Genomic DNA, 112,075 nt, shown 5'->3' with positions numbered 1-112,075 from the left:
AGTGGGAGACCGTCATGGCCAAGTGGGCACCACCAATACCCGCAGCAGACGCGTCCGAAGAAGATCTGGAGCGGTTTATCGTCCGGCTTGCCTCCGATGGGTTGTGGCTCTTCGAGGCGATCACTCATGAACACCTCGATCCGGCACTGCGGCACGCAGTGTCCGAACGTCTCGCCCGAAAGATCACTCGCAATGCCTAACTACCCTCAACCAGCAACCACCACAGCAAACAAGGACAGCACCACCTACCCCCTTACCAGTCCGAGAGGCAAGTCGAGTCTCATGGGGCGGTTGTTTACTCTCGCAACGATCGGCGAAGCCGCCACCTGGGGCGGCCTGCTGATAGGGATGTTCTTGAAGTACGTCACCGAGACGACTGCCCTAGGCGTCACGGTCTTCGGGGCCCTCCACGGGGGCATGTTTATCATCTACCTCGTCGTTGCGATCCTCGCCGGGCTCGTCTTGAGATGGCCGTTCTGGGCGTTCGCTATCGCGATTCTCGCAGCTATCCCGCCCCTGGTCACCATTCCGGTGGAGATACTGCTCCGTAAGAAAGGCCTGCTCACCACACGGCCACGATGGCACCAAGCAGCCCTGAAAACCAGCCGCTAAGCAACTATCAACCACATCGATAAAGACGGAGACCCAACCATGACCAACACCACCATTCTCGTCACCGGGGCAACAGGAAAAACCGGCCGCCGCGTCCTTACCCTCCTTCTAGAGGAGAATCTCACGGTGCGTGCAGGTTCACGGAGCAGCGAAACACCGTTCGACTGGGACAAACCCACCACCTGGCCGGCAGCTCTCCACGGGGTAGCCGAGGTTCTGCAAACGCACTCGCCTGTGAACATGCGCGTGCGCGCGGTTTCAGTCTACTCCCATCTGTGGACGGTGACCTTGCCGACTGTGCGGCCGTTCTCGACCAACTCGTGCGCCTCGCGGAGTGTGGTCGGTGAGATCGGCGCGAGTGTCGTTGTGGCCGTGGTGCGGATGCGGCCCTGATCTACAAGGTCAGCGACAGTGTTCAGGAGCTGGTGCTGTTCAATCATGTCCGGGGTCTGCCTGAGCGGGCGGGTGAACATCAGTTCCCAGTGCCAAGCGATGCTCTTGCCCTTGAGCGGGAACACGTCGCGCGGACCGTCGTCAATGGCGACAATATGCCCGAACGCTCGAACGATCCGCGCATAGGTTTCGATCTGCCCCGCGGAATGCGCGGTGAACAGCCAGTCCACGCCATCCTGCGCGACGGCGAGCACCTGCTCAGCCAGGTCGTCGCGGTGGTTCACCACATGCTCCGCGCCCAGGTTGCGCACCCAGGCGGAGCGTTCATCGTCGGAGGCGGTGGCGATCACGGTGACGTTCGGCAGGAGCGCGTCGGCCAGTGCCAGCATGATCGATCCGACTCCGCCGGTCGCGCCGATCACCAGCAGGGTGCCGGTCGAGTCCTCGGTAAGGGCGAGCCGCTCGAACAGGGTCTCCCAGGCGGTGATCGCCGTCAGCGGCAGCGCAGCAGCGTCGGCAAACGACAGCACCTGCGGCTTGCGCCCCGTAATCCGCTCATCCACAACATGCAGGCGCTGGTTCGTACCTGGCCGGTCGATGCTGCCCGCGTAGTACACCTCGTCACCCGGAGCGAACAGCGTCACCGCTGAGCCGACCTCGCGCACCGTACCGGCGGCGTCGAAGCCGAGCACCTTGAACCCGTTCGCAGGAGCGCCTTCCCGCAGTTTCACATCGACCGGGTTCACCGAGACCGCCTCGACCTCGACCAACAAGTCATGCGGTCCAAGTTCGGGCACCTCGACCTCGCGGGCGGTCAGCGCCTCGGGGTCGGTGGCGGGGAGGTTCTTCTCGTATCCGATCGCAGTCGTAGCCGTCATGCCAATTATGGTTCCCCAGACCTACTGGTTACCGTCAAGGCAACCTAGTACCCATCGGATACCATGAACGTATGAGTCAGACCGTGGATGAGTGCGACCGGAACGACGTGTACGCGGCCATGTGTCCGTGCCGCGACATGCTCGACCTGCTCGCCAACAAGTGGAGCGCCCTGGCCATCGGTGCGCTCGAAGACGGGCCGCAACGCAACGGGCAACTCAAACGACGCTTGGAAGGCGTCAGCCCCAAGGTGCTGTCCCAGACCCTCAAGCGTCTCGAAGACCACGGCCTGCTCACTCGCACCGTCTACCCCGAGGTTCCCGCTCGCGTGGAGTACGAACTTACTGACCTCGGACACAGCGCAGCCGCCCCGTTGAAGCATCTGCGCGACTGGGTTGAACACAACGTCGGAACCGACCAGTAGCGACCCCCTCGGCGCTACATCGAGCCAGGAGTCCCGGCCTCCGCGTAATACCGCGTCAACACAGACGAGGCGTCGCGGTCGCCGTCACCGGACACGACAGAGTTCAGCAGGTACCGGTACCCGTCACCGGTCGTCATCACCCTAATTGATAACGTCACACCTAGAAGGTGCGAAGTAACCGACGCGCGAGCACAGGAGCGCTTCTGTCATTTCGAAGGCGAGACTTCGCGCGATTGGGATTCGCCGGGCCATCCTTCTTCTCTTTCGTCGAACGTCACCGCAACACCGTGTCGCTGGGGTTCGTGAAATCTTCTTCCGGAAGCGAAACCCAGGTACTGCGCCATGAGGAACTCGCCGCAGCGATGCACAGGCGTTCGACAGTTCGGTCGCACGAACCGATCGTTTGTTAACGGACGGCACTGTACGTCGATCGAAAGTCGCGCCGACACCCCCTGCGAATTCGCGTCGCGGGATAGTTTGCCAGGATCCGGCGATCAGCGTGGTGCGCATCAAGGAGGTGCGCAGCGGCCTCAGCACGAGGAGCCTGCCCGCGAGGCCGACCACCCCGCCCCTAGGAACGGTAGGAGTGCGACGTCGGGGCGAGCTGGGGGCCACCCCCCGAGACCGAAAGTAGCACCGCAGCGACGATAAGCGCCACGCCAACCAGGGTGGTCGTCAGCTCCCCGACCAACGAACCGATCCATCCGCGTTCCTGGAGGTCTCGGAACATCCTTATGCTCAGCCCGAACGTTCCGTTCGAGCTGCGAACCGATCGTCTCGATGCGTCGTGGCAGACGCCTCAGCTGTCCACCGATGACCTGGAGTTGCACGCGGCCGTCGGCGAACATCTCCCTTGAGTCCATCGCCAGACGTATGAAATGAGGAGTTCGAGCAAGGGCCCGATCGACCAAGTCGTAGTCGGCAACGAGCTGGCACAGCGTTCCCTCGAGTGACACGAAGGAAACGACTGGCGTTCTCCTCCGCTGTTGGGGACGTCGGGTCGGCTGAAATAATGGCCGGGACGATACGGTGGCGAGTCAGAGCGCCGTGATCCACCGCGCGATCTCGTCAGCGAGCTCGTCGCTATTGTCTTCGACCATCAGCATGTGGCCGTTCCCAGCGAGAACAGGCAGTTCGGACGACCAGAAGGTGACGGCGGCGCCCTGATCGGTGAGCCAGGCCACGATGTCCTGATCCAGCTGCGAGGGGTGGTCGGTATCGGCTCCACCCGTGAAGACGAGAATCGGCTTGTTCGTGAACGCGTCGGTCGGCCCGATCCTCATTTGGCTCCCACCGATGTTCTGACGCTGATAAAGCATCCGGGCCGGGATCGGCCGAAGGGTGCGGCGGAACACCTCGATGCACTCGCGGGGGAACCGCCGGCTGGGTCCGATGGCCTTGTCGTTCACGAAGGCGCTTGTGGGTTCCCAGAAACCCATCTTCGGGATGGTCCAGTCGATGGCCGCTCCACGGATGGAGACCTCCTGGTCGGACTCCCTCACGATCTCGGGCACCGCCTGTATATTTCCAGGCGGGCCCGGAGCGACGGCTACGAGCCCGTCGATGAGATCGCCATGCGTCTCTAGGAGGCGGAAGCCAATCGGACCTGCCATCGAGTGCACGACCAGCACGACGTTCCGGCCGAGACCAGAGAGGAACACGCCCATCCCTCGGCACACGCTCTCATAGTCCAGCCGCGCAGACGCCGCACGATCATCGACGTGTTGGGCCGCCTCATAGGACAACCCCAGCCAGTCCACCACCAGCACACCGTAGCCAAGCGATACGAATCGTGCCGCCCAGCCCTGTCGGCCGTCGGGCGTCTCGAGATAGTACTCGTTCGAGGCACCACCCCCGTGCACGAGGACGATCCACCGAGCAGGCGCACCCGACGGCGCCAGTTCGGTGTACGAGATCGGCGCGACGTCGTCTGGGCGTGAAATCGAATCCATAGCTTCCCCAGGCCTGTTAGGCAATGACGGCGTCGAGGGCCCGTGCGAGCCTCTCCGGATGCGTGAGCATCACCAAATGGCTTCCGTCGATCTCGATCGTGCGCGGACTATCAAGCCGCCCGGCCGCGGCCTGGTAGATCTCAGCGGGAACGGCCTGGTCCTGAGCGAGGAACACATAACTTGACGGGATGCTGCTCGCCCAGAACCGGTCGAGGCGGATCGGCTCATCGGACCAGCCTGCCGGCGATGGGACGAGCCTCGGCTCGAGCGCGGCGAGCTGCTGCTGCTCGAACGGGGACATGTCCTGCATCATCGCGGCCCAGAGCTCAGGCGGCATGACCATGGTGTTGTCGTCGGACTGACTCGCAAGCGCCTTCATCGCTGCGACCAACGGATCGGGGAACACGTCGTTAATGCTCTCGCCGTCGCGCAGCACCCAGGCGTCGACGAAGACGACCCGGCCGATGCGCTCGGGCATCGCCTCAGCGACGAGTTGGATGAGCGGACCTCCGCCGCTATGACCGACGAGCACGATGTCGAGCTGGGTGAGCTCTCTTACCTGATCGATCAGATCGCGCGCCATCATGCTCATCGTGACGCCGGAGCGGTCCACGTCACCGTCTTCGAGACCGCGCAGCGTCGGCGCGATCACCTCGTGCCCCATTCTGCGCAATTCGTCGGCGACGCCGTCCCACGCCCAGCCGCCTACCCATCCGCCGTGCACCAGTACGATCTGCATTGATCATCCTCTTCGCATATTTATCTGCTGAGCAGAACTTGTTCCTAACTAGAAGAAACAATAGCTTGCGCGGCGCCAAAAGTCCAGCATGGCTCGAGCTCTCTTCAGAACGCGCCGAACGACCCCTGCACCAGGTCGCAGGGGAAAGAGACGACGAGCCTTCAGGAGGTCAGGTCGGCCAGACGTACGGCTGCCTCATCGAGGAGTGCGACGAGGGTCTTCACCTTGCGGGGAGGCAAGCGGAACACCGGGGCAGATGCGTTGATCGCCAACCGCAGCCCGCTCGCCGAGGGAACGGCCACGGCCACCGAGGCCACGCCCTCCTCGCTCTCCTCCCGGTTCGTTGCATAGCCCTGCTTCGCGACAAGATCCAGTTGTGCGAGGAGCTCGGTCTTGGTACGGATCGACTGCGGAGTCACCTGTGAGAGTTGCTCGTCGGGGTAGAGACGGTCCAATTGTTCTCGCGGGAGCTGCGCCAGGAGAACCTTTCCCGTGGAGGTGCAATGGGCCGGCATCTCCTTGCCCAACCGTGAAGCGACTCGCACCGCCGTCGTCGGTTCCGCGACCGGGGTCGTGCCCGACGTGAACCAGATCCAGCTCAGCCCCGACATCGCCCGTACCGTTCCTCGACGCGCGCACGAGGTGCTCGGTATCGTGACCGAGAGCTGGAGCCCGCTCGGCCGCGGGCCCGAGCTGCGGGAGAACCCGACGATCGTGCAGATCGCGGCGGACGTCGGACGAACGGCGGCACAGGTGGTGCTCCGCTGGCACGTGCAGCAGGGCCTCGTGCCGGTGCCGAGATCGTCAGACCCCAAACGCCTGGTCGAGAACCTCTCGGTCTTCGACTTCCGCCTTAGCACCGACCAGATGGCCACGCTTGCGTCCCTCGACAACGGCGAAGCCGCCGCGCGGGACTCTGACCTGCCCGAGAACGGTCATTAGTCCACCAAGAACACCAAAATCGTCACCGATCTGGTAAATTCAGCGCGCTCTGGAGACGCAGCAGAACGCCTCGCGCGGCTCCTGGACATTCGACTACACGCAGGACCGGCTCTCCGCCATCATGCGCTGCACACACGACCGCTGCCTCGAGACCGCCGACGAATACGGCTCGCCAGGCTTGCCCGGTGGACTTCGGCGACTGCGCGAAGCAACTGACCGGCGGCGAAGGTGATGGCTCGAACGTAGGCGCGATCTGCCTTGCTCGCCTCACCTTCGGCTCGCTCGACAGCCGCGTCCAAACCATCGCGAAGTCGCGTGCACTGCAGATGGCGGCGAGGGAGAGAGTAAGTTCTGCAGTGTGCCCGATCGGGAACAGGGGGTGGGCTTTAGTACCCCTGCCCGAATTCGCGAAGTCTGGGCCACAGATCGCCGCCGACGACGCCGAAGACCCCTACGTCCGCCAGCATGCCGCCGAAGCCCTGCTTGAGATCAACGAAGACCGGAAAGTCAACGGCCGCTACCTCGCCGTCAAGACCCGACAGAACCTCGCCCGCCTCACCGACTTCGCCGAACACACCCGTCGGTTTCCCTGCCTCTTCCGCCTCGATCAACGCCACCTGTGCACCCCTATCAGCGGGAGCGAGGGTCTCGGGAAGCTTCTCAAGCCGACGGGCAACTCGCTCGGCAGTGCTTGCGAATCGGCGGTACGGACGACCCAACTGTTCGCTCGTGTTGGGGTCCTGGCCGTGCCCCATGAGACGGCGGAGCTGCTCCTCGCTGACCTCACCACCGGGTTCGACGGCGCCAGAAATGTACGCGAGACCCGATCCGAGCCATGAGCCCGGCGGCGTGCTGTTCAGTCGTTCAGCCGGTGGAGCCAGTAGCCGGGTTCGCGGCGCTCGTGGGCGTAGGCGAGGATCAGGATCGTGTCCGGCTCCACCGTGTAGACGATGCGGTACGGGTATCCGCGAACGGCCTTGCTGCGGATCACGGTGCCATCGTCAGCGGTCGTGAATGGTGGGGCGGCGTTCGGCCATTGGTCGAGGTCTTTCCGGGCTTGCCTTGCTCGGTCGATGAGCGCAAGGCCGATCCCTGGCTCCTGGTCTTCGTACCAGCGCACGGCGGCGTCGAACTCCGCGACGGCCTCGGGGTGCTCTCGCTGGGCCAAGGTCATGCGGTGAGCAAGGCGCGCAAACGCTCGTAGTGCTCGTCGGCATCCACCAGATCGACCGCACCCTCACGCACCTCGGCCAGTCGCCGGGTAGCCTCGGCACGCCAGGCTGCATCGACCTCGCTCTCGTCGTCTGCATCATGGAGGCTTTCGAGCAGGGCGTTAGCGACGACCGCGCGCTGATCGGCGTCGAGCGCGAGGCCGTCTCGGATCAGAGTTGCGGTGTCGGGTGTCATGTATTCAAGTGTACGTCGAACGGCCGACAATCGCGCTGGGCGTCTGTGGCTCGGGTTGCGGGGCTGCTGTGAACGTCACGCCGACGCGACGTGCTGCTGATGCTCATAGGCCGCGTGCTGGCCCGTCATGTCGCGGGTCGTTGCGCCGCGGGTCGCGTTCGGTCGGCTCGCGGAGTTGCCGTTCGCGTTCGGCGAGTGCTTGCTGCCTTGCTTCGTGCTCGGCGCGGGTGGTTTCGATCCGTGCGGCGGCGTCGCGGATCGGTAGCGCGCGGAGGTAGTCGGCCTCGGCTCGGAGCGCGGTGGCTTGCTGGTGCGCCTGTCCTGCTTGCTGTGCTGGGTTCGGCAGTCGCATCCCGACCCGGTGGCGCATCACCGCCTGCGGCCCGTACTCGCTGACCAGCAACGCCCGGCGTTCCTGCTCGTGCCGCTGCCGCAACTCGTCACGGTCGGCTCGCGCGGCCTCGACGTGCTGGGCGGCGTCGATCACGCGGGGATCGGCCTCGGCGCGACGCTCGGCCTGTCGTGCCGCCCACTCGGGCAGGGTGTCGGTGGTGCGGGGTGGTTCGCCCCATGTTTCGCGCACCCGTGCCCGAACCGTCCGGGTGTGCTCGCTCGTCTGGCGGTGCTCCGCGCGGGCCTTGCGCCTGCCGAGCCTGCCGACGGTGGCGAGTCGGCTGCTTGCGGCGGCCTCGCGCTCGACAGCATCGAGATAGGTGGTGCCGTCTGCCTCGGCCTGCACCGTCAACGGTTCCGCGATTTCGGCACGGATGCGCGCCGCCTCGTCCTCGGCGTGGCGGAGCACGTCGGCGTGCTCGTCGTCCTCGGTCTTGTGTGTTGCGCGCTGGGCGTCGAACCTGGCAGCGGTCTGCTCCCAGCGTTCCGCCGCACGTTCGGCTCGTTCGGCTTCGGCGGTGAGGCGGGCGAGTTCTTCGGTGATGAGCTGCACGGGGCCATCGCTGACGAGGCCTTGCACGGCGTCGATGGCTTGGGCGGTGGCGTGGTCGAGGCCACGGTCTGCCGGGTCGCGTTCCATCGCCTCAACGAACCGCGCCCGCGCATCCGCCATATCAGCGGCGACGACGTGGAGTTGGTTCTGTTGGCGGCCTCTCGTCATGCCGACGTAGACGCCTGCCGCGCTCGTCGCCTCCGACAAGGCCGTGTGGGAGGCATCGACGGTTGCGCCTTGGACGCCGTAGGCGGTCGCGGCATACGACAGGTGCGCCCACTCGCTCACGTACTCGGCGGGGAGGGCGACGGTGCGGCTGTGCTTGCCTCCGCCGCTGACTTCGCGGGCGTAGACGCTGCCCTCGTCGGTCACATGCTGCACGATCCATTGCTGCCGGTTTGCCACGCCGAGGTCGCTGCTGTTCTTCCGGGTCTGGATCAGGTCGCCAGCGCCGATGCTCAGCCCGTCGCTGCCGGTCGTCGTCATAGTGTCGTCGACCTCGCCGCGCTCGACCCGCCCGGCGCGGATGTGCTCGTTCAGCTCGGTGGCCTCGTCGTTGGTGGCGACGGTGATCGCTTCGCCGTCGTGGGCGTGGGCGGTGATGTGCTCGCGGGCCGCTTCCTCGTCGGCATGCAAGGTCACGAGGCCCATCGTGGCGAGTCGGTCGAACACGTCGCCGGGGTGCTCCCGGTCACGCATGACCAACGTCAACGCCGCATACTCGGCATCGGTGAACCTGTGGAGTTCGGTCATGTCGTAGGTACGGCCACGAATCTGGGCGGCCATGTCGAGCACCCCGCCGCGCCCGACCGCCGGGAGCTGCGCCCGGTCGCCCACGAACGCGACCGACGCGCCTGCCTCGGCGGTGACGGTCAGCAGAGCGAGGGCGGTGTCCTGGTCGAGCATCCCCGCTTCGTCCACGATCACCCGCTCACCCCGCGACAGCACGGCGTCGTTTGGTGGGCCGGTGTAGATGTTCCCGGTTGCAGGGTCGGTGTCGCCGGGTGCGAGGCGTGTCCATACGCCGTCCTCGTTCCACCGCCACCCATGCGCATACACGAGCGCCGCGACGGAGGTTGCGGGCACGCCGAGTTCTTCGTGGGCGACCTGCGCCGCACGCAACGTCGGCGCAACCACCCGCGAGGATCGCCCGTGCTCGGCTGCAACCTCGATGGCGACGCCGAGCATGGTGGTCTTGCCTGCGCCCGCCGCGCCCTCGACAATCACGAGCGGGTTGGTCGAGGCGACGGCAGCGGCGGCCACGGTCTGCCCGGTGTCGAGTCCGGCGGCTTGCGCAGCGTCGGTCACGTCGGGGTGCTTCGGCTCCCGTTCCGGCGTCGCGGCGGTGAGTTGGTCGCGGAGTGCGGTCTCGGCGGCGACGACGCCAAGGCTGGTGAGGTGGGCGACGTGCTCGGGTTGCACCATGCCCGGCGGCAGCACCGAGAAACAATCCGAGGCGGCGAGTCCGGTGGCGAGGTCGATGAACTCGCGCAACTCCGCCGGGGTCGCTTGCACGCCTGCCTCGGTGGTGATGCGGGTGACGTGCTCTCGCACGGTGTGCGGTGTCCAGGTCGATGCAGCCGCCGCGCAGCGATCCAGCGCACGACTGGCGACCTGTTGCACGCTGAGGTCATCCAGCGATGCCGGCGCAACGGTGTCGGGGTGCTGCAAGCTCTCGGGGTGGTAGCCGGCGTCTCGGAGTTCCTGCTGCCACCACTGCTCGTTCTTCAAGTCCGCCGGTTTCTTGCCGGGCCGCTGGAACGCCCACGCCGCGTCCTGCATCCGAGCGGTCAACACCGGGCCGGGCGTCTCGCCGGGATGCTTCGCTTGCCACTCGGCCTCCATGCGTTCCAGGTTGCGTCTGATCTGCGCCGACCGCTTCGACATGACGGCGTTGAACGGCTCCAACTCCACAACCTCACCGCTTACGGGGTCGAGGGTCAGGCCATGCTCGGAGAGCGTGGCGGCGAGCTGGGGGTGCGCGGCGATCACCGCCGTACCGAGAGCACGGATCGCGCCCTGCTGCTGGAACAACGCCGCCGTGGTCAGCGCCCGCCACTTCCCGCCCGCCCACACCCTCGTGCCAATCTGGAAATGGATATGCCGGTGCGGATCACCCGCACGACTCGTCTTGTGCGTGATCGCGACGGTCTGCATGTGCTCGACCGGCAGCACCTCCTGCGCGCCGCGCGGCCCCGCCAACGTGACCGAATGCTGACCAAGGAAGTGCTGAATCTCCCGCGCCGCATCCCGCTGCGTCGCGTCCAACGCCTCGGACACGTCCGGGTGGAGTGCGGCGGCGACCGACAGGCTCTTCGGCGCGTTGATCGTCATCTCCGCGAACAACGGCGACCCCCGACGCACCTTGCCCGGCTTGCGCGGGGTACCCATCGACTCCCCGGTGTCCGGGTTCACCCAATCGACCCAGGCTTCGTACTCATCCGCCGACAGCGACCGAGCAGCGGTGACCTCGCCGGTCGCGTCGATCACGGCGTACTCGGCCACGGCCTGGTCTGCGCCGAGGTAGTACTCGTCAGCGCGGGAGCGGTCGGCCTCGACATAGGCGCGCGCGGCAGCACCGCTGCCGTGGAACAGCTTCACTCCACCCTTCACTCTGGCCTCCCTCACGAGTCGTCTCGTGAGAGAGGTGCGCACTACGGCCCCGCCGTAAAATACGTGCCTCACTGAGATAGGGGGCAGATGACTGATGGAGCCGAGCGTCAGCGCGAGAGCGTCGCACAGAGTGTCGCTGGCAAGAGTTGGCGTCACAAAGTTCGAGGGAACTTTCGGAGTTCGGTTCGATGAAGTGACTAGTCTTCTCGGCGAACTTCGTGACCTGATTACTGCCCGATGAGTCTTCGGGCAGCGGTGACGACGGAGGCACGGCGGCGTGCGTGTTCGGCGTCGCTCTCGGCTCCGGTGATCATGCGGGCGACCTGCGGTACCGCTGACCACCATCCGGCGAGTGAGAGCACGAGGAACATCAGGTGGTCGGCGTCGAGGTCGCTCGTTACTGTGCCCTTGGCCTGTCCGTCGGTCATGGCGGCGACTTTGTATCCGTAGTATTCGCGCCGCTCGGCCTCGTCGGGTACTTCGGTGTCGAAGACGAGCCCTTCCCAGCGCATGAGCCTGCCGAGTTCGGGGTGCTCGCGGTGGTAGTCGTAGACGCGCCCGGCGTAGTCGCCCACGTCCTCGGTTGCGAATGATTCGACGGGCACGTCGCGGGCTACCTTCGCCAGTTCCTCGCGCAGTACGGTGGCGAAAAGTCTGTCCTTGCCCCCGAAGTGCGTGTAGACGCGCTCCTTGTTCACCCCGGCGGCCTTGGCGATGCGCTCGATGGTCGTGCCGTGCGGCCCGTGCGCGGCGAACTCGGCCACCGCCGCGTCGAGGATGCGGCGCTTCCTGCCCTCAACATCCCAGCCCATCGTTCCCACCTCCCGTCTCGTGCGGTAAACCCAACGCTCACGTTGCGTCTTCGCGGTTAGCCTACTACAGTCAAATCCAACGGAAACGTTGGATTTGGAGTGGTGGTGTCTGCGAACTCGACGGAACAGATAGCGGGAGCAGGCGAGGCGCGCGAGCACCCGGCAGGGAACGGCGTGGTCGTGCTGCTCGTGGTCACGGCGCTGCTGGTGCTCACGCAGTTGTACGCGGCAATCCCGCTGATCGCCCCGATCGGTGCGGAACTCGGCTCTGATGTGACGTTCGCGCTCTCGACGGTGTTCAGCGTGTGCTATGCGGTCGGGTTCCTGATCTGGGGGCCGTTGGCCGATCAGTACGGGCGGAAGCGGATCATGCTCATCGGCCTGGTGTATCTCACCGTCGCGACCATCGCCTGCGGCTTCGCCTCCACGGTGCCGATGCTTGCTGCGCTGCGCGGGGTGCAGGGGGTGATGGCGTCGAGTTTCGCGCCGGTTGCGCTCGCGTATCTGGCCGAAGCGACCCCGCTGAAGCGTCGGGCAACGGCGATCGGGGCCATGTCGACGGCATTCCTCGTTGCCGGGATCGCAGGCCAAGTACTCGCCTCCGCGCTCAGCCTGACGTTGGGCTGGCAGTGGGTGTTCATCCTCTCCGGCATCATGCTCGGCCTCGGCATGATCGGCGTCGCCGTGCTCGTCACCGAGCCGCACAGTCGCAGAGACGATGCGAGCCTGGTGCGTCGCTTCGCCGTAGTCGGGAGGGTCGCCACACGCCCCTCGGTGCTGCTACTGAGCCTCGCGCACCTAACGCTGCTGTTGTCGTTCGTCGGCATGTACACCGGCCTCGGCCCGCACCTGACCGACCTCTGCCTGGACTCATCGCAGGTGATCTGGCTCCGCCTCGTCGGGCTGCCGGGCATGTTCGCCTCCCTCTTCGCGGGCGCTATTGCGAAGCGTCTCGGCGGCGCGGGGGTTGCACGTGCCGGGTTCGCCCTCGCCGCGATTGGGCTGCTGATCGAAGCCGCACTCTCGGCATCCCTCGCGGGCACGGCGCTGGCGAGTCTCGTGTGAGTCACTGGGGTCGCGCTCGCGGTGCCCGCGATGATCACCCTGTTCGGCGAGACCGCCGCCCCGAACCGGGCCGGTGGGATGGCGCTCAACGGATTCGTGCTGTTCCTCGGTGCCAGCGTCGGCCCACTCACTGCCTACCTGGGCTTGGACTTCCCGATCCTGCTCGTCAGTCTCGCCGCGCTCATGGTGCTCGCCGTCGCCAGCCTCACCGGGTTCGCCCGACTCACCCGCACGCCCGCTTCGGAGGTACCTGTATGACTCGCATCCTGATTCTCGGCGCGACCGGGCGCACCGGAGCCGCCATCCTCGCTCATCTCCCCGCAGGCATCGAGGCGACCGCTGCGCTGCGCGATCCGGCAGACACCACGCGGCTCGCCAAGACTGCTGCATCGCTGACCTCCACGGTCGTGAACATCGCTGAGAACGCCAGTCTCACGCAAGCAATGCACGGCATCGACGTCGTCATGAACGCGATCCGACTGCGTGAGGACATCGCCCCGACCGAACTCGTGGCCGTACATGATCGACTCATCGAGGCAAGCACCAAGGCCAACGGCGCTCCGGCCCGGATCGTCACGGTCGGCGGAGCAGGAGCACTCCGACTCCCTGGAGACAGACGGTTCTGGCAAGACCCCCGGTTCCCAGAACCCACACTGCCGCGCGGGAGAGCACACGCCATGCTGCGCGACCACCTCGAAGCGGGCAACGCAGGATCAGAATGGGCGTATCTGATCCCGCCGCCCGTCTACGAACCGGAGGGGCCGACGACAGCACGCTGGGAACGAGTCTCCCCTTCCACAGACGAGACTGCGTTCACCCGACAAGCGATCAGTTATGCCGACTTCGGAGCGGCAGTCGCGGAGACTTCCACCAAGGACGACACTCGCACGCAACTCATCGCATGGCCCAGTGAACTGACAGAAAAGCACCCGATGAGTGGATAGGCGCATCTCCCCGCCGTTGTCGGCTCGGACACGGACGACGCATCGACCTGTGGGCCTGGCGGCGTACAACGTTGTCCGGCTCGTTGTGATCCGTGACGGCACGGCCATCGTGTTCAGCGAGTTCGGACAGCAACCCGTCAGCTTTGGCGACGCGGTGCTGCTGGGGCCGAGCGTGCTGTTCGGCGTCGAACCCGAGGGGCGGGTCACCTATACGACGGTCTACATCGACACCGACATGGCGCTGGATCAGTTCTTCTGGCAACACTCCGCGATCTTGCACGACCGCCTCGACGCCCACGACTTCGCGGGAAAGGTGTACACCGAACCTGCCCAGGTACTGCACCTGGGCCGGGATCGAGCCGGGCGGTTGTTGCCGTGGCTGGACGAGCTGGTCGCCCTCACCGTCGAGGGCAAGTACCTGGAACGGTTCCATCGGATGCAGGCGCTCTGGTTCCTCATCACCGATGTGATCGCGCCGTGCATCCGCGTCTCGACGGTGCGGCTGACCCGGCTGCAACGTGCCCGCGCTCGCCCGTTCTCCGCTCGAAGTCGGGTGCCTGAACCGTTGCGTCGTGAGGCGATGCTGGTGCGCGACGCGCTGCACAGCCGGATCACGCACCCGTGGACGCTCGCGGAACTGGCAGCCCTGGTGCGGCTCTCTCCGAAGCACCTGGTGCGCGTGTTCACGGACACGTTCGGGAAGACCCCGACCGCCTACCTGGTGATGCTCCGCGTGCAAGAGATGGCGCGGCTCCTACGCGAGACGAACATCACCGTCACCGCCACCGGGCAGCGGGTGGGGTGGCGGAGCCGGTCGCGCGCGGTAGAAGCATCCACAGCGCACACCGGAGTGACACCGAGCCGCTACCGAGACATGCGCCCGCTCATGACCGACCTCCCATGACCGAGCCGGTCGCGCTGCCCGGCAAAGTGCCGGAGTGACCGGGAAACGCCCGGCCTGCTCGTCTCCTGCTTCGCCGCGACCGCCGGTGCTTGGTAGGCCGGTTCTTCCCCCTGGTTGCTCGGGGGTGGTCAGAGAAGGGAGGTCGTCATGTCGCTGCTACTCGAACGCCCGGCGACCACGCCGACCGGTCATGAGCCTACAAGGACGCCGCAGTCGCCGCACCCCGCGATAGTGCAGCCGGTCGAGCCGTGGAGTTGCGTCTATGTCACCAGCATCCGTCACCGTCGCATATTGGCGGCGACCGCCTATGACTGTGTGCGCTTCGTGGTCGTGCGCGACGGCTCGATCATCCTCACCGATGCCGATGCCGATGCCGATGCGGGCGGGTCGGCGTCGGTGGGTGATGTGGTGCTGGTCGCCCCGAACGTCGAGTTCGGGTACGAACCCGAGGGCACCGTCACGGTGAGGACAGTGGCAGTGGATACCGATTACTGGTCGAGCAGTTGTTCTGGCAGCACCTCGACGTGCTCGCGGACGGCGAAGCCGCACGCGACCTCGCAACTCACCTGTATCCCGATCCGGTGCAGGTGCTGCGCGTCGGAGAATCGCAGGCCGAACGGCTCGGGCCGATCCTCGATGAACTCGCCACACTCACCGGCGAAGACCAATCGCCGCGCGGCTACTTCCGTGCGTATGCGCTGCTGTTCACGGTGCTCGCCGCCATCGCGCCGCTGGTTCGTCACGCGCCGGTGGAGGTGCCGCCGCTGACCTCTCGGCAGCGGGCCGTGCGGGTCGCGCCTCCCCGGTGGCGGGAGTTCAAGCCGGTGCGCCGCGAGATTATGCGCACGGCGGCGCTCATGCAGAGCAACATCGCCAGGCAGTGGCCGCTCACCGAACTGGACGCGCACGCCTGCCTGTCGCCGAGTCAGCTCAATCGGGTGTTCAAGGACTCGTTCGGGGTGACGCCGCCGGTGTACCTGTCGATCCTGCGCGTACAGGAGATGGCGCGCCTGATCCGCGAAACCGATCTGCTCATCGGCACGATCACCGAACGGGTCGGCTGGTGCCACCACTGCGGGCAAGCCTCGCGCATCTTCCGCCGCTACATGGGCGTGACCCCCATCGAGTACCGGCGCTACGGCCCACCGTCCGCGAGCCGGGCGGGGCCGGGCGTCGGCATCGCCACCGCACGCGCCGACGACTCCCGTGGGAACGGGTGCGCACCTACCTACTGACACCTGCCCACACGACCGGAGGAACCCGACGATGAGCACCGCCACCACGCGACCGCGATACGCTCCGGCGCGCCTGCATGTCGGGGTGGGGGTGACGGTTCCGGCAAATTGCCGGAACCGTGCGACCAGGGCTTTTACTCCCGGCCGGGGTGGTTCCGTCGAATCGGCGGCACCACACTCGCGGGGCGACGGTCGGGGAAAATTTCCCACACCGTCCAGCCTGCGACCTCGGCCCGCTGTGCTGCTCGTTGTGGTTCTCGTGACGGTGGTGGCAAATTGGCACCACCGTCCGACCAGGAGTTTCGCCGTTGCCCCCGCGAACCAAGCCGCATCCGCTGCGACCTCACCGCGACCGTTCACGGTGGTGTCGAATCGCCACCACCGTCGGACCTGCGCTTTCGCTCCGCTCGGCTGGCCGTCACGGGCGCGAACGGTGCCGCAAAATTTGCGGCACCGTTGAGCCGGTTCACGAGGGTACCGAATCGGCACCCCCGTGACATACCCCGTTTGGGGTCGGTCGCAGGTAGCTCCCTGTGGATAAGTCTGCATATAGTACCTCAACTCGATGCCAGGTACTAGATGTACCCGGCCATGAGGTTGGTGGCGTTTCCGGTCTTGTGAAAGGGGAGAACCTCCGGGCTTAGTGGAGATGTCTGACGTCTTCACGAACTCGGAGGTTCTCGTGTCCCACCGTAATGCCCGCTTGACCGTGCACGGCAGGCTGCTCATCGTCCATCGTGCCGGTGCCGGGTGGAAGCAGGCGCATATCGCCGCGGCAATGGGCGTGTCCCGACGCTGCGTGAAGCGGTGGCTGGACCGCTACCGCGCCGAGGGTGAAGCCGGTCTCTACGATCGCTCCTCGCGGCCTCACCACGTCGCCAACCGCACCCCCGATGCCAGGGCCGCGGCGGTGGTCGCGATCCGGAAGAAGGAACGAGTCGGCCGTGACGAGGTCGCGGCCCGCACCGGGGTGCCGGCGCGGACGGTGTCGCGCATCATCGCCCGGTCCGGGCTGCCTCGTCTGGTCGATCTGGACCCGATGACCGGGGAGCGGATCCGCGCGTCGAAGACCACAGCGGTCCGCTATGAACGCGAGCAGCCCGGCGAGCTGGTGCACATGGACGTGAAGAAGCTCGGTCGCATCCCCGACGGCGGCGGGTGGAAGGCGCACGGCAGAGCGATGGGCTCCACAGCCGCCCGGAAACAGACCGTCGTCGGCTACGACTACGTGCACTCCGTCGTCGACGACCACTCCCGGCTCGCATACTCCGAGGTCCTCCCCGACGAGAAGGGCCCGACCTGCGCCGCGTTCCTCGAACGCGCCATCGGCTACTTCGCCGCGCACGGCATCCCCCGCATCGAGCGGCTGATCACCGACAACGCCTGGGCCTACCGATGGTCGCTGCGCGGCGTCTGCGGCGCGCACGGCATCCGGCAGAAGTTCATCAAACCGCACTGCCCGTGGCAGAACGGCAAGGTGGAGAGGTTCAACCGGACCCTGCAAACCGAATGGGCCTACCGGCAACCGTTCACCTCGAACGACGACCGCACCGCAGCACTTGACCCCTGGCTCGAGCACTACAACACTGGACGACGCCACTCAGCCCTCGGAGGCAACCCCCCGATCAGCCGACTGCAACCAACGTCCTGACCCCGTACAACTAGATGTTGTGGTTTGCCTGTCGTACCTGTCTACATGGATACCTCGACGCAGACCACCACAACCACGCCCGAACCAGCCTCGACCGATGCCCCCGAACCACTCGGCGCACGCCTCGCGCGGGAGAGCCGCGCAGCGCAGGGCCTGCCTCCGGTCATCGCTGACCCACGGGTGCGTGAGCAACTGCAAGCCCTCTGCGGCCTGCCGAAGGCGCGGGGGCGTTAGGCGCGCCAGACGAACTCGACCCGATGTGCGAGAATCCCCGCCCGGTACACCTCACGGCGGGCATGAAACGCTTCGACGGTCTCATTGCGCCGCCTCGCCGGTGTCGCGCCGTTCATCCCCCTGGGCAGGGCGTGAACGAGGACGGCTTCAAGGACGAGACTGGCGGCCTGGTGCTGCCACATCGGGGTACGGTCGGCCCACTCCTGTGCGACGGTCGTCATATCAATCGACGGGCCAGTGTGCTCCGGCACCGTGGCGGCGTACTCGCGGCGGGTGCGTTCGATGCGTTCGGCGATCCGTGAGCGTTGCCGCACCCACATCGACTTGTCGATCAACCCGTCGTAGTAGTCATCATCGAGCCGGGCGAGGCGTTCCCGGTCGGCATCGAGCGTCGCGGCAAGCCCCACTCGTGCGGCCTGATCCGCGCCCGGAGACTGGCGCTTGGCGGGGTTGAGGGTGATCTGCTCGAACGTCGCGAGCACGGCTTCCTCCACGAGTTTGGTGAGGTCGCCGGAACGGATCGAGCGGTTGCACCCGCCCGGCACCTGTTGCACACACTGATACACCTGGCCGCGATGCAGCATGGCGCGTCCGCAGGTCGAGCAGCGGATCAGACCCGAGAACGGATACAGCCGTTTCGCCGCCCCACTGCCGGGCTGATGGAAGTTTCGGGCCTGCTTGCGGGCATCGAGCACATCGGAGACCTGCTGCCAGGTGTCCTCGTCCAAGATCGCGGGCCACGCGGCGGTCGTCTGCATCAGGGAGGTTTTCGACCGGGTGCCGTCCGGCAACAACGGTCGATACTCCCGTACCCCCTTGATCGAGGGGTTGCGCAGCACCAGTTTGAGTGTCCGATCCGACCACCGGCACCCGTGCGTCGTACGGATACCCCGCCGGTTCCAGTCGGTGAGAATCCGGTACAACGTCTCTCCGGCCAGCACCCGCCGCGCGGCTTCCCGCACCAACTCGGCAGCCTCGGGGTCGATCACGAGCGTGTGGTTCTCGGCGCGGTAGCCGAACGGCACCTGCCCACCATGCCAAGTGCCCTCGATGGCCTGCTGCTTCGCCGCCCGAGCGACACGGCGGGCGGTGTCGGCTGAGGACTTGTTCGCCATCGCGACCAGCACCCGCGCCATCGCCACATCAGAATCCGTATCCAACCTCAGCGAGCCGGTCACGGAGCGGACGCTGAAGCCGTTGAGTACCTTGGCGTCGATCAGGTCTTCCAAGTCTCTCGGGTCGCGCACCGCCCGATCCAGGTCGTAGGCGATCATCACCCCGGCGCGCTGCTCGCTGAGGTGCTTCAACATCGCGCGGAACTCCGGGCGCACCACGCGCCGCACCCGCTCACCCGTCGGGAGTGTGATCGTGCGCTGCTTGAACGCCGACGTGTCGTTCTCCCGGTACACCTGGGCGACTTCCCACCCGTGCGCTGCCGCATACGCCCGGCAGTCAGCTTCCTGCCGGTCAACACCGCGCTCGGTGCCCTCGGGATCATCACTGATCCGCACATACACCACCGCCCGCAACGACGGCGACGCCTGCGCCGTCGCCTGGTCGTTCGGCTCATTGCCTGCGGTTCGTTCCTGCTGATCGTGGCTCATCTCAGCCACCGCCTTCCTAGCTCTCATCGAGAGGTAGGTGCGTTTACAGAACCTCGGCTAGACGCCATCTACGTTGTCCACCCCGGTCTTGGAAGCCCCACGGCACGCGATCAAGTCCGCGCCTTCGCCCGTGCAGCCAGTGACGCCGGCGTGCGCAAAGCCGTCATGGTCTCGGTACCGGACGTCGGGGGCATGGACGTTGACATCGTCAAGGCCACTGAGCAGTCCTTCCCCGACGCCGGAATCGAACTTACAGTCTTACGCCTTCGATGGTTCTTCCAGAACTTCAGCGAAGACTTCCTCATTGAACCTGTCCTCGCTGGTGCTTTGCGTCTGCCCGCGGGCAATGGTCGGGAAGGGGTGGCTTGTGAAAAAGTGAAATATCCGACGCTAAGGTCTTCTCGAGCGCCGTAGCGGCCTGTATTTGCCGGGTTTGATCTTGTTGGTGCGTGGCCAGGTGTAATCGCCGGTTAGGTTGATATGTTCCCACCCCAGGGGCGAGAGGAACCGCAGCAGCTCAAAGTCCGTGGCGTTACCCTCCTGATCCAAGGTGGTGATCGTTCGGTCGAGATAGACCGTGTTCCAGAGAACGATGGCCGCGGTGAGAAGATTCAGCCCCGAGGCCCGGTAGCGCTGCTGCTCAAAGGATCGATCGCGGATCTCTCCCAGACGGTTGAAGAACACCGCCCGGGCCAGCGTGTTCCTGGCCTCGCCCTTGTTCAACCCGGCCGTCACCTTGCGGCGCAGGTCGGGATCTTGGAGCCAGTCCAGCAGGAAGAGAGTTCGTTCCAATTTGCCCAGTTCCCGCAGCGCGGTGGCGAGCCCATTTTGGCGTGGATAGGCGCCGAGTTTGCGCATCATCAAGGATGCGGTCACGGTGCCGGTCTTGATGGATGTGGCCAGACGGAGGATTTCATCCCAGTGCGCGGTGATGGTTTGCGTGTTGATGGTGCCGCCAATCAGCGGTGACAACGTCGACAACGCAGGATCGTTGGTGGGCGTGTAGAGACGGGTGTCGCCGATGTTTCGGATCCGGGGTGCGAAACGGTATCCAAGCAAGTGCATGAGGGCGAAAAGGTGGTCGGTGAACCCTGCGGTGTCGGTGTAGTGCTCCTGGATCGCCAGATCGGACTCGTGATACAGCAACCCGTCCAAGACGTAGGTTGCGTCGCGGTCCCCGACATTGATGAGTTTGCTGTGGAAGGGCGAATATTTGTCTGAGACGTGCGTGTAGATCATCCGCCCGGGCTCGGCCCCATATTTCGGGTTCACGTGCCCGGTGGATTCGGCATGGCTGCCGGCGCGGAAGCGTTGCCCGTCCGAGGACGAGGTGGTGCCATCGCCCCAGTGCGTACCGAAGGGGTGTGCGTGCTGGGCATTGACCAGCTCGGCCAGGGCGGCGCTGTAGGTTTCATCCCGGATATGGGAAGCCTGCTGGCGGTCCAATTGGGCGTAGGTGACGCCGGTGCATGACTCGGACATCTTGGTCAATCCCAGGTTGATTCCGTCGGCCAAGATTGCGGTGAGCAGCAGCTGCTTGTCCTTGGAAGGTTGGCCGGACTTGAGATTGGTGAAGTGGCGCGTGAACCCGGTCCAGCCGTCGACTTCCATCAACAGATCGGTGATCCGGATTCGCGGGAACATGGCGCTGGCCCGGTCGATCAAGGGCTGCGCGTGTTGTGGCACGATTGTCTCGAGCGGGGTGATCTTCACGCCGCTGGCGGTGATCAGCACCCCGGGCAGTTCATCCCGGGAGGCCAGGGTGTTGACTTGGTGCAGCCGTTCACTAAGCAGGGCGAGGCGATCCTGTAGGTAGTGTTCGCCACCGGTGGCCGTGACCAGGGGTAGTTCCCCGGCACTCTTCATCAGCGTGTAGTCGGAGCCAGCCAGCAGATAGTCATCGAAGTCGCGGAACTGCCGGGAACCGGTGACCCACATGTCTCCGGACCGCAGCGCATTCTTGAGCTCCGCAAGGGCGCAAAACTCGTAGAATCCACGGTCGGTGCCGTTCTCGGCGAAAACCAGAGGCTTCCACCGAGCCCGGATGAATGACGTGGGTGCATCTTCGGGGACCTTTCGGGCACCGGAGGTGTTCATGGTGCGGATGACTTTTATGGCAGCCAACAAGTCTTGCGCTGCGGGGGCTGCCTGGAGGTCAAGGACGGCAAGAAATGCCGGGGTGTAGCGGCGCAGAGTGGTGAAGTGGGCGCTGACGAGGGCGAGGTGGTCTTCGAGTGCGGGCCGGGTCAGTTCCTTGGCTTGGGCAATGCTATCGATCAAGGGTTCCCAGCCGATGGCTGTGTCGATCGCAGCGAAGGGGTCCTCGCCGTTATCCTTGGCTGCGATCAGGGCATCGCCGAGCTTGGAGTGCAGGCGCATCATGGCTGCGACGGTGGCACGGGAGGCCAGGGTGTTCTGGTTTTGTTTGTTCCGGGCGGTGCGAATGATCCGGCCAATAATTCGGTCGTGCAGATCGATGATTTCGTCGGTGACCGTTGCCATGCTTTCCACAGACATCGCGAACAGGGTCGCGTACCGGCGCCCATGTTCAAACTTGGCCAGATCCGCCGCGGTCATCGAGGCACCCTCGCGAGCCAACTTCAGCAACCTGTTCCGATGCACCAGTTTGCCGGCGTCCCAGGGAAGGCAAAGCGCACGCCAGGCCGTGAGCCGGTCGATATGCTCATTCATCGCCCGTGCGTTGGGCCGCAGTGGTGCCTGCCGCAGCCAGCCGATTTCGGTCAGGGAACTATCGGTGCGGCGACGCAACAAACCATCCAGACGGCCTCGGTGCTCTGGGGAGAGTTGGTCGCCTAAGATGGCGTGGATTCGCCGGTTCGCCCGGGTCAGGGCCTGCGCGCAGGCCCTTTCGATGATCCCGACCCCGGGTGAGGCGATCTTCCTTGAGCGCAGGAAGTCCCGCGCGCCTTCGACCAAGACAATGCCCTTGTCTGTTTGCGCGGCAACCTCGCCCACGTGTTGCACGAGCTGGCGAAACTCCGCGATTCCGAACGCGGACATGCCCAGATACGCACGGATCTCTCTACCGTGTTCCTGCCGCGTTTCCCCACGTGTCCCATATTCGTCCCAGGCCTCGGCCGGGATGGCCAGGCGGGCCGCAAGCCATTCGATCATTTCAGTGGGTACTTCGGTGTCGTCGGTCAGTGCGATACCCGGGTGCCGAAGCAGACAGAGCTGGATGGCAAAGCCCAACCGGTTGGCATCTGCGCGGCGTTGGCGAATCAACGACATGTCCGCTTCGCTGAGTGTGTAGTGGGCAGCCAGGTCCTCGGTGCCGGTGGGGATTTCAAGGACTTGGCCGCGTTCGGCAGTCGTGAGCAGGGAACGCAGGGCCATGTCAGAAATCCTTGTTAGTTGGAAGGCCGCAATCTACGGACTTGTCCTGGTGCTGCTGCGGAGCACCATGCCCGCGAGTCATGGTTTGGTCAGGTGCCGGTAGATGGTGGGACGGCTGACGCCGAATTCCTGGGCGATGTGCTCGACGGTATGGGCACGTTTCCCGTCGGCATCCTTTTCCTCATACATTTCCCTTGCCAGCTTGACCTGGCGGGGACCGAGCTTTGGTTTCTGCCCACCGGTCCGTCCGCGTGCCCGGGCGGCGGCCAGCCCGTCGCGAGTTCGTTCGGACATCAGCGCGTGCTCGAACTCGGCGATCGAGCCGATGATCTGAAAAAACATCCGTCCGGCGGGTGAGGAGGTGTCGATGCCCTGATCCAGGACCACCAGGTCGACGCCGCGCTCCTGCAGCGTCTTGGACAGGTCTATGAGGTTTTCCAGCGACCGCCCGAGCCGGTCCAGCTTCGTGACAACGAGCTGATCGCCGGACCGGTTGGCCGAGAGCAGTGCCTTGTCGAGTTCGGGCCTGCGGGCGAGTTTCCCCGAGGCGGTGTCGAGGAACACCTGCTCGCACCCGGCCGCGCGCAGGGCATCGTGTTGGGCTTCGGGGTGCTGATCGCGTGTTGAGACACGCCCGTATCCGATTCGCATCACCAAAATGTATCACCAACCCGGTTGAGCGTTACATTGCCGCGTACACGGCAAGCGTTACAAAATTTGCCGCGGGAATCCGCGGGCCAAGAATCCGGAAGAAGAGTGTCTCGAGAACGATCGTTACTGGACGCGCATCTGCTTAGCGTCGGATATTCGAAGCAATCATAGGTTGCCCCTGATCAGACCAAGAATACGTAATTGGCTTCCTACTTCCTGTGGATTAGCCAAAAGAACCTTAGGCTGCCTTCGATCCGCTGCTTCACTCGCCATTTTGACAAACACCGATTAATTTTCGTGTTTTTTACAGTACCCTCATGCTAGGGTGGCCTAATATTTAATAGATCACACAGGTTTAGAAATGGGATAATGTGATGAGAAAAAGACTAAATCATGGGGTCTAATAGGCGTCACTGCGTTGATTGCTGGACTACTTGTGCCAACCACCGCTTATGCATCCAATGCTCCTGAGACAAGCGGGGGCGGGGTGAGTTATTCCGATCAGGCCACACTGAATATCTCAACTGGTGAATTGACATTGACCGGCGCCAGCCTTTCCGACGTTGAATTCGGACCGGCCCCTGTAGAGATCAAACCCTTTGCCACCGGTGCTGTGAAGACTGCAGGAAAATGCCAATACAAACATGGTGGCGATGATCCGCATGTAACGAGGGGTGAGGTGTCCTCTCACGGGTGGTGGGAGATCGTCGTTAACAATGGGTGCTCTGAAAAAGCAAAGGTCAAAACAAGGTTGCAAGCATGGGGGTGCGTGCTGGTCGTCGGATGCGGCTGGGTGACTGAGAAAACAAGCATCGCAACTTCAATCAAACCAGGAACCGCAAGGCGGGCCAACGTCCGCGTGGCCTGCGCATCGACCAAAATCGTGGGTTGGCGCAATCTGGTTGATGTTGACTTGGAATGGAAGGTAGACCCTGCCGGCTGGGATACCTTAGGCACGAGAAACCTTGCTTGCTCCCCAAGGTGATCGATATGGACTTTGACGACGTGACTTACATGCCATTCGGCTACGATGAACGACATCCGAAATGGCCTGCCGGGCCTATCGACTCAGCAGCCGTCATTACCGCAGTCGGCGCGTGGTGCGACACGGGGTCCAACCATCAGACTCGACCTGGACGGATGTACTTCCCCGTCGAAATCGATGAGTTTGTTGAAATGTCCGATGGGACACGCATTTCCATTCGGTGGGATCGCGGAATCACTGTAGCTTGGGATGCCGAAGGTGACAAAGATGTTGGTTTGTCACAGCAGGAATTGCTTAGTCACCTCGAAGGGGGACTACTCCCGGACGAGGGAGAAACCGAAGACGTCGGAGCGCTACGCTCGTGGCACGAATATTCGCTACTACTCCGTGCTCTCGGAGTTTCTGTAAACGCCGAGCAGCTCCGACAGCTCCCCTATCTCACTGAATACTCTCCAGAACTATCGAGACTCTTGAATTCGCCCTAGTACCGGCAATGATGGCAGGAAATTGATGGTCAGAGATGGTCGCAAATCATCTCTGACCATCAACTCCCATCCATGCAGAATGGATTCGACAGTGTCCGGTGAAGTGGTGGAACTTCCTTAACACCTTCTCGACCGCACCATCACCACCTTGAATCAGGAGGGCAACGCCACTGACCCTGACCTGCTGCGGTTCCTCGCACCCCTGGGATGTGAACACATCAACTTCACCCGCGACTACTCCTTGCCACGCACCAACAAGATCAAACCAGGCAAATACAGACCACTACGGCGCTCGAGAAGACCTTAGCGTCGGATATTCCCCTTTTTCACAAGCCACCCCTGGAGGCGCTGATGCGGCAGCTGAAGATGCCCCACGCCCGCGCCCTGGCACCGGAACTGCTCGCCACCGCCCGGTCCCAGCGCTGGGAACCGGCCGAGGTCATCAAGGCGCTGCTGGCCGAGGAAACTGCCGGCCGGGCCCGGTCCATGCTCGCCACCCGGCGCAAGGACGCCGGCTTCCCCACGGGCAAGACCTTCGATATCTGGGACGAGTCGCTGTCCTCGATCCCGGCCCCGACGCAGCAGGCGCTGCGCACCCTGGAATGGGTCCACCGCAAGGAAAACCTGGTGGTTTGCGGGCCCTCGGGCACGGGGAAGACCTTCTTCCTGGAGGCGCTGGGCCAGCAGGCCGTGGAGGCGGGGCTGCGCGTTGCCTGGTTCACGCTCGAGCAGCTCGGGGCGCTGATCCGCTCGCACCGCACCGACGACACCGTGAACCGGGCCGTGGCCCGGGTGCTGCGTGCCGAGCTCGTGGTCGTCGATGACATCGGGCTGCTGCCGGTTTCCGTGGACGCCGCCGAGGGGCTCTACCGCGTGGTGGATGCCGCCTACGAAAAGCGCTCCGTGGCGGTTTCCTCGAATTTGCACCCTGCGGGCTTCGACGAGCTGATGCCCAAGACCCTGGCCACCGCGACGGTGGACCGGTTGCTGCACCACGCCCACGTCTGCCAGACGACCGGGGAGTCGGTGCGGCTGACCCAGGCGCTGGGCGGGCAGGGGGTGGCACCCTTGTCCAGGTAGATCCAGGAGTGGCCGGCTGCCGTCAACCATGCGGGCAGGCAGCCGGCCGCCCTTGGGCAGAAATGATGGCCATCAGTGGGATTTTTTGCTGGCCGTCCGTGGGCACCTTTTCATGGCCCTTGACATCAGTACCAAGCGAAGATTCCCCTTCTCGTCCCTGTAGAAAGGTATAGCGACTGAAGCCTGCCGCAGTTCCTACATTCGTTTCTCCAAGCTGACTGACCGTAATCAGAAATGTCAGTGAGAGTCGATGATATTGGTTTCTTTGGAGTGAAGTGTCGCGCTCAGTTCACCCCGGCCGCGGCTGGGGCCACTGATGCCGGGGGCCGACAACGAGAAAGGGATCCCTTCGCGGTGCGCCGCTGATGGCTCACGTTTACAGCAACCAACTACGTCCGCCCTGCGACATCTCTAGCATCTCAGGGGCAAGGCATCAGGGTCACCTTGGCGGAGGATTTAAGATCAATGGGTTACTGGAGTAATAAGCGGGACCGACCGCATTGTGGGTTGCAGCCAGCTGATATGTAGGTCTGATTGTCAATAGGCATGGATGAGCGGCTCCTGGCTTTTTGTTCCGGGGGCCGCTCATCGTGTGCCGGCCGGTCGTGGTGACCGGTGGTGGCGAGTCCTTTCTCGACTGCAGTGTCAGGCTGACATTCGCGGGTTGGTTACCGCATGACGATCTGTTCGGCTGGAGCATATCGGTGTCTAAAATCGAGCGTCGGCGGGGGTATGACCCGCCTGCTCATAGCTGGCTCTCGAGTTAGCTCCACTGCTGGCCCATCGCACTTCCACCACGTCCGGGGGCACGTCCAGGGTCAGGCCGCGTTCATCCGTCCTCCTTGTTGGAGCGGGGCGGCCAGGGACCAACACCAGCCGGCGAGCTCGCGGGCGATCGCGGTGTTGGCCTTGACTGACATTTTGTGGCGTTCATCGAAGTGTTCCCACTTGGTGGAGCCGGTGGTTTCCTTCCAGGGCACGGATCCGGGTGGCCGGATCGACAAGATCGAGCTGGCGCAGCAGCCGTTCCCCGGGCCGGGCGTAGGGTCGCCGGTGCTGCCACGCGGCTTCGATGAGGAGTTTGCGGGCGTAGGTATTCCCGGCCTTGGTGATCGGGCCCTGGTGACGGGATTGGCCGGAGGAGTTCTCGCTGGGGACCAGCCCGAGATAGGAGCCGATGGACGAGCCGGTGAAGCGGGTCCAGTCCCCGATCTCCACGGCCAGCCCGAAGCCGGTTGTGACCTGGATGCCCCGCAGACACATCAACGCCTCAATCACCGGGCCGTAGCGGCAGGCCGCGGCCGTGACGGTCACCTGTTTGTCGATCCGCGCCAAATGCCCGGCAAGAAGTTCGGCCTGCTCGACATCAGCCTGATAGGTGAACTGCAGCGCCGGTTCGTCAAAGTGTTGGCGGTGCAGCCACAGGGTGTGTTCCTTCGTCCATCTGGTGTCTTTGGGGTAGCGGATGCCGTGGCGCAGCAGGATCGCGTTCACGTGCTGGCGGGCGTGCGCGAGATCCTTGGCCGTGCCCGAACGCAGCCGGGACAGATCCCGCAACGCTTCCTCATCCGGGTCCGGGACCCGTACCTCGGTAACTGAGCCGACCGCAAGCATCTCAGCCAGCACACGGGCGTCCCGCCGGTCAGTCTTAATCCGGTCCCCCGGAGCCCGCAACAGTTTCGAGGACGCTGCAACCACGCAATCGATGCCCGCGGCCCGCAGGTACCGGGCCAGAACGAACCCGGTCGGGCCGGACTCGTAGACGACCGTGACCGGCGGCTGATAGCGGCGAACCCACTCCAACACCGTCGCAGGGTCTGAGGCCATCGTGTGGCCGCTGACTTCACCGGTGTCCGGGTTCAGTGCATGGCCAACGACGTTGACCGCGTGAACATCCAGACCAATGAAAGTATGCTCAAACATAGCCGGGACCTCCCAAACCTCACATGTGGCACTACCATTGCACTCCCGACGAGCCGACAGGCCAAGGGAGCCGCCAATGGCAACCCACGAACTCTGTGACACCGGTGGCCCCGGCCCTCGACCCAGGTCCCCTGTCGCTCACTGCCCGTCCGGATAAAGGACATCACCGCCGGGAATCAGGTCCCCGCAGCGCCGCCCCCTCCAGTAGGGAGCGGATCCCGTCCGCCGGCGCTGCCGGGACCGCGCGGCGATAATGTCCCGGCCCCGGACGGGCAGTACTGCATCACACTTCATATCGTCTAAAGCAGCAGGCCTTGCAAATTTTCAGCGGCGACGCGGATCATTCCCCCAAGTTCGGCGCGCAACTTGTCCGACATCCGGTGGGCCGGTACCGACACATTAATTCCGTAAAGCGTGCCGCTTGGCCCCGTGATCGATACGGCAACGGAGGTTACGCCGTCTTCGCTTTCTTCTTCGCTTGTGGCATATCCCATGCGCCGGATTTTGTCAAGTTCGGCTTCAAGGTTGGCCCGTGACGTTATTGAATTTCCCGTTAAGCCGGGGAGTTCCTGGTTAGGGTACAAGGCCCATAGCTGCTCCTGGGTGAGTCGGCTCAGCATCGCTTTTCCTGTAGCCGTGCAGTTTGCGGGCAACGTGATGCCCTGGCGGGAACCCACTCGAACTGCCCTTGAGCTTTCAATGGCATCAAGGAATTGGGCGTCTGTCCTCTCGAGCCTGGCGAAGTGGACCGTTTCCCCGGTTTGTTGGAACAGCTGTTCGAGCACAGGACGAGCGAGGGTTCTTATGTCCACCTGACGTCTGATGGCGAAGGCGATGGAGCTGAGCGCCTGGCCTGGCTCATAGGCGCGAGTAACAGGGTTTTGCCGCACGAAGCCTCGGTAAAGCAACATACCCATAAGCCTGTGCGCTGTCGACGATGCGACACCGAGATAGTTGCTCGCATCTGTTAACCGGATGCTGGGCTGGGTTTCGAATAGGAGGAGCAGTCGCAATGCATTGTCAACAGATTCGATGGGGTACTGTGGCGGCGGACCGTACTTGGACGCGGCGTCCGTATCTGTAGATTGCATGCCTGATATCGTACCCAGCATGGGTGGGGGTGTCTGTATTCTCCTGTCGGCTAGCTTCACCACGCAGCGTTCATCCGAACCAGTTCGTGTCTCCATGCCGTTTGCGTGTTGAACGACCCGCCGAGGTCTGGCAGTTCCGCCATGTCCGAGTCGGGAAGGTCTTTGAGCGTTCCCCCCGCTGCCGTGACCTGAAGCGACAATCCTGCCAGAATATCCACGCTGATTGCCTGAAGCACTGCTTGCTCTACTGTCTCCGCGGCGCTGGTCAGCCCGTGTCCGCGGAGCAGCACCACAGGGCGGTCACCCATAGCGTGGAGCATTTCCGTCGCCAACTGGCGGTTCCTGACCAGCACCCCTCGGGGATACACGGGTACCCCGCCTGCTGCTAGGCGGGTGCCGGGAATGTCGAAGGCCCCGACGATCGGGCGGACGCCAAGCCCGGCGAGGTCAGCTGCGACAACCCGTGGCGGGTGCGCGTGGACGACCGCGTTGATGTCTGGGCGCTGTCGTAACAGCTCGGTGTGGAGGGGAAGCTCGTTGGGTACGGTGTAGCCCTCTTCCAGTTCGCCTTCAGCAGCGGGATTGCCGTCAAGGTCCACCAAGCGGATGTCGTCGGCTTCGGTGAATGCCAATCCCCGCTCCTGGGAACCCCTACAGCGGACGAGCAATTTATTCTCGCCGATTCGAAGGCTGATATGGCCGAGGATGCCGTCTGCCAGGCCACGGTGTGCCAGCACACGGCATGCCAAAGCAATCGCTTCCCTCTCCCCTGCATGTGTCAGGGGTGGCCGACTCTGGTCCATCATGATGCCGTCAGGGGCTGGGGGTTCAGCATAGGTTCGAGTTTTTCCCGCAGTTCCTGGACTGTGACTCCCGTACCCATCCCACGGCGGCAGGCCAGAAGCGCCTTAGGCCAGTTGACGATGGCGGCACCGCTCAAGTTGATACCGTCGACCGTATAGAGAGCGGCGAAGCGTCCGTGAACTTCCGGATGCCCGATGATAACGTGTTCAGCGTTTCCGCCTACCCGGCCGACCACCTGGATCTTCCAATCGTGTTGATCACTCCAGACGTATTCGACGGGAGTGTAGGCGCGGGGAATCTCTGGATGCGTGATGTTGTAAGCTACGCACGCGGCCTGCTCGACGGCGTTTGTCCAGTGCTCGATTCGGATATCTTCGCCATGTTTTTGGTGCCGCCATCGTGCAACGTCGCCGACGCCATAGACATGCGGGGCGTCCACGGTGCGGCAGTATTCGTCGAGCACCAGACCGTTGTCCACGAGCAGACCCGAAGAACCGAGCCAGGCGTCGTTGGGAACGGCGCCAATGCCGACCAGAATTGTAGCGGCCTCCAGGTTCTGACCGTTGGTAAGCCGCAGGGTGAAAGAGCCCTGTTCGCCGTCGATGGCCTCGACTCCGGTACCAAAGATCGTCTTCACGCCATTGCTACTGTGAAGGTCTCCGAACCACTGTCCGACTTCCGCGTTGAAGATGCGGCTCATAGGGATCGGGAGTGGGTCAATAACTGTCACTTCCAGACCAAGCGCCCGCGCTGTCGCCGCGGCTTCGGCGCCGATGAAACCTGCGCCGACAACGGCCAGATGTCCGCCCTTAGCGAGGTCCGCACGGAGGCTCCGGCCGTCGTCGAGAGTGCGAAGAACATGGATGCCAGGCCGCTGCCCCCACGGCGATGGGCGGGCGGAGGCGCCTGTGGCTATGACCAGGTTGTCGAAGTGCAGAGCTTCCTGACCTTGCAGATTCAGCATGTTTCCTGCGATGTCGATCCCGGTTGCTGCACGTCCAAGTTGCAGCTCTATTCCTAATTCTTGGGCTTGGCCGCGGTCCAGTAGGCAGATGGAGGCTTCAGTTGCTGTACCTGCCAGGACAGTTTTAGACAACGGCGGCTTGTCGTAGGGCAGTTCCGTTTCTTCACCGACGAGAACGATACGTCCTTCGTATCCCTCCAGGCGTAGGGACTGTGCCGTCCGCACGCCCCCGATGGAGGAGCCCACGATGACAGTTACTGTATTCAATTAGTCCTCCACTATCAGGGCGGAAACGGGGCAGCTGCGGGCTGCCTCCACGACCCGGGCTCGGTCAGCCTCGGGTACTTCGGTCTTGAGGAGGACTACGATCCCGTCGTCATCCAGATCAAAATAGTCGGTCGCCCCGACAACGCAGTTGGCGTACCCCTGGCAGGCTGCTAGGTCTGCTTTTACGACTGGCATGCTCAAACTCCTTGGCCTAAGTGTTGCTGTTCTTTTTTAATTGGGGCGGTCGTTCATCCTCGGCGATGAGCGGACCGAATGGATTTCCGATCATGGCCGAAAACGTTGCCGGCGCCTGCCATGTCAGCGCCTCGAGTTCCAGCGGGCACAAAGAAACCCACTGCGCGGAGCGCGGGGATTTGATCATCAGCCGGGAGCCATTGCGGGTCTCCACCCTTGTGATGTGCACCTCGGCAAACTCATTGGCAATCACGATCGGAGCGCCAGTGGCATGCGCTTCCAGCCGGACGCGTTCCTCTGCCGCGCGAATGGCGGCAAGGCGGTCTTCTTCCTCGCCTTCCCAACCAATTTTCATAGGAATATGGCCAGATTCTGCATGCGGATAACCGACTCATCCACCATGATGGTCCGACGCGCCAGTTCCCATCCGGTACCGGTGCGGCGCAGAAGGTCCTCACGTCCGGCGGACACCGTAGCGGCCTCCCGTACATCGCCCCTGCTGCGGAAGAGCAGCACCGCCGAATCAACGATGATTTCGTTCGGGTTATCTGTGCGGAACGTCCGAACGTTCGTGATGTAGTGGCGCAACCGTGAAGGAGGGTCTTCGGTCCAGGCATGCTCTGTGGCAAACCGGGCCACCCGCCGGCTGAGCGAGTACCTGTTTTCATCAAGATGGGCCATACCGGGGGACGTGCTGTAACCGGCACCCAGGGCGGTCGTCACCCGGACGGGCATAAGATAATGCACGTCTTCAGCAATCCGTGCCATCCATGCGTCATAGTCCTGGGCGTCCAGGAGGTAGGCTTCGTCAACCAGCCACCGGTGCGCCTGAAGGTGGAGTGCATCATCGAACGGGAGGGATTCCCCTATCCTCTGGGTGCGTGGGGCATGGCCACCGAGAACAGACTGCTCCGAAAGGGTCTTGCCGTTGCGATCGGTTTCAACGCTCATGGCCTAGGCCTCCTTTGTGAGGATCTGATCGGCCGGGATGGCAGTGTTCCCGACGGCGGCCCGTGAAGGATCCGCCTCGGCAGCCGCGGGTGCCTGAATAGGATCGGTTCCGACGTGCAGCTGGGCCGCTTTCTCCATCGGTCGTTCGAGGTGATCAGCCCACCGCAGCAGGAGTTCACGCTGGTTGTATTCGCTGTAGCCGACCCGCGTGGAACCTGGTCCTGAATACTCATCTGAGGTCAGGGGTTCTACGACGTTCTGCCCGTTTTCCAGCATGCCCATCCGGCTGTTGAGCAGGAGGCGGCGGGCCATAGGGCCGCCCGCCGTGCTGGTCAATGAGACCCAGTTTTCAACGTCGTCTTGTTCAAACATGCCGCCGCTGCCAAAGCACATGAGATATGCCTTGTACGAAAGGGCCTTGAACTCCTCAGAGGCGTTCTTGTCCACGGCAAACCACGAAACGATCTCGGTCTCGTCTTCGCTGATGGGCTGCCATTGGCGGATGGAGATAAACGGCAGGACTTCGTCGGAGTCTTCTTCTACGCGGGGCCAGTTGTGGACGAAGCTCATGTTTGGGAAGACCGATGCGGCCGAGACCATGAATCCGTCCTTGCCGACTACATCGAGCTGCTCCTGGCTCCATTGCTCCTTCATCCGCGCGATCATGTCGTCGGGGTAGCCGACATAGCGAAGCCGTTCCTCCAAGGTGCCCTCGGGAAGCTTGTAGGTGGTACCGCCGCCGTTGCCGGCCCAGTAGGTTGTTCCATCCTTGCGCTTCTCAGCCTTGGGTTCGCGGAAGAGACCGATTTCAACAACTGACGTGTGCGTTTGGGGAGTGTGGTACATGTCGCCGGCGAAGTTTTCGGCGCCGATCTTCCAGTTCGCTTTGACCCGCCACCGCTGAGGGCCCCGGAGTTCGATGCCGTCAGCGCTTTGCTTGGTGTAGTAATCCATGTAGAACTTGAAGTCGCCCAGGAATTCCTCAAGGGGTTCCGCGTCAGGGTCAAGGCTGATGAAAATCAGCCCGTTGTAAGTGCCCAAGGACGGGGCGGGCAGCAGGGTCTGCCCTTTTTTCTTGAAGCCCTCTTCCCCGCCGTAGGCTTCTTTGTGGAACGGCAGACCCACGATGCGCCCATCGTTGCGGTAGGACCAGCCGTGGTAGGGGCAGCGGAAATGCGAGGCGTTTCCCATCTCGGCCCGGCAGACCTGCATTCCCCGGTGGAGGCACATGTTGAAAAGAGCACGGATCTCGCCCTTTTCGTCTCGGGAAATGATGAATGAGTCCTCGAGTACACGGCGCACTACGTAGTCGCCGGCTTCGGGCACCTCGGACTCGTGGGCAACGAAGAGCCAACTCCGTCCGAAGAGGCGCTCCTTTTCGAGCTCGAAGATTTCCTTATCGTTGTAAATGTGTGCAGGAATCATGCCGCGCTGCACGTCCTGGATAACGCTGGTCTGGTCTGTCATGAGAGGTCTCCTTCGTTGGGCCCGCATGTTTCTCTGTGTTGCAGAGAAGGATTCTGTAATCAAGAGGATGACGCAAAATGTGAGGTTCGTCAACCCCTGTCGATTCCGTGAAGAAGCATCGTCGGAATCAATGGCCGTTTTCAGGCAGATCAGAGTCGCGTGCGGCTCCCTCGCCCTTGTCCAATTGCCGAATCGAGGCCATCTCGTCGGCGCTGAGCGAGAAATCGAACACGGACAGGTTTTCGGTGAGCCAGAGCGGGTCTGACGCCTGCGGGATGGGCACAATGTCCTGTTGGACATGCCATCGCAGCAGGATCTGGGCTGGTGACTTATTCAGGCGCTGAGCGATCTCGATGATGATGGGGTGCGCCCGCAGGCCGGAGGACCGACCGATAGGACTCCAGGCTTCAGTGACAGTTCCCAATAGCCGGTGAACGGCGCGCGGCTCTGTCCGCGCAATATCGGGACTCAGTTGTATTTGGTTCACGTCCGGAACCACTCCGGTTGCATCGATGATTTCTTTCAAGTGGAAAGGTTTGAAGTTTGAAACACCGATGGCTTTCACGCGGCCTTCCTCCAATAACTTCACGAGTCCCTTCCACGCGTCCACGTACTTGCCCAGGGCAGGCACGGGCCAGTGGCACATAAACATGTCCAAATGGTCGAGGCCGAGTTTTCGCAGGCTCTCGTCGTAGGCCCGCTGCACTCCATCGATGCTGTGGGACTCCTTGTTGAACTTGCTGGATATGAACAACTCGGACCGTGGGACGCCCGCAGTGCAGATCCCGCGGCCGACCGCTTCTTCGTTCCTGTACTGGAACGCTGTGTCAACCAGCCGGTAGCCGCTCTGCACTGCGACACGTACCGCAGCTTCGCACTCGTCCTCCAGCATCGGCCAGGTACCCAGGCCTAAGCGTGGGATGGAGTGCCCATGCAGCAACCTCAGCCGGGGAGTCTCCGAAGCAGTCGTATCAATCGGTTCAGTTCTCATCGGATACCTCTTTCTGTGGAGCTTCCAGCTGATCTTGTTGGCGTGGCCTGCCCGGAGCGGATTGCGGTGGCCGGGATTGCTTGGGGAGATCTTTTCTGGGGTTACCCCTCGCTGCCGGAAGGGTGATGAGGACACCGGCCGTGACCAGCGCTGCGGCAACCGGGATCACGCTGACCAGCAGAGCCATCACGCACGGTGTAAGAAAGAGCGCCGCCGCCCGCACGGTGCCGGTCAGCGCAAGTGCATCCCCGCGATCTTCGGGATGGACTTCATCGGCAGCTAACGCTGGCCCGACCGTTTGGAGGATCCCAGCACCAACGCCAGATACAGTAAGGGCGACGGCGGCGGCAACTGCCACGCCGGCCAGTGGCCCCGCCGCAGCTAAACCAACCCCGGCGGCCAGGAGGCCGGTGAGAAGGGAGATTCTGTTTCCACGTTTGCGCAGCCAGCTTCCGCACAGACTTCCGGCCAGAACGGCCGAGTTGGCTAGGGACACCAAGATGCCGATGACAGTGACCGATTGTCCGGCGAAGGAAAGCACGATGGGAACGTAGGAGTCCAGGAGACTCTTCCAGGCACCCGCTCCAGCGTTCATCCAGCAGGCGGCATCAACCCCCGGTCGCCGCCAAAGCCCTCCAGCGAAAATTCCATCGTTGGAATGGTCCGGAGCAAATATCGGAAGTTTTTTTAGAAGGACTACAGGAATGACGGCCGCCGCTCCTGCCACTGACGCCACTATCAGCGGCAGCGGGGCAGAAACTTCCCATAGATAACCGGCAAGTGCAGGCCCCATCAGCGCTCCCAACCCCGCGGCGAGATTGACATCAGTCAATCCCTTAACGGACGAGCTAGACGTGCGGACAGCGTGCGTCTGGCTGCTGGTCCAGAACAAGGCGCGAGCCGAACCCTGGACCAGCTGTGACACAGCGAAAACCGCCAGCGCATGCGACACCGCGATAAGGGCGCAGGAGACCGCGATCATGAGCGCCGCATACGCAAGGAGCGTTTTATCTGGAACCCTGCGCATCAGCGCGCCCAGAAATACGCGCGTCACCAACTGCGAAACAGCCGCCAGTGCAACAATCATTCCGACCTCGACCGTGCCGTACCCTGCAGCGATCGCCAGTATCGGCACGATCACTGCCGAGGTTCCCAGAGCGAACGAGAACAATACCGTTGCGATAATGCTCAGGATTCTGTCAGTCCTTGACGATCCCAGGATCTGGTCTTCGTTGGGCATGCCGCTATTGCGTCCGTGTGCGGTTAGGGCGCTGGCATGCCGGCCTCTTTGGCGCCTTGTTCCTAACCGCGCACATGTTCGAGATAGGTGTTTGCCTCGTCCAGGCCAACAACATCGCCGTATTTGTTATCGATGTCGAAAAGGCTGGCGAGGTGCGGCAGTTCGGCTCGGTCACCGACCCCCTCTTCGACCACAACGGTGTGGAATCCATAGGAACAGGAATCCACAGCCGTGGCCCGGACGCATCCGCTGGTGGTACAGCCAACAATGAGCAACGTATCGATACCCCTGGACACAAGTCGCGCGGCAAGGTCAGTACCAAAAAAGCAGGATGCGTACTTCTTCACGAGCAGCATCTCATTGCTTTGACGGTCGAGCCTATCGTCAAGCTCCACCCATTCGCTTCCTTCAATCAGCCAGCTATTGGACGGAATTTTTTGAATCCACTTGCCGGCTTCCTGCAGGTCTGCATCGTAAGCAACGGTCGAAAAGATCACCGGGACGGTCGCGGCCCGAGCCCTGGCGAGAAGTTCCTGAGTCGCTTCAAGCTGTTCGTCGAGATCCCCGGCCAATGGGGACCTCGAATCCGTGAATCCGCGGATCATGTCAATCACCAAAAGCGCCGGCCGGCTTCCGAAGCCGATCCTCCCGCCCAGTCCTTTTTCTTTGAACTCGGACCTTAACTTTTGGTATTCCTCTCGGGCGGCAGTCGCGGACATGCTTTCCTCTTTCTTAGACCGTTCAGTTGTCAGACACCCGCATGTGCGGGCGTACAGGCCCCCTGGGCGAAGGGCTAAAGCTTGTTGCCCAACCGTCGTTCGACTGCCCACAGCACCAGGTTCCCGGCCAGGGCGATTGCAGCGAGGAGCACGATGATGCCGTACATTGTCGGCAGGTCCAGCATGCCGTAGGCGCGCAGCGCCAAGAGTCCAAGTCCGGCGCGAGCAGCGAAGAATTCCGCGATGATCACGTTGATGAACGCGATGCTGAAGCCGATACGGATGCCCACCATGAGCGAGGGTGCCATGGCCGGAATGTATATCTTGGTCACGGTCTGCAGCGGGGACAGGCTAAGCGAGCGTGCCAGCTTAGGCAGAAGCGGGTTGATGGCACGGACGCCTGCGGTTGTCGAGACCATGATGGGAAATACCGCAGCCAGTGCCGCCATTGCAGACTGTGCTCCGACGCCTACTCCAAAAATCTGCAGAAGAATGGGAAAGAAGATTACGCGCGGGATGGCGAAGGCGCCTGCGACGAGGGGGTCGAATACAGCACCGAGAAACTTGCTCCGCCCGATGGCGTAGCCCAACGGAAAGCCTATGGCAGCGGCAATAAGGAACCCGATAGCCACTGCCTGCAGAGTGGCGTTGAGGTGCCGGTAGATGGAGCCGTCGGCGAAACGTTCCACCAGCGCGTTAAGCGAGTCAGTGGGTGAAGCGACGAGGTCACTCATGGTAGACAGCAACGCCCAGAGGAGCACCAAAGCTACCAACACGGCCACGCGCCATACGTTGTCTCGGATGACCCTGGCTCTGTCCGCGCTTTGCTGAGTGATAATTCCCGAGGGAATCGTTAGATCGGTACTCACAGCATGTCCCTTCTAATGCGTTTCTCCAGCCAGGTAAGCACGCTGTTCACCAACACACTCAGGACGATGACGACAGCGATATAGGCCCACATGTCAGCGGTATTAAGTTCCCGGTAGTAGAAGCCGGCCCGGAAACCAACTCCTTGGGATGCGAGGATAAACTCCATGGCAACGGTGCCGATCACGGCGTAGATAAATCCGAGTTTCACGCCCGGAAAAATCAGTGGCGTCGCCGCCGGAAAAAGAACCTTCAAGTAATACTGCCGCGGGGAGGCGCTGACAGAATTTGCGAGCTTATGAAGAATCGGCTTGATTGCATTCAAAGCAACCATCGTGGTCAGCGCAATTGGAATCAGGGACATCGACGCAGCTATAACAATAATTGGTCCCGCATTGAGTCCCATCACGGCCAGAAGAACCGGGTAAAACAACAAAGTGGGCATTGCATAGCCGGTCACGATAAATGGCTCAAGGATGCGCCCCGCAGCCGGTACCCGCCATAGGAAGACCCCAAGCGGGACTCCCAGCACAAGTCCGATGGTGAACGACACCAGGATCGTAGTCAGAGTCCGGGCAACATCCTGGCCAAACCTGTCCGTGGGGACGATCTCGGCCAGTCGAATCAGGATTTCTGATGGTGGCACCATCAGCGACTGGCTCACCATGCCTGTTCTGGTGGTGACTTCAAGAACGGCCACAATCGCCACAATAATCGCCCAGCGCACTAGCGATGCACGCGGTACGAGAGCTGCTTTTTGCTTCTCCTGCACAGCCGGGGGCTTTTCCTTAACGTTCACGCCAACCGCGCCCCTGGTCCCAGCGTCTTCTCAGCCTCAACCTTCACCAGCTCCCACAGATGGTCTTCCAATTCACGGAACCTGGGCAGCGTGTGTGTTCCTTCTGGTCGTGGCCGCGGAAGATCGATGGTTACCACTTCCTTGACGACGGAGGGCCTTGCTGACATGACCCAGACCTCATCGGAGAGGTAAACGGCTTCCTGGATATCGTGGGTGATGAACAGCACGCGATTGCGTGTTTTCTCCCAGATGCGCAGCAATTCCCGGCCGATGAATTGCCTGGTCTGCTGGTCCAGAGCGCCGAAGGGCTCATCCATAAGAAGGACGCGCGGCTCCATTGCCAAAGCCCGGGCAATAGCAACACGCTGCTTCATTCCACCGGAAAGCTGGCCCGGCCGGTGGTCCTCAAAACCGCTGAGCCCAACGAGTTCAATCATTCGGCGTGCACTCTCGTACCGCTCAGCTTTCGGGACGCCTTTGACCTCAAGGCCGAAAGCGACATTGTCCAGTACCGTGCGCCAGTGCAGGGTGGAGTCCTCTTGAAACACCATCGCAGTGTCCCGCCGGGGACCTGTCACAGTCTCACCGTTGATACTGACCGTGCCCTTGGTGGGCTTGAGCAGGCCTCCGACCATGTCAAGCAACGTGCTTTTCCCGCAGCCACTGGGCCCGATGACGGAAACAAACTTCCCCTCCGGTATGACTCCCGAAACATTAGCGACGGCCTGGGTAACTCCCGTATTGGTACCGAAAGTCATCCCAATATTGTCGAAAACGACGTCACTGTCGTGCCCCACTGTATCGATCGGAAATATTTGGCTCATGAAAGGAAGTTCCTCATAACGATGGCATCCATGTCAGGTTCTTTCGTGATCTGACCCTGTTCTTTACCGGCGGCGACCACAGCGGCCAACTGGGCATCAGTAAAGTCCAGGCTGTAGAAATTCTGCGAGTTCTTAAGCGCCTCGAGTGCAACCTCGGGCTTGTAACCGATAGCCTTTCCGTAGACCTCGGCGGCCTTTTCCAGGTCGTTCGTGATCAGGTCCATCGCCTTCTTGAGAGCCCGGCCCCAACCCTTCAGCGCATCAGTATTTTCATCGATGAACGATCCGGTAGCCACGAGACAAGTGTCCGACCAATCCTTTACATAGTCGCGGGAACGCCAGATCACCTTTGCTCCGCTTTCCGACGCGATTTTCTCAGAGAGCGGCGACGCCGTCCACGCCACGTCAACGACATTCTGGGAGACGGCAGTCCAGGAATCGCTCGCTGAGCCGACGCTAATAAGCTCCACGTCCTTACCGGGAATTATGCCGGCCGCTCGCAGCGTGCGGTCTGCAAAATACGAGGAGTTCGATCCGGGTGTGCTCACTGCTACTTTTTTGCCCCTCACGTCCTCAATGGAAGTGATTGGAGAACCCGGCAACGCAATGAAGTCGACAGAAGCCGCCGTATAGACGTTACCGAAGATTCTTACGTCCATACCCTTCTCGGCCGCGATGAAGACCGGAATAGTGGACGACGTACCGAAACCAATCCCCGACTCGATCCCTCGAACTGTGTCAAGCCCGCCGGGGAACTGAATATGCTCGAGGGTCAGCCCTTCCTCCTCGTAATAACCCTCAGACTGAGCAATGAAGAAGGGGGCGGAGTGGATAAGACTGGCTAGACCGGTAATTGCTACGTCACCCGAATATCCCGCCTTACCCCCACCGCTGCCGGCCCCGTCCTGGCTGCAGGCCGTCAACCCTCCGAGAAATAAAGTCCCACCAGCAGCGGCCGTAATCTTGATGAATCCGCGACGGCCTATTTGTTCAAAACTCATTCGGTTCTCCCTCGTCCTTGTGTCAGATCCGTGGTCTCAGTGAAACACATCACCTTCCCGCTGTCCAGATCTATCTTCTGCTCAGCAGAGCCCCTGCGCTTTGCAGTAACCCCCTCCACGCTCGCCCTGCTGGCCACATCAAAACATTCAGGCGGAACCCCGCCTCATAAGCTGTCGGCGGGGGCCGCGGCGCTCAAGAGCCCTCCATTGCTAGGTCAAGGAGTCGATCCAGCAGGTTTGCTGTTCGCTCCCCTTGCCATTCAAACCACCGCCGGCCACGGGTAGCCTTGAGTTTTATGTACTGGCGTTAGTCGTCAACCGGTGGCAGAAGGCCGAATAGAAGGGTTGAGGCCGTATTTAGGTTTTCGATGTGTCGTGTGCGTGAATGCGGGATTGCGTCCCTTGTGGCTCTGGCTGCGGTTCCATATGGATGCCGTCATACCCGAGAGCACGGCTGGCTTCCAGGCCTGCTCGGGCCACCACGGGTCCCAGCCGTTCGACGTCAGCAGGTCCGATCCGCTGGGTGGGAAATCCTAGGCCGATGGCGCAGGCGAGCCGGCCTTCATGGTCGAACACGGGCGCGCTGATGGAACCCACGTCCTCGTTCCGTTCGCCGAAAGCGGCATAGAACCCCTGCTCCCGGGCAACGGCCGCCTGCTTCCGGAGCAGCTTCAAGGTGGCCGGCGTGCCGGGGGTAAAACTGTCGAGGCCGGGCTCATCCAGGGCCTCCCACGCCTCGGGGTCGAACGCGAGAAAAATCTTGCCGGGCGCTCCGGCATGTAGCGGCATCACCATGCCCACCATGAACGGCCGCATCACCACGTGGCGCGTCTCGGCCACGGCAATGATGGTGCGGAACGCCCCATCGCGGACATACAGGCAGGCCGTTTCACCGGTCTCATCGCGCAACTGCTGCAAAACCGGTTTCACCAACCGGACCACGTCCAGCCCGAACGTCCCGGGGGTAGCCCAGCGCACCAGCCCGATGCCGATCCGGTACCGGTCGCCGTCGCGGTCCAGGAAGCCCTCCCGCAGCATGTTCTGCACCAGCCGCTGGCAGGTGCTGGACGGCAGGCCCGTCTTCCGGATGATCTGCTGCAGCGTCGGCTCCGGGTCTTGGACCGAGAAACAGTCCAGGATTTCCGCCACCTTGTGCAGGACCAGCAGGGGTGAGGCCCCAGCGCCTGGTTCCGTCGCCACTGTTTGTATGTCCCTTCAACTACTTTCCGCAAGCAGCCTCCAGCTTAGTGAGCCGGAAGCGGACCTTGAGAACGTGATCTATTTGACATCCTACCGGCGTGACCCACATCATGGGAACAGAACCCACCTTGTGGGTCGCATCCCCTAAAGCCCCAGCACAACGACGTGGAGAAACCATGAGCATCCCCGAAATCACCTGCGAAACCGCTCCGGAACCCAAGCGCCCCGGCTCCTCCCGGGTGGGACTGATCGTTCCCAGCTCCAACACCACCATGGAGACCGAACTGCCGGAGCTGTTCCGCCGCCAGAGCGAAGCAACCGGCCACAAATACACGTTCCACTCCGCCCGCGCGGGCATGAAGAAGGTCACCCGGGAAGAGCTGCTGGCCATGGTGGGCAAGGCAGCGGGCTGTGCCGAGGCAGTCTCCGACGCCGACGTGGACGTCATCGCCTACGCGTGCCTGGTTGCCGTCATGGCTCAGGGCCCCGAAGCCCATGTCGGTTCGGAGAAAGTCATCGCAGAGGCCGCCGCCGGCAACGGGCACCCTGCCCCGGTCACCAGCAGCGCCGGCGCCCTGGTACGCACTCTGCAGGAAATCGGGGCACGTAAGGTGGCCATGATCACCCCCTACATGAAGCCGCTTACCCAGATGGTGGTGGACTACATCGAAGGATCCGGCATCACAGTGCTGGACGCCATTAGCCTCGAGGTGGCCGACAACCTCGAGGTCGGTTGCCTGGACCCGCAGAACCTGCCCGCGCTTGCCCGCAGCCTGAAGCGCGAAGGCGCAGACGCCGTCGTACTTTCCGCCTGCGTCCAGATGCCCTCTCTCGCTGCCGTCCAGACAGTGGAGGACGAGCTCGGACTGCCGGTCATCACCGCGGCCACCGCCACCACGTACGAGATCCTCAAGGCGCTCGGTCACCAGCCGGCCATCACCGGTGCTGGCAGCCTGCTGTCCGGCGCCGGTGTCCTCTCCCCCGCGAACGGCTAGGCGGCCGGCACCATGTCCCTGTCAATCATCGCGTTCCTTGTCCTGGTGGCGGCTTTCGCCATCGGTTCCTTCACCAAGATCAACGCCGGCCTGCTCGCCACCGTCGCCGCGTTCGGAGTCGGAACTCTCCTGGTAGGCATGCCCATCAAGGACGTCATCGGCCAGTTCCCTGCCGGACTGTTCTTCATTCTGGTCGGCGCGACCCTCCTCTTCGCCATTGTGCGGATCAACGGGACCATCGACCTGCTGGCCTACTGGGCCGAACGGCTCGCCGGTGACCGGAAAATCCTGGTCCCCATCCTGATGTTCCTGCTGACGGCCGCTCTGGCTTCGGCCGGCGCGTTCACCCCCGCCGCCATCGCGATCGTTGCCCCGGTGGGCCTGGCGCTGGGCATGCGGTTCGGCATCAGCACCCTGGCTATGGGCCTGGTCATCGTCCAAGGCGCCAACGCCGGCGCATTCTCCCCGGTCAACCCCTTCGGCGTACTGGCCAACAAGATGCTGGACGGCGCCGGCGCCTCGGACGGATCCTTCAAGCTCTACGCTTACTGCTTCGTCTTCAACGCCATCCTGGGCGCCATCGCCTACGTCCTGATCCAGGCGATCATGAAGCGCCGCGCCGCCAAGGCGGACGCACGCCATTCAGCAGATCAGGCCGATGGCGCCACGCACGACGGCGGCGCTGCCGCTCCCGCCGAAAGCAGCGTGTCGGTTCCGTCGGGCCCGGGTACCAGCGTGCTCACCGCCCCCGCGCACACTTCCGTGACGGCAGGAACCACCACCAGGACCGGCCCCGAAAAAGTGGCCGCAACCCCCATGCGCATCCTCACCCTGGTGGGCATCGGCGCCCTGCTGGTACTGACCACCGTCCTGGGCATGGACGTCGGCGTCGCTTCACTGGTCATTGCCACCGTGCTGATCGTCCTGGATTCGGGCGTCCAGAAACCGGCAGTGGAAAGCATGCCATGGTCCGCCATCATCCTGGTCACCGGCATCGTCACCTACGTGGGCATGCTGGAAGAGATGGGTGCTCTGAAGGAACTGGAGGCAGGCATCGCCGGGCTCGGCAACAGCTCCCTTGCCGCCCTGATCACCAGCTACGTGGTGGCCATCGTCTCTGCATTCGCCTCCACCACGGGCACCCTAGGTGTCATCAGCCCAGTGGTCGAGCCGATCGCCATGGATCCGCTCCTCACCCCGATTGGTGTGGTTACGGCCATCGCCATCAGCTCCTCGGTGGTTGACGTGAGCCCGATGTCCACCAGCGGTGCGCTGCTCATGGCCAGCGCACAGCCCAAGGACGAGCGGATGTTCTTCCGGGCGCTGCTGGTGTGGGCCATTGCGATGATCGCCGTGGTGCCGCTCCTCGTGTGGTTCGTGTTCGTGCAGCTCGGCCTGGGCTAACCAGGGGTGGCTTGTGAAAAAGGGGAATATCCGACGCTAAGGTCTTCTCGAGCGCCGTAGTGGTCTGTATTTGCCTGGTTTGATCTTGTTGGTGCGTGGCAAGGAGTAGTCGCGGGTGAAGTTGATGTGTTCACATCCCAGGGGTGCGAGGAACCGCAGCAGGTCAGGGTCAGTGGCGTTGCCCTCCTGATTCAAGGTGGTGATGGTGCGGTCGAGAAGGTGTTAAGGAAGTTCCACCACTTCACCGGACACTGTCGAATCCATTCTGCATGGATGGGAGTTGATGGTCAGAGATGATTTGCGACCATCTCTGACCATCAATTTCCTGCCATCATTGCCGGTACTAGGGCGAATTCAAGAGTCTCGATAGTTCTGGAGAGTATTCAGTGAGATAGGGGAGCTGTCGGAGCTGCTCGGCGTTTACAGAAACTCCGAGAGCACGGAGTAGTAGCGAATATTCGTGCCACGAGCGTAGCGCTCCGACGTCTTCGGTTTCTCCCTCGTCCGGGAGTAGTCCCCCTTCGAGGTGACTAAGCAATTCCTGCTGTGACAAACCAACATCTTTGTCACCTTCGGCATCCCAAGCTACAGTGATTCCGCGATCCCACCGAATGGAAATGCGTGTCCCATCGGACATTTCAACAAACTCATCGATTTCGACGGGGAAGTACATCCGTCCAGGTCGAGTCTGATGGTTGGACCCCGTGTCGCACCACGCGCCGACTGCGGTAATGACGGCTGCTGAGTCGATAGGCCCGGCAGGCCATTTCGGATGTCGTTCATCGTAGCCGAATGGCATGTAAGTCACGTCGTCAAAGTCCATATCGATCACCTTGGGGAGCAAGCAAGGTTTCTCGTGCCTAAGGTATCCCAGCCGGCAGGGTCTACCTTCCATTCCAAGTCAACATCAACCAGATTGCGCCAACCCACGATTTTGGTCGATGCGCAGGCCACGCGGACGTTGGCCCGCCTTGCGGTTCCTGGTTTGATTGAAGTTGCGATGCTTGTTTTCTCAGTCACCCAGCCGCATCCGACGACCAGCACGCACCCCCATGCTTGCAACCTTGTTTTGACCTTTGCTTTTTCAGAGCACCCATTGTTAACGACGATCTCCCACCACCCGTGAGAGGACACCTCACCCCTCGTTACATGCGGATCATCGCCACCATGTTTGTATTGGCATTTTCCTGCAGTCTTCACAGCACCGGTGGCAAAGGGTTTGATCTCTACAGGGGCCGGTCCGAATTCAACGTCGGAAAGGCTGGCGCCGGTCAATGTCAATTCACCAGTTGAGATATTCAGTGTGGCCTGATCGGAATAACTCACCCCGCCCCCGCTTGTCTCAGGAGCATTGGATGCATAAGCGGTGGTTGGCACAAGTAGTCCAGCAATCAACGCAGTGACGCCTATTAGACCCCATGATTTAGTCTTTTTCTCATCACATTATCCCATTTCTAAACCTGTGTGATCTATTAAATATTAGGCCACCCTAGCATGAGGGTACTGTAAAAAACACGAAAATTAATCGGTGTTTGTCAAAATGGCGAGTGAAGCAGCGGATCGAAGGCAGCCTAAGGTTCTTTTGGCTAATCCACAGGAAGTAGGAAGCCAATTACGTATTCTTGGTCTGATCAGGGGCAACCTATGATTGCTTCGAATATCCGACGCTAAGCAGATGCGCGTCCAGTAACGATCGTTCTCGAGACACTCTTCTTCCGGATTCTTGGCCCGCGGATTCCCGCGGCAAATTTTGTAACGCTTGCCGTGTACGCGGCAATGTAACGCTCAACCGGGTTGGTGATACATTTTGGTGATGCGAATCGGATACGGGCGTGTCTCAACACGCGATCAGCACCCCGAAGCCCAACACGATGCCCTGCGCGCGGCCGGGTGCGAGCAGGTGTTCCTCGACACCGCCTCGGGGAAACTCGCCCGCAGGCCCGAACTCGACAAGGCACTGCTCTCGGCCAACCGGTCCGGCGATCAGCTCGTTGTCACGAAGCTGGACCGGCTCGGGCGGTCGCTGGAAAACCTCATAGACCTGTCCAAGACGCTGCAGGAGCGCGGCGTCGACCTGGTGGTCCTGGATCAGGGCATCGACACCTCCTCACCCGCCGGACGGATGTTTTTTCAGATCATCGGCTCGATCGCCGAGTTCGAGCACGCGCTGATGTCCGAACGAACTCGCGACGGGCTGGCCGCCGCCCGGGCACGCGGACGGACCGGTGGGCAGAAACCAAAGCTCGGTCCCCGCCAGGTCAAGCTGGCAAGGGAAATGTATGAGGAAAAGGATGCCGACGGGAAACGTGCCCATACCGTCGAGCACATCGCCCAGGAATTCGGCGTCAGCCGTCCCACCATCTACCGGCACCTGACCAAACCATGACTCGCGGGCATGGTGCTCCGCAGCAGCACCAGGACAAGTCCGTAGATTGCGGCCTTCCAACTAACAAGGATTTCTGACATGGCCCTGCGTTCCCTGCTCACGACTGCCGAACGCGGCCAAGTCCTTGAAATCCCCACCGGCACCGAGGACCTGGCTGCCCACTACACACTCAGCGAAGCGGACATGTCGTTGATTCGCCAACGCCGCGCAGATGCCAACCGGTTGGGCTTTGCCATCCAGCTCTGTCTGCTTCGGCACCCGGGTATCGCACTGACCGACGACACCGAAGTACCCACTGAAATGATCGAATGGCTTGCGGCCCGCCTGGCCATCCCGGCCGAGGCCTGGGACGAATATGGGACACGTGGGGAAACGCGGCAGGAACACGGTAGAGAGATCCGTGCGTATCTGGGCATGTCCGCGTTCGGAATCGCGGAGTTTCGCCAGCTCGTGCAACACGTGGGCGAGGTTGCCGCGCAAACAGACAAGGGCATTGTCTTGGTCGAAGGCGCGCGGGACTTCCTGCGCTCAAGGAAGATCGCCTCACCCGGGGTCGGGATCATCGAAAGGGCCTGCGCGCAGGCCCTGACCCGGGCGAACCGGCGAATCCACGCCATCTTAGGCGACCAACTCTCCCCAGAGCACCGAGGCCGTCTGGATGGTTTGTTGCGTCGCCGCACCGATAGTTCCCTGACCGAAATCGGCTGGCTGCGGCAGGCACCACTGCGGCCCAACGCACGGGCGATGAATGAGCATATCGACCGGCTCACGGCCTGGCGTGCGCTTTGCCTTCCCTGGGACGCCGGCAAACTGGTGCATCGGAACAGGTTGCTGAAGTTGGCTCGCGAGGGTGCCTCGATGACCGCGGCGGATCTGGCCAAGTTTGAACATGGGCGCCGGTACGCGACCCTGTTCGCGATGTCTGTGGAAAGCATGGCAACGGTCACCGACGAAATCATCGATCTGCACGACCGAATTATTGGCCGGATCATTCGCACCGCCCGGAACAAACAAAACCAGAACACCCTGGCCTCCCGTGCCACCGTCGCAGCCATGATGCGCCTGCACTCCAAGCTCGGCGATGCCCTGATCGCAGCCAAGGATAACGGCGAGGACCCCTTCGCTGCGATCGACACAGCCATCGGCTGGGAACCCTTGATCGATAGCATTGCCCAAGCCAAGGAACTGACCCGGCCCGCACTCGAAGACCACCTCGCCCTCGTCAGCGCCCACTTCACCACTCTGCGCCGCTACACCCCGGCATTTCTTGCCGTCCTTGACCTCCAGGCAGCCCCCGCCGCGCAAGACCTACTGGCCGCGATCAAGGTCATCCGCACCATGAACACCTCCGGTGCCCGAAAGGTCCCCGAAGATGCACCCACGTCGTTCATCCGGTCCCGGTGGAAGCCTCTGGTTTTCGCCGAGAACGGCACCGACCGTGGATTCTACGAGTTTTGCGCCCTTGCGGAGCTCAAGAATGCGCTGCGGTCCGGAGACATGTGGGTCACCGGTTCCCGGCAGTTCCGCGACTTCGATGACTATCTGCTGGCTGGCTCCGACTACACGCTGATGAAGAGTGCCGGGGAACTGCCCCTGGTCACGACCGATGGCGGCGAAGAGTATCTCAAAGGCCGTCTTGCCCTGCTCAGTGAACGTCTGAACCAAGTCAACGCTCTGGCTTCCCGTGATGAACTGGCCGGGGTACTGATCACCGCCAGCGGCGTGAAGATCACCCCGCTCGAGACGATCGTGCCACAACACGCGCAGCCCCTGATCGATCAGGCCAGCGCCATGTTCCCGCGGATCCGAATCACCGACCTGTTGATGGAAGTCGATGGCTGGACGGGCTTCACCCGCCACTTCACCAACCTCAAATCTGGCCAACCTTCCAAGGACAAGCAGCTCCTGCTCACCGCAATCCTGGCCGACGGAATCAACCTCGGCCTGACCAAGATGTCCGAGTCATGCACCGGCGTCACCTACGCCCAATTGGACCGCCAGCAGGCTTCCCATATCCGAGATGAAACCTACAGCGCCGCCCTGGCCGTGCTGGTCAATACCCAGCACGCACATTCGTTCGCAGCACACTGGGGCGATGGCACCACCTCGTCCTCGGACGGGCAACGCTTCCGCGCCGGCAGCCATGCCGAATCCACCGGGCATGTGAACCCGAAATACGGTGCCGAACCCGGACGGATGATCTACACGCACGTCTCAGACAAATACTCGCCCTTCCACAGCAAACTCATCAATGTCGGGGACCGCGACGCGACCTACGTCTTGGACGGGCTGCTGTATCACGAGTCCGACCTGACCATTCAGGAGCATTACACCGACACCGCAGGGTTCACCGACCACCTCTTCGCCCTCATGCACTTACTTGGATACCGGTTCGCACCCCGGATCCGCAACATCGGCGACACCCGCCTCTACACACCCACCAATGATCCTGTGTTGTCGACGTTGGCGCCGTTGGTCGGCGGCACCATCAACACGCAGACCATCACCGCGCACTGGGATGAAATCCTCCGCCTGGCGACATCCATCAAGACCGGCACCGTGACCGCCTCCTTGATGATGCGCAAACTCGGCGCCTATCCACGCCAGAACGGACTCGCCACCGCACTGCGGGAACTGGGCAAACTGGAACGAACTCTCTTCCTGCTGGATTGGCTCCAAGATCCCGACCTGCGCCGCAAGGTCACGGCCGGGTTGAACAAGGGCGAGGCCAGGAACACCCTGGCCCGGGCGGTTTTCTTCAACCGTCTTGGAGAGATCCGCGACCGATCCTTCGAGCAGCAGCGCTACCGCGCCTCGGGGCTGAATCTTCTCACCGCGGCCATCGTTCTCTGGAACACGGTCTACCTTGACCGCACCATCGCCACCTTGAATCAGGAGGGCAACGCCACGGACCCTGAGCTGCTGCGGTTCCTCTCACCCCTGGGATGGGAACACATCAACCTCACCGGCGATTACACCTGGCCACGCACCAACAAGATCAAACCCGGCAGATACAGGCCACTACGGCGCTCGACAAAACCTTAGCGTCGGATATTTTACTTTTTCACAAGCCACCCCTCGTATGGCTCATTGAACGTGCTCGAGAGAGTTCCGACAACGCCAATATGTTCCGTGACCGATGCCATCGCTGCGAGAATCGGCAGAGTGGCAGGTCGCCCCGCGACGTCGAGGTCGTGAATCTCACCGCCGTGTTCGCGCATGCGCAGCCCTTCAGCGAGAAAGACATAGTCGAAAAACCCGCGTTCGGCGGTCTGAGCGAAGCGCCGGAAAGATTCGAAGTCGATCTGGCTGCCCGACTGCGGGTCGCTCCAAACAGTCTGGCTATTGACGCCCGGGAAGTGAGCAACCAGGTGCACCTGTCGTTTGCCGCCTTGCTTCTGACCGTGACCGTGATCCTGATTTGTTGCGCTCATGCTGCGACCTCCTGATGTTGTGCTGCTGCATTGGTTGCATTGGCTGCATTGGCTGCATATCTATTGAGGGCTGCGCCGAGCCCGAAACGCTCGCGCAGCGATAGCTGAGTACCCTGCGACTCGACGTCATGAACCGAATCAGAATCAGAAGCAGAAGCAGAAGCAGAAGCGGAGTGCGAGACTATGTTCGCGAGCCCCCGACGGCGTAGCTCAGGCAGCAGCTCGTCTGCGATCACACGCACATCAAATGGCTGGGCCAGCGGGCGCAAACGGATGCCCTCGATGCCCACGTCTCGCCACTCGGCTATAACGTCGGCGATCTGCGCTGCTGTGCCGGTCGCCACACGGGCATCACCCTCGAGCCGCGGGCCGACTGCGTCGAGTCTCGCGATGCGCGCGGCACCAGTTTCGGTAGCTTTCGTTACAGCGGCGCCAGTTTCAGGGGCACCGGTTACAGAGGCACCGTCGAACGCCACAATGAGATCGGCGACGATGCGCAAGGGCGCAAGGCCTCCTTGACGTTGTTCGCCTTCAAGCCCTTCTGTGCGCCCCCTGGCAGCCGTATCCTCAGCCTTGCGCACAGCAGCCACGATCTCTGCGGCAGTGCGCCCGTACGAGGCCCCGCCACGGGCGCTCTGCGGTTCCGGGGTCACGAAGACAACATCCGCCGCCTCGGCAGCAAGCCGGTAGACGGCATCGGAATGCGCGAGCAGGGTGACGGGCGGTCGGCCCTGCGGCGAGCGCGGCACAATCGAGGGGCCTGCGATTGAGAACCGCTCGCTTTCGAATCGCACGTGGTGCAGTTGGTCCCTGTCGAGAAAACGACCGGTGTGAGTGTCCCTGATAATGGCGTTGTCTTCCCAACTATCCCAGAGCCTGCTCGCGACCTCTGCTACGTCGGCGGCTTCAGCGAGTAGTTCGTTCAGGCCTGCATCGTCATCACCCGCAAGCACCGCGGCAGTATCGACATCGGGCGCAGCGCGACGACCGAATGCGGTGGACTCAGCCTCGCTCGGTGAGATGCGCAACTGCCAGCCGGCGCGACCCGCCGAGACGTGGTCGAGTGTTTGCAACGCTGTTGCGACGTGGAAGGGCTCAGTGTGAGTCGTGGTGACGGTGGGGATGAGGCCAATACTGTGAGTGAGCGGGGCGATCCAGCTGAGCAGCAGCAGGGCGTCCAGGCGGCCTGCCACACGGTCTGTGAACGGATACGGTGCAGCGGTGCCAAACGATTCGGGACCGTGAGGTTCGCGGTGCAAGCCCACATGCTGCAGCGCCAGTGAGTCATCGACGCTGACGTAGTCAGCGCCGGCGTCGTCGAGCACGCCGATCAGGCGCTGCCAGTGGTCAGGTGCGAATAGCGTGTGGGGGTCGGCATCATGTTCGCGCCAGGCTGCGGGATGAACGCCGGCGCCGTCGAGAGCGACGCCGACGGTGAAATGCGATGCAACGGAGTGGGTTGTGTGAGGCATGGGGTCGAGGCTATGACGAAATTTGCGGCTTGCCCAGCACGCCTGAAACATTCAGTAACGTAATGTGTGCCATTACCATTCGTTACATTGAGGCAAGTCCTATTTCAACCCCGAACGCACGAAGGCATCAACTACATAGCGCTGTAAGAAGATGTAAATCAATAGGATCGGCAGACAAGCCATGGCGCTCGCAGCCATCACCGCACCCCAGTTGTTGCCTTCAGCCCCGAGGAAGCCGCGAATGCCCACCTGAATAAGCGCGTCCCCCTGCTGCATGATGAGCGCTGGCCAGAGGTATTCATTCCAAGCGCTGATAAACAGCATGATGCCGAGAGCCGCGAGGGCCGGGCGCAAGTTCGGCACCACGACTTCCCACAGTGTGCGCCACGGGCCACGACCATCCATATCCGATGCCTCGAGCAGTTCGCGCGGAAATGATTCGAGATGTTGACGCAGCAACATCACCGCAAATGCGGCGGCGAGCTGCGGGATCATGACTCCAATCACCGTGTTCAAGAGCCCCATCTGCGAGATCAACACATAGTTCGGGATCATCGTCACCTGGAATGGCACAAGCCACGAACCGACGAACAGCAGAAACAGGATCTTCTGCCCCCGAAACGACCAGCGCGCGAAACCATATGAGGCCAAGAGCGCGATAAACAGCTGACCGACCGCAAGCCCGAGTGCCATCCCGAAGGTGTTGGCGAGCATGCCGATGATCGGGATAGTGCTCCACACGTATTCGAAGTTCTCGAGACTGAACGGACCGGGCAGCGGGTTCGACGAGAGCATCTGATCAGCAGGCCGGAACGCCGTGACGAACATCCAGTAGATCGGAAAAACTGAGATGATCGCGAGCACCGTGAGTAATATGAATGCCGGAACTTTGCCGATGCGGCGGCGGGTACGGACCCGCGAGAGTGCCTTTGATGCGGCCCGGGCCGCATCAAAGCGACTCTGCCCGGTGTTCTTCTGCGCCGCGTCAGCCTTCCCCGGTTTGGTCGCGCCCTGCAGGGTGGCGTCGTGCTGCGAAGCGACAAGCGTGAACGTCATGCGTGAATCCTTTGTGTCGAGTGCGGGGGCTCAGTTGTCGTGAAAGCTCAGTCGTTCTGAGAGCTCGACAAAGAGGAGCGCAATGAGACCAAACACAATAAAGAAGAGTGTGCCGGCCGCGGCCGCGAGCCCCGCATCAAAGTTGCGGAAACCGAACTGGTAGAGCAAGTAATAGATGTTTGTGGACGAGTTACTCGGGCCGCCCTGCGTGACGAGGTCAATGATCGGAAAGGTCCACTGCGCCGAAAGCAAGATCGTCATGAGGCCCAAGAACACCAATGAGGGCGAGAGCAGCGGCAGCGTGATCCGCCAGGTGATTTGTCGTTCAGTCGCACCGTCAGTGGCGGCAGCATGTCCGTAGTCAGGGCTAATTCCGGCGAGTCCCGCAGAAACCACAAGCACACCAAAGCCGAGCATCTGCCAGCCGACAATCACAATGATGGCCAGCATTGACGAGTCAGGGTCTCGAAAGACATTGCCCATCTCAATACCGAGTGTGCGCGCGATGGCAGGTATCGTGCCGCCTTCTGGTGCAAACATCCAGCGCCAGATCGCGCTTGTGGCGACCGGTGTCACCAGGAACGGTACGAAGATGAGCGCCTGGTAGATAGTCTTTGCCCGACCCGCAACCCGGCGGGCAATCAACGCAAATACGACGGGCAGCGCCACTGAAAGTAATAGGAAGGCGCTGATGTAGATCACCGTGTTCCAGAGCGCCTGATGCAGTTCAGGCAGACTCAACACGGTCGCATAATTTTCCAACCCAACCGGAATCTTCGGCTGGGTCGGAATGAGGTTCCAGTCGTAAAACGACAGCTCGAAGGTCTGCACGAGTGGAGCATACGTCCACACGATGAGCAGCACGACGGCTGGGAGCACATAGAGGTAAGGGGTGATCGTGAAGCGCTCTGTGCGAGCGGGGCGACGTCGCTTAACCGGACGTGCCCTGCCCTTCACTGGCGCAGATACCCTGTCTGGTACGACACGGGTTTCGGGCGAAAGCTGGGGTTCTAGTACCTCGGTGAACAACCGTAGATCCGTTCTGCTGGAAAATGGGGCCTGCGGGGATCCGGGGCCGTGCTGAACTTCCGCACGGCCCCGGAAGCCAGGAGACTAAGCGAATTCAGGCTCTACGGAAGCGGAAGCCCCCACGCCCTTCGTCATCGCTGCGCTCGCTTCCTCTGGTGGCAGCGAAACCAAAGCCTGCATCTGATCAGCACTCACCTCATACACGGTTGAGAACTCGCCGATCGGAACAACCGTGTGCATGACACGGTCGCCGTACACATGCACGAGGTTGAACCCTTGTGCGCCGTCCTGACCACGCATACCACCGGGTTCCACATTCAGATCCTGCGTGTAGCAAGTCGCAGAAGCAACAGACACGGGCACACCGCCGATCTCACTGAAGGTGTTGAAGTGGAGATGCCCACCGAGCACCGCGCGCACATCAGTGCCGCGAATTGCCTCGGCAAACCGCGCCTGTTCGCGCAGCTCGACAAATGCGTTCGGTTCGATAAGCGACGGCACTGGAGGGTGGTGCAGCGCAATCACCGAGCCATGAGGCGCGGGGGTTGCCAACACATCGGCCAGCCAAGCGTACTGCTCATCTGATATCTCACCGTGGTGGTGGCCCGGCACCGTCGAGTCGAGCGCGATAACGCGCAGACCATTCACGTCAGTAACTGTGTCGACACTCTTCTCGCCCGCATCAGAGTCAAGCAGCACCTTACGAAACGGGGTGCGGGTGTCGTGGTTACCCATAACCCAAATCACCTGCGCGCCGATCTGTGCTGCTGCAGGTTCGACAATGGCACGCAGACGCTCGTAGGCGTCGGTGTCGCCCGTGTCAGCGAGGTCGCCGGTAAAGACGATCGCCTCAGGGCGAGCCTTACTGCGTGAAAAATCCTCGAACAGACGGGCGAGGTTCGCGTCACTATCGATTGAGCCGTGCAATCTATCGGCGCCGCCGACGAAGTGCGTGTCACTGATGTGCAGAATGAAGTGTTCGACTGGGGGATGCTGTGTAGCAGTCATGTCAGTGCCTTTCGGTGTTCATTGCAATCTTTTTGAGGGTTCGGATGACCTGGGTCAGGCCACAAGTCGGCTGCGCAACCGTTCAAGGCCCACAGCATCGAGGCCGTTATTCAGCAGCATGGGCTCAACTCCGCCATACTGCGCATCGATCACCTCGAGCGCCGAGTCGAGCGCCTCGGCAGGGCTTGCGCTGACGAGTTCACGCACGGCCTCATCAACCGGGCCGGCGATACGGCCTGCGTAGGCCGTGAGCATGCTGTTCGCCCACTCGCCCGCGAGATTCTCGGCGCTCGCGGCATAGTCGGCAAGCACCTGCTCACGTGGCACGCCCACTGCGGTGAGCGCGGTGGCGACAACCATGCCCGTGCGATCCTTACCAGCGGTGCAGTGCACGAGCACCCCACCTTCAGGTGCTTCGGCGATCAGGCGCACCGCACCGACCAGCGCGGTCACTCGTTCAGTGGCGATCAGGCGATATATTTCTTCAAGCGAGGGAACCGTGGCTCCGCTCGGCATCGCCGCTCCCGCGAAGATCGGGTGGTGTACGACCTCGACGGCAGTGAGCACACTCGGCGAAGATTGCAGCTCTGTGGCATCGCGCAAGTCGATGACCCGCACAATGCCCTGCGCAGCAAACTGCGAGATTCCATTGGCACTCAACCGGTGCAGCGCGTCTGAGCGCAGCAGGCTGTGTGGCCGGATCACTCCCGCAGTCGCCTCATAACCCGCGGTGCTGCGGAAATTGTAGGTGCCCTCGATGTCGAGCGCACGACCGGCCACAAGCGGCACTGTGATGGAGTTCATGTTGATCCCTAACCGATCAGAGCCTGGGCACGTTCAGCAGCGTCAGTCATCGTGGCCTCTGCGGGTTTACCGAAGTAGACGACCTCTTCAATGGCGGTGGCGAGAAGATCGTCAACCTGCACGTAGCTGTTACCGGGGTACGAAACCCAAGGCTGCAGGCGATCGAGCTGCGCGAGGTTCGGCTCAATCAGCGGGTTCTGCTGCGCCCACTCGTGCAGCGCGCCGCCCTCTTCGACCAGACCGGTACGCAACGGCAGGTACCCAATTTGGCTCGAAATGAGTTCGTAAGCTCGATCGCTTGAGAGGAACTTGATGAGCTCCCAGCCGGCACGCTGCTTGGAGGGGTCGTCGCTGAGCACGAAGAGCGCTGAGCCCGAGTTCGTCGGCACCGCTTCCTGATCACCGAAGGCGGGCATTGCTGCGGCCGAGAGGGTCCAACCGCCCGCATCGGCTGCCTGCATAAACATGCCCTGCAATGCTGAAGAGGTGAGGATCATCGCGGTGTCACCCTTGGCGATACCCTCCATCTGTGCATTCCAGTCGGCGCTACGAAGCACGCCTGCATCGCTCATTTCAGCGAATCGCTCAACTGTTTCAACTGCCTCGGGCGATCCAAAACCGATTGTGCTGCGATCTTCAGAGAGCACCTCGCCACCGTTCGATTTGAACAGGCCCTGCATGCACCATTGACCGCCCTTAACAGTGCAGTTCACATCGAGCGATGGCTTGCCGGTGTGCGCCGAGACCTGCGCAGCGACCTCTTCGACCTTGTCCCAACTGCTGAGATCGGGGGTGCCGGTGACGCCGGCGGCCTGCAACATGTCGGCGTTATAGAAGAGCACCGGTGTCGAGAAGACATACGGCATGCCATATGTCTTGCCGTCCCAGTCAGCGAGCACCTTTGCGTTGGGGTGCATCGGGTTCTCGCCACCGAAGTGAGCCTCGAGTTCATCGGCATCCACGATGTCCGAAAGGGGCTTCGCGCCGAGTTGCGTGGCAGAGTACTCAAGCGCATCGAACGTGAGCTGTGCCACATCCGGCGCCTTTCCGGCGAGCAGCTGTGTCTGCACGCTGCCGACATAGTTGCCCGATGCCGCAGCCGCACCCTGAGTGGGCTGCGCCTTCACGGTGATGTTGGGGTTTGCCTCTTCAAATTCAGAGATCAGCTGGTTGACCGTGTCGGTCCAGACCCCGGCCTGCGTCAGGTTATAGCTCTCAAAGACAATCTCAACTTGCTCATCAGTGCCGAGCTTCGGCACGACCGCCGCTGCCGATTCGGTGGAGGCGCCGCTTGATGAGCAGGCAGCAAGCGCGACGCTCGCGATAATGGCACAGGCGCCAGCGGCGAGTGAACGACGGAATCTCATGAAATGTGGATCCTTTCAAGGGGCGATACAGCTGACATAGGGGGTGTGAGAGGCAGGTTGATGCGTGCGGGATTTTCGTCTTCCGCGCTTCGCGCGTCTGTCGGGCTCCACTCAAGGCGTCGCCCACTCTCCCGATCGAAAAGGTGCACACGAGACACCGGCGCGGTGAGCACCACGAGGTCGCCAAGCTGCCAGGTCTCTTCGCGAGCGCAGGCAGCCGTGACGCGGTGCTCGCCAACGCGACAGTGCACGAGTTGTTCGCGGCCAAGGTTCTCAATGAGTTCGACCGTGCCGCGCAAGGCAACGCCGGCGGTCGGCACCGCCTCGGCCGAACCACCGGCAAACACCGAGAGATGCTCAGGGCGTACGCCCATCACGATGTCCCGCTCAGGGGTCTCACCTGCCCAGAGCACCGCTTCTGTTCCTGGCGCAAATGCCGAGATATGACCCGCGGTCGTAGTGAGGGTGGCGTCGAGAAGATTCATGGCCGGCGACCCGAGGAACCCAGCAGCGAACACCGAGCTTGGGGTGTCGTAGAGCTCTTCCGGCGTACCGTACTGTTCGACGCGTCCGCGATTCAGCAGGGCGATCTTCGTCGCCATAGTCATGGCTTCGACCTGATCGTGAGTGACATAAACAAAGGTGGCACCCAGCTTGCGGTGCAACGCGGCAAGCTCACGCCGAGTCGCAGTACGCAGTTTCGCATCGAGGTTCGAGAGCGGTTCGTCCATCAAGAAAGCCTTGGGTTCGCGCACAAGCGCGCGGGCAAGCGCAACGCGCTGACGCTGCCCACCCGAGAGCTCTTTGGGCTTGCGGTCGAGCAGATGGTCGATCTCGACCGCTTCAGCCGCAGCGCGTACCCGTCGCAAGATTTCATCTTTCGGGGTTTTGCGCACACGCAGCGGGAAGGCAAGGTTCTTTTCGACCGAGAGGTGGGGGTAGAGCGCGTAGCTCTGAAACACCATCGCAAGGTCACGTTTGCGCGCGGGTAACGCTGTGATGTCACGACCGTCGACTTCCAGGCTGCCACTCGTCGGTTCGAGCAACCCGGCAATCATGCGAAGCAGTGTGGTCTTGCCGCAGCCCGAAGGCCCAAGCAGCACCAGAAACTCACCGTCTGCGATGTCGAGGGTAATGCGATCTGTTGCGGTAAAGTCACCGAATTCTCGCGAGATCTGATTGAGTACAAGCCGAGCCACCAGCCACCTCCCATGGAATCAAGTTTCCTGAACTTCGGAACGCAGGAAACGCTTGATTACAGACTGGGCCGCGAGAGTGAACGGAAGGAAATGAAACGAAGAACAGCAGCTACCGGTCTGCTGAATTCGCTCCTGCGGTGTCGCCCTGACCGTCATCACCCAGCACAATCATGGTTTTGGCCTCGGCGATCGATGCGTGCTGCGCAGCAATCGTGCTTGGCAGCCCCTCGAGCGAAACCGCATGCAACGCCGACAGCAACAACATCTGCACGATGTTTCAGGTTACGAAGCTGCCGTTCCAGTCATGAAATCCCGCACCTGCAATCAATACATGGTCGGCGACCTTCGCAAGTTCGGAGCCACCGTAGCTTGTTACTCCTATCACCGTGGCGCCAGACTCGACCGAGAGCTGCGCCGAACGTAGCGTGAAGTGATTCATACCGCTGTCGCTCACCGCAAGACACACATCGCCCGGCTTGAGTAGTTTGGCGGCGATGTGCTGCGCAACAATGTCGACGGGGCTTTCGCACACGCGCCCGCTCATCAAAAAGTTCAGAGCTACCGACTGCGCGGGCGCAAGCGACGCGCCATTGCCCACCACGAGCAGACGTCCGGGCTCTGTTGCAAAAATCGTGAAGCTTGAGCATGCTTGGCGGAGATTGGACGGACGGAACGATGACGGATTTCAAGTGGCGCCATTTCCAGGGTGATGTGATCCTGTGGGCGGTGCGCTGGTATTGTCGCTATCCGATCAGCTATCGCGACCTTGAGGAAATGCTGGCGGAACGCGGCATTTCGGTCGACCATACGACGATCTATCGCTGGGTCCAGTGCTACGCCCCGGAGATGGAGAAGCGGCTGCGCTGGTTCTGGCGGCGTGGCTTTGATCCGAGCTGGCGCCTGGATGAAACCTACGTCAAGGTGCGGGGCAAGTGGACCTACCTGTACCGGGCAGTCGACAAGCGGGGCGACACGATCGATTTCTACCTGTCGCCGACCCGCAGCGCCAAGGCAGCGAAGCGGTTCCTGGGCAAGGCCCTGCGAGGCCTGAAGCACTGGGAAAAGCCTGCCACGCTCAATACCGACAAAGCGCCGAGCTATGGTGCAGCGATCACCGAATTGAAGCGCGAAGGAAAGCTGGACCGGGAGACGGCCCACCGGCAGGTGAAGTATCTCAATAACGTGATCGAGGCCGATCACGGAAAGCTCAAGATACTGATCAAGCCGGTGCGCGGTTTCAAATCGATCCCCACGGCCTATGCCACGATCAAGGGATTCGAAGTCATGCGAGCCCTGCGCAAAGGACAGGCTCGCCCCTGGTGCCTGCAGCCCGGCATCAGGGGCGAGGTGCGCCTTGTGGAGAGAGCTTTTGGCATTGGGCCCTCGGCGCTGACGGAGGCCATGGGCATGCTCAACCACCATTTCGCAGCAGCCGCCTGATCGGCGCAGAGCGACAGCCTACCTCTGACTGCCGCCAATCTTTGCAACAGAGCCCCGTCTGGTTCGGTCGTGATGAACTCGACTACCTCGCCGGTTGCGGCCGCGTGTTCCACTACGAGACTTGCGACCTTGCGGCGGGCGTCTTCGAGGCTTGCCCCGATGACCTTCTGGGGCTGCCCGTTGAGCGTGACGATTGCTGAGCCGTCCTTTTCGGTAGTGGCATGAGCGGTCATGATGCTTCCTCCTTGTGTGATGCGACAGCCGTTGCCGTGGCGCTGCCTCCGGGTGACTGATTCGGCGGGTACGCCTCGATTCGCACGGCGGCGTCTCCGAGCTGCAAACGCACACCGTTGGGAACAACGGTCGGCGTGTGTGGTGCGAGGGGCGTTCCATCGGCCTCGGTGCCGTTTGCTGCGTCTTGATCGGTGACGATCAAGCGGCATTCGTCATCGACGTCGACCAGGGCGTGCGTGCGCGAGCACTCACGGCCAGGGCTGACAAGCGTGACGCTTGTGTACCCTGCAATCTCTTTGGGCCTGCGGCCGAGCACGATGGGCGGTTCAGCGCGCAGCGCTCCTGCGCCTTCGACGTGCACGAGCAGAGTCGGCCGCGCTGCCTTGCGCGGTACGACGATGGTGTGGTCGATCACTGTTTCTTCCTCGGCGGGGGCGGCGTGGTATGCCTCGGGGATCGGGTTGGGGCGCGGCTTGGGGGAGATGACCGGCGTGGGCATCAGCGAAATCGTGCCTTCTGGGTAGACGTAAAACTGCCAGTTGGCGTCAGGGTCATAGGCGATGAAGTGCTGGGCTTGGCCCGTCTCCACGGCGTGCGCTATTGCCATGTCTCGTACCTTGTCGCGGGCCTGGGGTCTGGGGAAGAATCGCCCGCAAATTCACGCTAAGGAGTCAGCGGCCTGTTGAATGGGTTCCATGGCGGTCGATTTTCTAAGTGATGAGCAGGTCGCAGGGTTCGGCGGATTCCCCGACGAGTTACCGGCGGAGGACCTGGAACGTTTCTGTTGGTTGGACGATGCCGATTTGTCGGTGGTTGGTCGCCGCCGGGGAATGCATAACCGCCTGGGATTTGCTGTTCAACTGATCACGGTGCGGGTAGTCGGACGTTTTTTGACGGATCCATTGGCTGTTCCGTGGCCGGTGGTGGAATCCCTGGCCGGGCAGCTGGGCATTGCCGATGCTTCCGTGCTCAAGCTGTATGCGCAGCGGGGACAGACCGGGTACGAGCACGCCGCGGAAATCTCCACCGTGTACGGGTATGCGGATTTCTCCGATCCGGCCAGGTACGAAGAGCTGAGGCTGTTTCTGGAGGCCCGGGCCTGGACTTCGTCGGAGGGACCGGTGCGTTTGTTTGAACGGGCGGCGCTCTGGCTGCGTGAGCGCAAGGTCCTTCTCCCCGGCGTCTCTACGTTGACACGACTGGTTTTGGAGATCCGTTCCGGAGCAAATGACCGCCTCTATTCCATGCTGGTGGACGCGGCCGGCCCCGCATTGATTCTGGAATTGGAAGGTCTGCTTCGCGTTGGGGAGGGGTCGCGGTTGACCGCGTGGGAACGGCTGCGGACCGGGCCTTCGAGGGTCTCGGTGCCGGAATTGTTGCGGCAGTTGGAGCGGCTGGGTCGCTTACGGTCCCTGGGTGCCGGGTCCATTGATGTGGAGATGATCCCCGAGGGCCGGATGAATGCCCTGGCCCGCTACGGGTTGGCGGGCAAGGCCTCATCGCTTCGAGGACTATCGGGACAGCGCCGGGGTGCGACACTGCTGTGTGCCGTGCGGGCATTGACGTCGGAGGTTGCCGATGATTTGTGTGATGCCCTGGATGCCATTGTTACTGAACGCGTTCTGCGCAAGGCAACCAGGGAATCCACTGCCGCCCGGTTGAAGTCCCTGCCCCGTTTGTCCAAGGCCTCACTGCAATTGGCGAAGGCCGCGAAAACACTGGTCGAGGTGTTGGACAACACGGAATATTCCGGCGCAGAGGCCGCCTCGGTGCTGGCCGATCAGGTTTCCTTGTCCGAGCTACGCGCCGCGCTGGAGGTGGTGAACGAAGTGGTGAATCCCGAGGGTGCCGAGGCTGACACTGCGGCCGAGATGCTGCGTCGGTTCGCCACCGTGCGCTCGTTCCTGCCGGCGTTGGCCGCGGCGGCACCCTTCGGGGCCACCGCGGGCGGGACGCCAACGTTGGCGGCGCTGACGGCACTGCCGGAGGTTCTGGACGGTCGCAAGAAAGACCCTGCCGAGGTTGATCTGTCCGTCCTCTCGCCGACGTGGCAGCGCCTTGTCACGGCTTCGGAGGAAATCGACCGCAAGGCCTACACGGTGGCGGTGACGGTGGCCGTCCACAAGGCGCTGCGGCGCAGGGACATCTTCGTGGTGGGCGGGCGGCGCTGGGGAGACCCCCGGGCGCGGTTGCTCACCGATCCTGCGTGGCAGGCCACCAAAAAAGAGACCTTGAGGGCACTCCAGCTACCGGAAGAGCCAACCGAGCATCTGGCTGGTGTCCGCCACCGCCTTGATGCCCGATATCGTGCGGCGGCTGAGCAGTTGGCCGACAATCCAACGGTACGGATTGATGATGCCGGCAAGGTCCACCTCTCACCCCTAGAGGCCAAAAAGATACCGGAGACCCTGACGCAGTTGCGGGGGCTGGTCTCCGGGATGCTGCCGCGGGTGGACCTGCCCGATGTGCTGCTGGAAGTGCATTCCTGGACGGGGTTCCTCTCGGAATTCAGCCACGTCTCGGAGGCCTCCGCGAGGATGGGCCAGCTCGATGTCTCAGTCGCCGCCATCCTGGTGGCCGAGGCCTGCAACGTCGGACTCACACCGGTGGTCAGGGACGGCCACCCCGCCCTGACACGTGGACGCCTGAGCCACGTCGACCAAAACTATGTGCGTGCCGATACGCTGCGCGCGGCCAACGCCCGCCTGCTCCAGGCACAGTCCGGTCTCGGACTCGCGCAACGCTGGGGAACAGGCCTGCTGGCGTCCGTCGATGGGATGCGGTTCGTGGTGCCGGTGGCCACCGTCAATGCCGGGGCGAATCCGCGCTACTTTGGCCAGGGCCGCGGCTTGACCTGGCTGAACTATCTCAACGACCAGGTCTCCGGCCTGGGCGCCGTCGTGGTTCCGGGAACGGTCCGCGATTCCCTTCATATTTTGGATGGGCTGCTCGATCTTGACGGCGGCCAACGCCCCGAGATGGTCGCCACCGACACGGCCTCCTACTCGGACCAGGTCTTCGGGCTTTTCACCCTGCTCGGATATCGGTTCTCGCCCCGTCTGGCCGGGTTGCCGGACCAGCGGTTCTGGCGCATCGACGCCACGGCGGATTATGGGAAGCTGAACGCGGTGGCCGGCCGCAACCGAATCAACCTGGATCTCATTACGGCGAACTGGCCGGACATGCTCCGCCTTGCTGGGTCCTTGACGTCCGGGACCGTGCGCGCATCCGAAGTCCTGCGGGTCACCCAGGGAGGCGGGGCACCGACGCTGCTCGGGAAGGCGTTGGCGGAGTACGGGCGGATTGCCAAGACCGAGCATCTGTTGGACTTCATCGATGCCGATGAGGGGTACCGCCGGCAGATTCATACCCAGTTGACTGTGCAGGAATCCCGGCATTCCCTGGCCAGACTCATCTTCCACGGCAGGAGGGGCCAGATACGGCAGTCCTACCGGGAAGGCCAGGAAGACCAGCTCGGAGCCCTTGGCCTGGTCCTGAACGCCGTCATCCTGTGGAACACCCGCTACCTGGAAGCCGCACTGACCGGGCTCCGCGACCGCGGCCACAACGTTGCAGACGAGGACGTGCAACGCCTGTCGCCGCTGGTCTCGGAACACATCAATATGCTGGGCCGTTACTCTTTCACTGCAGGCGCCACAGGAACGGAACTTCGGCCATTGAGGAACCCCGATGAGGACCTGGAGACCTAAACGAGGCAACATTTCCCTGAACATATCCCCGCCCGCAAGGGGAACCTTGACTGGGACTGTCATTTTCAAAATCCGCCATCAAGGGGGCGGCTGCACAAAAGGGTTCATGATCTTTCAAGGCGAACACCGTAGGGGGCATCCCTGAGGCCTGCACTTGAATCAATGATCAGTAAATTGAGATATCATCATTAAATGCTGATCAATCAAGATGCTCCGGTGGACGCGTGCGGGCTGGACCCCGCTGCCGCCTTGTTCCATTCCCTTAGCGACCCGATTCGATTGAAGATCGTCAAGCGCATGGCCCACGGTGAGGTGCGCGTCAGTGACCTCACCCGCGAACTTGGCCTGGCCCAGTCCACGGCCTCGATGCACGTGGCCTGCCTGCGCGACTGCGGCCTGGTCGAGGGACGCTCCGCGGGCCGCAGCGTGCACTACTCGCTGTCCCGCCCGGAGCTGATGGACATGCTCGCCCAGGCCGAGATCCTGCTTGCCGCCACCGGCAACGCTGTCAGCCTCTGCCCGAACTACGGCCCCGACAGCACCACCGCCCCAATGATTGAAGAGGAGAACGCCCGATGAGTGACGCCTGCGGATGCAGCGATGCGACAGCAGAAACCGGTGAAGCCGAAGAGGCTCCGGGGTTCTGGCAGGTAACCGAGGTTCGGGCGGCTGCCGTTTCCGGTGTGCTGCTGTTGGCGGGGTGGATTGCCTCGCTGGCCGGAGGCCCCCGGATGCTGACGCTCCCCCTGGAAATCGGTGCGCTGCTGGTTGCTGCCTGGACGTTTGTGCCCTCCACTCTCCGACGCCTGTTCAAGGGAAAGATCGGCGTCGGTACGCTGATGACAATCGCCGCCGTTGGCGCTGTGGCCTTGGGCCAGTTCGAGGAAGCCGCAATGCTGGCCTTCCTGTACGCAATTTCGGAGGGACTTGAGGAATACTCGTTGGCGAAGACCCGGCGGGGCCTGCGGGCACTGCTGGACCTGGTTCCGGCCGAGGCACGCATCCTGCGCAACGGCATCGAAACCACCGTGTCCCCCTCCGTCTTGGTCCCCGGGGACCGCATGGTTGTGAGGCCCGGGGAACGCCTGGCCACCGACGGGCGGGTCATCACCGGACGCACCTCCCTGGACACCTCGGCACTGACCGGTGAATCGGTCCCCGTCGAAGTTGGTCCAGGTTCCGAGGTCTATGCCGGTTCCATCAACGGCACCGGTCCGCTTGAGGTTGAAGTCACCAGCACCGCTGATAACAACTCGCTGGCAAGGATCGTGCACATCGTCGAGGCCGAGCAGTCCCGCAAGGGTCCGGGCCAGCGACTGGCCGATTCCATCGCCAAGAAGCTGGTCCCGGGCATCTTGATCGCAGCGGCCCTGATCATCGTCTTCGGATTCATCGTCGGGGAACCTGTGTTGTGGTTCGAACGCGCCCTGGTCGTATTGGTGGCTGCCTCGCCCTGCGCGCTGGCCATCTCCGTGCCCGTGACCGTGGTGGCCTCCGTTGGCGCTGCCAGCCGGATCGGTGTACTCATCAAGGGCGGCGGGGCGCTGGAAACCCTGGGGAAGATCCGCACCATCGCCCTGGACAAGACCGGAACCCTGACCCGGAACAAGCCCTCGGTGATCGAGGTCGTGGGCACCGCGCCCACGACCCGGGAACAGGTGCTTGCCCTTGCTGCGGGACTGGAAGCCCGCAGCGAACACCCACTCGCCCGCGCCATCCTCGCATCCACCACCGAGCGGGCATCGGTCACCGACGTGGACACGGTTCCCGGGGCGGGCCTGGAGGGGCGGCTCGAGGGCAGGCTTGTCCGGCTCGGCCGCCCCGGATGGATCAAGGCGGGTGACCTGGCCGGGGACATCGAGCGAATGCAGCGCGCCGGAGCCACCGCTGTGCTCATCGAGGACGACGGACAGGTCATCGGTGCCATCGGCGTCCGTGACGAACTGCGCCCCGAGGCCCGCGAGGTCATCGCCAAGCTCACGGCCTCCGGATACACCACGGTCATGCTCACCGGGGACAACGTCATCACCGCAACGGCCCTGGGCAAGGCAGCGGGCATCACCGAAGTCCATGCGGACCTGCGCCCGGAGGACAAGGCGGAGATCATCCGCACCCTCAAGTCCCGGCAGCCGACCGCAATGGTCGGGGACGGAGTCAATGACGCGCCAGCCCTGGCAACGGCAGATACCGGTATTGCCATGGGGGCCATGGGTACAGACGTGGCCATCGAAACCGCAGACATCGCGCTGATGGGCGAAGACTTGAATCACCTGCCACAGGTCCTGGACCATGCACGCAACACCCGTCGGATCATGCTCCAGAACGTGGGCCTGTCGCTGCTGCTGATTGCCGCACTGATCCCTCTGGCACTCTTTGGGGTGCTCGGCTTGGCAGCGGTGGTCCTGATCCACGAACTGGCCGAAATCGTCGTGATTGCCAACGGTGTCCGGGCCGGTCGGCTCCGCCGCAAAACCGCGCTACAGACCGTGCAGCCAGCCTCGATCCTGGAACCCTCGGCATGAGCGGCCAACTTGTGGCTCGTTCCTCGGCGCAGGTTCGAACCGCGCGTATTGTCAGGGCCGCGATGCTGCTTGGAGCCGCTGTGCTGGTCTGCGTGGATCTGGCCCTCAAGGCATTGGCCGAAAGCTTGCTTTCCAACGGCCAGGTAATCGACCTGGGACTGATCAACCTCCGGTTGCTCTATAACCCGGGCGTCGCGTTCAGTTTTGGTGCGGGCCTTCCCGCCTGGGTCATCGTGGCGGTCACCGGGCTGATTATCGCCGGACTGACCTGGTATGCGGTTTCCTCTGCACCAGCCATGGGCAGAATGTCCCGGGCGGGTGCGACGTTGCTGCTCGGCGGGGCGTTCGGCAATTTCATTGACCGGTTGGACGGGCGCGGCGTGGTGGACTACCTGCACACCGGGTGGTTCGCCACCTTCAACCTGGCAGATGTGTTTGTCACAGCGGGAGTTGTTCTGTATGCACTCGGAGCGCTTCGTGCCGCCCCTTCCAAGGACGGCGACTGACCACCTCTGCGCATGCGCACTGACATGCTGGCGAAACTGAACCGCCGACGTCCCGTAAGACGGTCGTTCACCCGAGCGGGTGCTGACGACTTCGGAAATTTGCGAAGCTGCGTCCCTCCGCAGGGGGCTCATTCCCGTATACGGTGCCCGAGAAAAAGCCCGGTGATGGGGGGTGCTAACCGGGACACACCGCAACCGGACGTAGCATGTCGAGAAACGGTCATTTGACGACATCCCGAACCTATCGGCGACACGCCGCGGAAACCATGTCGGAAACCCGTGCCGGAAATCAACGTCGTCAAACCATGTAGCACCGGTATTATCAACACATGTTGATTGGATACGCGCGGGTCTCCACCGCGGACCAAAATCCTGACCACCAAACGGATGCCCTGGCCCGTGCCGGTGTCGACCCGGCAAACATCTACCTCGACCATGCCAGCGGCGCCAAGGCCAGCAGGCCCGAGCTCGACAAGGCCCTCGCCTCGGCCAACCGCGCCGGCGACCAGCTGGTCATCACCCGCCTGGACAGGCTCGGACGCTCGGTGCTCCACCTGGTGACCCTCGGTGCGGCCCTCCGCGAGCGTGGTGTGGGATTACGTGTCCTCGAGCAGGGCATCGACACCACGACCGCGGAAGGACGTGCGATGTTCGGAATGCTATCCGTCCTGGCCGAACTCCAACGAGAACTCATCGTCGCCAACACCCGCGACGGACTCGCCGCCGCCCGCGCCCGCGGGCGAACAGGAGGAAGACGCCCGAAGCTCACCCCCGACCAGGCCCACCACGCCCAGCAGCTCTACGACGCGGGGACCCATACGGTCCAACGCATCGCCGACCTCCTCCAGGTCCCGCGCTCCACCATCTACGGGCACCTCAACAAGGCAAGTGTCGGACGGCGCCCCACCGCCAAAGCGACCCTGGAGGCTTAGAGCTCAATCCGTCCCCATTACTACCAAGACCCCTTAGCGTGAATTTTCGTAGAGATCTTCCCCGGACCCCGATACCGGTTCGCACCCCGGATCCGCAACATCGGCGACACCCGCCTCTACACACCCACCAATGATCCTGTGTTGTCGACGTTGGCGCCGTTGGTCGGCGGCACCATCAACACGCAGACCATCACCGCGCACTGGGATGAAATCCTCCGCCTGGCGACATCCATCAAGACCGGCACCGTGACCGCCTCCTTGATGATGCGCAAACTCGGCGCCTATCCACGCCAGAACGGACTCGCCACCGCACTGCGGGAACTGGGCAAACTGGAACGAACTCTCTTCCTGCTGGATTGGCTCCAAGATCCCGACCTGCGCCGCAAGGTCACGGCCGGGTTGAACAAGGGCGAGGCCAGGAACACCCTGGCCCGGGCGGTTTTCTTCAACCGTCTTGGAGAGATCCGCGACCGATCCTTCGAGCAGCAGCGCTACCGCGCCTCGGGGCTGAATCTTCTCACCGCGGCCATCGTTCTCTGGAACACGGTCTACCTTGACCGCACCATCGCCACCTTGAATCAGGAGGGCAACGCCACGGACCCTGAGCTGCTGCGGTTCCTCTCACCCCTGGGATGGGAACACATCAACCTCACCGGCGATTACACCTGGCCACGCACCAACAAGATCAAACCCGGCAGATACAGGCCACTACGGCGCTCGACAAAACCTTAGCGTCGGATATTTTACTTTTTCACAAGCCACCCCGGGAAGCATTCATCGACGCCGACGATATCGCTGAAGTCGTCGTAGTCACCCTCACCAATGATGCTCACGATGGCCTCTCCTACGAACTCACCGGACCCGAAGCACTCACTTTCTCTGACATCGCAACCGAACTCAGCACCGCGACGGGTCGCATTATCACTTACGAGGCCACCACCCTCGACGACTACATTCAGGAACAGACACGACAGGGCGTCCCCGCCGAATGGGCGCAGATGCTCGGCGAGCTCTACGGAATAATCGCCAGCGGAGCACTCAACACCGTCAGCACCGACGTCGAAAAAGTACTCGGCAAACCTGCCAGGAACTTCCGCGGCTACGCAGAAGTCACAGCGGCTACCTGGCAAAACTAACCATCCGCACTACTAGATTCCTCGATCACCCCGGAGAGGGTTGTGCGTCTGACAACTCTTTCCGGGGTTTGTCCTGAATCTGATACATCTGTTCGAACCACACCTCCGCGCGCTATGCCGACCCATGAAGCCGGCGTACAAGAAACGACCGATTCTGAGACGATCCCGGGGCCCAGCGACTCGCCGATCAAAAACCGTCCACAACTTGTCTCACAACATGCCAAGCAAACCGCTATGTTATGAGACGGTTGTGCAACATTTGATCTATGGCAACCCAGCAATTCAATCTCATCGGTTACGCCCGCGTTTCCACCAACGGACAAGACTCCCATCTCCAACGCGATGCCCTCAAAGCCGCCGGCTGCGGCCGGATCTTCGAAGACAAGATCTCCAGCCGCGTCACCGCACGCCCGGGGCTCGTTGAAACGCTCGACCATCTCCGTCCGACGGACACCCTGTGCGTCTGGAAATTGGACTGTCTCGGCCGGTCGGTGAAGGAAGTGCTCACCATCGCCGACGGCCTCCACGACCAAGGAGTCGGCCTGCGCATTCTCACCGGAACACTGACGGGAACCTACAGCCCGACCGGAGAAGGGAAATTCTTCTTCGTCATGATGGCCGCTTTCGCCGAACACGAGCGCGACATGATCCGCCAACGCACCATGGCAGGCCTCGCCGCGGCCCCCGCCCAGGGCCGCACCGGCGGCCGCCCAACAGTCATGGATGCCGATACCCTCGCAGCCGCCAGAGCCAGGCATTCCAACGGGCAAAGTCCCACCCAGATTGCCAAAGCACTCGGAGTATCCCGGGCATCCATCTACCGCCACCTGACCACCAGCAACACTCGAACTATGCCGCCCGAACAGAATTCTTAGCGCCAACCACTGTTCCGCTGCAGTTCAGACCCCATTCTGCATGATGCGCAGCCCGATCTTGTTGGAGATCTTGGTGGCCGTGTATCCGGGGCGGCCCGTCTCGACGATGAAGCCCTTGATCTTCTCATCGGCTACGTCGCGGGCCCACACGAGGGCGAAGTCAGCGATGGTGCCCGCTCCGATCCAGCGCTTCGCGCCGTTGATGACCCACTCGCCGTCCTCCAGCCGCGCGGTGGTGGCCAGTCCGCCCGCGATGTCCGAACCGTGGTCCGGCTCCGTCAGGGCGAAGGCGCCGATCCGCCGCAGGGCGGTGAGCCCGGGCAGCCACCGGGCCTTCTGCTCCTGAGAACCGAGCGCATCGATCATTCCGACGATCAGCTCGTTGTGGATGCCCACGAAGGCCGAGAGCGAGACGTCGGCGCGGGCCAGCTCGACGTACATGAGTCCGGTGAACAGCTTCGAGCTGCCGTTCGTCTGCAGGCCGCCCAGGCCGTGGCCGGCAAGTTCGGCGACCAGGCCGAAGGGGAACTCTTCGCGGTTCCAGTAGTCGATCGAGGCCGCGCGGATCCGCGCTTGGAGGAACTCGCGGACCCCGTGATAGCGGACCTGCTCCTCCGGGGATAGCAACTCGACGATGTACATCAGGTCGGCGTCGGAAAACGGCGGAACCCCCTGGCCCGCCTGGTCCTCGGGCGCCACCGCAACCGGCGGGTTCGCTTCCGCCAAAACCTGTCCGCTGGCGCGCGTTGACGACTGCACGGTGCGTCCCTTCGTCGTGGTCCGGTCCTCCGGCGGGTTGGCTTCTCCTAAACCCTTGGATGTCCTAGTATATTGCCTGTGATCGGGATCACTGGCAACCACCGGTTCCCGCGCAACGGCGGCGGGCTCGCAACGGCCGCGCGACAACACTTCGAAAGGTGCACCATGTCAGTCACTGAGGAATTCCGCGCGGCACGCGACCGCCTGCTCGAACTCCGTACGGATTACGAGGCGGCGCGTGCGGAATTCCAGTGGCCGCGCTTCGAGCACTTCAACTTCGCCCTGGACTGGTTCGACCAGATCGCGGCGAACCCGGCCACGGCGGCCAAACCGGCCCTGGTCATCGTGGAGCAGGACGGAACGGCGACGCGGCGCAGCTTCGCGGACCTGTCCCGCCGCTCGACGCAGGTCGCCAACTGGCTCCGCGGCCGGGGCGTGCGCCGCGGCGACCGCATGATCATCATGCTCGGCAACCAGGTGGAACTCTGGGAACTGATGCTCGCTGGCATCAAGCTCGGCATGGTCATGATCCCCACCACCACCCTGATGGGGCGGGCGGACCTCGAGGACCGCGTGGAGCGCGGCGGCGCCCAGTGGGCCGCGGTGGACAGCGTCAACATCGAGAAGTTCGACGGCGTCCCGGGCGAGTACACCCTGATCGAGGTCGGCGACGGCGCCGTGAACGACGCGGCCCTGCGGTACACCGAGTCCTCCGACGCCAGCGCGGACTTCACCCCGGACGCGCCCACCCGGGGGGACGAGACCCTGCTGCTCTACTTCACCTCGGGCACGACCTCCCGGGCCAAGCTCGTCGAACACACGCACACGTCCTACCCGGTGGGCCACCTGTCTACGATGTTCTGGATCGGCATGGAGCCCGGCGACGTCCACCTGAACGTCGCCTCCCCCGGATGGGCCAAGCACGCCTGGTCCAACGTGTTCACGCCGTGGATCGCCGAGGCGTGCGTCTTCGTCTACAACTACGACCGCTTCGATGCCAAGTCCCTCATGGAGCAGATGGACCGCGAGTCGGTGACCAGCTTCTGCGCCCCTCCCACGGTGTGGCGCATGCTCATCCAGGCGGACCTGACGCAGCTCAAGAACCCGCCGTCCAAGGTGGTCTCTGCCGGGGAGCCGCTCAACGCCGAGGTGATCGACCAGGTCCAGCGCGCGTGGGGACAGACCATCCGAGACGGTTTCGGGCAGACCGAATCCACGGTCCAGATCGCCAACGTCCCGGGCCAGCCCATCAAGATCGGTGCCATGGGCCGCCCGCTGCCGGGCTACGACGTCGTCCTCGTGGATCCGGCGACAGGGGCGGAGGGAGACGACGGCGAGCTGTGCCTGCGCCTCGATCCCCGTCCCCCCGGCCTGATGAAGGCCTACCACGGCGACCCCGAAAAGACCGCCGACGCGTTCCGCGACGGCTACTACCACACCGGGGACATGGCGAGCCGCGACGATCGCGGCATCATCACCTACGTGGGCCGCGGCGACGACGTCTTCAAGTCGTCGGACTACCGCCTGTCCCCGTTCGAGCTGGAAAGCGTCCTGATCGAGCACCCCGCGGTGGCCGAGGCCGCCGTCGTGCCCTCCCCCGACGCCCTCAAGCTCTCGGTGCCCAAGGCGTTCGTGGTCCTGGCGGCCGGGCACGAGCCCGGCCCGGAGCTGGCCCAGGACATCCTGCGCTACTGCGCCGAGCACCTGGCGCCGTTCAAGCGGATCCGGCGCCTCGAATTCGCGGACCTGCCCAAGACCATCTCGGGCAAGATCCGTCGCGTGGAACTGCGGCGCGGCGAAGAGGAGCGCCACGGCGGCGGGTCGCTCCCGGCCGGACTGGGCACGGAGTACTCCGAATCCGACTTCCCCGGGCTGAAGGTCCCGGCGAAAAGCTAGGCTGAGCGCCATGGGATACACGACCAGACGCCGGGGGTGCCGTGGCAACGCCGCTACCGCGTGACCCCATCGCCGATGCCCGCCTGAACTGGGAACGGCACGGCTGGTCGGATGTCGCGGGACCGATGGCAGCGATCACCGCCGTCATGCGTACTCAGCAGATCCTGCTGGCCCGGATCGACGCTGTCCTGAGGCCGCTCGGGCTCACGTTCGCCCGCTACGAGCTCCTCGCCCTGTTGAGTTTCGCCCGCAGCGGCGCGCTGCCCATGAACAAGGCCAGCGCGCTGCTACAGGTACACCCGACGTCGGTTACCAATGCCGTCGACCGTCTGCAGGACGCGGGGCTGGTGATCCGCGCGCCGCATCCCACGGACGGGCGCACCACCCTGATCGAACTCACCCCGGAAGGGCGGGCGCTGGCCAAGCAATCGACGTCGGCGCTCAACTCCGAGGTGTTCGCCCAGTCGGGATTCGCGGAGAAGGACATCGACCACCTGACCCGCATTCTGGGCGCCTTCCGGCGCGACGCCGGCGATTTCAGGGACTGACCCATGCAAACGAACCTCTTTGCCCGCCCCGACGACCGGGAGCTTCTCCGCTCGTCCCTGCGCACGCTTTCCGGCCGGTTCAGGTCGGCGGTGTTGTTCGCCGGGCTGGCCAACCAGGAACAGTTGCGCCTCACGGATTTCCTGGGAAACACGACGTCCAGCCTGAACCAGCTCCTCATCGTGCCCGGTGCCGGTCTCGGCGGCCGGGTCTTCCGGGAGGCCCGTCCCTACGCCGTCCCGGACTACTGCGCGGCGGAGGGCATCACCCACGAATACGATGTCGCCGTCCGGCGCGAGCAGCTCGCCTCGGTGGCCGCCGTTCCGGTGGTAGTCAGGGGACGCTCGCGCGCGGTGATCTACATGGCCCGCAGGGAAAACGTTCCGCTGGGCGAAAACGCGATGTGCGAGGCCGTGGCGGCGGCCGCCGTCGTTGCCGAGGAACTGCGGGTCCGCGACGAAGTGGACCGGCGCGTCGCCATCATCGACACCGCACGGGCCACACCATCCGCGGTCCCGGACCAGGGCTGGCTGGAGAATGTCCGTGAGGCACACGCCGAGCTTCGGTCGCTGGCCCGCACCGTCCCGGACCCGGATCTGGCGAGGCAACTGGACGCCATCGGCGGGCACCTGACGCCTACCGCCGCCGGCGGCCACTCCGGAACGGTTCGGCTCACCCGCCGCGAGCTGTACGTGCTGGCACAGGTGGCCCTCGGTTGTTCGTACCAGGAGGCCGGTGATCGACTCGCCCTGAAGGCCGTCACCGTCAAGAGCTACATGCAGAATGCGATGTGCAAGTTGACGGTGCGCAATCGGCTGGAGGCGGTGTCCGCGGCCCGCCGCCTGCGTTTGATTCCCTAATCGCCGCCCGCGCCGCCACGTGAAACAGGGAGCACCTGGGATAGCGCCCACGTGAAGCGGGGGCCGCCAACTCAGGCGGGAGCCGCCTCGTCCTCCAGTCCGCGCTTGTCGCTGTTGGGGAGCGCGAACGTGCAGACCACGCTGAAGACGCCGATGCCGGCCAGGAGCAGCCCCGTCGCCCACACCCCGGTCGAGCCGGCGAGATGGGCGGCCACCAGCGGTACGATGCCTCCCCCGATCACGCCGGCCAGATTGTAGCCCATGCCGGCGCCCGTGTAGCGGTAACGGGTCTCGAAGAGCTCCGGGAGCAGCGCGCCGGCCGGGCCGTAGGAGACCGCCATGATCACCAGCGTGACGGTGAGGCCGACCCCGAAAGCGAAGACGTTGTTGGCGCTCAGGATCGGGAAAAGCATCAGCGACCACGGCACGGCGACGATGCACGAGGTGGCGATGACCTTCTTGCGGCCGAAACGGTCGGACAGCACGCCGGAGAGCAGGGTGGCGGCGGCCATGAAGGCCGCGGCGACAATCCCGGTGCTCAGCACCTCCAGCCGTGAGAGCTGCATGCCGGTGGGACTCGTCGCGTAGCTGGTGAGGTAGGCCGTGCCGGTGTAGAACAACGCGAAGAGAAGCGTCAGGGAGCCGCCGGCCAAGAGGATTTCACGCGGCTGGCGCTTGATCGATTCGAAGATGGGAAGCTTGATCTGCTTGGCGGGCGCCTTCGCGGCGTTCTTGAAGACCGGGGTCTCCTCGATGCTCAGCCGCACCCACAGGCCGATGATCACCAGCACCGCGCTGAGGATGAACGGCACACGCCAGCCGTAGGTCAAGAATGCCTCGGAGTCGTCGCCGAGCGTCAGGTTGGTGATCAGGTACGTGCCGCTGGCCAAGGCGAAGGCCACGGACGGACCGAGTTGCGGGAACGATCCGAACAGCCCGCGCTTGCCCTTCGGCGCGTATTCGGCCACGAGGAGCGCCGCTCCGGCCCATTCGCCGCCGACGGAAAGTCCCTGGATGAATCTAAGCGCCACCAGCAGTATGGGCGCCGCGATGCCGATCGTGTTGGCGTCCGGGATGAGGCCGATCATGACGGTGGCGGTGCCCATCATCAGCAGCGTGGTGATCAGGGTCTTTTTCCGCCCGATCCGGTCGCCGTAGTGGCCGAAGATGATGGCTCCGACGGGCCGGGCAAAGAAGGCGACGGCGAAGGTGGCGAAGGAGGCCACCGTGCCCGCGGCCGCGCCGAGGGCGGGGAAGAAGACCACCGGGAAGACCAACGCCGCGGCCGTACCGTAGATGAAGAAGTCGTAGAATTCGATCGTGGTTCCCGCCGCGCTGGCGAACGCGACCTTGCGGAGGGTCTTGGGACTGGGGGGGCGCCTGCGCGACAGCCGTTGTAACCGGTGGAACTGGGATCATGGCGATCTCCTTTGATGTCAGCCTCGGTGCACGTGATGTGACTCAGTTCATGGTATTGAGAAGCATGGACGTCCAAGTACCTCCCAAAGGAGGTGTTTCGGCCCTTCACTTCCCGGTCGGGAGGCGCCCTACGCCGGGGGGTGTTCCGAGTTGGTCCGGATTTCGGTGATGATCCCGGAGAAGTCCCGCCCGGCGCCGCCGTTCGAGGCGAAGCCTTGGTAGATCTCGTGGGCCAAGGGACCGAGCCTTGCCGCGACGCCCGTGCTTTCGAGCGCGTTGAGCGCCAGCTTGAGGTCTTTGGCCATGAGGGATCCCGCGAATCCGGGCTGGTAGTCGCGGTTTGCGGGGCTTGCCGGCACGGGACCGGGCACGGGGCAGTTCGTGGTCAGTGCCCAGCACTGCCCCGAGGCGGCGGATGCGACGTCGAAGAGCGCCTGGTGCGTCAGGCCCAGCTTTTCGCCCAGCACGAAGGCCTCGCTCACCGCGATCATGGAAATGCCGAGGATCATGTTGTTGCAGATTTTGGCGGCCTGTCCCGCCCCGTGTTCCCCGCAGTGGACCGCGCGCCGGCCCATCACCTCGAGCAACGGCCTGACCGCTTCGAAGTCCTCCGCAAGGGCCCCCACCATGAACGTCAGGGTTCCCGCCTCGGCGCCCACGACGCCTCCGGAGACCGGGGCGTCCACGGCCCTGTGGCCGGCGTGGCGCGCCAGTTCCGCGGCTTCCCGGGCTTCGTCCACGTTGATCGTGGAGCAGTCCAGGAAAAGCGTTCCCGGTGCCGCGCTGGCCAGCAGGCCCGGCTCGCTCCCGGTCCCGCGGTAGGCATCGAGCAGGTGCCTGCCGCTGGGCAGCATGGTGATGACGACGCCGGCTCCCGCCACGGCCGCCGTCGCAGTGTCGGCGGTGGCGATGCCGTGTGCCCGGGCGGCGTCCAGCGCGGCGGGAACCACGTCGAAGCCGTTTACGGTGTAGCCGGCCCCCACCAGGTTGACGGCCATCGGTCCTCCCATGTGGCCGAGGCCCAGGAAGGCCACGGCGCCGGCCTGGGCCCCGCTCGGGCTGGCCGCGGGGATCGTTGGTTCAGGCATGGTCGTGCTCCTTCGAAAGCTTGAGTTCGCGGTCGCCCAGCGGTGCGAAGTACCGTTCAACGTCGTGGCGTCCGACGTCGGCCAGCGTGGCCGGCCGCCAGCGCGGGTTGCGATCCTTGTCCACCACCTGGGCGCGGATCCCCTCGCGGAAGTCCGGACCGGCGAGGAACCGCAGGCCCACGCGGTACTCCTGCTCCAGCGCCTCTTCGAGGCCCAGTCCCCGGACGCGGCGCAGCGACTCCAGCGCCACCTTCACGGCGGTCGGGGACTTCGCTTCGATGGTGTCCGCGGTTTCGGCGGACGCCCCGTCGGTTTCCGCGCCGGAGGCCCGCAGCCGGCGCAGGATCTCCTCGACGTCGTCGCTCGCATAGCAGGCGTCGATCCATCCCCGCTGCCCCGCGAGGTTCGACGCCGGGGCACTGCCGGCGTACCGGCCGACCGCGGCGTCCGCGGGCTCGGTCTCCAGCGCCTCGGCGAGCTCCGCCAGGCTCGCGGACGGAACGAAATGGTCCGCGAGGCCCAGAAACAGGGCGTCGGCACCGTTCAGGTGCGCCCCGGTGAGGGCCGCGTGGGTGCCGGACTCCCCCGGCGAACGGGACAGCAACAGGGTGCCGCCGACGTCGGGCACCAGGCCGATGGTCGTTTCCGGCATCCCCGTGCGGGTGCGCTCGGTGACGACCCGGACCGAGCCGTGGGCGGAGACGCCCACCCCGCCGCCGAGCACCAGCCCGTCCATGAACGCCACATACGGCTTGGGATAGGCGGCGATCAGGGCATTGAGCCGGTACTCCACGGCCCAGAACGCGGCCGTGGCGTCGCCCCCGTCGAGCATGTCCCGGTAGATGGCGACGATGTCGCCGCCGGCGCAAAGACCCCGGTCGCCGGCGCCGCGCACGAGGACGGTGGCCACGGCGTCGTCCCCCGCCCAGCGCGTGAGTTGATCCAGCATCGCCGCCGCCATGTCGGCGGTCAGCGCGTTCACCGCACGGGGCCGGTTGAGCGTGACAATGCCCAGCCGGCCGCGGCGTTCGAACAATACTTCCGGCGCCGGGACATCCGCCGCCGGAACCTCCGCCCGGTCCGCCGTCATCAGCTGCCTTCCGGCATCACGAAGCTGGCGCCCGTGCGGATGCCCGAGGGCCAGCGGGTGGTGACGGTCTTGGTCTTCGTGTAGAAGCGGAAGGCGTCCGCCCCGTGCTGGTTGAGGTCCCCGAACCCGGAGGCCTTCCAACCGCCGAACGTGTAGTAGGCGATCGGCACCGGAATCGGGACGTTGATGCCGACCATGCCCACCTGGACGCGGCTGGCGAAGTCGCGGGCGGAGTCTCCGTCGCGGGTGAAGATGGCCACGCCGTTGCCGAACTCGTGCTCGCTGCACAGGCGCAGGGCCTCGTCGTAGTTTTCCGCCCGTAGCACGCTCAGCACCGGCCCGAAGATCTCCTCGCGGTAGATCGACATGTCCTCGGTGACGTTGTCGAAGAGGGTGGGGCCCACCCAGAACCCGTCCGCGTAGCCGTCAACCTCGAGGCCACGGCCGTCGGTCAGCAGCGTGGCGCCCGCGTCGACGCCGGCCTGGATGTAGCCCTCGATGCGTTCCTTGGCCGACGCCGCGACGACCGGGCCGAAGTCGGAGTCCTCGGCCAGGCTGTGCCCGACCTTCAGCCCGGCGACCCGCTCCTGAAGCTTGGCCACGAGCGCGTCGCCGGTGGCCTTGCCGACCGGCACCGCCACCGAGATCGCCATGCAGCGTTCACCGGCGGACCCGAACCCCGCGCCCATGAGGGCGTCCGCCGCCATGTCCAGGTCCGCGTCCGGCATGATCACCATGTGGTTCTTGGCGCCGCCGAAGCACTGGGCGCGCTTGCCGTTGGCGGCCGCGGTGGCGTAGATGTACTGCGCAATGGGCGTGGACCCCACGAAGCCGACGGCTTGGACGCGCGGATCCTCCAACAACGCGTCGACCGCTTCCTTGTCGCCGTTGACGACGTTGAAGACGCCCGCGGGCAGCCCCGCCTCCGTGAAGAGCTCCGCGAGCCGCAGCGGCACGGAGGGGTCACGCTCGGACGGCTTGAGAATGAAGGAGTTGCCCGCGGCGAGCGCCGGGCCGGCCTTCCACAGCGGGATCATGGCGGGGAAGTTGAAGGGCGTGATCCCGGCGACGACGCCGAGGGGCTGGCGCAGGGAGTGGACGTCGACGCCGGTCCCGGCACTGTCCGAGAACTCGCCCTTGAGCAGGTGCGGGGCGCCCGCGGCGAACTCGACGACCTCGATCCCCCGCTGGATGTCCCCCTTCGCGTCGGGGAACGTCTTACCGTGCTCAGACGACAGCAGCGTGGCGAGCTCGTCGATGTTCTGGTTGACCAGGTCGACGAACCTGAGCAGGATCCGGCCGCGGCGCTGCGGGTTCATGGCGGCCCAGTCAATCTGGCCCTTTTCCGCATTGGAAACGGCGTTGCGGACTTCCTCGGCGGTGGCAAGCGGCACCCTCGCCTGGACCTGGCCGGTGCACGGATCGTAGACGTCGCCGAAGCGTCCGGAGGCGCCTTCGGCATGCTGTCCGTCAATGTAGTGCGTTAGCTCGCGAACCATGGTGGAGTGCTCCTTTGCGCCGGTGGTGGTCGAAGCGGCATCAAGGCCGGGTGTGACCCACGCCATCTTCCAGAGTGAATATACTCGGACTTCCTACTAAATCCCAAGAGGTCGACCACGGGCAACGCCCGAGAGCTACGTCGGCGCGGTCGCGCCGGCCCAGGACCGTTTGCCGGATACCCGTCCTATTCGCACCCGACGCCGTCCCCGTCGCCGTCGAACTTGGTGGAGAATCCCGGGTCGCCGATGCGGATCGGGTCGGCGCCCGCCGCGCGAACGGCAGCGCAGTTTTCGAAGGAGACGCCCGTCTCGGCTTCGGGCACGCCCGACGGCCCCGGTGGCGGTGACGGGGGCGGGGGCCCCGGAACCACGGCCGCGAACGCCGCGGCCGGGACGCGCTGCCCTTCGCAGTTCGCCAGCACCCGGGAGATCGCGTCGTGTTCGGCGGACGTCACCCAGAGCCCGTACTTGTGTTTGACGCCGACCTGCCGGGCAACATACAGGCAGCGGTGCGACTTGTTCGGCGGCAGCCACGAAGCCGCGTCCGCGCCCCCCTTCGCGGCGTTCGTGGGGCCATCCGTCGCCTGTAGGTTCAAGGGATCGTTGGCCAGGGCCGCGCGCCGTCCCCCGTCCAGCTGCTGGGCACCCTTCTGCCAGGCGTCGGACAGGGCGACGATGTGGTCGATCTGCACCTGGGAACTCGTCGCCTGTCCGCGCTGGAACCAGAGGGTGGAGCCCGTGTACGGGTCGGCGAGCGTGCCGGTCTCCACCTTGCACGGCACGTGGTTGGTGTAGACGATGTCGGTCAGCTGGGCGCCGAGCATGTCGTTTCGCGTGTCGCAGCCGTTCCGGTCCACGTCCAGCCACGCCTGCCCGAACTGCTCCCGCGAATAGTCCGTCTTCGGGGCCCGCCCCTTGACGGGCAGCCCCGCCAGCACGGCCAGCGCCGACTCCGCCGCTGGCGCCGGCTCGGTCTCCGCCGCTGGCACCGGCTCGGTCGGCGTCGCGGGCGCGGTGGACGGCGCGGAAGGTTCCACCGTCGGCAATTCCTCCGGCGCATCCGCCGCGGCCTGCGAGACGATGCCGCCGACGAACAGCACCGCCAGCGACCCCGTGAGCGCCTTGACCCACACGGACTGCCGGGCTCCGCCTGTTGTGCCCACGGGCTACTCCCCCAACGTTTCCACCGATGCCATCGCCACGAGCCTAGGCCGCGGCACCGACAGTTGGGGAACCCTTCGGTCGGGCCCCGCTTATGCGGGGTGCAGCGGCCGCGGCTCCCCGCCGTCGTGCCCCGCCAGCCACCCTTCGTAGGCCTTGCGGCGCTTGGCGCTGCGCAGCGTGAACCACGCGTTCATGATTCTTCGCTGCCGGTCGATGTCCTTGGCGTCCCCCGACCAGAGCGCCTCGCGCGCGGCCCGGTTGACCTCGGCCGTCGTCGCCGTCTTGGCGACGCCCAATACCCCATAGTGATCCATGCGCTCGCTCCCCAAGAGACGTGCCCCCATTGCAGCCCCAGCCTATGCCGGATAGCGGCCCCTGCACAGGCCGCGGCGGCGTCGGATGCGTCAGGCGCGCACCACGGGGAGGTCGGCCCACTCGGTGGTGTACTTCGGGGAGGAGAACTCCCTTTTCATGGACCACGACGCCGGTGCCGCCAGCCCGCCCTGGCCCAAGCCGATCGCCGCCTCACCGAACTTGGCGCGGACGTTGCCGAGCAGGTCGCCGACGTGCTTGTCCCCGTTCCCGGCGCCAAAGATGTCCAGCAGCTCCTGCCCCCCGCCGGCGGCGTCGCGCGAGAGCCCGGAGAACATCACGCCGGCGCGCAGGTAGGACGCGCCGGGCTCGAGCCGGCCGCGCATGGCGGCCACCGCGGCGCGGGTGAGGGCGATGGGATCGTTCGTGGGTTCCGGCAGCGGAACGCTGACGGACGGGAAGGACGCGGTTCCCGCGGCGAAGCGGCTGGTCCCCGCGGTCACCGTCAGCACCGAGGCCCGCTGTCCCTGGGCGGCCAGCCGGGCCGCCCCGCGCTGGGCGTAGACGGCCATGACCTGGTCCATCTCCTCGGTGCTGGTGACCGGCGTGGAGAAGGAGCGGGAAAAGATGATCTGCTGCTTGTCGGCGCGCTCGTCCGCGTGGGGGATGCAGGGCGTCCCGTTGAGCTCCAGGACGGTGCGCTGCAGCACCACGGAAAAGCGCTTCCGGATGGCCAGCGGATCCGCGGCCCTCAGGTCGCCGATGGTGTCCACCCCGATCGCGTTGAGCCGCGCGCCGGTCCGCGCACCCACGCCCCAGAGCTCCGTCACCGGCACGCGCGACTGGATGCGCTCCACCTCCCGCGCCGGCAGCGAGGCCAGCGAGCAGGCGCCGCCCATGTTCGGGTTCTTCTTAGCGATGTGGTTCGCGAACTTGGCGAGCGTCTTCAAGCATGGACTGTTGCACTAAATGCAACTGGATACGTTTTCACCCGTAGCCAATAGCCCAAGTGCTCGGGAAGCAGTGCCAGGGACTTCAGCCTAACCATTGACCTGTTGCATTGGCCATTGACAGCTGTTGCATCTATTCATACAATCATCGATTAGATGCAACAATTCTTGGACGTCAGCAACCTCCGGAACGTGCTATCCCTCGATTCCGGGACCGCGGCCCTTCACCCCGATGAAGCGGTCTACGAATCCATGCTCGGTTCCTGGGAGCAACAGCAACGAAGCCGAAGCCTGGCCGACGCCACCATAGAAAGCCGAACCTCCACCGTCAGGAACTTCGGCGAGTATGCAGGGACCTACCCGTGGCAGTGGCAAGCCTCCGACCTGGAGGAATACACCAGCTCCATGCGTTCCAAGAGACTTGCGCTTTCGACCATCAGGCAACGGCAAGGAATCCTGCAGGTTTTCTGCAACTACCTGATCAGCCCCGACTATGACTGGGTGGAGATCTGCGAGTCCCAATTCGGGAACACGCCCTCCCAGATCTGCCTGCCATGGAACACGACGAAACACGTGGCGGACTACGAAGGGCGCCCGGCACGGCGGGCACTGACATTCGATGAGATACAGACATTGTTCGACTATGCGGATTCACGGGTTGAATCCTCGATCCGTGAAGGACGGAAGGGCGCGCTGGCAGCACTGCGGGACGCTCAGATGTTCAAGACCGCCTATGCCTTCGGGCTGCGACGGGCCGAACTTCGGGGCCTGGACCTCCACGACCTTCACCGCAATGCCCGTGTCCCCGAGTGGGAACGGTACGCCGCCATGCATGTTCGATGGGGCAAGGCGAGCAAGGGAAGCGTGCCGAAACGCCGGACCGTCTTGCTCGTCCCGGAACTGTCATGGTGGATAGACGGCATGAGGCAATGGGTCGACGAAGGCAGGGCACTGTTCTCACCCGGCGACCTGCCGGCGCTCTGGCCCACCGAACGGAAAACCCGTGTCTCCCTGGAGTACATTGACCGGCGGTTCACCGCCCTGCGGCGCGAAGCCGGCCTCGACCCCGCGCTGACGCTGCACTGCCTACGCCATTCCTATGTCACGCATCTGATCGAATACGGCTATGCCGATCGATTCGTCCAAGAGCAGGTCGGCCACCAGCATTCCTCAACGACGGCTATCTACACCTCCGTCAGCGGCGACTACAAGAACCGAATCCTGGCGGACGCCTTGGGCCGCTTCAACACCCTGGAGCTGACATGACCAAACATGTTGAGACCACCTGGAACTTGCGCCGCATCATGGCGGACCAGGGGCTCTTCAAGACCACCGAGTTGATCCCCCTGCTCGAGGAGTACGGCGTCAGCCTCTCCCGCGAACAGGTGTTCAGGCTCGTGACCCAGACACCCGAGCGGGCGAACCTGAGCTTCATCGGCGCGGTGTGTGCCGCGCTGAACTGCACGGTCTCGGACCTGATCGAGGTCCGTGTCGTGGAGGAGAGATCCGTTGCCGTCGCCGGTGAACCGACCCGTGGTTCCATCGGAAACCTGCGGCCGAAGCCTGCCAGGATCCACCGCCCGCCACCGGCCCCGCAGGGCGCATGAATTCTCCGCCGGTGGACCCCGACGTGGCCCTTGCCCAGATTGTCCACGCGTGCAGGAAAGAGGCGCCGGAGTTGCCCGATTCGGTCATTGCCTCGGCTGCTCTCCTGGCGGGCGGGGCGAAGGCCCGCACCCGCTTCGCCCGCGAACTGGCATTAAAACCCGACTTGCTCACCTCGGGCCGCTCCGATGTCTCCCCGACGGCGTACCGCCTGATCAAGGACCTGCGCGCGCGAGGCTTCGAAAACATCCAGCTGCCCCGCTGTTCCTCCTGCGGGCTGGCCAAGAACCTTCCACACCGGGACGGTCAGGGAGGGAAGCGATGCGGATCGTGCAACCGTCCCGCCACCACCCCGGATTGCGCCTCCTGCCATCAGGTGCGCCGCGGCGGTCACCGAATGATCGATGGCAAACCCTATTGCGCGCCTTGTTGGCGACGGGATCCCCGCAGCCGGGAAATCTGCAGCATCTGCGCAAGACCCGGAATCCCTGTCGTCCGAAGCACCTCCGGGCCGGTCTGCAAGGGATGCTACACCTCCCCCTCCACGGCATGCTCACATTGCGGCGAAATCCGCCCCACCATGACACGGAGGGAAGACACGCCACTGTGCATGCGTTGCTACCAGTCACTGCGCAAACGCCCCCGCATCTGCTCCCGCTGCGGGGAATACCGCATCGCCCCCTACCTCCGCCAAGAGGGACCCGTCTGCCCTCACTGCGCGAACCAATTCGACCTGGGCCAATGTGCCGGGTGCGGCAACGACCAACGACCACTCCAAGGAAACTACTGCACCATTTGCGTTGCACCCCGGCTTCTTCGAATTCTCATCTCCGACGATAACGGCACCCCGCATCCACAGCTGCTGGCCCTCGAAAGTTACCTGCTCCGCAACGAGAACAATGCGTACGTCAAGTTTTTGAGACAGTTCGGTTGTTTCTGGGTTACGCGGCGAGGAGTTCCTGGCCGGGGGCTTGATGGGCAGTTAGAGCTGCCGCTGGTGACCGGTGGCCGGCTCTTGCGTTAGGGCGTTTCCGGTTGTACCAGGACTCGATGTACTCCATGACGCCGGTCCTGGCGGCCAGCCTGCTGGCGAAGCTGTGGTGGTGGTAGTACTCGGTTTTCAAATGCGAGAAGAAGTTTGTTAGCGGCCATGAAAAACTGCCCATAGGCGGCCACGGAACTGCCCACTGACGGCCATGGAAACTGCCCGTTGGTGGCCGTGAGATCTGCCCACTTCTTTGACGTAGCCCTGCTGCTTAAGCGGCGGGAGCCTCTTCCCGGGGTTTGATAACGGTGTCTAGTCGCACCAAAGTCGCCCGGGAAGAGGCCCTAATGAAGTTTGACGGAGAAATCATGGAAATACTTGCTGCGTATGATCTGACGGGTTCGTTGCGCGCCGCCGCGGAACTCACCGGCTGCTCGCACCACACGGTCGCCCGGCACGTCGCTGCCCGGGACGCCGGTCAGCCGATCGCCGAGCCGGCCTACCGGGGCCGGGTCACTGATGCGTTCCTGCCCAAGATCGAGGAATGGATCGAGGCTTCCAAGGGCAAGATCCGAGCCGATAAAGCCCACGAGAAACTCCGTGCCCTCGGTTACGAGGGTTCGGAACGCTCGACCCGCCGGGCAGTCGCGCAGGTCCGCGCCGCCTGGCGGCTCGGCCACGTCCGGGTGCACCGCCCCTGGGTGACCGAACCTGGTCAGTGGATCCAGTACGATTTCGGCGACGGCCCAGTGATCGAGGGCAAGAAGACCGTGTTGTTCGTGGCATGGCTGGCGTGGTCCCGGTTCCGGGTCGTGATCGTCCTGCGGGACCGGACGGCGCCGAGTGTGTTCGCGGCGCTGGACCGCACGTTCCGTGTCGTGGGCGGCGCCCCAACCTACGTCCTCACCGACAACGAGAAAACGGTCACCGTTTCCCACGTCGCCGGGGTCCCTGTCCGTAACCAGCAGACGGTCGAGTTCGCCCGCCATTACGGCGTGACGGTCCTGACCTGCCAGCCGGCTGATCCCGCGTCCAAGGGCGGCGTGGAGTCCTCGGTGAAACTCGCCAAGGCCGACATCGTGCCCAAGGACACCAACCTGCGCCCCGAATACGCTTCCTTCGCCGAGATCGAGGCGGCGTGCCAGGGCTTCATGGATGAGGTCAACCACCGTGAGCACCGCGCTACCCGCCGAAAACCCGCCGCGATGCTGACCGAGGAAGCGCCACGGTTGCACCGCATCCCGGACACCGCGCACACGGTCGCGTTCGGCCTCTCCCGGTCCGTCCCGGAGAACACGCCGATGGTCACCTTCGAGAACGGTCAGTACTCCGTCCCGGCGTATCTGCTCGGCGCGGGGGTGTTCGTCCGATCCCACGGCGCCGGACCCGATGAACAGGTCATCTGAGTATGACACTCTGAAATGGCCCCACCTGGAGCGGTTTTGATGCTCTGATTTGGCCCCACCCTCGACCTACCTCCCCTACTGTTCGGATCGTCTGGCAAGGCGATCACGAAGAGGCAGGGACTGATGAAGGAGTTGTCGAGAGTGGAGCAGTTCGAGAATATCCGGCGAGACCACAGGGATGAAGAGATGTCGATCCGCGCACTGGCGGTGAAGCACAAAGTCCACCGTCGCACGGTGCGTCAGGCGTTGGCCGATGCGACGCCGCCAGCGCGCAAGGCCCCGGACCGGGTCGCCCCGGTGCTGGGTCCGCACGTGGCCACGGTGCGCGGCTGGCTGGTCGCTGACAAGCAGGCCCCTCGCAAACAGCGCCATACCGCCCGGCGGGTGTTCCAGCGCCTGCTCGAGGAGGAGGGGGTCGAGGTGGCGGAGTCAAGTGTGCGGGCGATGGTCGGTGAGCTGCGCCGGGAGATCTTCGACCAGTCGGTGCAGGTCAAGGTCCCGCAGACCCACGCCCCGGGGCAGGAGGCGGAGGTCGACTTCGGGGAGTTCAACGCGATGATCGGCGGGGTGGTGGTGAGGCTGTGGATGTTCATCCTGCGCCTGTCGCACTCGGGTAAAGCCGTGCACATCGCCTACGCGAACCAGGCCCAGGAGTCCTTTTTGGACGGTCATGTCCAGGCCTTCGAACGCCTCGGCGGGGTTCCGACCGGGATGATCCGCTACGACAACCTGACCCCGGCGGTCACCAGGGTGCTGCTGGGCCGGGAACGGGCGGAAAATCCCCGGTTCATCGCCCTGCGCTCCCACTATGGCTACGACAGTTTCTTCTGCATCCCCGGCATCGAGGGCGCCCACGAGAAGGGCGGGGTCGAGGGCGAGGTCGGCCGGTTCCGGCGCCGCCATCTAGTCCCGGTGCCCGACTTCGCCACCCTGGCCGAACTCAACGCGTTCATGGCCGCCGCGGATGCCGCCGACGACGGGCGGAGGATCACCGGGCGCACCGAGACCGTCGGGGCGGCCGCGGCCCGCGAGGCCCCCGAGCTGCGGGCACTGCCCGTCGAGGGGCCGTTCGATCCGGCCCAGACCCTCTCGTGCCGGGTCGATGCCCGATCCCGGATCTGCGTGCGCCAGTCCTACTACTCGGTTCCAGCCCGCTACGCTGGCCGCCGGGTCCAGGTCCGCCTGGGCGCGAGCACCGTGACGGCCGTCGCCGACGGGGCGGTGGTGGCCGTGCACACCCGCTCGCTGCACAAGCTCACCGAGGACCTGGTGCTGGATCATTACCTGGAGGTGCTCTGCCGCAAGCCCGGGGCGCTGGCCGGGGCCACCGCCCTGGCCGCCGCCCGCAAGTCCGGGGTGTTCACCAAGGCCCACCAACGCTACTGGGACGCCGCCCGGACCCAGCTCGGCGACGGGCCCGGGACTCGGGCGTTGATCGGGGTGCTGTTGCTGCACCGTACCCTGCCAGCCGCCGATATCGCCGTCGGGATGGCCGCCGCCATCGAGATGTCCCGTTTCGACGCGGACTTGGTCGCCGTCGAGGCCCGCCGGGTCAGGCAGGCGGCAACCGCCGCTGCGGTGCCGACGGTGATGGTCCCCGCCCACGCCGCGGCGGCAACGGCCGGTTTTCACCGGCCCGTGCCGGTGTTGGCCGCCTACGACGAGCTGGCCTCGGCGGGGGTGCGAGCATGAACGCCACCACCGGTTCCAAGCCCACGACGCTGACCGGACCGTCCATGCCGCCGGCGCCGACGCCGACCGTGACCGGGCTGGGTGATCAGGCCGCCGATGCCGCGATCGCCACGGCCTGCCGGACCCTGTTCATGCCCACCATCCGCACCCAGGCCGCCCCGCTGGCCCAGGCCGCGGCCCGGGAGAGGCTGACCCACAAGGCCTACCTGGCCGAGGTGCTATCCGCCGAGTGCGACGACCGCGAGGCCCGCCGCCGGATCCGGAGGATCAAGGAGGCCAGGTTCCCCAGGACCAAGCACCTGGCCGACTTCGACACCGAGGCGATCGAGGACCTGCCGCCGGCACGCCTGGCGCAGCTGGCCACCGGGGCCTGGATCGACGCCGGCGAGCCGCTGGTGTTGCTCGGGGACTCCGGCACCGGCAAGACCCACCTGCTGATCGGCCTCGGCACCGCCGCCGCCGAGCAGGGCCGGCGGGTGAAATACGTGAGCACCGCGGCGCTGGTCAACGAGCTCACCGAAGCCGCCGACAACAAACAGCTCTCCCGGGTGGTGGGCCGCTACGCCCGTCTGGACCTGTTGTGCCTGGACGAGCTGGGCTACGTCAGCCTCGACGCCCGCGGGGCCGAGCTGCTCTTCCAGATCATCACCGAACGAGAGGAACGAGCCTCCATCGCCACGGCATCCAACTCGTCGTTCAGCGAGTGGGGCCAGACCTTCACCGATCCCCGACTGGCCGCGGCCGTCGTGGACCGGCTGACGTTCAACGCCCACATCATCAACACCGGCACCAACTCCTACCGGCTGCGCACCACCCGGGCCAGGAGTGGAGCCGCCACCACCTGAGCACCCGTTCCCAAGGAAGAACCCGATCAATGCAAGGAAGGTGGACCGATCATGGACACCACGCACACCGGGCCGGCAGCACCAGCCCACGACACCACCATCGCCACCACCGCGGATGACGAATGGACCGGCTACGCCATGGTCCGCCTGGACGACGCCTATCGTCTGTTGGATGAGATCGGCGAGGTCATCGAAACCATCGAGCCCAGCAGACGCGAACACGCCTCGGATCTTCTGGACTCGGCCATAGAGCTCCTGACTCGCTTGCGGAAGCGACTACCACCAGGCGAGCCCGGACCACCAGTCCTTGGCCCCCCGTTCTAAACCCGACCCCGCTAAACCGCCGCCGTCAACGACGCACGGCGAGCAAGACCACACACCCGGGAGTGGGGCCAAATCAAAGCATCACAGTGGGGCCAAATGAGGTTGTCATACTCAGCAGTCCCAGCGCAGTGGGAGGCCACCCCCGCCCCCCAGGGGTGGTTCTAGCGAAGCAGCCGCTAAGCGAACAGAAGGGAAGGAGCTTTTAGGACGTTCTCAGTCGAGCCCCTTGATCAGTGTGCCGTCCCCATGGGCCACCCTGAAGGACGGGGGCATCCCGCTGGTTCCTGGCGCACCGATGGCAGCAGACGCCGTCATGGCCTGCCACTCGCGCCGTTCGGGGCGTGTAGGTGTTGGGGCACGGCCAGCGGTGAGCGTGCCCTGTCCGCGCCGACCCCGAACTCCTGGTCCTGGCGCCCGGCTCGCAACGAATGCAACCGGTCAATGGGTCGGGAAAAGCTGATGCCGGAGCTCCTGTTGCTTGCAAACGCCCGACTAATGCGACTCTTCAGTCGGCCACAGCCACGTCGGTACGTGGTCCCCGATTTCCACCCCGTGCCACAGGCAGCCGGGGTCGACGACGGTCGGGCCGACCCGCGCACTGGTGAGGTCGAGAATGCAGGTGCAGATCGTCGAACGAACAGGATTCATCCGCCGAAGCTATCAAAGTTGCAAGATCGACTTAGAGCGTTACGAACTGTAATCGACCATCGAGCGGGGGTTCGGCGAGGGCCCGGAGAGGATCCAAGTCATTCTTTGATTCTCCAGGCCTGGGGCGCTCGGCTCACGATCTGGTCGATCCCCTCCAAGTGGTGTTTGCGCTCGGGCACGATCACCGGTGTGAGCGGCCCGTCACGGTTCCGCGACGCCTGGATCTCCACCAAACCGATCTCGGTCAACACGGTCTCGAGCTAAGCCACACGTCGGACGTGTTCACACTTCAGCAGCAGTGGCGGCTCTCATCGTGATCGCCGAGGGCCACGTCTTGCTGAAATCGACGAGTACCAGGTCGGCGACCGTTCCCTCTGTGAGGGTGCCGCGGTCGTCGAGACCGACGCACGCGGCCGGTCCCGAGGTGACGAGACGCACGGCTTCTGGGAGTGTCGCGATTCTCTGGCTCACCAGCCGCACCACACTCGGCAGCAGCGACGTTGGAATGTAGTCGCTCGCGAGCCCATCCACCAGGCCAGCAGATACAAGCTCAGCCGCAGAAACATTTCCCGTGTGGGACCTACCCCGAACGACGTTCGGCGCTCCAGCGATGACGAGCATTCCCTGGTCTCGGGCGGCGCGCGCCGCTTCTAACGTCGTCGGGAACTCTGCCACCGAACATCCGAGCGCGGCCGCCGCTTCGACGTCGTCCCGCGTCGCCAAGTCATGACCGAAGAGCCGGATCAGGCCCTTCCGGGCAAGGCTTTCCAGCCATGCAAGCACGCGATCCCGCACGCCCTGTCGTTTCTCGCGGCTGCTGCGCCACCATTCGACGTGGTCGGCGGCGTCATCCTGCGACATTCCCTCGTTCAGCACGAGCCAGCGCTGCATCGTCATCGGATCTGCGAATTGCCCCTGTCCGGGCGTGTGGTCTTCATATGACACGACCGGCACACCTGCGCCCCGGCCCTCAGGCGCCGGGCTTCCGGAGCGGTCAGCAGGACGGGATAAGAGCTCGGCTCGCGGCTCAAGTTCCTTCTCGAGCAGTTCGCGGCCGTATTCGCAGCGTACGTCGAGCCGATGCAGGACCTGGTGGTCGACTTGCCTGTCGTCCGTGCAAGCGAGGGCTTCCGAAAGCTCGGACGCGGCAGGAGAGTCAATGGCGGTCCCTACAATCGATCGCTCCTGGAACGCCAGCCCGTGGAGGACCGTGGTGGTCCCCGCAGCTCGAAGGCGCGCACCAGCCGATGCAATGGCAAGACTCGGATCGAGGACGACTCCCGGCCGGGGCCTCATCTCGCGCGACAACATGTCGCTGTGGACGTCGATGAGGCCCGGCAGCAGGTATGCCCCGCGAACATCGAGGTCACAGGAGGCCCCGGGAGGATGCGGCCCGACGTGCGCAATCCGGCCACCACGCACGACTAGCCTGGCGTCCTCGATGACCACGTCCGGCAGCACGGCGGAGGCATGGCCGATCACCAGATCGCTCACTGCGCCGTCCGGGGTAAAGGGTGTCATGGCTGATCAGCCTGACATTTGCTTCTTGCCTGGATGTGTACGCCGCCTTAACTGCTGTGGGTGAACGGGCTGTTTCATCGGGGTTCACAAACCGTTGTCTCCCACAGCGCCCGGAGTTCACAAGTCCTCTATACGCTTTCACTCGTACAGCGCACTCGTATAGAGGACTTTCATGATAGAGCTCGTCGATGTCAGCAAGACTTACGAAGGCGGCGTTCAAGCATTGGCCCGAACCGATCTGTCGATCGAGCGCGGAAAAGTCACCGTGCTGCTCGGCCCGTCGGGTGCCGGCAAGTCGACCTTGCTGCGATGCATGAACCTGCTCGTCAAACCCACCACCGGCTCCGTGCGGGTTGACGGGACGGCGTCACTCGACTCCCGCCGCGAATTGCGTCGACACCGCCGCCGCACGGGGATGGTATTCCAACACCACCAGCTGATCCCACGCTTCTCGGCCTTGCACAACGTGCTCCTCGGCCGGGTCGGTTATCACAGCTTCTGGCAGAGCATCCTGCCCTCCAGTCGCGGCGACCAGCGCATCGCGCTCGAAGCGCTCGAACGCGTCGGACTGCTGGACAAGGCCCTGACCCGGGTAGACAACCTGAGCGGTGGCATGCAGCAGCGAGTAGGCATCGCTCGAGCGCTCGCGCAGCAACCGGACCTGATCCTTGCCGATGAGCCGGTCGCCAGCCTCGATCCCAACTCTGCGCGTCGCGTGATGGAGCTGCTGCGCCGAGTCTGTCAGGAGAGCGGCATCACCCTGGTTGCCAGCCTCCACCAGGTCGACCTCGCGCTCGAGCACGCCGACCGCATCGTCGGCCTGGCACACGGGGAAATCGTCTACGACGGCCCTGCAGCCGGGGTCACCGATGAGGATTTGCTGGTGATTTACGGCGGCGTGCCCGCCGACGAGCAGGCCGATGCCCTTCCACTGTCGGCACAGACCGTTTCGCTGCCGACTTCTGCTGACTAGCAAACGCTCAGGACTCAATAACCTCGACCGCCACCCCCGAGATCGACCACCTTCCGAACTGCTGAAACAGGAGTGAATTCCCATGCCTAGACCCACCCGCTTGGCGACTGCCGCGATCGCTGTAACGACTGCCTTCACCTTCGTCCTCTCCGGTTGTGGTGCCAGTTCAGAGGCAACCACCGCCCCGGAAACCCTCCGCGTTGCGCTGCTTCCCGACGAGAACGCGTCGGAGGTGATCAAGAACAATGAGCCCCTCAAGGAGCACCTCGAAAAGGAACTCGGGCTTGACGTCGAGCTCGTGGTGACGACCGAATACTCCTCGATGATCGAGGCGATGGCCCGCGGCCGCATCGACCTCGGCTACTTCGGCCCTCTGTCCTACGTCCTCGCCCAGGAGAAGGCCGACATCGAGCCCTTCGCCGCCCTGCAGGAAGTCGAGGGTGAGGACCCGACATACCAGGCAGTGTTCATCGCCAACGCGGATTCCGGCATCGAGGACCTCGCGGATGTCGCCGGCAAGACCGTTGCGTGGGGAGACCAGGCCAGCACGTCCAGTCACCTCATTCCCAAGGCCATGCTCGCCGAAGAGGCGGACCTCCGAGTAGACCAGGGTGACTACGAGGAACAGCACGTCGGCTCCCATGATGCTGTGGCCTTGGCAGTGCAGAACGCCAATGCGGACGCGGGGGGCATGAGCTTGCCCATCTATGAGCGCATGGTCGAGGAGGGGCTCATCGACTCCGAGACTGTCGTGAAAGTCCAGGAATCGGATCCCTATGCCAACTACCCCTGGACGATGCAGTCCAATCTGCCCGAGGACCTGAAGGAGAAGCTGCGGGCGGCGTTCCTGGAACTCGACGATCCCGAGGTGCTCGAACCATTCGGAGCCGCCGGCTTCGCAGAGGTTGCCGATTCGGACTACGATCAGGTTCGCGACCTCGCTCCGCTGCTCGACATCGATCTCGAGGATTACCAGTGAGCAGCCCCGCGGTCAGCGTGCCGCGCGAGGATCGCAGAGAGCAGGAATACCAGCGAATCACCGACCAGGCACAATCCGGCTGGAGGCGCTCGTTCTCCATCACGGGCTTGATCCTCGTCGCGGTGATCCTGAGTGCCTGGGCCGTGGGTCTGCTCGACGCCAACCGCATGGTCACAGGCCTCGCCGACATTGCCGACCTGCTCAGCGAGATGTGGGTGCCGGACTTCACCCATCTGAACAGCTGGTGGGGGCCCCTGCTCGACTCGATGACAATGAGCATCGCGGCCACAGCACTGGCTGTGCTGCTCTCCGTCCCTCTCGCATTGCTCGGAGCACGCAACACCTCACCGCACCCGGCGATCTACTGGGTCGCGCGGCTCATCCTGAACGTGCTGCGATCAGTGCCCGAACTGATCATGGCGATCGTATTCGTCGCCGCCGTCGGCTTCGGCGCGCTGCCAGGGGCTTTGGCATTGGGGATCCATTCTGCCGGCATGGTGGGAAAGTTCTTCGCCGAAGCGATTGAGCACGCTGCCGAAGCCCCTGTCGAGGCCGCCAGGGCGACAGGAGCCGGCCCGGCCCAAGTGATTCTCCACGGCATCCTGCCCCAGGTGCTGCCGCAGATGGCCGACGTCACCGTCTACAGGTGGGAGTTCAATTTCCGAGCGTCGGTCGTCGTCGGGGTCGTCGGCGCCGGCGGCATCGGCTTCGAACTCATCGCCGCCCTGCGAACCCTCCAGTACGACGAGGTCGCCGCAATCCTGCTCGTCATCCTGGCCACCGTGACCGTAGTCGACGCTCTCGGCGGAGCGTTGCGAAAGAGGTTCCAATGAAACAACACAGTCGACGTCCGAAGGTCGTACTGACGCACCGCGTGCATGCGCCGATCCTCGAATTGCTCAGCGAAAGCTGCGAAGTTGTCGCCAACCAGAGCGACAGCAGTCTCCCGGCCTCCGAGGTGCGGCGCCGCGCAGCAGAGGCCGAAGGATTGATGGTGTTCATGCCCGACCGGGTCGATGCAGAGCTCCTCGACTCATGCCCCAACCTGAAGGTGGTCGCGGGAGCCCTCAAAGGGAACGACAACATCGACGTCGAGGCTTGCACAGAGCGAGGCATCTGGCTGACCAGGGTCGAGGACCTCCTGACCGAGCCCACCGCAGAACTGGCGGTCGGACTGCTCATCGGGCTCGCGCGGAACATCACCGCCGGGGACCGCCGGGTGCGCTCGAATTTCGCCGGGTGGCGGCCGACGCTCTACGGGAGGACCCTCGTAGGATCGACGATCGGCATCGTAGGGGCAGGCAACCTCGGCCGGGCTGTTGCACGGATGTTGCGGGGATTCGCACCCGAGTTGCTCTACTTCGACCCTGAACCGCTATCGGCGGCCGATGAAGCACTACTCGACATCCGGCGTGCGGACCTGTCCGACCTGCTGGAGCGCAGCGACGCCGTTGTGGTCTGCGCCCCACTGTCGGCGGAGACAGTCCACTTGCTCGACCGGAATCGGCTCGAGTCAATACGACCGGGGGCGCTACTCGTCAACGTCGGCCGCGGCTCCGTCGTCGACGAATCCGCGGTGATCGAGCTCCTACGCGCCGGACAGCTCGGTGGCTTCGCGGCTGACGTTTTCGAGTTCGAGGACCTGTCCCGACCGGACCGGCTCGCTGCCATCTCCGCCGAGCTGTTGGCGATGCAGGACCGCACGCTGTTCACGCCACACCTGGGATCTGCCGTGGCCGCGACTCGTCTCAAAATTGAGGAGCACGCCGCCACTGCCATACTGCAGGCCCTTGCAGGGCATGAACCACACGGAGCCGTCAACCGCCCGTGTGGCGTGGGATCTGCTGGAACGCCTACTGCCCTATGATCGGTCCTATCGATCACAGCAAGACGAAGAAGCCTGCCTCTCGCACCCCGTTGTACCTGGCCGCCGCGGACTCCCTCGCTGAGCAGATCGCTGACCAGCCCGTGGGGACTCGCCTGCCGTCAGAAGACGAGCTTGCCGGTCAGCTCGGGGTCAGCCGACTCACCGCGCGGGCAGCACTGGCTGAGCTGGAGAGGCGCTACCTTGTTCGTCGGCGACAGGGAAGCGGAACATACGTCTCCCGACGAGTCGATTACACGATCAGTCGACATCATCCGCCGTCGTGGAGTCAGAGTGTTCGTAGCGCCGGGCTCACCCCCGAGGTGCGCACCACGGGCTGGCGCCTCGAATACCCGCCACCCGAGGTCCGCCGCCGGATGAACATCGGCGCGAGGCAGCAGGTGCTGGTGATCTCACGTGACCGGTACATCGACGATGAACTGGTCGGATTCGCCGAAACCTTCCTCGATACGCACCTGGTCCCTGACTTGCCCCAAGTTCTCGAGCCGTCCGCATCGCTGCACGACGTGCTGGCTGATCACTACAGACTCCAGCCCGTACGAGGATGGTTCGGGGTCGCTATCGATCCAGCGACACCGGAAGTCGCCGAGCATCTCGGCCTCAGCGGTCGCCCGCCGGTCATCTCCATCCGCTCACGAACCGATGCCGTTGCCCAGAATAGCCGTCCAGTGGAACTCACCGTCTCGTGGCTCAGGGCCGATGTCTTTCGCATCGAGATCGACTTCGACACGTAAGGCGCCTCACGCGGTTTAGATCTAGAAGCCACTGAAGACCGCTGTAGGTGGTATTGCTATGGCTGGGCGGCGTTTCGGGCGGCCAGTTGTTCGTAGTAGTCCTTGGAGGCGGTCACGTCGGGCCCGTAGGGCTGGGTGCTGTAGTGCTCCAGCTCCACCAGCGCCGGCGGCAGACCGGATGTCGACAGCACGGCACGGCCGCGGGGCAGGGCGGCGAGGTCGCCCACGTCCAGGAGGCGTTCGCGCTGGATGGCGGTGGACACGGACCGGCCGCCCTTCTGGGTGGAAGAGGTGCGGCGGATGACGTCGTGGTCCCCGATGAGCTGGGACAAAAACGGCAGGAACGCGGAGTCCGACAAGCCCGACCCGGCGACCCGGATGTTCGCCGCACTCCAGAGCTTCTTCATGCCCTTCTCGCCGAAAGCCTCCAGGCCCTGGTCCCAGCCCTGGAAGAAGGAGGACAGCACGATCCCGCGGGAGCCGTAGTGCGAGTACACGTCCGGCAGCTGACGCCAGCGCACGACGTTGGCGACCTCATCGAGGACCCCGGTCATCGGCGGGGAGAGCCGCCCGCCGGGGTTCAGAGCGGCGATCTGTTCGGCCTCGGTCAGCACCGCCACCGCCAGGGCCCCGGCGATGGCCCGGGTGGACCCGGCACCTTCCTTGGAGATCAGGTACAGGGTGTCGGTGGAGGCCGCGAAGCGTTTCGGGTCGAACTCGGCGCGGCCGAGCACTCCGGTGTCCCGCACCCACGGCACCACCCGGTCATAGGACAGCACGTTGACCCAGGGGCGCATGGTCCCATACACGCCGTCGCGCTGCTTCGGGGTCAGCTGCTGGATCTTGGCCAGCGAGGCGGCCACCGCCGTCTGCCCATGCTCAAGCAACAGGTCCCGCGGGGTCTTGTCGTCGGGGGCCTGGGCCCAGACGAACACGTCGGTGATGGGCCTGCCCCCCACCGATGCCGCGTAGAAGAGCATGGCCAGCAGCCGGCGGCCGTCGGACTCGAAGTAGGCGTCCTGGGTGGCCCCGGCACTGGTGGCCGAGGACACGAAGATGTCCGCCAGGGCCTCGGCCCGCTCCATCCCCGTGATGAAGGACAGCGGGTTCCACCACCAGGTGGGTTCTTCCCCGATGATGCCCTGCACGTCGTGGACCCACACCACCCCGGTCCGGGACCGGGGCCCGCGGGTCAGGTCCACGAGGTCGCGCTTGTTCGAGGTGGCCACGACGGGCCCCTTGGTCTCCAGGACCTGGGGGACGCACACACTGGTGGTCTTGCCCGCCCGGGGTCCCATGAGCCAGATCTGCACCCATTCCCAGGAGGCGTAAAGCCGCTTGCCGTTGTTGACCAGCTTGGCCAGCGGCACCCCCGGCCCGGCGGCGAGGGCCCGGAGCCGCTCGGCATCCCGGGCGGCGTGGGGCTCGGTGAGGGCGTCGAACTCGCGGGCCTTGGCCATCTTCGGCGCTAGATGGTCGATGCGGGTCCGGGTCTTCTGGGTGCGGCGCACCACCACGACGAAGGCGGCCGCGACCACCAGCAGCACCACCAGGCCGAGACCGAACACGGCCAGCTGCACGCCACCGACCGGTACGTTTCCGGTGGCCTGGCCGAGCAGCAGCTCCACCGGGCCGCCGGCGGTGTGGGTGCGGGTCGCGGGGTCGAGCCAGGCCCCGACCGTCCAGAGCAGCGCCCCGCCGAGGACGGCGGTGAGGACTCCGGCGGCTAGCACCCAGCCGGTCTCGGCCGAGGCCGGCTGGGTGCGCCGGCCGGGGCGGGGGTCTCCGAGCATCACTGCACCATGTCCCAGTCGCGGTTGGTGTTGGTGTTGTCGATCTCCAGGTCGGTGAGCTGAACGTGCAGGGGCACCCCGGCCTCCTTGCCGGTCTTGAGCAGGAAGTTCCCCGCCCCGGGGCGCAAGCCGGCTTTGCCGGTCCAGGCGTCCACCGGGGCCTCGGCGATCCAGTCCGAGAGTTGGGAGACCTCGGCGCGGGAGAGGCCGAACACCTCCCGCAGATTGCCCATCTCGCCCTCGGCCAGCCCGCCGAGGAACACCATGGCGGAGCGTTCCACGAACCCCCAGGCGGTGGCCGTCAGGTGCGGTTCGGCCAGTTTGAGGTCGTTCATGGTGTGGGTGACCATCACCTGGGCCATCATCCGGCCCCTGTTGAGGCGGGTGATGGCGTCGATGAAGTGCACCATGTCGGCCGAGGCCCGCAGGATGCGCCAGAGCTCGTCCATGACCAGCAGGTAGGTCTTCCGTTGCCGTCCCTCGTCGGCGGCCAGGTACGCCTCCGCCGAGACGGTCGCGGAGCCGAGATTCCAGCACAGGGACTGCACCGCGGCCATGAGCACGTGGTCGTTCTCGTTGACCCCGGAGATGTCGAACACGGCCGGACGGCCGACCTCGATGTGCTCGGAGGTCGGCTCGGAGAACATCGTCCCGTACATCCCCGACGGGCCCAGGGAGATCAGCGCGTCGAGGACCTCCCGGACGCGGGCGTCGTAGTCGGCGTCGTTGTCGTGGGTCAGGGTGACCGCCCGCAGGGATGCCGGCCGGGCGGTGATGTGGGCGATGACGTCGCCCAGAAGCGGCGGGGAGGTCAGGTCCGGGTCCAGGTCTGTCAGGGCGGTGGCGATCACGGAGCGCTCGTGCGGGGCGAGCTCACGGCCGAGCATCATCCCCACCACCCCGGCGATCAGCGACCACACACCCGGGAGTGGGGCCAAATCAAAGCATCACAGTGGGGCCAAATGAGGTTGTCATACTCAGTCATCGTCGTCCACCACGGCAGCCAGGGCCCGGTGGAAGTCGCCCGGCACCGGCGCGCCCGGCCCGGCAGCCCGGCGATCAACGACGCCCACTTCCCGGACCACCGGCCCAGGATCCCTGGCGACTACACAGCGAAGGCCCGGACGGCCGCGGAGGCGGAGTTCCTCGCGATCGGGGACGGCGCCCGGACCTGGCTGCTCGAGGCCGCAGCCGCCGGGACGGCACGGATGAACGTGAAGATGGCCGAAGCCGTCGCCCTGGCCAAGATCGCCGGGCAGTCCGAAGTCGATCACGCGTTGGGAACCGCGGCCATCCATGGCCGCTTCGCGAACAAGGACCTCACCTCGATCCTGAACGCAGCGGGTTCACGCACCACCACCCATGCCGCCAGGGAAACCCAGTCACTCACCCAAGGCACCGCAGGGTGGGCAGCCATCGGCCAGCCACCCGCAACCGCCGAGGCCGCCGCCGTTCTGGAGGAAAGCGCATGAGTCCGGTCCCGGTCACCGCACCGGCCTTGCCGGCGGAGCTGGAGGCGCTGATGCGGCAGCTGAAGATGCCCCACGCGCGGGCTTTGGCGCCGGAGCTGATCGCGACTGCCCGCGCCCAGCGCTGGGAACCGGCCGAGGTCGTCAAGGCCCTGTTCGTCGAGGAAGTCGCCGGTCGATCCCGCTCCATGCTTGCCGCCAGGCGCAAGGCCGCGGGCTTCCCGACCGGGAAAACCTTCGACACCTGGGACCCCGCCGCATCCTCGATCCCCACGCCGACGCAGCAGGCGCTGCGGACGCTGGAATGGATCGGAAGGAAGGAGAACGTCGTGATCTGCGGCCCCTCCGGCACGGGCAAGACATTCTTCCTCGAAGCCCTCGGGCAGCAGGCCGTCGAAGCCGGACTGCGGGTCGCTTGGTTCCGCCTCGAGGACCTCGGCGCTCTCATGCGCGCCCACCGTTCCGATGACAGCGTCACCAAAGTCGTCGCCCGGATCCTGCGCGCAGATCTGGTGGTGGTCGATGACATAGGCCTCTTGCCGGTCGGCGTTGACGCGGCGGAGGGACTCTACCGTCTCGTCGACGCCGCTTATGAGAAACGGTCTATCGCGGTGTCCTCAAACTTGCATCCTGCCGGCTTTGACGAGCTCATGCCTAAAACCCTGGCAACGGCAACCGTGGACCGGCTGCTGCACCACGCCCACGTCTGCCAGACATCAGGAGATTCAATCCGACTCAGCCAGGCCTTGGCCGGAAAAGGAGTCACGCCAATGAACTAAACCCCGACCCCAACATGGCCAACGCCACCGAACATCAGGTGGGCAGATCTGGTGGCCATGAGTGGGCAGTTTTCATGGCCACCAGCGGGCATTTCTGCTGGCCGCCCATGGGCACAAACTATTGGCCATTGACAGAAGTTCTCCGCGACCGCATTGTCCCAACACATCCCGACCTTGCCCATCGACTGTGTGACACCGTTACCGGCGCACCAGGCTTGGAACTCGGAAGAGGTGTACTGCGTGCCTCGGTCGGAGTGGAAAATCGCTCCGTTCGGGTGCAGGTATCCGTGGTCGCGGGCCATCGCCAGCGCACTCGTGCACAGGCTGGTACGCATGTGCTGGTCCATGTTCCAGCCGATCACCATGCCGGTGCACAGATCAATCACGGTGGCCAGGTACAGCCACCCCTCACCGGTTTTCAGGTACGTGATATCCCCGCACAACCGGGTCCCGGGCACCTCGGAGGTGAAGTCCCGCTTCCCGTCCTCGTCGAGCATATGGTTCTCGATATGGGCGGTCTTTGCCTGCGGGTCCTGCTCCGTGGTCTTCTTCCACGCCCGCGTCCGTACCGCGCGCAGGCCGTGCTCGCGCATGATCGCCCCGACCGTGGCAGAAGAGACGCTGACGCCGTCCTCGTTGAGTAGACGGACCAGCTGGTCCCGGCCGGCCTTACCGCCGCAATCGGCGTACTTACCGGTCACCGCGGCCACGAGGACCTCGTGGCGGACGGACCGCGGTGACGGTCCTGCCGGGGTGCGCCACCGGTAGAACGAGGCACGGGAAATTTTCAGGATTCGGCACAACCAGGCAATCGGATGGTTGGCCTTCTCCGCTTCGATGAACCGGTAGTAATCCTCTACCGTTGCTTCGCTGCAAAGAAGGCGCTGACTTTTCCCAGGAACTCAATTTCCTGCTTCAGCTTCGCGTTCTCGGCCAGTGCTTTCTGATGTTCCTCCCACGGCACAGCTGCTTTCTCCTCCGCCGTGAAACGCTCCGGATGATCGGCACGGTATTTACGCACCCAGTTACCCAGCGTGCCTTCGTTAATGCCGATATCGACGCTGATCTGCGCGATCGGACGACCAGAGGAAATCACCAACTCCACGGCATCGTCCTTGAACTTCTGCTTGTACTTCTTACGCTCGGGCATCTAAGTGAGGGCTCCTAATAAGCTGTCTCACAAAACCATACGGCCGCACAACGCCGATGCAGTGATCAGTTGGATCCGACGCAGCCCGATGGCGCGCGTCGTCCACGACATGGCAACCAACCGAACACCCATATCCTTGCGCGCCATAGCCGAACACCGAGCAGGGGGTGCGACCGGGTACCTCGCCGCCCTGCTCATGGAATCCGGGGTCGTCCCCACCGAAAATTTCGATCGTATTCGGCTCGAAGTGTGGGAAGAAGAATACTTCGCCGCACTGCCCAACCCAGCCAACCGATCGCTTCTCAAACAATATGCCGCGTGGATCGTCAATCCGCGGTTTGCCGATGCCGCGCACCTGGGCACCACGGACGAAAGCCTCCGCCACAGGCAATCCAAGGCCCACCTGATCGCGGTCTGCGAAATGCTCGACACGCTCAATGACCACGGCCTGGATCTGGGCACCGTCCCCCAGCGCACCTTCGACGACTATGTGGCAACACACGGCAGGGCCGGCAAACAACTCACGCCGTTCATCCGCTGGGCGAGCACCCAAAGATTGACGCGCCTGCGCAGCGAATACCTGAAAAGCAGCTTGGGAACCTCGGGTGCTACCGAGGACGAACGATGGGCCTGGGCAAAGGATCTGCTCACCTCCGAGGACCTTAGGTTGGAGGTGCGTGTCGGCGGGCTGCTTGCCATCGTCTACGGAACGGCTCTGACCCGCGTTGTCTCGCTTCGGCGCGATGCCGTCACGCTGGAGGGTGACATCACCTACCTATCCCTGGGCACAGAACCGATCAAGCTTCCCGCAGCACTCGGCGCGCTGCTAAGGCGACTTCTGGACACCAAATCCGGCGCGGACCTGGAGAGCAACATCTGGATCTTCAAGGGCCGGCGAGCAGGCCGCCACCTCACGACCGCGACAATCAGGGGACCGCTGGCACGCAGAGGCATCAACCTTCGCGCCGCGAGGAATGTTGCCCTCATGAGCCTCGCCCGCGATCTGCCACCCTCGGTCTTGGCTGAACTCTTGGGCATCTCCGTCTATGCCGCGGAACGCTGGAGTGCCCACAGCGGCCACGACTGGACCGACTACCCTCGAATCCGTCTCACGACAGGACCTGGATAGGCTTCCATACCAAATTCATTCACCTTCAGGCGGGTGTTTATCTACCCACTGCAGCGTTCCGTTTCACGCCCGGTCACCGGTCACTTCACCGGACGGGGGTTACGGGACTGTCGACTTTCCTGTGAATCCAAAAAATTCTTAAATTGCAGGTCAGAGGATGGCTCGTTCCGTAAGAGGACCCCCTTACGGAACGGTCCGGGATGCCAATCCGGACAGGCCCCTATCGGGATGGTGCGACGGATTCGATGCCATATATGTTCGTCTGAGTTCCGTTTGCGCACACGCAATCGCAATGCATAGGCCATGGGCCGTGGATTCAAAAGGCGTAGAGCTTCCCTGTTGAAGCCGGAAAACTGGTGCAGTCCGTTGACACCACGAATGCTACATTCCCTGTAACGGCGGATCCGTTCCCACTGATAGCAATTGGGTTAGGGCTGGCAGCTCGAGCCCTCGCACCACATGTTCTTCGAGCCTTCGTTGGAACGGCCATCCGCGCGGGGATGGCCTATACGGTTCGAAATGGATTCACCACGTTCGCCCGCTTCAAGGGGAAATTCGGCAATGCAAAGCCAGGCTACCAATGGCACCATATCGTGGAACAAGCAACCATAAAAAAGAAGAGCTGGGACCCGCGAGCGATCCACAATCCACAGAACCTCATCCAGATTCCCACCCGAGTACATCAAAAATGCGTCAATAGCTGGATGGCGCGCAAGAACGTCAATGCCTTTGGCATTAGATCCGGTGGAAACACCATGCGTAATCACCTCCATTCACTCAGCTTCACGCAACAGCACCGAATTGGTGTTGATTTGCTCAAATTGTGTGGCGTGAAGCTCTAAACACACGCGTCGCCGGCTTGCGGGCTCCCGCGGGGTAGCTCGCAAGCCGTCGCTAAACTTGATTGGATGGTGGATATGTCGAAATTTTCCATGGTTCCCGTGCATGCCCCGTACCCGGGCGCACACGAATGGCTGAGAAGCATTGTCAATGGCGAATCCGTTGACGTCGCTTACGCACCTGTCATTACGGAGCAATCGTTCGAACCGGGCGATCAAGAACTGCGCGAGGTCTGGCCGGAAGGCGCCCAACTGTGTTGGTTTGGCGGACCTGCCGCAGCACCCCTGGAGGGGTGGCCGCGGAACAGCAACGGTGAACCGCTGGCACACGTGATTGCCCTGGATCTTGCCATGGTCGATGGAACCGCGCACCCCGACGACAAGGCTACGTGGCCGGATCTGCGCGAGGGATTGCCCAAGACAGGCGTGCTCGAAGTGTTTCACGACCTTCAATCCTTCGGTTTCGAAGCCGAGGACAAGGCCAACGGTGGATGGGTGGTGCGTTGGATTCCGGAACCCGACAGATCGGTCCTGATTGATGCCCCGAAGGACCTGGATACACCGAGCGAGGTATGCCAAGTGGCCCTGACCATGCCGGGATACACGATTCCGGGTGCCCACAATTTTGTGGATTCGGACAAGAAGCTCTTCACCCAGGTCGAAAGAGCTGGCGCGGACCTGCAACGCACATGGATGCACCAACGGCAGGTCACCGATATCTCGGAACCCATTCCCTACAGCCATGTATATGGACATCCGGATCGCAACAGTGCCCTCGCCGTTGAGGTCTTCGAAAATGTGCTTCCGCTTGACGACGGAGATCAATACCGATTGATTTTGGACATTGAAAGCTGGACTTTCCTGGAAGGTTGGTTCGGTGATGTCGGCAATCTTGAAGTCTGGATGCGGCAGTCCGACCTTGACGCGCAACGCTTCAGTAAAGCCTGGTGCCTGATCCGCACAGACTGACGCAGATCCATACTGGTTAAGATGAGACGCCCGCTGATGCGCGGGCGTCTCATTCATTGTCATAAATTGCGACGTATCACAACCGAATGCATTGGGCTTAGAGTGGACCGTCCCAGTGAAGGTTCCCCCTGCGGACGCGGACGGGCTACGCAGGAGCATTCTGAAAACTACCTTCTTACTTATTCCACGACGGGATCCAATGGGATCAGGTCGAATAGGCTACTAACGAATACTCGCCTGTACCGGTAGTCGGCGCGATCCCGACGCACACCGGAACACCGACGTGCCGAGCGACGGCGGCCCGGACGGTCCGCGCCGTCTCCAACAGCCGCGACTCCGCCTCCACGGGGTCCGCCGCCGATCCGGCCAACCCCAGGAACGACTCGTCGATCGAGTAGACCTCCTGCCAGACGCCAAAGCGCCCGATCACCTCCATCACCCGCGCCGACAGGTCGCCGTACAGCTCGTAGTTGCTCGAGCGGGCCACCAGCCCCCACGACGCGGCGGACGCCGAGATCTGGAACCACGGGGCCCCCGTCTTGATCCCCAGCGCCTTGGCTTCGGCCGAGCGCGCCACCACGCAGCCGTCGTTGTTGGAGAGCACGACGACGGGGCGTCCCTCCAGCGACGGATCGAAGACGCGCTCGCACGAGACGTAGAAGTTGTTGACGTCCACCAGCGCGATCTGTTCCCGCGGCCGCGCCCCGGCCCGGTCCTCGAACCGCTCCCCGTCAGACATGGTGCAGGCAGCGGGTCGCGACGCCCCAGACCGTCAGGTCCGCCAGCTCCGCGAGGTCGGTGCCCGGGCCGCCGTCGTCCGTGTCCAGCCGCGCGCCGCGCCCGGTGAGCCTCAGGCGGCGCACCACCAGCTCGCCGTCGAGGACCGCGACGACGACGGACCCGTCGCGCGGGGCGAGCGAGCGGTCCACGATCAGCTCGTCGCCGTCGGAGATGCCGGCGGCGGCCATCGAGTTCCCGGCGACCCGCATGACGAACGTGCAGGTGCGGTCGCGGATCAGGTGGCGGTTGAGGTCGATCCCGCCCTGGAGGTAGTCGCGCGCGGGCGAGGGGAAGCCGGTCGCCTCGCCCGGCGTGCCGCCCTCCGGGTCCGGCGCGCCGCGCGGTGCGGGATCCACTCCGAACACGCCACCCACCCCCTTAGAACATAGTTTCGATTCTAGAGAATACCACCGGAGGGCGGAGTCCACGAGTGTCGCGTGACAGTGGCGTGCGCCACGCGGGCGTACGATGGCGGCAGTGGGCTCCGCCACTAGCGCCGGGTCCAAGACAAGAGGCCCGGAAGCCTTTCAGGGGCCCAGACCGACCTACGGTCCGATTCACCGCCGCAACCGCAGCCGGGATCCCCCGCGCCGCACCGCGCACCGCACCGCGCACCGCACCGCCTCCCGATCCGCCCCGCTCGACGCGGCCGATCCACCACGGACTAAGGAACACACATGAGATCCAGGCACTGCATCCCCGCCATCGCCGCCGCCGCCGTCCTGCTGCTGGCCGGTTGCGTCGACAACAGCGCGGCCGAGGCGCCGGAAGGCGCCGCCGGCGCATCCGGTTCGTCCGAGGCGATCACCGTGGAGAAGGACGAGGAGATCGCCGCGCTGCTGCCGGACTCCATCCGGGAGGCCGGAGTGCTCAACGTCGGCATGGCGAACAACTATCCGCCGAACGAGTTCAAGGACCCGAACGGTGATCCCGACGGCTGGTCGGTCGACCTCACGAACGCGATCGGCGCCCGGCTCGGCCTCGATGTCAACTTCGACATCGGCACGTTCGACAACATCCTTCCCTCCATCAAGGCGGGCAAGGCGGACATGGGCATGTCCTCCTTCACCGACACCCTGGAGCGCGAGAAGCAGGCCGACTTCGTCAACTACTACTCCGCCGGCATCCAATGGGCCTCGCCGCAGGGCAAGACGGTAGACCCCAACAACGCGTGCGGCCTCAAGGTCGCCGTCCAGGCGACGACCTACGAAGACACGCACGAGGTCCCGGCGAAGTCCAAGGCCTGCACCGACGCCGGCAAGGAGCCCATCGAGATGTTCCGGTACGACGCCCAGGACCAGGCGACGAACGCACTGGTCATCGGACAGGTGGACGCGATGAGCGCCGATTCGCCCGTGACGCTGTACGCGATCTCGAAGACCAAGGAGAAGCTGCAGACGGCCGGAGACGCCTTCGAGGTGGCTCCCTACGGGATTCCGGTGGACAAGGACAGCGAGTTCACGCCGGTCCTGCAGGAGGCGCTGCAGTCGCTCATCGACGACGGAACCTACACGCGGATCCTCGCCGAATGGGGCGTCGAAAGCGGGGGCGTGGAAGACGCCGCGCTCAACGTCGCCGCACAGGGCTAGCCGAACGTGGTTCCCCAGACGCGCGGGGTGCTTGCGCCTCCCGATTCCCCACTCGGCGCCGGGGACGCCGGCGAGCCCCTCACGGCCATCCCGCTGCGCCACCCCTGGCGGATGTTCATCGCCGTCGTGCTGGTGCTCGGGCTGGCGCTGTTCGTCGTCGACGCCTCCCAGCGCGAGGAGTACGGATGGGCCGACGTCGGAAAGTACCTCTTCGACCGGCGGATCAGCGAGGCCGCCCTCGTCACGCTGCAGCTGACGGTGTACTCCATGGTCATCGCGATCGCCCTGGGACTCCTGCTGGCGATCATGCGGCTCTCCCCCAACCCCGTCCTCAAGGGCGTCGCGTGGCTGTACCTCTGGATCTTCCGCGGCACGCCCGTGTACGTCCAGCTGGTCTTCTGGGGAATCGTCGCGCTGATCTACCCGGTCTTCACGATCGGCATCCCGTTCATGGATCCGTGGGTCACGATAGAGAACGGGATCTTCACCAACCTCTTCGTCACCGCCGTGATCGGGCTGGCGCTGAACGAGGCCGCGTACATGTCCGAAATCGTCCGGGCCGGACTGCTCTCCGTCGACGAGGGACAGGAGGAGGCGTCCACGGCCCTCGCCATGTCGTGGGGGCAGACCATGCGCTTCGTGGTGGTTCCGCAGGCCATGAAGATCATCATCCCGCCGACCGGAAACGAGGTGATCTCCATGCTCAAGACCACCTCGCTGGTCGCGGCCATCCCGCTGAGCATCGACCTGTACGGCATCTCGCGGGGAATCTCCGCCGTGACGTTCACGCCGGTGCCGCTGCTGATCGTCGCGTCCATCTGGTACCTGCTGTTCACCTCGATCCTGATGGTGGGGCAGCACTTCATCGAAAAGCGCTTCGCCCGCGGGACCGGCCGGCGCGCCGCCGCGCAGACCCCTCCGGGCGCCGAGCCGGACGCGATCGCGGCCATCGACACGGGAGGCAAGGGATGAGCCCCCAAGCGATGGTCCAGGCGGACCGGGTGTCCAAGAGCTTCGGGAACCACACGGTGCTGCGCAGCATCACCCTGGCCGTCAACGCCGGCGAGGTCCTGTGCATCGTCGGGCCGAGCGGTTCGGGGAAGTCCACGTTCCTGCGCTGCATCAACCACCTCGAGCGCGTCGACGCGGGGCGGTTGTCCGTGGACGGACAACTGGTGGGCTACCGGCAGAAGGGCGACAGGATCTACGAGCTCAAGCCGAAGGAGGCCGCGTTCCAGCGCCGCGACATCGGCATGGTCTTCCAGCGCTTCAACCTCTTCCCCCACATGACCGCCCTCGAGAACATCATCCAGGCGCCGATGCGCGTCAAGCGGCTGTCCCGCGCGATCGCCACGGCCCGGGCCTTGGAACTGCTGGAGCGGGTGGGGCTCGGCGACAAGGCCGACTACTACCCCGCCCATCTCTCAGGCGGGCAGCAGCAGCGCGTCGCGATCGCCCGGGCGCTGGCGATGGATCCGAAGCTGATGCTCTTCGACGAACCCACCAGCGCCCTGGATCCGGAGCTCGTGGGCGAGGTCCTGGAAGTCATGAAGGAGCTGGCCGCCAGCGGCATGACCATGGTGGTGGTCACGCACGAGATGGGCTTCGCGCGCGAGGTCGCCGATTCCCTGGTGTTCATGGACGACGGCGTGGTGGTGGAGTCCGGCGATCCGCGGCAGGTCCTGAACGACCCGCGGCACGGGCGCACCAAGGCCTTTCTGTCCAAGGTCCTGTAGGCGTTCAGGAGTCCGCGCCCCCGGTGTCCGGCGGTCGTTGGAGAGGCCGATCGCGCGGCGCTTGGCGGCGTCCGCGACCATCACGGCGTGCGCGCCGCGGCAGAGCCGATGCGTCTCGAGGTCCACCAGCAGCAGTTCCTCCTCCCCGCCGAAGGTGCGCGGCCGCCCGTCCCCGTAACCGCCGACGTCGTCCATCACGTCCGCAGGTGCGACGCGCCATTGAGGTCCAGGATGGCGCCGGTGGCCCAGACCGCCCCGCCCGAGGCGAGGTAGTGGACCGCCGTGGCCACCTCCGCGGGGCTCGCGACGCGTCCCATCGGGTTCTGGGCCACGATGCCTTCGCCCTCCGGGCCGGCCAACCGGTCCGCCGTCCGTTCGGTGGCGACGAACCCGGGTGCCACCGAGGTCACGGAGATGTTGTGCGGGGCCAGGGACACGGCCAGCGACTGGCCCATCGCATGCAGCGCCGCCTTGCTGGCCCCGTACGCCGGGTGCTCCGGCTCGCCGCGGAACGCCCCGCGGGAACCGATGTTGACGATGCTGCCGCCGTCGCCCTGCGCGATCATCTGCCGCGCCGCGCAGTACGCGAGGTTGGCCGCCCCCACGAGGTTCACGTCCAGCGTGGATTTCCAGGCCGCGCGCCATGCGTCGTAGTCGGTGGAGACGACCGGATGCGGAACCATGGCGGCCGCGGCGCAATTGACGAGCACGTCGACCCGGCCGGCCCGGCGGACCGTCTCCTCCACGATGCCGAGCGCCTGGTCCGGATCGGTCAGGTCCCCGCCCACGCTCAGGTGCCCCCGGCCCGGCAGGGCTGCCGTGGTCGCCTCCGCGGCTGCCCGGTTGGACGAATAGTGGACGGCGACGACGTCGCCCGCGGCGGCGAAGGCCTCAGCGACCGCCCGGCCGATGCCGCGCGACGCTCCCGCGACCAGTACGACTCTGGCCATGCTGCGGCTCCCTCCACCCTGGGGTTCATTCGGGGACCGCGCCGGCCCACACCCCCGAGTCTGCCCCACCCGGTCTCGCGCGGGAAGGTAGCGGGAAGATCGCGGGGCCGCGTGCCGGTCCGCCGACGCCCTACACGCCGTCGAGAAGCGCCGCGTCCAGCAGTCCGAGGGCGTTGGCCGCGACGGCCAGGCCGAACATCGCCCAGCCGATCACCCGCAACAGGCCCGCATGGTTCTCCGGGGGCGTCGTCCTCCAATGCATCCTGCCCGTGCCGCGCTGGTAGACTGTGGCCGCTTCGCCGTCCCCGACCCCCGGCAGCTGGTCCTCGGCCAGACGGCGGGTGACGGGCGCGCCGTCGGACGCTTCCCAGACCACGCAGCGCTCGCCGTCCATGGTCGCGACGCGGGCCACGGCCACTCGCCAGTGCCGCATTCCGCGGCCGGCCAGCCAGGCCCAGGCGAAGAAGGTGACCGCACCGAACAGCGTGACCCAGCCCAGCAGGTCCAACGCGGGACCCACGGTCGCCAGGAATTCTCTCACTGCTGCAGTCTAGGTCCCGCACCCGGCGCCTTTCGACGGACCCAGATGCCCTCCCCTCCCGTTTCGACGAAGGTAGATGTCGGATTCGGGCCCGATTCGAGCATCTACCTCAGTCGAAACGCGGGGGTGGGGCATCTACCTCAGGCGAAACGCCGGAGTGCGGGCGTGAGAGGATGCCCGCATGAGCCAGCGCCTCCTCCTCGTCGCGGACACCCACCTGCCCAAGCGGGCCAAGGCCCTTCCCCCGGAGCTGTGGGAGGCGGTCGAGGCGGCCGACGTCGTCTTCCACGCCGGAGACTGGGTGGACACCGCGACGCTGGACGAGCTGGAACGGCGATCCGCCCGGATGGTCGGCGTCTGGGGCAACAACGACGGCGGCGGGTTGCGCGCGCGCCTGCCGGAGGTGGCCCGGGTGGACATCGAGGGCGTCCGCTTCGCCATGGTCCACGAAACGGGTGCCGCCACCGGTCGCGAGAGGCGCTGCGCCGCGCTCTTTCCCGATGTTGACGTCCTCGTGTTCGGGCACAGCCACATCCCGTGGGACACCACGGCACCGGGGGGTCTTCGCCTGCTCAACCCCGGATCGCCGACGGACCGGCGCCGCCAGCCGGTGTGCACCTACATGACGGCCGTCGCCAATGCGGGCCGGCTCCGCGACGTGGAGCTGGTGCCGCTGCCCCGCCCCACCTGAGCGCCCGCGTGTGTACGGTCTTAACCATGGCCGACTACTTCGCGGGCGACCCCCGGACCAACCGTGAACGCATGCTGGCGGGCGACCTCTACATCGCCGACGATCCGGACAGCGCGCGCGAGGCCCAGCGCGCGGTCCGCCTGGCCAACGACTACCTGGCCGCCTACGCCCGCGACGCCGCCGCGGCCCGGCCCATCCTCGCCGAACTGATCGGGAACCTCGGAGAAGGCGCGGAGGTCAAGCCGCCGCTCTTCGTCGACTACGGGACCCGCATTTCGATCGGCGCGCGCACGTTCGTCAACTACAACCTCACGGCACTCGACGTCGCCCCCATCACCATCGGCGAGGACTGCCAGATCGGGCCCAACGTCCAACTGCTGACGCCCACTCATCCCCTGGAGCCGCAGTCGCGCAGGGACAAGCTGGAGGCCGCGAGGCCGATCACCATCGGCGACAACGTGTGGATCGGGGGCGGCGCCACCATCCTGCCCGGAGTCGCGGTCGGGGAAAACAGCATCGTCGGCGCCGGCGCCGTGGTCACGAAGGACGTGCCGGCCAACACGGTCGTCGTCGGCAATCCGGTGCGTGTGGCGCGTTCCCTGTGAGCCCCCCGCGCGCCACCGAAACGGAGGGAAGAATTTTCCCGCAATTCATTGACACTTCAATCTATCCGTGCAAAACTATATGTATAAGCATACAAATTCCGGTCCCAGCCGGTACCCAACAGAAGGAGTCACCATGACGATCAACTTCACCCCCGGCACCTGGAACCTCGACCAGGCCCACACCGAGGTCGGCTTCACCGTCCGCCACGCCGGCATCAGCAAGGTGCGCGGCCAGTTCACCGAGTCGGACGCCACCCTGGTCGTCGGCGACTCCCTCGAAACCTCCTCCGTCAAGGCCGTCGTGAAGACCGCCTCCTTCGACTCCAACGACGACAACCGCGACGGCCACGTCAAGAGCGCCGACTTCTTCGACGTCGAACAGTTCCCGAACATGACCTTCAAGTCCACCGGCGCCACCGGCACCACCGAGGAGTTCCAGCTCACCGGCGACCTGACCATCAAGGACACCACCCTCCCGGTGACGTTCGACGTCGAGTTCGGCGGCGTCGCCGTCGATCCGTTCGGCGCCACCCGCGCCGGTTTCTCCGCCACCACGCAGATCTCCCGCAAGGCCTTCGGCATCACCTGGAACGCGGCGCTCGAAGCCGGCGGCGTGCTGGTGGGCGACAAGGTCACCATCAACATCGACTCCGCGTTCGTGCTCCCCGCGGCCGCGTAGTTCCCGACACGGGAGGTCGTCCGCAGAGGCGCCGAAAAGGGTGGTCCCGGCCTTGCGCCGTGGCCGCCCTTTTCGGCGTCGTACCCTTGGCTGGTGTCCGCACCCGGCGGAACGACCGGAAGGGGGACCCGATGCCCGAGGGAGACACCGTCTACCGGCAGGCCGCCGTCCTGCGTGCGGCGATCCAGGGGCGCGTGCTGGAGTCGACGGACTTCCGCGTCCCCAGGTATGCCGTGGCGGACCTCTCCGGCGAAACCGTCTCGGCAGTCCTGTCCCGCGGAAAGCACCTGCTGATCCGCGCGGGCGGCCACACCATCCATTCGCACCTCAAAATGGAGGGCACGTGGCACGTCTACGGGCGCGCGCCGGACGGCGCCTTCGAACGCTGGCGCAGGCCCGCCCACACGGCCCGCTGCGTCTTGCGAACGCGGAACCACGCCGCCGTCGGCTTTTCGCTGGGGCTGCTGGAGGTGCGCCCCACGGCCGAGGAGGAGGACATGGTCGGCCACCTCGGTCCCGACCTCTTGGGACCGGACTGGGACGCCGGCCGTGCGCTGGAGCTGCTGCGGGGGGCGCCCGGGCGGGCCGTCGGCGTCGCCCTGCTGGACCAGCGGAACCTGGCCGGGATCGGCAACGTCTTCCGCAGCGACATTTGCTTCCTGGCGGGCGTCCACCCGGCGACGCCCGTCGGTTCCGTGGGAAACCTGGCGAAGATCGTCGCGCTCTCGAAGACCCTCCTGGAGGCCAACAAGGATCGTAGCCGGCGCAGCACCACGGGTGGACCCGCGGCCGGCGACGCCGCCACCTGGGTCTACGGGCGCGAACACCGGGCCTGCAAGCGGTGCCGGACCCGGATCCAGCGGGCGGACCTGGGCGAGGCGCCGGGCCCGGGCTCACCGGGCGCGGCGGAGCGCATCATCTACTTCTGCCCGTCCTGCCAGCCCGTCCCGGCGTAGCGCGCGTCCCCGCGGCGGCGGTCACGACGGCGGCGCAGACGACGGCGGCGCTGCCAGCGCCTCGAGCCGCGTTCCACCGCCTCCTGCGGTCCTCGGGCGACTGCTCCCACCACGACTCTCCGCGCTCCCCCAGTCCCTCCTTGGCCGCCTGGACCCTGCGGCGGGCAGCGGCGAGCGCCGCCCGATGGTCCGCCTGCTTCTGTTTCTTCACGTCGGCCCGCGCCCGGCCCAGGTGTGATAGCAGCTCACGGCGCACGGCGTCCGGGAGGCTCGGGTCGGCGCGGCGCCACCGCCGTCCGCCGTGGACGAAGAACCGGTCCGGTTCGCTGTCCTCCGGTTCGCTGTCCATGCGAGGATGATGCCAGTTTCCGACGAAGGGGGCACCATGGACGACTCCGGTCTCCGCGCTCTGGTCGTCGAGTTCGCGCGCTCGCGCGCAGCGGGGAGGACCTTCTGCCCGTCCGAGGTCGCGAGGGCCACGGGCGAAAGCGAATGGCGCCGCCTGATGCCCGAGGTGCGCGAGGCGGCGTTCGCCCTGGCCGACGAGGGCGTGGTGGTCGTGATGCAACGCGGCGAGGTGGTGGACGGCCGCACGGCCAGGGGCCCGCTCCGGATCGCCGCCGCTCCACCGGGCGCCCGCCGCCGGTCCGGTTAGCGCCGCCGGCGCCCGGTCCCCGCCGTCGCGTCAGTTCCCGGGCGCCGGCGGGAGATGCTCCCGGAGCACCGCCCGCTCCTGCTCCGTCAACGCCCGCGAGGACCTGCCGCCGGCTTCCATCGCGACCATCACGGAGGAACCCTCGAAGGCGACCTCTCCGGACTGCACCCCGACGTGCCGCACGGTGAACGACTTCGTCCCGACGCGCTCCACGGCCACCCGCACGGTTAGCTCCGGCCCGTAGTCCACCTGGCGACGGTAGTCGACGGTCAGCGAGGCGACCACAACCCCTCCCGCGGCCGCGGGATTCACCGCCAGGGAACGGGTCCACAGCACGCGGGACTCCTCCATCAGGGTCACGATGCGGGCGTTGTTCACGTGTCCGTTGAGGTCCTGGTCCGACCAGCGCAGTTGGAGCGCGGCCTCGAAGGGCCGCGGCGCGGCGGGATCTGTTTCCGTCATGCCTCCCTTTCTACAGGAAGCCCCGGTAGTCGCCCCAGGCGAGGCGACGCCCGCGGCGGGGATCCGACTCGATGCGGTCCTCGGTGTCGAAGATACGCACGCGGCGCGCGACGTCGTCGTACGTGGGCCAGCCGCCGCCCGGGTCGCCGTGCCGGGCGAAGTCCAGCAGCGCACCCTGGTACCGGGCGCTGAGCCGGGCCGCCTCCTCCCGGCCGCCGAGCAGCGTGAAGAACCGCCCGGTGTCCGTTTCGAGTTCGCCGAACAGCGCCGGCAGGTCCGTCCCGTGGGTGGCGCCCAGGCCGGCGAGGCGGAGGGCCGGCGTGTCGAAGTCGTAGCGGTAGGACCACACGGGGGCGAACCGCGAGTGCGCCTGCGCGATCTGCACGCCGGGGTGCCAGAA

General features: G+C 64.3%; 110 protein-coding genes and 8 pseudogenes (2 of these 118 cut by a window edge). 55 read left to right on the top strand and 63 right to left on the bottom strand.

Annotated elements, in window-relative coordinates; all coding sequences use genetic code 11:
• Both AC0QSG_RS14880 and AC0QSG_RS14875 read left to right on the top strand, forming a co-directional pair.
• A protein-coding gene (locus AC0QSG_RS14880; protein WP_475375959.1) for a TetR/AcrR family transcriptional regulator crosses the window boundary here: on the top strand, positions 1-200 show its 3' end. Its footprint begins 343 nt before the window's first position; only the last 200 of its 543 coding nucleotides appear in the window; its start codon lies off the left edge, out of view; it ends in the stop codon at positions 198-200.
• Positions 193-612: a DUF3817 domain-containing protein gene (locus AC0QSG_RS14875; RefSeq protein WP_475375958.1), complete on the top strand. Its 420-nt coding sequence runs from the start codon at positions 193-195 to the stop codon at positions 610-612. Before AC0QSG_RS14880 ends, AC0QSG_RS14875 begins: the two co-directional genes overlap by 8 nt.
• Positions 613-875: 263 nt before the next feature.
• On the opposite strand, the gene AC0QSG_RS14870 is transcribed toward AC0QSG_RS14875, so the two are convergent.
• On the bottom strand, positions 876-1,883 hold the full coding sequence (locus AC0QSG_RS14870) for a zinc-binding alcohol dehydrogenase family protein (RefSeq protein WP_024476678.1): 1,008 nt from the start codon (positions 1,881-1,883) through the stop codon (positions 876-878).
• A 71-nt stretch (positions 1,884-1,954) separates the two neighbouring features.
• Between AC0QSG_RS14870 and AC0QSG_RS14865 the strand changes: the two genes are divergently transcribed.
• The gene (locus AC0QSG_RS14865; RefSeq protein ID WP_024476679.1) at positions 1,955-2,305 is read left to right on the top strand and encodes a winged helix-turn-helix transcriptional regulator; all 351 of its coding nucleotides are present in this window, start codon (positions 1,955-1,957) and stop codon (positions 2,303-2,305) included.
• Between the two features lie 1,037 nt (positions 2,306-3,342).
• On the opposite strand, the gene AC0QSG_RS14860 is transcribed toward AC0QSG_RS14865, so the two are convergent.
• The 3 genes from AC0QSG_RS14860 to AC0QSG_RS14850 all read right to left on the bottom strand — a co-directional run bounded on the left by AC0QSG_RS14860 (position 3,343) and on the right by AC0QSG_RS14850 (position 5,511).
• Positions 3,343-4,257 (bottom strand): alpha/beta fold hydrolase, encoded by a 915-nt coding sequence (locus tag AC0QSG_RS14860; protein ID WP_475375957.1) that lies wholly within the window; start codon positions 4,255-4,257, stop codon positions 3,343-3,345.
• Between the two features lie 16 nt (positions 4,258-4,273).
• Positions 4,274-4,996: an alpha/beta fold hydrolase gene (locus AC0QSG_RS14855; protein WP_251448496.1), complete on the bottom strand. Its 723-nt coding sequence runs from the start codon at positions 4,994-4,996 to the stop codon at positions 4,274-4,276.
• 161 nt (positions 4,997-5,157) lie between these two features.
• Positions 5,158-5,511, bottom strand: coding sequence for an IclR family transcriptional regulator (locus tag AC0QSG_RS14850; RefSeq protein ID WP_229382131.1), 354 nt, complete (start codon positions 5,509-5,511; stop codon positions 5,158-5,160).
• Between AC0QSG_RS14850 and AC0QSG_RS14845 the strand changes: the two genes are divergently transcribed.
• The gene (locus AC0QSG_RS14845) at positions 5,489-5,938 is read left to right on the top strand and encodes an aldo/keto reductase (protein WP_024476682.1); all 450 of its coding nucleotides are present in this window, start codon (positions 5,489-5,491) and stop codon (positions 5,936-5,938) included. The genes AC0QSG_RS14850 and AC0QSG_RS14845 overlap by 23 nt on opposite strands.
• Before the next feature lie 37 nt (positions 5,939-5,975).
• Positions 5,976-6,170 (top strand): hypothetical protein, encoded by a 195-nt coding sequence (locus tag AC0QSG_RS14840; RefSeq protein WP_120298671.1) that lies wholly within the window; start codon positions 5,976-5,978, stop codon positions 6,168-6,170.
• A 154-nt stretch (positions 6,171-6,324) separates the two neighbouring features.
• On the opposite strand, the gene AC0QSG_RS14835 is transcribed toward AC0QSG_RS14840, so the two are convergent.
• From AC0QSG_RS14835 to AC0QSG_RS14815, 5 genes are all read right to left on the bottom strand, one after another.
• Entirely contained in the window at positions 6,325-6,750 is a 426-nt protein-coding gene (locus AC0QSG_RS14835) for a hypothetical protein (protein WP_231734932.1), read from the bottom strand.
• Between the two features lie 44 nt (positions 6,751-6,794).
• Complete coding sequence (locus AC0QSG_RS14830) at positions 6,795-7,112, bottom strand: type II toxin-antitoxin system RelE/ParE family toxin (RefSeq protein ID WP_024476684.1); 318 nt, start codon at positions 7,110-7,112, stop codon at positions 6,795-6,797.
• Positions 7,109-7,345: an addiction module protein gene (locus AC0QSG_RS14825; RefSeq protein ID WP_024476685.1), complete on the bottom strand. Its 237-nt coding sequence runs from the start codon at positions 7,343-7,345 to the stop codon at positions 7,109-7,111. Before AC0QSG_RS14825 ends, AC0QSG_RS14830 begins: the two co-directional genes overlap by 4 nt.
• A gap of 103 nt (positions 7,346-7,448) precedes the next feature.
• A complete protein-coding gene (gene mobF / locus AC0QSG_RS14820) occupies positions 7,449-10,919 on the bottom strand; it encodes a MobF family relaxase (protein WP_051317668.1) in 3,471 nt (1,156 codons plus the stop codon).
• Positions 10,920-11,131: 212 nt separating this feature from the next.
• A complete protein-coding gene (locus AC0QSG_RS14815; protein ID WP_024476687.1) occupies positions 11,132-11,716 on the bottom strand; it encodes a TetR/AcrR family transcriptional regulator in 585 nt (194 codons plus the stop codon).
• Positions 11,717-11,821: 105 nt separating this feature from the next.
• Here AC0QSG_RS14815 and AC0QSG_RS14810 point away from each other — a divergent pair, with 105 nt between their 5' ends.
• From AC0QSG_RS14810 to AC0QSG_RS14785, 6 genes are all read left to right on the top strand, one after another.
• Entirely contained in the window at positions 11,822-12,781 is a 960-nt protein-coding gene (locus AC0QSG_RS14810) for an MFS transporter (RefSeq protein ID WP_199732620.1), read from the top strand.
• A gap of 30 nt (positions 12,782-12,811) precedes the next feature.
• The gene (locus tag AC0QSG_RS14805; RefSeq protein WP_197425747.1) at positions 12,812-13,039 is read left to right on the top strand and encodes a hypothetical protein; all 228 of its coding nucleotides are present in this window, start codon (positions 12,812-12,814) and stop codon (positions 13,037-13,039) included.
• Positions 13,036-13,725, top strand: coding sequence for an NAD(P)-dependent oxidoreductase (locus tag AC0QSG_RS14800; RefSeq protein WP_024476688.1), 690 nt, complete (start codon positions 13,036-13,038; stop codon positions 13,723-13,725). Before AC0QSG_RS14805 ends, AC0QSG_RS14800 begins: the two co-directional genes overlap by 4 nt.
• A gap of 49 nt (positions 13,726-13,774) precedes the next feature.
• Positions 13,775-14,629: a helix-turn-helix transcriptional regulator gene (locus AC0QSG_RS14795; RefSeq protein ID WP_024476689.1), complete on the top strand. Its 855-nt coding sequence runs from the start codon at positions 13,775-13,777 to the stop codon at positions 14,627-14,629.
• A gap of 503 nt (positions 14,630-15,132) precedes the next feature.
• The gene (locus AC0QSG_RS14790) at positions 15,133-15,864 is read left to right on the top strand and encodes a helix-turn-helix transcriptional regulator (protein ID WP_051317669.1); all 732 of its coding nucleotides are present in this window, start codon (positions 15,133-15,135) and stop codon (positions 15,862-15,864) included.
• Between the two features lie 682 nt (positions 15,865-16,546).
• Positions 16,547-17,515: an IS481 family transposase gene (locus AC0QSG_RS14785; protein WP_101852925.1), complete on the top strand. Its 969-nt coding sequence runs from the start codon at positions 16,547-16,549 to the stop codon at positions 17,513-17,515.
• A 230-nt stretch (positions 17,516-17,745) separates the two neighbouring features.
• On the opposite strand, the gene AC0QSG_RS14780 is transcribed toward AC0QSG_RS14785, so the two are convergent.
• The 3 genes from AC0QSG_RS14780 to AC0QSG_RS14770 form a co-directional block, all read right to left on the bottom strand.
• A complete protein-coding gene (locus AC0QSG_RS14780; protein ID WP_024476692.1) occupies positions 17,746-19,353 on the bottom strand; it encodes a recombinase family protein in 1,608 nt (535 codons plus the stop codon).
• A 390-nt stretch (positions 19,354-19,743) separates the two neighbouring features.
• Positions 19,744-22,710, bottom strand: a complete 2,967-nt coding sequence (locus tag AC0QSG_RS14775; RefSeq protein WP_475375956.1) for a Tn3 family transposase — start codon at positions 22,708-22,710, stop codon at positions 19,744-19,746.
• Positions 22,711-22,788: 78 nt separating this feature from the next.
• Positions 22,789-23,361, bottom strand: coding sequence for a recombinase family protein (locus tag AC0QSG_RS14770; protein ID WP_271395996.1), 573 nt, complete (start codon positions 23,359-23,361; stop codon positions 22,789-22,791).
• 487 nt (positions 23,362-23,848) lie between these two features.
• Here AC0QSG_RS14770 and AC0QSG_RS14765 point away from each other — a divergent pair, with 487 nt between their 5' ends.
• From AC0QSG_RS14765 to istB (AC0QSG_RS14750), 4 genes and pseudogenes are all read left to right on the top strand, one after another.
• Entirely contained in the window at positions 23,849-24,346 is a 498-nt protein-coding gene (locus tag AC0QSG_RS14765) for a hypothetical protein (RefSeq protein WP_475375940.1), read from the top strand.
• 5 nt (positions 24,347-24,351) lie between these two features.
• Positions 24,352-24,831 carry a hypothetical protein gene (locus tag AC0QSG_RS14760; protein ID WP_475375941.1) on the top strand — a complete coding sequence of 160 codons (480 nt, stop codon included), beginning with the start codon at positions 24,352-24,354 and terminating at the stop codon, positions 24,829-24,831.
• Positions 24,832-24,958: 127 nt separating this feature from the next.
• Positions 24,959-25,138, top strand: a pseudogene (locus tag AC0QSG_RS14755) (hypothetical protein); the annotation flags it as partial.
• Between the two features lie 44 nt (positions 25,139-25,182).
• Complete coding sequence (istB, locus tag AC0QSG_RS14750) at positions 25,183-25,911, top strand: IS21-like element helper ATPase IstB (RefSeq protein WP_475375955.1); 729 nt, start codon at positions 25,183-25,185, stop codon at positions 25,909-25,911.
• Positions 25,912-26,841: 930 nt separating this feature from the next.
• On the opposite strand, the gene AC0QSG_RS14745 is transcribed toward istB (AC0QSG_RS14750), so the two are convergent.
• From AC0QSG_RS14745 to AC0QSG_RS14670, 16 genes are all read right to left on the bottom strand, one after another.
• Positions 26,842-27,936 (bottom strand): IS110 family RNA-guided transposase, encoded by a 1,095-nt coding sequence (locus AC0QSG_RS14745; RefSeq protein WP_475375954.1) that lies wholly within the window; start codon positions 27,934-27,936, stop codon positions 26,842-26,844.
• Between the two features lie 197 nt (positions 27,937-28,133).
• A complete protein-coding gene (locus tag AC0QSG_RS14740) occupies positions 28,134-28,925 on the bottom strand; it encodes an IclR family transcriptional regulator (protein ID WP_475375953.1) in 792 nt (263 codons plus the stop codon).
• Positions 28,926-28,981: 56 nt separating this feature from the next.
• The gene (gene phtC, locus AC0QSG_RS14735; protein ID WP_475377325.1) at positions 28,982-29,728 is read right to left on the bottom strand and encodes a 3,4-dihydroxyphthalate decarboxylase; all 747 of its coding nucleotides are present in this window, start codon (positions 29,726-29,728) and stop codon (positions 28,982-28,984) included.
• Positions 29,728-30,960 carry an NAD(P)/FAD-dependent oxidoreductase gene (locus tag AC0QSG_RS14730; RefSeq protein WP_475375952.1) on the bottom strand — a complete coding sequence of 411 codons (1,233 nt, stop codon included), beginning with the start codon at positions 30,958-30,960 and terminating at the stop codon, positions 29,728-29,730. Before AC0QSG_RS14730 ends, phtC begins: the two co-directional genes overlap by 1 nt.
• A complete protein-coding gene (locus AC0QSG_RS14725; RefSeq protein ID WP_013603014.1) occupies positions 30,961-31,155 on the bottom strand; it encodes a ferredoxin in 195 nt (64 codons plus the stop codon).
• A gap of 16 nt (positions 31,156-31,171) precedes the next feature.
• Positions 31,172-31,510, bottom strand: a complete 339-nt coding sequence (locus tag AC0QSG_RS14720; RefSeq protein ID WP_475375951.1) for a hypothetical protein — start codon at positions 31,508-31,510, stop codon at positions 31,172-31,174.
• Positions 31,507-32,106, bottom strand: a complete 600-nt coding sequence (locus AC0QSG_RS14715; protein WP_013603012.1) for a 3-phenylpropionate/cinnamic acid dioxygenase subunit beta — start codon at positions 32,104-32,106, stop codon at positions 31,507-31,509. The genes AC0QSG_RS14720 and AC0QSG_RS14715 overlap by 4 nt, the downstream gene beginning before the upstream one ends.
• Before the next feature lie 3 nt (positions 32,107-32,109).
• Complete coding sequence (locus AC0QSG_RS14710; protein ID WP_475375950.1) at positions 32,110-33,573, bottom strand: Rieske 2Fe-2S domain-containing protein; 1,464 nt, start codon at positions 33,571-33,573, stop codon at positions 32,110-32,112.
• A 127-nt stretch (positions 33,574-33,700) separates the two neighbouring features.
• The gene (locus AC0QSG_RS14705) at positions 33,701-34,564 is read right to left on the bottom strand and encodes an aldo/keto reductase (RefSeq protein WP_475375949.1); all 864 of its coding nucleotides are present in this window, start codon (positions 34,562-34,564) and stop codon (positions 33,701-33,703) included.
• The gene (locus tag AC0QSG_RS14700; RefSeq protein ID WP_475375948.1) at positions 34,554-35,804 is read right to left on the bottom strand and encodes an MFS transporter; all 1,251 of its coding nucleotides are present in this window, start codon (positions 35,802-35,804) and stop codon (positions 34,554-34,556) included. The genes AC0QSG_RS14705 and AC0QSG_RS14700 overlap by 11 nt, the downstream gene beginning before the upstream one ends.
• A 62-nt stretch (positions 35,805-35,866) precedes the next feature.
• Complete coding sequence (locus tag AC0QSG_RS14695; protein ID WP_475375947.1) at positions 35,867-36,523, bottom strand: N-carbamoylsarcosine amidohydrolase; 657 nt, start codon at positions 36,521-36,523, stop codon at positions 35,867-35,869.
• Between the two features lie 74 nt (positions 36,524-36,597).
• Positions 36,598-37,392 (bottom strand): ABC transporter permease, encoded by a 795-nt coding sequence (locus AC0QSG_RS14690; protein ID WP_475375946.1) that lies wholly within the window; start codon positions 37,390-37,392, stop codon positions 36,598-36,600.
• A complete protein-coding gene (locus AC0QSG_RS14685) occupies positions 37,389-38,162 on the bottom strand; it encodes an ABC transporter permease (RefSeq protein WP_015062002.1) in 774 nt (257 codons plus the stop codon). The genes AC0QSG_RS14690 and AC0QSG_RS14685 overlap by 4 nt, the downstream gene beginning before the upstream one ends.
• A 23-nt stretch (positions 38,163-38,185) precedes the next feature.
• Positions 38,186-39,013 carry an ABC transporter ATP-binding protein gene (locus AC0QSG_RS14680; protein WP_015062003.1) on the bottom strand — a complete coding sequence of 276 codons (828 nt, stop codon included), beginning with the start codon at positions 39,011-39,013 and terminating at the stop codon, positions 38,186-38,188.
• Positions 39,010-40,014: an ABC transporter substrate-binding protein gene (locus AC0QSG_RS14675; RefSeq protein WP_475375945.1), complete on the bottom strand. Its 1,005-nt coding sequence runs from the start codon at positions 40,012-40,014 to the stop codon at positions 39,010-39,012. The genes AC0QSG_RS14680 and AC0QSG_RS14675 overlap by 4 nt, the downstream gene beginning before the upstream one ends.
• Before the next feature lie 357 nt (positions 40,015-40,371).
• Positions 40,372-41,214, bottom strand: a complete 843-nt coding sequence (locus tag AC0QSG_RS14670; RefSeq protein ID WP_475375944.1) for an IclR family transcriptional regulator — start codon at positions 41,212-41,214, stop codon at positions 40,372-40,374.
• 176 nt (positions 41,215-41,390) lie between these two features.
• Between AC0QSG_RS14670 and AC0QSG_RS14665 the strand changes: the two genes are divergently transcribed.
• The gene (locus AC0QSG_RS14665) at positions 41,391-42,209 is read left to right on the top strand and encodes a maleate cis-trans isomerase family protein (protein WP_475375943.1); all 819 of its coding nucleotides are present in this window, start codon (positions 41,391-41,393) and stop codon (positions 42,207-42,209) included.
• A 12-nt stretch (positions 42,210-42,221) separates the two neighbouring features.
• Entirely contained in the window at positions 42,222-43,613 is a 1,392-nt protein-coding gene (locus AC0QSG_RS14660) for an SLC13 family permease (protein WP_475375942.1), read from the top strand.
• Positions 43,614-43,649: 36 nt separating this feature from the next.
• Here AC0QSG_RS14660 and AC0QSG_RS14655 read toward each other — a convergent pair.
• From AC0QSG_RS14655 to AC0QSG_RS14645, 3 genes and pseudogenes are all read right to left on the bottom strand, one after another.
• A pseudogene (locus tag AC0QSG_RS14655) lies at positions 43,650-43,829 on the bottom strand (hypothetical protein); the annotation flags it as partial.
• 127 nt (positions 43,830-43,956) lie between these two features.
• Positions 43,957-44,436 carry a hypothetical protein gene (locus tag AC0QSG_RS14650; protein ID WP_475375941.1) on the bottom strand — a complete coding sequence of 160 codons (480 nt, stop codon included), beginning with the start codon at positions 44,434-44,436 and terminating at the stop codon, positions 43,957-43,959.
• Between the two features lie 5 nt (positions 44,437-44,441).
• Entirely contained in the window at positions 44,442-44,939 is a 498-nt protein-coding gene (locus tag AC0QSG_RS14645) for a hypothetical protein (RefSeq protein ID WP_475375940.1), read from the bottom strand.
• 487 nt (positions 44,940-45,426) lie between these two features.
• Here AC0QSG_RS14645 and AC0QSG_RS14640 point away from each other — a divergent pair, with 487 nt between their 5' ends.
• Together AC0QSG_RS14640 and AC0QSG_RS14635 are read left to right on the top strand one after the other, a co-directional pair.
• Positions 45,427-45,999, top strand: a complete 573-nt coding sequence (locus AC0QSG_RS14640; protein WP_271395996.1) for a recombinase family protein — start codon at positions 45,427-45,429, stop codon at positions 45,997-45,999.
• A gap of 78 nt (positions 46,000-46,077) precedes the next feature.
• Positions 46,078-49,044, top strand: a complete 2,967-nt coding sequence (locus tag AC0QSG_RS14635; RefSeq protein ID WP_475375939.1) for a Tn3 family transposase — start codon at positions 46,078-46,080, stop codon at positions 49,042-49,044.
• A 32-nt stretch (positions 49,045-49,076) separates the two neighbouring features.
• Here AC0QSG_RS14635 and AC0QSG_RS14630 read toward each other — a convergent pair.
• The 10 genes and pseudogenes from AC0QSG_RS14630 to AC0QSG_RS14585 form a co-directional block, all read right to left on the bottom strand.
• A pseudogene (locus tag AC0QSG_RS14630) lies at positions 49,077-49,433 on the bottom strand (F420-dependent methylene-tetrahydromethanopterin reductase); the annotation flags it as partial.
• Positions 49,430-50,905 (bottom strand): LLM class flavin-dependent oxidoreductase, encoded by a 1,476-nt coding sequence (locus AC0QSG_RS14625; RefSeq protein WP_182609713.1) that lies wholly within the window; start codon positions 50,903-50,905, stop codon positions 49,430-49,432. The pseudogene AC0QSG_RS14630 and the gene AC0QSG_RS14625, both read right to left, overlap by 4 nt.
• A 99-nt stretch (positions 50,906-51,004) precedes the next feature.
• Positions 51,005-51,961 carry a carbohydrate ABC transporter permease gene (locus tag AC0QSG_RS14620; protein WP_182609714.1) on the bottom strand — a complete coding sequence of 319 codons (957 nt, stop codon included), beginning with the start codon at positions 51,959-51,961 and terminating at the stop codon, positions 51,005-51,007.
• Between the two features lie 30 nt (positions 51,962-51,991).
• Positions 51,992-52,792 carry a carbohydrate ABC transporter permease gene (locus AC0QSG_RS14615; protein WP_347238302.1) on the bottom strand — a complete coding sequence of 267 codons (801 nt, stop codon included), beginning with the start codon at positions 52,790-52,792 and terminating at the stop codon, positions 51,992-51,994.
• Between the two features lie 282 nt (positions 52,793-53,074).
• Positions 53,075-53,998, bottom strand: a complete 924-nt coding sequence (locus AC0QSG_RS14610; protein ID WP_182609715.1) for a phosphodiesterase — start codon at positions 53,996-53,998, stop codon at positions 53,075-53,077.
• A gap of 54 nt (positions 53,999-54,052) precedes the next feature.
• Positions 54,053-54,802: a tyrosine-protein phosphatase gene (locus tag AC0QSG_RS14605; RefSeq protein ID WP_182609716.1), complete on the bottom strand. Its 750-nt coding sequence runs from the start codon at positions 54,800-54,802 to the stop codon at positions 54,053-54,055.
• Between the two features lie 8 nt (positions 54,803-54,810).
• Positions 54,811-56,169, bottom strand: coding sequence for an ABC transporter substrate-binding protein (locus AC0QSG_RS14600; protein ID WP_475375938.1), 1,359 nt, complete (start codon positions 56,167-56,169; stop codon positions 54,811-54,813).
• Entirely contained in the window at positions 56,166-57,368 is a 1,203-nt protein-coding gene (locus AC0QSG_RS14595; RefSeq protein ID WP_182609718.1) for a sn-glycerol-3-phosphate ABC transporter ATP-binding protein UgpC, read from the bottom strand. The genes AC0QSG_RS14600 and AC0QSG_RS14595 overlap by 4 nt, the downstream gene beginning before the upstream one ends.
• Before the next feature lie 109 nt (positions 57,369-57,477).
• Positions 57,478-57,639 carry a hypothetical protein gene (locus tag AC0QSG_RS14590; protein WP_182609719.1) on the bottom strand — a complete coding sequence of 54 codons (162 nt, stop codon included), beginning with the start codon at positions 57,637-57,639 and terminating at the stop codon, positions 57,478-57,480.
• Between the two features lie 6 nt (positions 57,640-57,645).
• A complete protein-coding gene (locus AC0QSG_RS14585) occupies positions 57,646-57,969 on the bottom strand; it encodes an SIS domain-containing protein (protein ID WP_475375937.1) in 324 nt (107 codons plus the stop codon).
• A gap of 74 nt (positions 57,970-58,043) precedes the next feature.
• Here AC0QSG_RS14585 and AC0QSG_RS14580 point away from each other — a divergent pair, with 74 nt between their 5' ends.
• Positions 58,044-58,808 (top strand): IS6-like element IS6100 family transposase, encoded by a 765-nt coding sequence (locus AC0QSG_RS14580; RefSeq protein WP_001389365.1) that lies wholly within the window; start codon positions 58,044-58,046, stop codon positions 58,806-58,808.
• Between the two features lie 229 nt (positions 58,809-59,037).
• Here the strand turns inward: AC0QSG_RS14580 and AC0QSG_RS14575 are convergent, their stop codons facing one another.
• Entirely contained in the window at positions 59,038-59,649 is a 612-nt protein-coding gene (locus AC0QSG_RS14575) for an FHA domain-containing protein (RefSeq protein WP_475375936.1), read from the bottom strand.
• 79 nt (positions 59,650-59,728) lie between these two features.
• On the opposite strand from AC0QSG_RS14575, the gene AC0QSG_RS14570 reads away from it, so the two are divergent.
• The 8 genes and pseudogenes from AC0QSG_RS14570 (at position 59,729) to AC0QSG_RS14535 (ending at position 68,723) form a co-directional block, all read left to right on the top strand.
• Positions 59,729-62,752, top strand: coding sequence for a Tn3 family transposase (locus AC0QSG_RS14570; protein ID WP_475375935.1), 3,024 nt, complete (start codon positions 59,729-59,731; stop codon positions 62,750-62,752).
• A 192-nt stretch (positions 62,753-62,944) separates the two neighbouring features.
• A complete protein-coding gene (locus tag AC0QSG_RS14565; RefSeq protein WP_475375934.1) occupies positions 62,945-63,331 on the top strand; it encodes an ArsR/SmtB family transcription factor in 387 nt (128 codons plus the stop codon).
• Positions 63,328-65,274, top strand: a complete 1,947-nt coding sequence (locus AC0QSG_RS14560) for a heavy metal translocating P-type ATPase (RefSeq protein WP_475375933.1) — start codon at positions 63,328-63,330, stop codon at positions 65,272-65,274. Before AC0QSG_RS14565 ends, AC0QSG_RS14560 begins: the two co-directional genes overlap by 4 nt.
• The gene (gene lspA / locus AC0QSG_RS14555) at positions 65,271-65,780 is read left to right on the top strand and encodes a signal peptidase II (RefSeq protein WP_475375932.1); all 510 of its coding nucleotides are present in this window, start codon (positions 65,271-65,273) and stop codon (positions 65,778-65,780) included. Before AC0QSG_RS14560 ends, lspA begins: the two co-directional genes overlap by 4 nt.
• A 329-nt stretch (positions 65,781-66,109) precedes the next feature.
• Positions 66,110-66,712 carry a recombinase family protein gene (locus AC0QSG_RS14550; protein WP_475375931.1) on the top strand — a complete coding sequence of 201 codons (603 nt, stop codon included), beginning with the start codon at positions 66,110-66,112 and terminating at the stop codon, positions 66,710-66,712.
• 72 nt (positions 66,713-66,784) lie between these two features.
• Positions 66,785-67,444 (top strand): annotated as a pseudogene (locus AC0QSG_RS14545) (Tn3 family transposase); the annotation flags it as partial.
• The gene (locus AC0QSG_RS14540) at positions 67,345-67,848 is read left to right on the top strand and encodes a Rossmann-fold NAD(P)-binding domain-containing protein (protein WP_475375930.1); all 504 of its coding nucleotides are present in this window, start codon (positions 67,345-67,347) and stop codon (positions 67,846-67,848) included. The pseudogene AC0QSG_RS14545 and the gene AC0QSG_RS14540, both read left to right, overlap by 100 nt.
• 266 nt (positions 67,849-68,114) lie before the next feature.
• The gene (locus AC0QSG_RS14535; RefSeq protein ID WP_475375929.1) at positions 68,115-68,723 is read left to right on the top strand and encodes a recombinase family protein; all 609 of its coding nucleotides are present in this window, start codon (positions 68,115-68,117) and stop codon (positions 68,721-68,723) included.
• A gap of 33 nt (positions 68,724-68,756) precedes the next feature.
• Here the strand turns inward: AC0QSG_RS14535 and AC0QSG_RS14530 are convergent.
• Positions 68,757-69,365, bottom strand: a pseudogene (locus tag AC0QSG_RS14530) (acyl-CoA dehydrogenase family protein); the annotation flags it as partial.
• 282 nt (positions 69,366-69,647) lie between these two features.
• Between AC0QSG_RS14530 and AC0QSG_RS14525 the strand changes: the two are divergent.
• Genes AC0QSG_RS14525 through AC0QSG_RS14515 form a run of 3 tightly spaced genes read left to right on the top strand, consistent with a single transcriptional unit; the run spans position 69,648 to position 72,784 of the window.
• Complete coding sequence (locus tag AC0QSG_RS14525) at positions 69,648-71,378, top strand: AMP-binding protein (protein ID WP_475375928.1); 1,731 nt, start codon at positions 69,648-69,650, stop codon at positions 71,376-71,378.
• 41 nt (positions 71,379-71,419) lie between these two features.
• Positions 71,420-71,926 carry a MarR family winged helix-turn-helix transcriptional regulator gene (locus tag AC0QSG_RS14520; protein ID WP_475375927.1) on the top strand — a complete coding sequence of 169 codons (507 nt, stop codon included), beginning with the start codon at positions 71,420-71,422 and terminating at the stop codon, positions 71,924-71,926.
• Between the two features lie 3 nt (positions 71,927-71,929).
• Entirely contained in the window at positions 71,930-72,784 is an 855-nt protein-coding gene (locus tag AC0QSG_RS14515) for a helix-turn-helix transcriptional regulator (RefSeq protein ID WP_475375926.1), read from the top strand.
• A 71-nt stretch (positions 72,785-72,855) separates the two neighbouring features.
• On the opposite strand, the gene AC0QSG_RS14510 is transcribed toward AC0QSG_RS14515, so the two are convergent.
• From AC0QSG_RS14510 to AC0QSG_RS14480, 7 genes are all read right to left on the bottom strand, one after another.
• Positions 72,856-74,175 carry an MFS transporter gene (locus AC0QSG_RS14510; protein WP_475377324.1) on the bottom strand — a complete coding sequence of 440 codons (1,320 nt, stop codon included), beginning with the start codon at positions 74,173-74,175 and terminating at the stop codon, positions 72,856-72,858.
• Between the two features lie 156 nt (positions 74,176-74,331).
• Positions 74,332-75,291 (bottom strand): 3-hydroxyisobutyrate dehydrogenase, encoded by a 960-nt coding sequence (gene mmsB, locus AC0QSG_RS14505; protein WP_475375925.1) that lies wholly within the window; start codon positions 75,289-75,291, stop codon positions 74,332-74,334.
• Entirely contained in the window at positions 75,284-76,381 is a 1,098-nt protein-coding gene (locus AC0QSG_RS14500) for an enoyl-CoA hydratase/isomerase family protein (protein WP_475375924.1), read from the bottom strand. Before AC0QSG_RS14500 ends, mmsB begins: the two co-directional genes overlap by 8 nt.
• A complete protein-coding gene (locus AC0QSG_RS14495) occupies positions 76,381-77,880 on the bottom strand; it encodes a CoA-acylating methylmalonate-semialdehyde dehydrogenase (RefSeq protein ID WP_475375923.1) in 1,500 nt (499 codons plus the stop codon). The genes AC0QSG_RS14500 and AC0QSG_RS14495 overlap by 1 nt, the downstream gene beginning before the upstream one ends.
• Before the next feature lie 185 nt (positions 77,881-78,065).
• The gene (locus tag AC0QSG_RS14490) at positions 78,066-79,043 is read right to left on the bottom strand and encodes a GmrSD restriction endonuclease domain-containing protein (protein WP_475375922.1); all 978 of its coding nucleotides are present in this window, start codon (positions 79,041-79,043) and stop codon (positions 78,066-78,068) included.
• A 90-nt stretch (positions 79,044-79,133) separates the two neighbouring features.
• Positions 79,134-79,358, bottom strand: coding sequence for a hypothetical protein (locus AC0QSG_RS14485; RefSeq protein WP_475375921.1), 225 nt, complete (start codon positions 79,356-79,358; stop codon positions 79,134-79,136).
• 90 nt (positions 79,359-79,448) lie between these two features.
• Complete coding sequence (locus AC0QSG_RS14480; RefSeq protein ID WP_475375920.1) at positions 79,449-80,306, bottom strand: DinB/UmuC family translesion DNA polymerase; 858 nt, start codon at positions 80,304-80,306, stop codon at positions 79,449-79,451.
• A gap of 156 nt (positions 80,307-80,462) precedes the next feature.
• Between AC0QSG_RS14480 and AC0QSG_RS14475 the strand changes: the two genes are divergently transcribed.
• A complete protein-coding gene (locus tag AC0QSG_RS14475; RefSeq protein WP_302263506.1) occupies positions 80,463-81,572 on the top strand; it encodes a tyrosine-type recombinase/integrase in 1,110 nt (369 codons plus the stop codon).
• Complete coding sequence (locus AC0QSG_RS14470) at positions 81,569-81,913, top strand: helix-turn-helix domain-containing protein (protein ID WP_475375919.1); 345 nt, start codon at positions 81,569-81,571, stop codon at positions 81,911-81,913. Before AC0QSG_RS14475 ends, AC0QSG_RS14470 begins: the two co-directional genes overlap by 4 nt.
• A gap of 939 nt (positions 81,914-82,852) precedes the next feature.
• Here the strand turns inward: AC0QSG_RS14470 and AC0QSG_RS14465 are convergent.
• Positions 82,853-83,077, bottom strand: coding sequence for an IS3 family transposase (locus tag AC0QSG_RS14465; RefSeq protein ID WP_475375918.1), 225 nt, complete (start codon positions 83,075-83,077; stop codon positions 82,853-82,855).
• A gap of 166 nt (positions 83,078-83,243) precedes the next feature.
• Here AC0QSG_RS14465 and istA (AC0QSG_RS14460) point away from each other — a divergent pair.
• From istA (AC0QSG_RS14460) to AC0QSG_RS14445, 4 genes and pseudogenes are all read left to right on the top strand, one after another.
• Positions 83,244-84,299 (top strand): annotated as a pseudogene (gene istA, locus AC0QSG_RS14460) (IS21 family transposase); the annotation flags it as partial.
• A 189-nt stretch (positions 84,300-84,488) separates the two neighbouring features.
• Positions 84,489-85,994 carry an IS21 family transposase gene (gene istA / locus AC0QSG_RS14455; RefSeq protein WP_475375917.1) on the top strand — a complete coding sequence of 502 codons (1,506 nt, stop codon included), beginning with the start codon at positions 84,489-84,491 and terminating at the stop codon, positions 85,992-85,994.
• Positions 85,995-86,038: 44 nt separating this feature from the next.
• Positions 86,039-86,839, top strand: a complete 801-nt coding sequence (istB, locus tag AC0QSG_RS14450) for an IS21-like element helper ATPase IstB (protein ID WP_212743367.1) — start codon at positions 86,039-86,041, stop codon at positions 86,837-86,839.
• A 51-nt stretch (positions 86,840-86,890) separates the two neighbouring features.
• Positions 86,891-87,163 (top strand): hypothetical protein, encoded by a 273-nt coding sequence (locus tag AC0QSG_RS14445; RefSeq protein WP_137826852.1) that lies wholly within the window; start codon positions 86,891-86,893, stop codon positions 87,161-87,163.
• A gap of 930 nt (positions 87,164-88,093) precedes the next feature.
• Here AC0QSG_RS14445 and AC0QSG_RS14440 read toward each other — a convergent pair.
• Positions 88,094-89,332 carry an alpha-D-ribose 1-methylphosphonate 5-triphosphate diphosphatase gene (locus AC0QSG_RS14440; protein WP_019481141.1) on the bottom strand — a complete coding sequence of 413 codons (1,239 nt, stop codon included), beginning with the start codon at positions 89,330-89,332 and terminating at the stop codon, positions 88,094-88,096.
• Positions 89,333-89,504: 172 nt separating this feature from the next.
• Between AC0QSG_RS14440 and phnC the strand changes: the two genes are divergently transcribed.
• From phnC to AC0QSG_RS14415, 5 genes are all read left to right on the top strand, one after another.
• A complete protein-coding gene (gene phnC, locus AC0QSG_RS14435) occupies positions 89,505-90,305 on the top strand; it encodes a phosphonate ABC transporter ATP-binding protein (protein WP_475375916.1) in 801 nt (266 codons plus the stop codon).
• Between the two features lie 82 nt (positions 90,306-90,387).
• The gene (phnD, locus tag AC0QSG_RS14430; protein ID WP_475375915.1) at positions 90,388-91,284 is read left to right on the top strand and encodes a phosphate/phosphite/phosphonate ABC transporter substrate-binding protein; all 897 of its coding nucleotides are present in this window, start codon (positions 90,388-90,390) and stop codon (positions 91,282-91,284) included.
• On the top strand, positions 91,281-92,117 hold the full coding sequence (phnE, locus tag AC0QSG_RS14425) for a phosphonate ABC transporter, permease protein PhnE (protein WP_019481144.1): 837 nt from the start codon (positions 91,281-91,283) through the stop codon (positions 92,115-92,117). Before phnD ends, phnE begins: the two co-directional genes overlap by 4 nt.
• Positions 92,114-93,151: a phosphonate dehydrogenase gene (locus AC0QSG_RS14420; RefSeq protein WP_475375258.1), complete on the top strand. Its 1,038-nt coding sequence runs from the start codon at positions 92,114-92,116 to the stop codon at positions 93,149-93,151. The genes phnE and AC0QSG_RS14420 overlap by 4 nt, the downstream gene beginning before the upstream one ends.
• On the top strand, positions 93,148-93,903 hold the full coding sequence (locus AC0QSG_RS14415; protein ID WP_245533279.1) for a GntR family transcriptional regulator: 756 nt from the start codon (positions 93,148-93,150) through the stop codon (positions 93,901-93,903). The genes AC0QSG_RS14420 and AC0QSG_RS14415 overlap by 4 nt, the downstream gene beginning before the upstream one ends.
• A gap of 56 nt (positions 93,904-93,959) precedes the next feature.
• Here the strand turns inward: AC0QSG_RS14415 and AC0QSG_RS14410 are convergent, their stop codons facing one another.
• Together AC0QSG_RS14410 and AC0QSG_RS14405 are read right to left on the bottom strand one after the other, a co-directional pair.
• Positions 93,960-95,696 carry a type IV secretory system conjugative DNA transfer family protein gene (locus AC0QSG_RS14410; RefSeq protein ID WP_068424480.1) on the bottom strand — a complete coding sequence of 579 codons (1,737 nt, stop codon included), beginning with the start codon at positions 95,694-95,696 and terminating at the stop codon, positions 93,960-93,962.
• The gene (locus AC0QSG_RS14405) at positions 95,696-96,634 is read right to left on the bottom strand and encodes a hypothetical protein (protein WP_475375914.1); all 939 of its coding nucleotides are present in this window, start codon (positions 96,632-96,634) and stop codon (positions 95,696-95,698) included. Before AC0QSG_RS14405 ends, AC0QSG_RS14410 begins: the two co-directional genes overlap by 1 nt.
• 42 nt (positions 96,635-96,676) lie before the next feature.
• Here AC0QSG_RS14405 and AC0QSG_RS14400 point away from each other — a divergent pair.
• Together AC0QSG_RS14400 and istB (AC0QSG_RS14395) are read left to right on the top strand one after the other, a co-directional pair.
• Positions 96,677-97,168: pseudogene (locus AC0QSG_RS14400) on the top strand (IS21 family transposase); the annotation flags it as partial.
• Complete coding sequence (istB, locus tag AC0QSG_RS14395) at positions 97,165-97,944, top strand: IS21-like element helper ATPase IstB (protein WP_435728490.1); 780 nt, start codon at positions 97,165-97,167, stop codon at positions 97,942-97,944. The pseudogene AC0QSG_RS14400 and the gene istB (AC0QSG_RS14395), both read left to right, overlap by 4 nt.
• Here the strand turns inward: istB (AC0QSG_RS14395) and AC0QSG_RS14390 are convergent.
• Both AC0QSG_RS14390 and AC0QSG_RS14385 read right to left on the bottom strand, forming a co-directional pair.
• Positions 97,941-98,783, bottom strand: a complete 843-nt coding sequence (locus AC0QSG_RS14390; RefSeq protein WP_475377323.1) for an IS3 family transposase — start codon at positions 98,781-98,783, stop codon at positions 97,941-97,943. The genes istB (AC0QSG_RS14395) and AC0QSG_RS14390 overlap by 4 nt on opposite strands.
• A 17-nt stretch (positions 98,784-98,800) precedes the next feature.
• Positions 98,801-99,094 (bottom strand): transposase, encoded by a 294-nt coding sequence (locus AC0QSG_RS14385; protein ID WP_475375913.1) that lies wholly within the window; start codon positions 99,092-99,094, stop codon positions 98,801-98,803.
• 61 nt (positions 99,095-99,155) lie between these two features.
• Here AC0QSG_RS14385 and AC0QSG_RS14380 point away from each other — a divergent pair, with 61 nt between their 5' ends.
• The 3 genes from AC0QSG_RS14380 (at position 99,156) to AC0QSG_RS14370 (ending at position 102,031) form a co-directional block, all read left to right on the top strand.
• The gene (locus tag AC0QSG_RS14380; protein WP_475375912.1) at positions 99,156-100,223 is read left to right on the top strand and encodes a hypothetical protein; all 1,068 of its coding nucleotides are present in this window, start codon (positions 99,156-99,158) and stop codon (positions 100,221-100,223) included.
• A 356-nt stretch (positions 100,224-100,579) separates the two neighbouring features.
• Positions 100,580-101,065 carry a hypothetical protein gene (locus AC0QSG_RS14375; protein ID WP_475375911.1) on the top strand — a complete coding sequence of 162 codons (486 nt, stop codon included), beginning with the start codon at positions 100,580-100,582 and terminating at the stop codon, positions 101,063-101,065.
• A 66-nt stretch (positions 101,066-101,131) separates the two neighbouring features.
• Entirely contained in the window at positions 101,132-102,031 is a 900-nt protein-coding gene (locus AC0QSG_RS14370; RefSeq protein WP_475375910.1) for a DUF1963 domain-containing protein, read from the top strand.
• Positions 102,032-102,257: 226 nt separating this feature from the next.
• Here the strand turns inward: AC0QSG_RS14370 and AC0QSG_RS14365 are convergent.
• Both AC0QSG_RS14365 and AC0QSG_RS14360 read right to left on the bottom strand, forming a co-directional pair.
• Positions 102,258-102,770: pseudogene (locus AC0QSG_RS14365) on the bottom strand (Y-family DNA polymerase); the annotation flags it as partial.
• On the bottom strand, positions 102,763-103,167 hold the full coding sequence (locus AC0QSG_RS14360; RefSeq protein ID WP_475377322.1) for a LexA family protein: 405 nt from the start codon (positions 103,165-103,167) through the stop codon (positions 102,763-102,765). The gene AC0QSG_RS14360 and the pseudogene AC0QSG_RS14365, both read right to left, overlap by 8 nt.
• 321 nt (positions 103,168-103,488) lie before the next feature.
• Here AC0QSG_RS14360 and AC0QSG_RS14355 point away from each other — a divergent pair, with 321 nt between their 5' ends.
• The 3 genes from AC0QSG_RS14355 to AC0QSG_RS14345 are packed head-to-tail and all read left to right on the top strand — an operon-like array spanning position 103,489 to position 106,136.
• Positions 103,489-104,400 (top strand): ABC transporter substrate-binding protein, encoded by a 912-nt coding sequence (locus tag AC0QSG_RS14355; RefSeq protein WP_475375909.1) that lies wholly within the window; start codon positions 103,489-103,491, stop codon positions 104,398-104,400.
• Between the two features lie 6 nt (positions 104,401-104,406).
• The gene (locus tag AC0QSG_RS14350; RefSeq protein WP_475375908.1) at positions 104,407-105,372 is read left to right on the top strand and encodes an amino acid ABC transporter permease; all 966 of its coding nucleotides are present in this window, start codon (positions 104,407-104,409) and stop codon (positions 105,370-105,372) included.
• Positions 105,369-106,136: an amino acid ABC transporter ATP-binding protein gene (locus tag AC0QSG_RS14345; protein WP_475375907.1), complete on the top strand. Its 768-nt coding sequence runs from the start codon at positions 105,369-105,371 to the stop codon at positions 106,134-106,136. The genes AC0QSG_RS14350 and AC0QSG_RS14345 overlap by 4 nt, the downstream gene beginning before the upstream one ends.
• Positions 106,137-106,330: 194 nt before the next feature.
• Here AC0QSG_RS14345 and AC0QSG_RS14340 read toward each other — a convergent pair whose 3' ends face one another.
• The gene (locus tag AC0QSG_RS14340; RefSeq protein WP_475375906.1) at positions 106,331-107,086 is read right to left on the bottom strand and encodes an SDR family NAD(P)-dependent oxidoreductase; all 756 of its coding nucleotides are present in this window, start codon (positions 107,084-107,086) and stop codon (positions 106,331-106,333) included.
• A gap of 130 nt (positions 107,087-107,216) precedes the next feature.
• The gene (locus AC0QSG_RS14335; RefSeq protein WP_475375905.1) at positions 107,217-107,627 is read right to left on the bottom strand and encodes a hypothetical protein; all 411 of its coding nucleotides are present in this window, start codon (positions 107,625-107,627) and stop codon (positions 107,217-107,219) included.
• Positions 107,628-107,808: 181 nt separating this feature from the next.
• Here AC0QSG_RS14335 and AC0QSG_RS14330 point away from each other — a divergent pair, with 181 nt between their 5' ends.
• From AC0QSG_RS14330 to AC0QSG_RS14315, 4 genes are all read left to right on the top strand, one after another.
• Positions 107,809-108,318, top strand: coding sequence for a metallophosphoesterase family protein (locus tag AC0QSG_RS14330; protein WP_475375904.1), 510 nt, complete (start codon positions 107,809-107,811; stop codon positions 108,316-108,318).
• A gap of 26 nt (positions 108,319-108,344) precedes the next feature.
• The gene (locus AC0QSG_RS14325) at positions 108,345-108,923 is read left to right on the top strand and encodes a sugar O-acetyltransferase (RefSeq protein WP_475375903.1); all 579 of its coding nucleotides are present in this window, start codon (positions 108,345-108,347) and stop codon (positions 108,921-108,923) included.
• 133 nt (positions 108,924-109,056) lie between these two features.
• Positions 109,057-109,602: a YceI family protein gene (locus AC0QSG_RS14320; RefSeq protein ID WP_475375902.1), complete on the top strand. Its 546-nt coding sequence runs from the start codon at positions 109,057-109,059 to the stop codon at positions 109,600-109,602.
• A gap of 131 nt (positions 109,603-109,733) precedes the next feature.
• Positions 109,734-110,558, top strand: coding sequence for a DNA-formamidopyrimidine glycosylase family protein (locus AC0QSG_RS14315; protein WP_475375901.1), 825 nt, complete (start codon positions 109,734-109,736; stop codon positions 110,556-110,558).
• Here AC0QSG_RS14315 and AC0QSG_RS14310 read toward each other — a convergent pair.
• Positions 110,518-110,907, bottom strand: coding sequence for a 2-polyprenylphenol hydroxylase (locus AC0QSG_RS14310; RefSeq protein ID WP_475375900.1), 390 nt, complete (start codon positions 110,905-110,907; stop codon positions 110,518-110,520). The genes AC0QSG_RS14315 and AC0QSG_RS14310 overlap by 41 nt on opposite strands.
• A gap of 36 nt (positions 110,908-110,943) precedes the next feature.
• On the opposite strand from AC0QSG_RS14310, the gene AC0QSG_RS14305 reads away from it, so the two are divergent.
• The gene (locus AC0QSG_RS14305) at positions 110,944-111,213 is read left to right on the top strand and encodes a DUF3253 domain-containing protein (protein ID WP_475375899.1); all 270 of its coding nucleotides are present in this window, start codon (positions 110,944-110,946) and stop codon (positions 111,211-111,213) included.
• A gap of 30 nt (positions 111,214-111,243) precedes the next feature.
• Here AC0QSG_RS14305 and AC0QSG_RS14300 read toward each other — a convergent pair whose 3' ends face one another.
• Together AC0QSG_RS14300 and AC0QSG_RS14295 are read right to left on the bottom strand one after the other, a co-directional pair.
• A complete protein-coding gene (locus AC0QSG_RS14300) occupies positions 111,244-111,675 on the bottom strand; it encodes an acyl-CoA thioesterase (RefSeq protein ID WP_435728643.1) in 432 nt (143 codons plus the stop codon).
• 10 nt (positions 111,676-111,685) lie between these two features.
• On the bottom strand, positions 111,686-112,075 hold the end of the coding sequence (locus tag AC0QSG_RS14295) for a carboxylesterase/lipase family protein (protein ID WP_475375898.1). The gene runs 1,167 nt beyond the window's last position; 390 of the gene's 1,557 nt are visible here — the last part of the coding sequence; its start codon lies off the right edge, out of view — the gene reads right to left on this strand; the stop codon is at positions 111,686-111,688.

The organism is Arthrobacter sp. LT660, assembly GCF_056172845.1.
Note: the sequence above shows the minus strand (reverse complement) of the source record. Positions and strands in the feature narration are given on the sequence as shown.

What these genes read in the sequence shown, in the direction of transcription:
- AC0QSG_RS14310 (WP_475375900.1), bottom strand. Translation starts at nt 110,907, where the DNA reads ATGGACAGCGAACCGGAGGACAGCGAACCGGACCGGTTCTTCGTCCAC.
- AC0QSG_RS14860 (WP_475375957.1), bottom strand. Translation starts at nt 4,257, where the DNA reads ATGGATTCGATTTCACGCCCAGACGACGTCGCGCCGATCTCGTACACC.
- AC0QSG_RS14415 (WP_245533279.1), top strand. Translation starts at nt 93,148, where the DNA reads ATGATCGGTCCTATCGATCACAGCAAGACGAAGAAGCCTGCCTCTCGC.
- AC0QSG_RS14725 (WP_013603014.1), bottom strand. Translation starts at nt 31,155, where the DNA reads ATGCCAGTCGTAAAAGCAGACCTAGCAGCCTGCCAGGGGTACGCCAAC.
- phnC (WP_475375916.1), top strand. Translation starts at nt 89,505, where the DNA reads ATGATAGAGCTCGTCGATGTCAGCAAGACTTACGAAGGCGGCGTTCAA.
- AC0QSG_RS14680 (WP_015062003.1), bottom strand. Translation starts at nt 39,013, where the DNA reads ATGAGCCAAATATTTCCGATCGATACAGTGGGGCACGACAGTGACGTC.
- AC0QSG_RS14355 (WP_475375909.1), top strand. Translation starts at nt 103,489, where the DNA reads ATGAGATCCAGGCACTGCATCCCCGCCATCGCCGCCGCCGCCGTCCTG.
- AC0QSG_RS14565 (WP_475375934.1), top strand. Translation starts at nt 62,945, where the DNA reads ATGCTGATCAATCAAGATGCTCCGGTGGACGCGTGCGGGCTGGACCCC.
- AC0QSG_RS14560 (WP_475375933.1), top strand. Translation starts at nt 63,328, where the DNA reads ATGAGTGACGCCTGCGGATGCAGCGATGCGACAGCAGAAACCGGTGAA.
- AC0QSG_RS14535 (WP_475375929.1), top strand. Translation starts at nt 68,115, where the DNA reads ATGGCAACCCAGCAATTCAATCTCATCGGTTACGCCCGCGTTTCCACC.
- AC0QSG_RS14815 (WP_024476687.1), bottom strand. Translation starts at nt 11,716, where the DNA reads ATGGGCTGGGATGTTGAGGGCAGGAAGCGCCGCATCCTCGACGCGGCG.
- AC0QSG_RS14315 (WP_475375901.1), top strand. Translation starts at nt 109,734, where the DNA reads ATGCCCGAGGGAGACACCGTCTACCGGCAGGCCGCCGTCCTGCGTGCG.
- istA (WP_475375917.1), top strand. Translation starts at nt 84,489, where the DNA reads ATGTCGATCCGCGCACTGGCGGTGAAGCACAAAGTCCACCGTCGCACG.
- AC0QSG_RS14675 (WP_475375945.1), bottom strand. Translation starts at nt 40,014, where the DNA reads ATGAGTTTTGAACAAATAGGCCGTCGCGGATTCATCAAGATTACGGCC.
- AC0QSG_RS14850 (WP_229382131.1), bottom strand. Translation starts at nt 5,511, where the DNA reads ATGCCGGCCCATTGCACCTCCACGGGAAAGGTTCTCCTGGCGCAGCTC.
- istB (WP_212743367.1), top strand. Translation starts at nt 86,039, where the DNA reads ATGCCGCCGGCGCCGACGCCGACCGTGACCGGGCTGGGTGATCAGGCC.
- AC0QSG_RS14875 (WP_475375958.1), top strand. Translation starts at nt 193, where the DNA reads ATGCCTAACTACCCTCAACCAGCAACCACCACAGCAAACAAGGACAGC.
- AC0QSG_RS14780 (WP_024476692.1), bottom strand. Translation starts at nt 19,353, where the DNA reads ATGAGCCACGATCAGCAGGAACGAACCGCAGGCAATGAGCCGAACGAC.
- AC0QSG_RS14650 (WP_475375941.1), bottom strand. Translation starts at nt 44,436, where the DNA reads ATGGACTTTGACGACGTGACTTACATGCCATTCGGCTACGATGAACGA.
- AC0QSG_RS14770 (WP_271395996.1), bottom strand. Translation starts at nt 23,361, where the DNA reads ATGCGAATCGGATACGGGCGTGTCTCAACACGCGATCAGCACCCCGAA.
- AC0QSG_RS14325 (WP_475375903.1), top strand. Translation starts at nt 108,345, where the DNA reads ATGGCCGACTACTTCGCGGGCGACCCCCGGACCAACCGTGAACGCATG.
- AC0QSG_RS14305 (WP_475375899.1), top strand. Translation starts at nt 110,944, where the DNA reads ATGGACGACTCCGGTCTCCGCGCTCTGGTCGTCGAGTTCGCGCGCTCG.
- AC0QSG_RS14700 (WP_475375948.1), bottom strand. Translation starts at nt 35,804, where the DNA reads ATGCCCAACGAAGACCAGATCCTGGGATCGTCAAGGACTGACAGAATC.
- AC0QSG_RS14740 (WP_475375953.1), bottom strand. Translation starts at nt 28,925, where the DNA reads ATGCAATCTACAGATACGGACGCCGCGTCCAAGTACGGTCCGCCGCCA.
- AC0QSG_RS14665 (WP_475375943.1), top strand. Translation starts at nt 41,391, where the DNA reads ATGAGCATCCCCGAAATCACCTGCGAAACCGCTCCGGAACCCAAGCGC.
- AC0QSG_RS14320 (WP_475375902.1), top strand. Translation starts at nt 109,057, where the DNA reads ATGACGATCAACTTCACCCCCGGCACCTGGAACCTCGACCAGGCCCAC.
- AC0QSG_RS14715 (WP_013603012.1), bottom strand. Translation starts at nt 32,106, where the DNA reads ATGAGCGTTGAAACCGATCGCAACGGCAAGACCCTTTCGGAGCAGTCT.
- AC0QSG_RS14410 (WP_068424480.1), bottom strand. Translation starts at nt 95,696, where the DNA reads ATGCTCGGAGACCCCCGCCCCGGCCGGCGCACCCAGCCGGCCTCGGCC.
- AC0QSG_RS14550 (WP_475375931.1), top strand. Translation starts at nt 66,110, where the DNA reads ATGTTGATTGGATACGCGCGGGTCTCCACCGCGGACCAAAATCCTGAC.
- AC0QSG_RS14805 (WP_197425747.1), top strand. Translation starts at nt 12,812, where the DNA reads ATGATCACCCTGTTCGGCGAGACCGCCGCCCCGAACCGGGCCGGTGGG.
- AC0QSG_RS14660 (WP_475375942.1), top strand. Translation starts at nt 42,222, where the DNA reads ATGTCCCTGTCAATCATCGCGTTCCTTGTCCTGGTGGCGGCTTTCGCC.
- AC0QSG_RS14710 (WP_475375950.1), bottom strand. Translation starts at nt 33,573, where the DNA reads ATGACAGACCAGACCAGCGTTATCCAGGACGTGCAGCGCGGCATGATT.
- AC0QSG_RS14865 (WP_024476679.1), top strand. Translation starts at nt 1,955, where the DNA reads ATGAGTCAGACCGTGGATGAGTGCGACCGGAACGACGTGTACGCGGCC.
- AC0QSG_RS14495 (WP_475375923.1), bottom strand. Translation starts at nt 77,880, where the DNA reads ATGGTTCGCGAGCTAACGCACTACATTGACGGACAGCATGCCGAAGGC.
- istB (WP_475375955.1), top strand. Translation starts at nt 25,183, where the DNA reads ATGCGGCAGCTGAAGATGCCCCACGCCCGCGCCCTGGCACCGGAACTG.
- AC0QSG_RS14635 (WP_475375939.1), top strand. Translation starts at nt 46,078, where the DNA reads ATGGCCCTGCGTTCCCTGCTCACGACTGCCGAACGCGGCCAAGTCCTT.
- istB (WP_435728490.1), top strand. Translation starts at nt 97,165, where the DNA reads ATGAGTCCGGTCCCGGTCACCGCACCGGCCTTGCCGGCGGAGCTGGAG.
- AC0QSG_RS14870 (WP_024476678.1), bottom strand. Translation starts at nt 1,883, where the DNA reads ATGACGGCTACGACTGCGATCGGATACGAGAAGAACCTCCCCGCCACC.
- AC0QSG_RS14605 (WP_182609716.1), bottom strand. Translation starts at nt 54,802, where the DNA reads ATGAACTCCATCACAGTGCCGCTTGTGGCCGGTCGTGCGCTCGACATC.
- AC0QSG_RS14525 (WP_475375928.1), top strand. Translation starts at nt 69,648, where the DNA reads ATGTCAGTCACTGAGGAATTCCGCGCGGCACGCGACCGCCTGCTCGAA.
- AC0QSG_RS14485 (WP_475375921.1), bottom strand. Translation starts at nt 79,358, where the DNA reads ATGGATCACTATGGGGTATTGGGCGTCGCCAAGACGGCGACGACGGCC.
- AC0QSG_RS14720 (WP_475375951.1), bottom strand. Translation starts at nt 31,510, where the DNA reads ATGAAAATTGGTTGGGAAGGCGAGGAAGAAGACCGCCTTGCCGCCATT.
- lspA (WP_475375932.1), top strand. Translation starts at nt 65,271, where the DNA reads ATGAGCGGCCAACTTGTGGCTCGTTCCTCGGCGCAGGTTCGAACCGCG.
- AC0QSG_RS14475 (WP_302263506.1), top strand. Translation starts at nt 80,463, where the DNA reads ATGCAACAATTCTTGGACGTCAGCAACCTCCGGAACGTGCTATCCCTC.
- AC0QSG_RS14470 (WP_475375919.1), top strand. Translation starts at nt 81,569, where the DNA reads ATGACCAAACATGTTGAGACCACCTGGAACTTGCGCCGCATCATGGCG.
- AC0QSG_RS14500 (WP_475375924.1), bottom strand. Translation starts at nt 76,381, where the DNA reads ATGACGGCGGACCGGGCGGAGGTTCCGGCGGCGGATGTCCCGGCGCCG.
- AC0QSG_RS14540 (WP_475375930.1), top strand. Translation starts at nt 67,345, where the DNA reads ATGGGAACACATCAACCTCACCGGCGATTACACCTGGCCACGCACCAA.
- AC0QSG_RS14830 (WP_024476684.1), bottom strand. Translation starts at nt 7,112, where the DNA reads ATGACCTTGGCCCAGCGAGAGCACCCCGAGGCCGTCGCGGAGTTCGAC.
- AC0QSG_RS14340 (WP_475375906.1), bottom strand. Translation starts at nt 107,086, where the DNA reads ATGGCCAGAGTCGTACTGGTCGCGGGAGCGTCGCGCGGCATCGGCCGG.
- AC0QSG_RS14855 (WP_251448496.1), bottom strand. Translation starts at nt 4,996, where the DNA reads ATGCAGATCGTACTGGTGCACGGCGGATGGGTAGGCGGCTGGGCGTGG.
- AC0QSG_RS14465 (WP_475375918.1), bottom strand. Translation starts at nt 83,077, where the DNA reads ATGGGCAGTTTTTCATGGCCGCTAACAAACTTCTTCTCGCATTTGAAA.
- AC0QSG_RS14800 (WP_024476688.1), top strand. Translation starts at nt 13,036, where the DNA reads ATGACTCGCATCCTGATTCTCGGCGCGACCGGGCGCACCGGAGCCGCC.
- AC0QSG_RS14330 (WP_475375904.1), top strand. Translation starts at nt 107,809, where the DNA reads ATGAGCCAGCGCCTCCTCCTCGTCGCGGACACCCACCTGCCCAAGCGG.
- AC0QSG_RS14775 (WP_475375956.1), bottom strand. Translation starts at nt 22,710, where the DNA reads ATGGCCCTGCGTTCCCTGCTCACGACTGCCGAACGCGGCCAAGTCCTT.
- AC0QSG_RS14640 (WP_271395996.1), top strand. Translation starts at nt 45,427, where the DNA reads ATGCGAATCGGATACGGGCGTGTCTCAACACGCGATCAGCACCCCGAA.
- AC0QSG_RS14620 (WP_182609714.1), bottom strand. Translation starts at nt 51,961, where the DNA reads ATGACGTTCACGCTTGTCGCTTCGCAGCACGACGCCACCCTGCAGGGC.
- AC0QSG_RS14625 (WP_182609713.1), bottom strand. Translation starts at nt 50,905, where the DNA reads ATGCCTCACACAACCCACTCCGTTGCATCGCATTTCACCGTCGGCGTC.
- AC0QSG_RS14345 (WP_475375907.1), top strand. Translation starts at nt 105,369, where the DNA reads ATGAGCCCCCAAGCGATGGTCCAGGCGGACCGGGTGTCCAAGAGCTTC.
- phnD (WP_475375915.1), top strand. Translation starts at nt 90,388, where the DNA reads ATGCCTAGACCCACCCGCTTGGCGACTGCCGCGATCGCTGTAACGACT.
- AC0QSG_RS14300 (WP_435728643.1), bottom strand. Translation starts at nt 111,675, where the DNA reads ATGACGGAAACAGATCCCGCCGCGCCGCGGCCCTTCGAGGCCGCGCTC.
- AC0QSG_RS14440 (WP_019481141.1), bottom strand. Translation starts at nt 89,332, where the DNA reads ATGACACCCTTTACCCCGGACGGCGCAGTGAGCGATCTGGTGATCGGC.
- AC0QSG_RS14385 (WP_475375913.1), bottom strand. Translation starts at nt 99,094, where the DNA reads ATGCCCGAGCGTAAGAAGTACAAGCAGAAGTTCAAGGACGATGCCGTG.
- AC0QSG_RS14825 (WP_024476685.1), bottom strand. Translation starts at nt 7,345, where the DNA reads ATGACACCCGACACCGCAACTCTGATCCGAGACGGCCTCGCGCTCGAC.
- AC0QSG_RS14420 (WP_475375258.1), top strand. Translation starts at nt 92,114, where the DNA reads ATGAAACAACACAGTCGACGTCCGAAGGTCGTACTGACGCACCGCGTG.
- AC0QSG_RS14570 (WP_475375935.1), top strand. Translation starts at nt 59,729, where the DNA reads ATGGGTTCCATGGCGGTCGATTTTCTAAGTGATGAGCAGGTCGCAGGG.
- AC0QSG_RS14575 (WP_475375936.1), bottom strand. Translation starts at nt 59,649, where the DNA reads ATGGCAATAGCGCACGCCGTGGAGACGGGCCAAGCCCAGCACTTCATC.
- phtC (WP_475377325.1), bottom strand. Translation starts at nt 29,728, where the DNA reads ATGGACCAGAGTCGGCCACCCCTGACACATGCAGGGGAGAGGGAAGCG.
- AC0QSG_RS14370 (WP_475375910.1), top strand. Translation starts at nt 101,132, where the DNA reads ATGGTGGATATGTCGAAATTTTCCATGGTTCCCGTGCATGCCCCGTAC.
- AC0QSG_RS14445 (WP_137826852.1), top strand. Translation starts at nt 86,891, where the DNA reads ATGGACACCACGCACACCGGGCCGGCAGCACCAGCCCACGACACCACC.
- AC0QSG_RS14600 (WP_475375938.1), bottom strand. Translation starts at nt 56,169, where the DNA reads ATGAGATTCCGTCGTTCACTCGCCGCTGGCGCCTGTGCCATTATCGCG.
- mmsB (WP_475375925.1), bottom strand. Translation starts at nt 75,291, where the DNA reads ATGCCTGAACCAACGATCCCCGCGGCCAGCCCGAGCGGGGCCCAGGCC.
- AC0QSG_RS14760 (WP_475375941.1), top strand. Translation starts at nt 24,352, where the DNA reads ATGGACTTTGACGACGTGACTTACATGCCATTCGGCTACGATGAACGA.
- AC0QSG_RS14695 (WP_475375947.1), bottom strand. Translation starts at nt 36,523, where the DNA reads ATGTCCGCGACTGCCGCCCGAGAGGAATACCAAAAGTTAAGGTCCGAG.
- AC0QSG_RS14610 (WP_182609715.1), bottom strand. Translation starts at nt 53,998, where the DNA reads ATGACTGCTACACAGCATCCCCCAGTCGAACACTTCATTCTGCACATC.
- AC0QSG_RS14515 (WP_475375926.1), top strand. Translation starts at nt 71,930, where the DNA reads ATGCAAACGAACCTCTTTGCCCGCCCCGACGACCGGGAGCTTCTCCGC.
- AC0QSG_RS14705 (WP_475375949.1), bottom strand. Translation starts at nt 34,564, where the DNA reads ATGAGAACTGAACCGATTGATACGACTGCTTCGGAGACTCCCCGGCTG.
- AC0QSG_RS14580 (WP_001389365.1), top strand. Translation starts at nt 58,044, where the DNA reads ATGACGGATTTCAAGTGGCGCCATTTCCAGGGTGATGTGATCCTGTGG.